This is a genomic window from Ideonella paludis (assembly GCF_018069865.1).
In the GTDB taxonomy this organism is placed as follows: domain Bacteria; phylum Pseudomonadota; class Gammaproteobacteria; order Burkholderiales; family Burkholderiaceae_C; genus Ideonella; species Ideonella paludis.
Genome location: NZ_JAGQDG010000005.1, coordinates 1 through 111,759 on the forward strand (window position 1 = coordinate 1; position 111,759 = coordinate 111,759).

General features: G+C 63.9%; 104 protein-coding genes and 1 pseudogene (1 of these 105 only partly in view). 68 read left to right on the forward strand and 37 right to left on the reverse strand.

Features of this window, described 5'->3' with window-relative positions; translation table 11 throughout:
• Positions 1-17 precede the first annotated feature (17 nt).
• The 3 genes from KAK11_RS13215 to KAK11_RS13225 all read left to right on the forward strand — a co-directional run bounded on the left by KAK11_RS13215 (position 18) and on the right by KAK11_RS13225 (position 4,150).
• Positions 18-3,137 (forward strand): efflux RND transporter permease subunit, encoded by a 3,120-nt coding sequence (locus KAK11_RS13215; protein ID WP_210809643.1) that lies wholly within the window; start codon positions 18-20, stop codon positions 3,135-3,137.
• A 66-nt stretch (positions 3,138-3,203) separates the two neighbouring features.
• Entirely contained in the window at positions 3,204-3,584 is a 381-nt protein-coding gene (locus KAK11_RS13220; RefSeq protein ID WP_210809644.1) for a hypothetical protein, read from the forward strand.
• 92 nt (positions 3,585-3,676) lie between these two features.
• The gene (locus KAK11_RS13225; RefSeq protein ID WP_210809645.1) at positions 3,677-4,150 is read left to right on the forward strand and encodes a hypothetical protein; all 474 of its coding nucleotides are present in this window, start codon (positions 3,677-3,679) and stop codon (positions 4,148-4,150) included.
• A 283-nt stretch (positions 4,151-4,433) separates the two neighbouring features.
• On the opposite strand, the gene KAK11_RS13230 is transcribed toward KAK11_RS13225, so the two are convergent.
• Entirely contained in the window at positions 4,434-4,769 is a 336-nt protein-coding gene (locus tag KAK11_RS13230) for a DUF4148 domain-containing protein (protein WP_210809646.1), read from the reverse strand.
• Between the two features lie 154 nt (positions 4,770-4,923).
• On the opposite strand from KAK11_RS13230, the gene KAK11_RS13235 reads away from it, so the two are divergent.
• A complete protein-coding gene (locus tag KAK11_RS13235) occupies positions 4,924-5,610 on the forward strand; it encodes a heavy metal response regulator transcription factor (RefSeq protein WP_210809647.1) in 687 nt (228 codons plus the stop codon).
• Entirely contained in the window at positions 5,607-6,971 is a 1,365-nt protein-coding gene (locus KAK11_RS13240; RefSeq protein WP_210809648.1) for a heavy metal sensor histidine kinase, read from the forward strand. Before KAK11_RS13235 ends, KAK11_RS13240 begins: the two co-directional genes overlap by 4 nt.
• 40 nt (positions 6,972-7,011) lie before the next feature.
• Here KAK11_RS13240 and KAK11_RS13245 read toward each other — a convergent pair whose 3' ends face one another.
• Together KAK11_RS13245 and KAK11_RS13250 are read right to left on the reverse strand one after the other, a co-directional pair.
• A complete protein-coding gene (locus KAK11_RS13245; RefSeq protein WP_246498938.1) occupies positions 7,012-7,344 on the reverse strand; it encodes a DUF3703 domain-containing protein in 333 nt (110 codons plus the stop codon).
• 20 nt (positions 7,345-7,364) lie between these two features.
• On the reverse strand, positions 7,365-9,641 hold the full coding sequence (locus KAK11_RS13250; protein WP_259373560.1) for a heavy metal translocating P-type ATPase: 2,277 nt from the start codon (positions 9,639-9,641) through the stop codon (positions 7,365-7,367).
• A gap of 77 nt (positions 9,642-9,718) precedes the next feature.
• Between KAK11_RS13250 and cadR the strand changes: the two genes are divergently transcribed.
• Both cadR and KAK11_RS13260 read left to right on the forward strand, forming a co-directional pair.
• Positions 9,719-10,162 (forward strand): Cd(II)/Pb(II)-responsive transcriptional regulator, encoded by a 444-nt coding sequence (gene cadR / locus KAK11_RS13255; protein WP_210809651.1) that lies wholly within the window; start codon positions 9,719-9,721, stop codon positions 10,160-10,162.
• A 239-nt stretch (positions 10,163-10,401) separates the two neighbouring features.
• Positions 10,402-10,770 (forward strand): hypothetical protein, encoded by a 369-nt coding sequence (locus tag KAK11_RS13260; protein WP_210809652.1) that lies wholly within the window; start codon positions 10,402-10,404, stop codon positions 10,768-10,770.
• Positions 10,771-10,961: 191 nt separating this feature from the next.
• On the opposite strand, the gene KAK11_RS13265 is transcribed toward KAK11_RS13260, so the two are convergent.
• The 5 genes from KAK11_RS13265 to KAK11_RS22295 form a co-directional block, all read right to left on the reverse strand.
• On the reverse strand, positions 10,962-11,276 hold the full coding sequence (locus KAK11_RS13265; RefSeq protein ID WP_210809653.1) for a LysM peptidoglycan-binding domain-containing protein: 315 nt from the start codon (positions 11,274-11,276) through the stop codon (positions 10,962-10,964).
• Positions 11,277-11,380: 104 nt separating this feature from the next.
• Positions 11,381-14,356 carry a CHAT domain-containing tetratricopeptide repeat protein gene (locus KAK11_RS13270; protein WP_210809654.1) on the reverse strand — a complete coding sequence of 992 codons (2,976 nt, stop codon included), beginning with the start codon at positions 14,354-14,356 and terminating at the stop codon, positions 11,381-11,383.
• Positions 14,353-14,673, reverse strand: a complete 321-nt coding sequence (locus tag KAK11_RS13275; RefSeq protein ID WP_210809655.1) for a hypothetical protein — start codon at positions 14,671-14,673, stop codon at positions 14,353-14,355. The genes KAK11_RS13270 and KAK11_RS13275 overlap by 4 nt, the downstream gene beginning before the upstream one ends.
• Before the next feature lie 289 nt (positions 14,674-14,962).
• Positions 14,963-15,526 (reverse strand): RNA polymerase sigma factor, encoded by a 564-nt coding sequence (locus tag KAK11_RS22055; RefSeq protein WP_210809656.1) that lies wholly within the window; start codon positions 15,524-15,526, stop codon positions 14,963-14,965.
• Complete coding sequence (locus tag KAK11_RS22295; protein ID WP_375140689.1) at positions 15,519-16,796, reverse strand: caspase family protein; 1,278 nt, start codon at positions 16,794-16,796, stop codon at positions 15,519-15,521. The genes KAK11_RS22055 and KAK11_RS22295 overlap by 8 nt, the downstream gene beginning before the upstream one ends.
• 539 nt (positions 16,797-17,335) lie before the next feature.
• On the opposite strand from KAK11_RS22295, the gene KAK11_RS13290 reads away from it, so the two are divergent.
• From KAK11_RS13290 to KAK11_RS13320, 8 genes are all read left to right on the forward strand, one after another.
• A complete protein-coding gene (locus KAK11_RS13290; protein WP_246498985.1) occupies positions 17,336-20,215 on the forward strand; it encodes a S8 family serine peptidase in 2,880 nt (959 codons plus the stop codon).
• 154 nt (positions 20,216-20,369) lie between these two features.
• Positions 20,370-20,948, forward strand: coding sequence for a hypothetical protein (locus KAK11_RS13295; RefSeq protein WP_210809659.1), 579 nt, complete (start codon positions 20,370-20,372; stop codon positions 20,946-20,948).
• 672 nt (positions 20,949-21,620) lie between these two features.
• Positions 21,621-22,127, forward strand: coding sequence for a hypothetical protein (locus tag KAK11_RS13300; protein WP_210809660.1), 507 nt, complete (start codon positions 21,621-21,623; stop codon positions 22,125-22,127).
• Positions 22,128-22,448: 321 nt separating this feature from the next.
• A protein-coding gene (locus tag KAK11_RS13305; RefSeq protein WP_210809661.1) for an IS3 family transposase occupies positions 22,449-23,535 on the forward strand; the annotation gives its coding sequence in 2 pieces (ribosomal slippage) (positions 22,449-22,705 and positions 22,704-23,535; 1,089 coding nt in all).
• Between the two features lie 219 nt (positions 23,536-23,754).
• Complete coding sequence (locus tag KAK11_RS13310) at positions 23,755-24,291, forward strand: DUF6933 domain-containing protein (RefSeq protein WP_210809662.1); 537 nt, start codon at positions 23,755-23,757, stop codon at positions 24,289-24,291.
• 598 nt (positions 24,292-24,889) lie between these two features.
• Positions 24,890-26,752, forward strand: coding sequence for a phosphoenolpyruvate carboxykinase (GTP) (locus KAK11_RS13315; protein WP_210809663.1), 1,863 nt, complete (start codon positions 24,890-24,892; stop codon positions 26,750-26,752).
• A 237-nt stretch (positions 26,753-26,989) separates the two neighbouring features.
• Positions 26,990-27,121, forward strand: coding sequence for a hypothetical protein (locus KAK11_RS22060; protein WP_259373561.1), 132 nt, complete (start codon positions 26,990-26,992; stop codon positions 27,119-27,121).
• Between the two features lie 111 nt (positions 27,122-27,232).
• On the forward strand, positions 27,233-27,760 hold the full coding sequence (locus tag KAK11_RS13320; RefSeq protein ID WP_210809664.1) for a hypothetical protein: 528 nt from the start codon (positions 27,233-27,235) through the stop codon (positions 27,758-27,760).
• 216 nt (positions 27,761-27,976) lie between these two features.
• On the opposite strand, the gene KAK11_RS13325 is transcribed toward KAK11_RS13320, so the two are convergent.
• Positions 27,977-30,739, reverse strand: coding sequence for an alpha-1,6-glucosidase domain-containing protein (locus tag KAK11_RS13325; protein ID WP_210809666.1), 2,763 nt, complete (start codon positions 30,737-30,739; stop codon positions 27,977-27,979).
• 141 nt (positions 30,740-30,880) lie between these two features.
• On the opposite strand from KAK11_RS13325, the gene KAK11_RS13330 reads away from it, so the two are divergent.
• From KAK11_RS13330 to KAK11_RS13355, 6 genes are all read left to right on the forward strand, one after another.
• Positions 30,881-32,614: an alpha-amylase family glycosyl hydrolase gene (locus KAK11_RS13330; protein WP_210809667.1), complete on the forward strand. Its 1,734-nt coding sequence runs from the start codon at positions 30,881-30,883 to the stop codon at positions 32,612-32,614.
• 101 nt (positions 32,615-32,715) lie between these two features.
• Complete coding sequence (locus KAK11_RS13335; RefSeq protein WP_210809668.1) at positions 32,716-33,312, forward strand: nitroreductase family protein; 597 nt, start codon at positions 32,716-32,718, stop codon at positions 33,310-33,312.
• Positions 33,313-33,948: a nucleoside/nucleotide kinase family protein gene (locus tag KAK11_RS13340; protein WP_210809669.1), complete on the forward strand. Its 636-nt coding sequence runs from the start codon at positions 33,313-33,315 to the stop codon at positions 33,946-33,948.
• Between the two features lie 95 nt (positions 33,949-34,043).
• The gene (locus KAK11_RS13345) at positions 34,044-35,099 is read left to right on the forward strand and encodes a hypothetical protein (protein ID WP_210809670.1); all 1,056 of its coding nucleotides are present in this window, start codon (positions 34,044-34,046) and stop codon (positions 35,097-35,099) included.
• Between the two features lie 74 nt (positions 35,100-35,173).
• A complete protein-coding gene (locus tag KAK11_RS13350) occupies positions 35,174-35,665 on the forward strand; it encodes a DUF456 domain-containing protein (RefSeq protein ID WP_246498942.1) in 492 nt (163 codons plus the stop codon).
• A gap of 351 nt (positions 35,666-36,016) precedes the next feature.
• Positions 36,017-37,081 (forward strand): hypothetical protein, encoded by a 1,065-nt coding sequence (locus tag KAK11_RS13355; protein ID WP_210809672.1) that lies wholly within the window; start codon positions 36,017-36,019, stop codon positions 37,079-37,081.
• A 49-nt stretch (positions 37,082-37,130) separates the two neighbouring features.
• On the opposite strand, the gene KAK11_RS13360 is transcribed toward KAK11_RS13355, so the two are convergent.
• Both KAK11_RS13360 and recJ read right to left on the reverse strand, forming a co-directional pair.
• Positions 37,131-37,814 carry a DUF502 domain-containing protein gene (locus KAK11_RS13360; protein WP_210809673.1) on the reverse strand — a complete coding sequence of 228 codons (684 nt, stop codon included), beginning with the start codon at positions 37,812-37,814 and terminating at the stop codon, positions 37,131-37,133.
• Positions 37,811-39,538, reverse strand: a complete 1,728-nt coding sequence (gene recJ / locus KAK11_RS13365; protein ID WP_210809674.1) for a single-stranded-DNA-specific exonuclease RecJ — start codon at positions 39,536-39,538, stop codon at positions 37,811-37,813. Before recJ ends, KAK11_RS13360 begins: the two co-directional genes overlap by 4 nt.
• A gap of 198 nt (positions 39,539-39,736) precedes the next feature.
• On the opposite strand from recJ, the gene KAK11_RS13370 reads away from it, so the two are divergent.
• Positions 39,737-40,303: a hypothetical protein gene (locus KAK11_RS13370; RefSeq protein ID WP_210809676.1), complete on the forward strand. Its 567-nt coding sequence runs from the start codon at positions 39,737-39,739 to the stop codon at positions 40,301-40,303.
• A 2-nt stretch (positions 40,304-40,305) separates the two neighbouring features.
• Here the strand turns inward: KAK11_RS13370 and KAK11_RS13375 are convergent, their stop codons facing one another.
• Positions 40,306-41,259: a hypothetical protein gene (locus KAK11_RS13375; protein ID WP_210809677.1), complete on the reverse strand. Its 954-nt coding sequence runs from the start codon at positions 41,257-41,259 to the stop codon at positions 40,306-40,308.
• A 164-nt stretch (positions 41,260-41,423) separates the two neighbouring features.
• Between KAK11_RS13375 and KAK11_RS13380 the strand changes: the two genes are divergently transcribed.
• From KAK11_RS13380 to KAK11_RS13445, 14 genes are all read left to right on the forward strand, one after another.
• Entirely contained in the window at positions 41,424-42,305 is an 882-nt protein-coding gene (locus tag KAK11_RS13380; protein ID WP_210809678.1) for a hypothetical protein, read from the forward strand.
• Positions 42,306-42,352: 47 nt separating this feature from the next.
• Positions 42,353-43,624 (forward strand): lipoprotein-releasing ABC transporter permease subunit, encoded by a 1,272-nt coding sequence (locus KAK11_RS13385; protein WP_210809679.1) that lies wholly within the window; start codon positions 42,353-42,355, stop codon positions 43,622-43,624.
• The gene (lolD, locus tag KAK11_RS13390; RefSeq protein ID WP_210809680.1) at positions 43,617-44,303 is read left to right on the forward strand and encodes a lipoprotein-releasing ABC transporter ATP-binding protein LolD; all 687 of its coding nucleotides are present in this window, start codon (positions 43,617-43,619) and stop codon (positions 44,301-44,303) included. Before KAK11_RS13385 ends, lolD begins: the two co-directional genes overlap by 8 nt.
• On the forward strand, positions 44,303-45,121 hold the full coding sequence (locus KAK11_RS13395; protein WP_210809681.1) for a TatD family hydrolase: 819 nt from the start codon (positions 44,303-44,305) through the stop codon (positions 45,119-45,121). The genes lolD and KAK11_RS13395 overlap by 1 nt, the downstream gene beginning before the upstream one ends.
• Entirely contained in the window at positions 45,114-45,620 is a 507-nt protein-coding gene (locus KAK11_RS13400) for a DNA-deoxyinosine glycosylase (protein ID WP_210809682.1), read from the forward strand. The genes KAK11_RS13395 and KAK11_RS13400 overlap by 8 nt, the downstream gene beginning before the upstream one ends.
• A 57-nt stretch (positions 45,621-45,677) precedes the next feature.
• Positions 45,678-46,145, forward strand: a complete 468-nt coding sequence (locus KAK11_RS13405; protein WP_210809684.1) for a cupin domain-containing protein — start codon at positions 45,678-45,680, stop codon at positions 46,143-46,145.
• Positions 46,146-46,416: 271 nt separating this feature from the next.
• Positions 46,417-46,641 (forward strand): addiction module protein, encoded by a 225-nt coding sequence (locus KAK11_RS13410; RefSeq protein ID WP_210809685.1) that lies wholly within the window; start codon positions 46,417-46,419, stop codon positions 46,639-46,641.
• On the forward strand, positions 46,638-46,931 hold the full coding sequence (locus tag KAK11_RS22300) for a type II toxin-antitoxin system RelE/ParE family toxin (protein ID WP_210809686.1): 294 nt from the start codon (positions 46,638-46,640) through the stop codon (positions 46,929-46,931). The genes KAK11_RS13410 and KAK11_RS22300 overlap by 4 nt, the downstream gene beginning before the upstream one ends.
• Positions 46,932-47,032: 101 nt before the next feature.
• A complete protein-coding gene (locus KAK11_RS13420; protein ID WP_210809687.1) occupies positions 47,033-47,416 on the forward strand; it encodes a DUF1924 domain-containing protein in 384 nt (127 codons plus the stop codon).
• Between the two features lie 14 nt (positions 47,417-47,430).
• Positions 47,431-47,925, forward strand: a complete 495-nt coding sequence (locus KAK11_RS13425; protein ID WP_210809688.1) for a diheme cytochrome c — start codon at positions 47,431-47,433, stop codon at positions 47,923-47,925.
• Between the two features lie 32 nt (positions 47,926-47,957).
• On the forward strand, positions 47,958-48,701 hold the full coding sequence (locus KAK11_RS13430) for a cytochrome b/b6 domain-containing protein (RefSeq protein WP_375140684.1): 744 nt from the start codon (positions 47,958-47,960) through the stop codon (positions 48,699-48,701).
• A gap of 17 nt (positions 48,702-48,718) precedes the next feature.
• Positions 48,719-49,396 (forward strand): response regulator, encoded by a 678-nt coding sequence (locus tag KAK11_RS13435; RefSeq protein ID WP_210809690.1) that lies wholly within the window; start codon positions 48,719-48,721, stop codon positions 49,394-49,396.
• A complete protein-coding gene (locus tag KAK11_RS13440) occupies positions 49,393-50,826 on the forward strand; it encodes an ATP-binding protein (RefSeq protein WP_210809691.1) in 1,434 nt (477 codons plus the stop codon). The genes KAK11_RS13435 and KAK11_RS13440 overlap by 4 nt, the downstream gene beginning before the upstream one ends.
• 143 nt (positions 50,827-50,969) lie before the next feature.
• Entirely contained in the window at positions 50,970-51,329 is a 360-nt protein-coding gene (locus tag KAK11_RS13445) for a PspC domain-containing protein (protein ID WP_210809692.1), read from the forward strand.
• Here the strand turns inward: KAK11_RS13445 and KAK11_RS13450 are convergent, their stop codons facing one another.
• Both KAK11_RS13450 and KAK11_RS13455 read right to left on the reverse strand, forming a co-directional pair.
• Positions 51,330-51,689: a methylglyoxal synthase gene (locus tag KAK11_RS13450; protein ID WP_210809693.1), complete on the reverse strand. Its 360-nt coding sequence runs from the start codon at positions 51,687-51,689 to the stop codon at positions 51,330-51,332.
• A 45-nt stretch (positions 51,690-51,734) separates the two neighbouring features.
• Entirely contained in the window at positions 51,735-52,631 is an 897-nt protein-coding gene (locus KAK11_RS13455; RefSeq protein ID WP_210809695.1) for a LysR family transcriptional regulator, read from the reverse strand.
• Positions 52,632-52,732: 101 nt separating this feature from the next.
• On the opposite strand from KAK11_RS13455, the gene KAK11_RS13460 reads away from it, so the two are divergent.
• The 9 genes from KAK11_RS13460 to KAK11_RS13500 all read left to right on the forward strand — a co-directional run bounded on the left by KAK11_RS13460 (position 52,733) and on the right by KAK11_RS13500 (position 60,530).
• A complete protein-coding gene (locus KAK11_RS13460; RefSeq protein WP_375140685.1) occupies positions 52,733-53,437 on the forward strand; it encodes a substrate-binding domain-containing protein in 705 nt (234 codons plus the stop codon).
• A 35-nt stretch (positions 53,438-53,472) separates the two neighbouring features.
• On the forward strand, positions 53,473-54,501 hold the full coding sequence (locus tag KAK11_RS13465; RefSeq protein ID WP_210809697.1) for an amidohydrolase family protein: 1,029 nt from the start codon (positions 53,473-53,475) through the stop codon (positions 54,499-54,501).
• A 14-nt stretch (positions 54,502-54,515) separates the two neighbouring features.
• A complete protein-coding gene (ligK, locus tag KAK11_RS13470) occupies positions 54,516-55,199 on the forward strand; it encodes a 4-carboxy-4-hydroxy-2-oxoadipate aldolase/oxaloacetate decarboxylase (RefSeq protein WP_210809698.1) in 684 nt (227 codons plus the stop codon).
• A gap of 58 nt (positions 55,200-55,257) precedes the next feature.
• Positions 55,258-56,235, forward strand: a complete 978-nt coding sequence (locus KAK11_RS13475; RefSeq protein WP_210809699.1) for a Bug family tripartite tricarboxylate transporter substrate binding protein — start codon at positions 55,258-55,260, stop codon at positions 56,233-56,235.
• A gap of 66 nt (positions 56,236-56,301) precedes the next feature.
• Positions 56,302-57,234 carry an amidohydrolase family protein gene (locus KAK11_RS13480; RefSeq protein WP_210809700.1) on the forward strand — a complete coding sequence of 311 codons (933 nt, stop codon included), beginning with the start codon at positions 56,302-56,304 and terminating at the stop codon, positions 57,232-57,234.
• Positions 57,235-57,675: a protocatechuate 4,5-dioxygenase subunit alpha gene (gene ligA / locus KAK11_RS13485; protein ID WP_210809701.1), complete on the forward strand. Its 441-nt coding sequence runs from the start codon at positions 57,235-57,237 to the stop codon at positions 57,673-57,675.
• Positions 57,676-57,683: 8 nt separating this feature from the next.
• Entirely contained in the window at positions 57,684-58,550 is an 867-nt protein-coding gene (locus KAK11_RS13490) for a class III extradiol dioxygenase subunit beta (RefSeq protein WP_210809702.1), read from the forward strand.
• A 1-nt stretch (position 58,551) separates the two neighbouring features.
• A complete protein-coding gene (locus KAK11_RS13495) occupies positions 58,552-59,508 on the forward strand; it encodes a Gfo/Idh/MocA family oxidoreductase (protein WP_210809703.1) in 957 nt (318 codons plus the stop codon).
• Positions 59,509-59,516: 8 nt separating this feature from the next.
• Positions 59,517-60,530 carry an aldo/keto reductase gene (locus KAK11_RS13500; protein WP_210809704.1) on the forward strand — a complete coding sequence of 338 codons (1,014 nt, stop codon included), beginning with the start codon at positions 59,517-59,519 and terminating at the stop codon, positions 60,528-60,530.
• 6 nt (positions 60,531-60,536) lie between these two features.
• Here the strand turns inward: KAK11_RS13500 and KAK11_RS13505 are convergent, their stop codons facing one another.
• Positions 60,537-61,709 carry an FAD-dependent oxidoreductase gene (locus KAK11_RS13505; RefSeq protein ID WP_210809705.1) on the reverse strand — a complete coding sequence of 391 codons (1,173 nt, stop codon included), beginning with the start codon at positions 61,707-61,709 and terminating at the stop codon, positions 60,537-60,539.
• A 177-nt stretch (positions 61,710-61,886) separates the two neighbouring features.
• Between KAK11_RS13505 and KAK11_RS13510 the strand changes: the two genes are divergently transcribed.
• On the forward strand, positions 61,887-63,554 hold the full coding sequence (locus KAK11_RS13510) for a DUF1800 domain-containing protein (protein ID WP_210809706.1): 1,668 nt from the start codon (positions 61,887-61,889) through the stop codon (positions 63,552-63,554).
• A gap of 30 nt (positions 63,555-63,584) precedes the next feature.
• Positions 63,585-64,844 carry a DUF1501 domain-containing protein gene (locus KAK11_RS13515; protein ID WP_210809707.1) on the forward strand — a complete coding sequence of 420 codons (1,260 nt, stop codon included), beginning with the start codon at positions 63,585-63,587 and terminating at the stop codon, positions 64,842-64,844.
• Between the two features lie 9 nt (positions 64,845-64,853).
• Here the strand turns inward: KAK11_RS13515 and KAK11_RS13520 are convergent, their stop codons facing one another.
• The 3 genes from KAK11_RS13520 to KAK11_RS13530 all read right to left on the reverse strand — a co-directional run bounded on the left by KAK11_RS13520 (position 64,854) and on the right by KAK11_RS13530 (position 68,712).
• Positions 64,854-67,157, reverse strand: coding sequence for a DOMON domain-containing protein (locus KAK11_RS13520; protein ID WP_210809709.1), 2,304 nt, complete (start codon positions 67,155-67,157; stop codon positions 64,854-64,856).
• Between the two features lie 110 nt (positions 67,158-67,267).
• Positions 67,268-67,546 carry a MoaD/ThiS family protein gene (locus KAK11_RS13525; RefSeq protein ID WP_210809710.1) on the reverse strand — a complete coding sequence of 93 codons (279 nt, stop codon included), beginning with the start codon at positions 67,544-67,546 and terminating at the stop codon, positions 67,268-67,270.
• An 8-nt stretch (positions 67,547-67,554) separates the two neighbouring features.
• Positions 67,555-68,712: a WD40/YVTN/BNR-like repeat-containing protein gene (locus tag KAK11_RS13530; RefSeq protein WP_210809711.1), complete on the reverse strand. Its 1,158-nt coding sequence runs from the start codon at positions 68,710-68,712 to the stop codon at positions 67,555-67,557.
• Positions 68,713-68,834: 122 nt separating this feature from the next.
• Here KAK11_RS13530 and KAK11_RS13535 point away from each other — a divergent pair, with 122 nt between their 5' ends.
• A complete protein-coding gene (locus tag KAK11_RS13535; RefSeq protein ID WP_210809712.1) occupies positions 68,835-71,408 on the forward strand; it encodes a diguanylate cyclase in 2,574 nt (857 codons plus the stop codon).
• Here KAK11_RS13535 and KAK11_RS13540 read toward each other — a convergent pair.
• Together KAK11_RS13540 and KAK11_RS13545 are read right to left on the reverse strand one after the other, a co-directional pair.
• Complete coding sequence (locus KAK11_RS13540; protein ID WP_210809713.1) at positions 71,405-73,315, reverse strand: ATP-binding cassette domain-containing protein; 1,911 nt, start codon at positions 73,313-73,315, stop codon at positions 71,405-71,407. The two genes, KAK11_RS13535 and KAK11_RS13540, sit on opposite strands and share 4 nt — an antisense overlap.
• Before the next feature lie 29 nt (positions 73,316-73,344).
• A complete protein-coding gene (locus KAK11_RS13545) occupies positions 73,345-75,111 on the reverse strand; it encodes an EAL domain-containing protein (protein WP_210809714.1) in 1,767 nt (588 codons plus the stop codon).
• Positions 75,112-75,272: 161 nt separating this feature from the next.
• Here KAK11_RS13545 and KAK11_RS13550 point away from each other — a divergent pair, with 161 nt between their 5' ends.
• From KAK11_RS13550 to KAK11_RS13560, 3 genes are read left to right on the forward strand one after another with little or no spacing between them, the layout of a single operon-like run.
• The gene (locus KAK11_RS13550; protein ID WP_210809715.1) at positions 75,273-75,695 is read left to right on the forward strand and encodes a DUF1801 domain-containing protein; all 423 of its coding nucleotides are present in this window, start codon (positions 75,273-75,275) and stop codon (positions 75,693-75,695) included.
• A complete protein-coding gene (locus KAK11_RS13555) occupies positions 75,692-76,159 on the forward strand; it encodes a hypothetical protein (protein ID WP_210809716.1) in 468 nt (155 codons plus the stop codon). The genes KAK11_RS13550 and KAK11_RS13555 overlap by 4 nt, the downstream gene beginning before the upstream one ends.
• Positions 76,159-76,692: a class IV adenylate cyclase gene (locus KAK11_RS13560; RefSeq protein ID WP_210809717.1), complete on the forward strand. Its 534-nt coding sequence runs from the start codon at positions 76,159-76,161 to the stop codon at positions 76,690-76,692. Before KAK11_RS13555 ends, KAK11_RS13560 begins: the two co-directional genes overlap by 1 nt.
• On the opposite strand, the gene gshB is transcribed toward KAK11_RS13560, so the two are convergent.
• A complete protein-coding gene (gshB, locus tag KAK11_RS13565; RefSeq protein ID WP_210809718.1) occupies positions 76,662-77,627 on the reverse strand; it encodes a glutathione synthase in 966 nt (321 codons plus the stop codon). The genes KAK11_RS13560 and gshB overlap by 31 nt on opposite strands.
• Positions 77,628-77,742: 115 nt before the next feature.
• On the opposite strand from gshB, the gene panB reads away from it, so the two are divergent.
• The 3 genes from panB to bioB are packed head-to-tail and all read left to right on the forward strand — an operon-like array spanning position 77,743 to position 80,498.
• Positions 77,743-78,597 carry a 3-methyl-2-oxobutanoate hydroxymethyltransferase gene (gene panB, locus KAK11_RS13570; RefSeq protein WP_210809719.1) on the forward strand — a complete coding sequence of 285 codons (855 nt, stop codon included), beginning with the start codon at positions 77,743-77,745 and terminating at the stop codon, positions 78,595-78,597.
• A 17-nt stretch (positions 78,598-78,614) separates the two neighbouring features.
• Positions 78,615-79,463 (forward strand): pantoate--beta-alanine ligase, encoded by an 849-nt coding sequence (panC, locus tag KAK11_RS13575; protein WP_210809721.1) that lies wholly within the window; start codon positions 78,615-78,617, stop codon positions 79,461-79,463.
• A gap of 6 nt (positions 79,464-79,469) precedes the next feature.
• Entirely contained in the window at positions 79,470-80,498 is a 1,029-nt protein-coding gene (gene bioB / locus KAK11_RS13580) for a biotin synthase BioB (RefSeq protein WP_210809722.1), read from the forward strand.
• Here the strand turns inward: bioB and KAK11_RS13585 are convergent.
• Complete coding sequence (locus tag KAK11_RS13585) at positions 80,466-81,818, reverse strand: TIGR03862 family flavoprotein (protein WP_210809723.1); 1,353 nt, start codon at positions 81,816-81,818, stop codon at positions 80,466-80,468. The two genes, bioB and KAK11_RS13585, sit on opposite strands and share 33 nt — an antisense overlap.
• Positions 81,819-81,961: 143 nt before the next feature.
• On the opposite strand from KAK11_RS13585, the gene KAK11_RS13590 reads away from it, so the two are divergent.
• On the forward strand, positions 81,962-83,068 hold the full coding sequence (locus KAK11_RS13590) for a GGDEF domain-containing protein (protein WP_210809724.1): 1,107 nt from the start codon (positions 81,962-81,964) through the stop codon (positions 83,066-83,068).
• Here the strand turns inward: KAK11_RS13590 and recQ are convergent.
• Positions 83,062-84,984 carry a DNA helicase RecQ gene (gene recQ / locus KAK11_RS13595; RefSeq protein WP_210809725.1) on the reverse strand — a complete coding sequence of 641 codons (1,923 nt, stop codon included), beginning with the start codon at positions 84,982-84,984 and terminating at the stop codon, positions 83,062-83,064. The genes KAK11_RS13590 and recQ overlap by 7 nt on opposite strands.
• Positions 84,985-85,054: 70 nt before the next feature.
• Here recQ and KAK11_RS13600 point away from each other — a divergent pair, with 70 nt between their 5' ends.
• On the forward strand, positions 85,055-85,573 hold the full coding sequence (locus KAK11_RS13600) for a cupin domain-containing protein (RefSeq protein ID WP_246498945.1): 519 nt from the start codon (positions 85,055-85,057) through the stop codon (positions 85,571-85,573).
• Positions 85,574-85,580: 7 nt separating this feature from the next.
• On the opposite strand, the gene KAK11_RS13605 is transcribed toward KAK11_RS13600, so the two are convergent.
• Both KAK11_RS13605 and KAK11_RS21835 read right to left on the reverse strand, forming a co-directional pair.
• Positions 85,581-85,964 carry a VOC family protein gene (locus KAK11_RS13605; RefSeq protein ID WP_210809726.1) on the reverse strand — a complete coding sequence of 128 codons (384 nt, stop codon included), beginning with the start codon at positions 85,962-85,964 and terminating at the stop codon, positions 85,581-85,583.
• A gap of 234 nt (positions 85,965-86,198) precedes the next feature.
• Positions 86,199-87,256: pseudogene (locus tag KAK11_RS21835) on the reverse strand (integron integrase).
• Between the two features lie 252 nt (positions 87,257-87,508).
• Here KAK11_RS21835 and KAK11_RS13615 point away from each other — a divergent pair.
• The 4 genes from KAK11_RS13615 (at position 87,509) to KAK11_RS13630 (ending at position 90,182) form a co-directional block, all read left to right on the forward strand.
• On the forward strand, positions 87,509-88,327 hold the full coding sequence (locus KAK11_RS13615) for a DUF4393 domain-containing protein (protein WP_210809728.1): 819 nt from the start codon (positions 87,509-87,511) through the stop codon (positions 88,325-88,327).
• A 248-nt stretch (positions 88,328-88,575) separates the two neighbouring features.
• Entirely contained in the window at positions 88,576-89,028 is a 453-nt protein-coding gene (locus tag KAK11_RS13620; RefSeq protein WP_210809729.1) for an ankyrin repeat domain-containing protein, read from the forward strand.
• 132 nt (positions 89,029-89,160) lie between these two features.
• Positions 89,161-89,592 (forward strand): hypothetical protein, encoded by a 432-nt coding sequence (locus KAK11_RS13625; protein ID WP_210809730.1) that lies wholly within the window; start codon positions 89,161-89,163, stop codon positions 89,590-89,592.
• 71 nt (positions 89,593-89,663) lie between these two features.
• A complete protein-coding gene (locus tag KAK11_RS13630) occupies positions 89,664-90,182 on the forward strand; it encodes a hypothetical protein (protein ID WP_210809732.1) in 519 nt (172 codons plus the stop codon).
• Positions 90,183-90,467: 285 nt separating this feature from the next.
• Here the strand turns inward: KAK11_RS13630 and KAK11_RS13635 are convergent, their stop codons facing one another.
• A complete protein-coding gene (locus KAK11_RS13635) occupies positions 90,468-91,907 on the reverse strand; it encodes a M20/M25/M40 family metallo-hydrolase (RefSeq protein ID WP_210809733.1) in 1,440 nt (479 codons plus the stop codon).
• 135 nt (positions 91,908-92,042) lie between these two features.
• Here KAK11_RS13635 and KAK11_RS13640 point away from each other — a divergent pair, with 135 nt between their 5' ends.
• Positions 92,043-94,244: a prolyl oligopeptidase family serine peptidase gene (locus KAK11_RS13640; protein ID WP_210809734.1), complete on the forward strand. Its 2,202-nt coding sequence runs from the start codon at positions 92,043-92,045 to the stop codon at positions 94,242-94,244.
• A 13-nt stretch (positions 94,245-94,257) separates the two neighbouring features.
• Here the strand turns inward: KAK11_RS13640 and KAK11_RS13645 are convergent, their stop codons facing one another.
• Positions 94,258-94,698, reverse strand: coding sequence for a hypothetical protein (locus KAK11_RS13645; protein ID WP_210809735.1), 441 nt, complete (start codon positions 94,696-94,698; stop codon positions 94,258-94,260).
• Positions 94,699-94,882: 184 nt separating this feature from the next.
• On the opposite strand from KAK11_RS13645, the gene KAK11_RS13650 reads away from it, so the two are divergent.
• Complete coding sequence (locus KAK11_RS13650) at positions 94,883-95,377, forward strand: single-stranded DNA-binding protein (protein ID WP_210809736.1); 495 nt, start codon at positions 94,883-94,885, stop codon at positions 95,375-95,377.
• Between the two features lie 42 nt (positions 95,378-95,419).
• Positions 95,420-95,839: an Ig domain-containing protein gene (locus KAK11_RS13655; protein WP_210809737.1), complete on the forward strand. Its 420-nt coding sequence runs from the start codon at positions 95,420-95,422 to the stop codon at positions 95,837-95,839.
• A gap of 33 nt (positions 95,840-95,872) precedes the next feature.
• Here KAK11_RS13655 and KAK11_RS13660 read toward each other — a convergent pair whose 3' ends face one another.
• Genes KAK11_RS13660 through KAK11_RS13680 form a run of 5 tightly spaced genes read right to left on the reverse strand, consistent with a single transcriptional unit; the run spans position 95,873 to position 100,071 of the window.
• Positions 95,873-96,865 (reverse strand): low temperature requirement protein A, encoded by a 993-nt coding sequence (locus KAK11_RS13660; RefSeq protein ID WP_210809738.1) that lies wholly within the window; start codon positions 96,863-96,865, stop codon positions 95,873-95,875.
• Positions 96,866-96,912: 47 nt separating this feature from the next.
• Positions 96,913-97,773 (reverse strand): SDR family oxidoreductase, encoded by an 861-nt coding sequence (locus tag KAK11_RS13665; protein ID WP_210809740.1) that lies wholly within the window; start codon positions 97,771-97,773, stop codon positions 96,913-96,915.
• A gap of 17 nt (positions 97,774-97,790) precedes the next feature.
• Entirely contained in the window at positions 97,791-98,426 is a 636-nt protein-coding gene (locus tag KAK11_RS13670) for an NADPH-dependent F420 reductase (RefSeq protein WP_210809741.1), read from the reverse strand.
• Between the two features lie 15 nt (positions 98,427-98,441).
• Positions 98,442-99,257, reverse strand: a complete 816-nt coding sequence (locus tag KAK11_RS13675) for a type 1 glutamine amidotransferase domain-containing protein (protein WP_210809742.1) — start codon at positions 99,255-99,257, stop codon at positions 98,442-98,444.
• Positions 99,258-99,300: 43 nt separating this feature from the next.
• A complete protein-coding gene (locus tag KAK11_RS13680; RefSeq protein ID WP_210809743.1) occupies positions 99,301-100,071 on the reverse strand; it encodes a type 1 glutamine amidotransferase domain-containing protein in 771 nt (256 codons plus the stop codon).
• A gap of 99 nt (positions 100,072-100,170) precedes the next feature.
• Between KAK11_RS13680 and KAK11_RS13685 the strand changes: the two genes are divergently transcribed.
• Positions 100,171-101,067 (forward strand): LysR family transcriptional regulator, encoded by an 897-nt coding sequence (locus tag KAK11_RS13685; protein WP_210809744.1) that lies wholly within the window; start codon positions 100,171-100,173, stop codon positions 101,065-101,067.
• 287 nt (positions 101,068-101,354) lie between these two features.
• Entirely contained in the window at positions 101,355-101,645 is a 291-nt protein-coding gene (locus tag KAK11_RS13690; protein WP_210809745.1) for a metal-sensing transcriptional repressor, read from the forward strand.
• 10 nt (positions 101,646-101,655) lie between these two features.
• On the opposite strand, the gene KAK11_RS13695 is transcribed toward KAK11_RS13690, so the two are convergent.
• Complete coding sequence (locus KAK11_RS13695) at positions 101,656-102,018, reverse strand: response regulator transcription factor (protein WP_210809746.1); 363 nt, start codon at positions 102,016-102,018, stop codon at positions 101,656-101,658.
• 178 nt (positions 102,019-102,196) lie between these two features.
• Here KAK11_RS13695 and KAK11_RS13700 point away from each other — a divergent pair, with 178 nt between their 5' ends.
• Entirely contained in the window at positions 102,197-103,696 is a 1,500-nt protein-coding gene (locus tag KAK11_RS13700; RefSeq protein WP_210809747.1) for a methyl-accepting chemotaxis protein, read from the forward strand.
• A gap of 28 nt (positions 103,697-103,724) precedes the next feature.
• Here KAK11_RS13700 and KAK11_RS13705 read toward each other — a convergent pair whose 3' ends face one another.
• Both KAK11_RS13705 and KAK11_RS13710 read right to left on the reverse strand, forming a co-directional pair.
• Positions 103,725-106,247, reverse strand: a complete 2,523-nt coding sequence (locus KAK11_RS13705; protein WP_210809749.1) for a cache domain-containing sensor histidine kinase — start codon at positions 106,245-106,247, stop codon at positions 103,725-103,727.
• Positions 106,244-107,050 carry an ABC transporter substrate-binding protein gene (locus tag KAK11_RS13710; RefSeq protein WP_210809750.1) on the reverse strand — a complete coding sequence of 269 codons (807 nt, stop codon included), beginning with the start codon at positions 107,048-107,050 and terminating at the stop codon, positions 106,244-106,246. Before KAK11_RS13710 ends, KAK11_RS13705 begins: the two co-directional genes overlap by 4 nt.
• A gap of 191 nt (positions 107,051-107,241) precedes the next feature.
• Between KAK11_RS13710 and KAK11_RS13715 the strand changes: the two genes are divergently transcribed.
• Positions 107,242-108,585, forward strand: a complete 1,344-nt coding sequence (locus KAK11_RS13715) for a DUF3422 family protein (protein ID WP_210809751.1) — start codon at positions 107,242-107,244, stop codon at positions 108,583-108,585.
• A gap of 12 nt (positions 108,586-108,597) precedes the next feature.
• On the opposite strand, the gene KAK11_RS13720 is transcribed toward KAK11_RS13715, so the two are convergent.
• On the reverse strand, positions 108,598-109,011 hold the full coding sequence (locus tag KAK11_RS13720) for a DsrE family protein (RefSeq protein WP_210809752.1): 414 nt from the start codon (positions 109,009-109,011) through the stop codon (positions 108,598-108,600).
• Between the two features lie 95 nt (positions 109,012-109,106).
• On the opposite strand from KAK11_RS13720, the gene KAK11_RS13725 reads away from it, so the two are divergent.
• Complete coding sequence (locus tag KAK11_RS13725) at positions 109,107-110,114, forward strand: SLAC1 anion channel family protein (protein ID WP_210809753.1); 1,008 nt, start codon at positions 109,107-109,109, stop codon at positions 110,112-110,114.
• On the opposite strand, the gene KAK11_RS13730 is transcribed toward KAK11_RS13725, so the two are convergent.
• On the reverse strand, positions 110,115-111,759 hold the 3' portion of the coding sequence (locus KAK11_RS13730) for a putative bifunctional diguanylate cyclase/phosphodiesterase (RefSeq protein ID WP_210809754.1). The gene runs 692 nt beyond the window's last position; the window shows 1,645 of its 2,337 coding nt (coding positions 693-2,337); its start codon lies off the right edge, out of view — the gene reads right to left on this strand; the stop codon is at positions 110,115-110,117.

The window sequence follows — 111,759 nt, forward strand, 5'->3', positions numbered from 1 at the left end:
TAACCAGGTGCGCTGACATGTTCAAGTGGCTACTCGACAACAGCCTGGGTAACCGCCTGCTGGTGATCATCGCCAGCGTGGTGCTGATGGCCTACGGCGCTTTCACCCTGACGCGCACGCCGGTGGATGTGTTCCCCGATCTTAATAAGCCCACGGTGACTATCGTTACCGAGGCCGGAGGCATGGCCGCCGAAGAGGTGGAACAACTCATCACCTTCCCGCTGGAAACCACGATGAACGGCCTACCCGGCGTGGAGACGATCCGCTCGGTCTCCTCAGCCGGCTTGTCCTTCATCTACGTCACCTTCAACTGGAACACCGACATCTTCCGTGCCCGCCAGCTCGTCAGCGAGCGCTTGGCGTCGATGGAAGAAGGCCTCGCCGAAGGCGTGCTGCCGCGCATGGGCCCGATCAGCTCGATCATGGGCGAGATCATGCAGATCGCCATCCCGGTGGACACCAGCAAGATCTCTGCAATGGCCGTGCGTGAATACGCCGACTGGGTGCTGCGGCCACGCCTGCTGTCGGTGCAGGGGGTGGCGCAGGTCATCCCGATCGGCGGCGAGGTGCGGCAGTTCCAGGTGCAGCCCAATACCGTGCGCATGGCCGAGCTGGGCATCAGCCACGAGCAGATGGAGGCTGCGCTCAAGGGCTATTCCAGCAACACCTCTGGCGGCTTCCTGGAGCTTAACGGGCGGGAGTACCTGATCCGCAACCTGGGCCGCACCTCCAGGCTGGATGACCTGAAGAACCTGGCGCTCACGGCCAAGAATGGTCAACCCATCCTGATGCGCCAGGTTGCCGAGGTGACCTTCGCCGCGGCCACCAAGCGGGGTGACGCGGGCTTCGAGGGCAAACCGGCTGTGATCCTGGGCATCCAGAAGCAACCCTCGGCCGACACCATTGCGCTGACGCGCAACATCGAAGAAGCGTTGGCGGGCTTGAAGACCTCGCTGCCGGCCGGCATGGAGGCGCCCAAGGTCACCTTCAGGCAGGCCAGCTTCATCGAGGCGTCGATCACCACCTTGCAAGGTAAGCTGATCGGCGCGTCGGTGTTCGTGGCCGTGATCCTGTTCTTCTTCCTCGGCACGCTGCGGCCCACCATCATTGCGCTGACCGCGATCCCGGTGTCGATCTTCATCACGGCCCTGGTCTTCCGCTACTTCGGCTTGTCGATCAACACCATGACACTGGGCGGCCTGGCCATCGCCATCGGCGGCCTGGTCGACGACGCGGTGGTCGGCGTGGAGAACGTGTTGCGGCGCTTGAAGGAAGACCGCGCCAAACATCCCACCTCGCGCCTGCACCCGCTGGAGGTGGTGGCCCACGCCACGATGGAGGTGCGGTCGGCCATCCTGTACGCCACGGTGATCATCGTGCTGGTGTTCATTCCGCTGTTCGCGCTGCCGGGACTGGAAGGCAAGCTCTTCGTGCCGCTGGGCATCGCGTTCATCGTGTCGACGCTGGCTTCGCTGATCGTCTCGGTGACGGTGACCCCGGTGCTCAGCTTCTACCTGCTGCCGCGCATGAAGAACCTGGACCACGGCGACACCAAGGTGCTGCGCTGGCTGAAGTCCAGCTACCAGTCGTCGCTGCAATCGGTGCTGAATGCGCCGAAGGCTGCCTTGACTGCGGCGGGTGCGGCGGTGGTGGTGGCGATGGCGGCGGTGCCGTTCTTCCCCACCACCTTCCTGCCGCCCTTCAACGAAGGCACGCTGCTGATCGGCCTGCGACTGAACCCCGGTGTCACCCTCGCCGAAACCTCGGCCCTGGCCCGCCAGGCCGAAGTGCTGGTGCGCCAGGTGCCCGAGGTCACGCACGTCGGCCGACGCAGCGGCCGCGCCGAGCTGGATGAGCATGCCGAAGGGGTGCACGTCAGCGAGCTGGACGTGGGCCTCAAACCCACGGCTGAGCTGACACGCACCATGGACGAGATCAAGGCCGACATCCGCGCACGCCTGGTCAACATGCCGGCTGCGCTGGAGATTGGCCAGCCCATCTCGCACCGCATCGACCACATGCTCTCGGGTGTGCGCTCGCAGATTGCGATCAAGATCTTCGGCGAGGATCTGGACGCCTTGCGTGGTCAGGCCGACGTGTTGCGCGCCAAGCTGGCTGCCATCCCGGGCGTCGCCGACCTGCAGATCGAGAAGCAGGTGCTGGCGCCGCAGATCAAGGTGCGGGTGGACTACGCCGCGGCCGCGCAGTACGGCGTGCCGGCGCCCCAGGTGCTGGCCACGCTGCAGAACCTGGTCGAAGGTGAGAAGGTCACGCAGATCGTCGAGGGCAGCCGGCGGTTTGCGCTGGTGGTGCGTGTGCCGGAATCGGCGCGCTCGGTGGAAGGCCTGGGCCAGATCCTGATCGAGACGCCGAATGGCCGCATCCCGCTGTCCAAGATCGCCACCATCGAAGACGGTGACGGTCCCAACCAGATCAGCCGTGATGATGGCAAGCGGCGCATCGTGCTGTCGGCCAATGCTTCCGGCAGGGCCCTGTCGGAGATCGTGGCCGATATCCGCGCGGTGGTGGCGGACACCAAGTTGCCCGAGGGCTATTTCATTACCCTGGGCGGCCAGTTCCAGGCGCAGGAGGAAGCCTCCCGTCTGGTCGGTCTGCTGAGCATCGTGTCGCTGACGCTGATGTTCGTGGTGCTGTTCAGCCGCTACAAGTCGGGCGTGCTGGCGGCGCTGATCATGGTGAACATCCCGCTAGCCCTGGTGGGTGCGGTGATCGGTCTGTGGCTGTCGGGTCAGCCGCTGAGCGTGGCCGCTCTGGTGGGCTTCATTACCCTGGCAGGCATCTCCGTGCGCAACGGCATCCTGAAGGTCAGCCACTACATCAACCTGATGCGCTTCGAGGGTGAAAACTTTGACCACAAGATGATCCTGCGCGGCTCGATGGAGCGGCTCAGCCCTGTCCTAATGACGGCGTTGGTGACGGCCTTCGCGCTGGCGCCTTTGCTGTTTGAGGCTGAACAGCCCGGTACGGAGGTGCTCCACCCCGTCGCAGTGGTCATCTTCTCCGGCCTGATCAGCTCCACGCTGCTCGACACCTTCCTCACGCCCGCGATGTTCTGGCTCTTCGGCCGCAAACCGGCTGCAGCGCTGATGGACAGCAAGGACGCCGAGGCCCTTTGATCCCTCTGGTGGCGAGTTCGCCCGCCATCTTGTTTTCCCTCAACGCACTCTCTTGAAAGAACTTTTATGAACAAGCAAGCACTCTTGGCCGCCCTGGCGCTGACCCTGGCCGGCTCGGCATTTGCCGCTGGTGACCACACCCACGAACACAAGCCCATGCACGGCGGTGTGGTGGTTGAGGTCAAGGATATGGACTATGAGCTGGTGGCCAAGCCCACCACCATCCAGTTGCACCTACGGGATCACGGCAAGGCCGCCGACGTGAGCAAGGCCAACGCCAAGCTGACCTTGCTGAACGGCACCGACAAGCAAGAGCTTGAGCTGAAGCCCTCCGGGGACAAGCTGGAGGCGATGGGCAATTTCAAGGTCGGACCAGGCACCAAAGCCGTCGCCGTCGTCACCATCGCTGGCAAGCCCGCTGGCACGGCACGCTTCGTCCTCAAGTAAAGGGAATAGCCATGGGCCAAACTCTTCTGACCCATCGCAGGGGTGTGCTGACCGGCTTGCTGGTGGCGGGGTTGACGCCCTTGGCCGGCTGCATGAACAAGCCCTTGCGCCCTGCGAACACTGACGGCACCTATTGCTATTCAGTGGGCAAATCGCTGCGCCGCAATGAGACCTGCACAACCGCGCCCATCCCAACGATGCAGGCTGAAGCAGAAGCCAAGCGGTTTGAACCTTCGCCCGGTCTGCTCACCGTCTACGTGGTGCGCAAGCGCTGGGGGGACGCCAAGAACGTGGTGCGGCTCACACCGAACCAGGGCTCGGCAGTCACGATGGTGCCCGAGTCGTTCGTGCGGCTGCGCCTGACGCCTGGCACGAACAAACTCGCAGCCGCTTGGGACGAGGGCAACACTGCCCTTGAGGTTACCGGTAAAGCAGGCGAGGTGGTGTTTGTTGAACTGATCGGCTCGGTCTGGTCGTGGGGCAGCAGCTACCGGCTGGAGAGCGGCAACCCCACGGAGTCGCGCGCGCGGGCCCTCGGGTTGCGCTTGGTGGCCGATATCGGGTGATTTGACGACCTGCCATGCGAAATCGCATTCCGGATGCGGACATCGCGCAGCTCATGCTGTGGATCTGGATCGCCGTGGTGCTCGTTGCCGTTGTGCTCTTCGCGCTGTGGCGTCGATGGCGACGAGCGCATCCGCCACCCAAGATGACGCCCAAGCCTGCCTACAGTCAGTCGTTGGGGATGAGATTGGCAGCAGGCCGACGAGCCGCAGCAGTCAAAACCGAAAGCAAGCGCGGGCCACCATCATCTGGCGGCCCGCGCGGTAGGTGAAGGCGGGAGGTGTGTCAGCCGCCGCGCTGCAACTCCAGCCGCACGCGGCGCTCTTCGGCGGGCTCATTGCGCATCTCGTCGATCACCTGCTGGCGGGTCTTCGCGGGGCCGGTGGCCTTCTGCGGCAGCGGTGCGTTGCGCTGAATCAGCGCCAGGGTGCCGTCCTTGCGCGCAGCCTCGAGCTCGGCCAGCACCTCAGCGCGCGTTTTCGTGCTCTTCCAGTGGTCGGGATGCTCGGTGTAGCCCCTCTCATTCGAGGCTGGGTGGTACAGCGAATTGGCCTGCGCAACCATGGGCAGACCCAAGGCCAGAGCAACGACGGAGAGAGCGGAGTGTTTGCGGATGTTCATGGTCCTGATTCCTTTGTGAAGTGGCCGTCGACCTTGTGTCGCGGCATGCCTGAGGGCATGGACATGACTATAGAAATTCGCCCCCAACAGAGATGCGACCAACACATGACAAAACGGTCATGTTCAGGCCGCTCTAGTTGAAGGCTGAAAGAACATGAAACTCTTGGTGATCGAAGACGAGATCAAGCTTGCCGAGTACCTGCGCAAGGGGCTGGGCGAAGAAGGCTACATGGTGGAGCTGGCACACAACGGCGTCGATGGCCTGCATCTGGCGATGCAAGGCAGCCACGATCTGATCGTGCTGGACAGCATGCTGCCCGGCATCGACGGTCTGGGCGTGCTGGCAGCCTTACGGCAGAGCAAGCAGACCCCCGTGCTGATGCTCACCGCGCGACAGCGTGTGGAAGACCGCGTCAAGGGCCTGCAAGCCGGGGCCGACGACTACCTGCTCAAGCCGTTTGCGTTCTCCGAACTCGTGGCGCGGATACAGGTGCTGCTGCGCCGAGCGCGCCCAACGCGCGAACCTGAGGGGGCAACGGTCCTTGGCCTGGCCGACCTGGAGCTGGACCTTGTTCGGCGCAAGGCCACCCGGGCTGGCAGAAGGCTCGATCTCACGGCCAAGGAGTTTGTGCTGTTGACGCTGCTGCTGCGCCGCCAGGGGGAGGTGCTGTCCCGCACCGAGATTGCCGAGCAGGTGTGGGACATCAACTTCGACAGCGCCACCAACGTCATCGACGTGGCGGTGCGCAGATTGCGAGGCAAGCTCGATGCGCCCTTCGAGCGCCCCTTGCTGCACACGGCGCGGGGCATGGGCTATGTTCTGGAGGTGCGCGACGAATGAGCAGGAGCCGTGTTGGCTCGCTCGGTCGGCGGTTGTCGATCTGGCTGGCGTTGCAGAGCCTGGCGGGGCTCTCCGTGGTCTGCGTTGCGGTCTACGCCGTCACGCACATGAACTTTGATGCCAGGCAGGCTGAATCTTTGACGCAGAAACAAGCTCAGGTGCGGCACCTGCTGACCGAGCCAGCTTCGCGTGATGACCCGGCCGTGTTGACCCACAAGCTGGATGATTTCTTCATCGGCCATCAGGAATTGAGCCTGTTGCTTCAGCGGCCGGACGGCAGCGTCTTCTACCAGCGCACCGGCGGCGGCGCGTCGAGCAACTTGCGCCAAGCTCGTTTTGAAGTGGCTGCGCAAGCCACCGCACCGCTGCCGCTGACGGCCATCTTGTCGCTGGATACCAACGACGACCATCAATTGCTGCGCCGGTTGGCGTTCACTTTGTTGGCGGCCGCGTTGGCCGGGGCCGCATTGGGTTCGACCGGTGGCTTTGTTTTGGTACGCCTGGGCTTGCGCCCGGTGCGTGAGCTGGTGGAGCAGACACGCCGGCTGGCGGCAGACACCTTGCATCGGCGCCTGGATGGTTCCGGCCAGGCCGAGGAGCTCGAACCGCTGATCGCGCAGTTCAACGATTTACTGGGGCGCCTGTCGCTGGCCTATGAGCAGCTGGAGGGCTTCAATGCCGATGTCGCCCATGAACTGTGCACCCCGCTGGCGACCCTGATCGGCAGCACGGAGCTGGCCTTGCGCAGGGCCCGTGGTGCGGATGAGCTGCGAGAAGTGCTCGGCTCAAACCTGGAGGAACTGCAGCGCCTCGCGGGCATCGTGCAGGACATGCTGTTCCTGTCCCAGGCTGATAGGGGCAGCTCGGCCCGCCGTGTGGCCACGGCCAGCCTGGCTGCGTTGGCGCAGCGGGTGGCTGAATACCACGATGCAGCGTTGGACGAGGCCGGTCTCCGGGTCGAGGTGGTCGGTGACGCTGCCGGAGAGTTCGACCTGCCGCTACTGCAACGTGCCCTGTCCAACCTGGTGGCTAACGCCACGCGCTACGCCGACCGTGGGACGAGCATCCGCATCGACATTTCCGAGGCAGCCCCTGGGGCGCTGCGGGTGGTGGTGGTCAACCAAGGTGCCACCATCGAGCCCGGGCACCTGCCCCGGCTTTTCGACCGCTTCTTCCGTGGTGACCGGGCCCGCAGCGGTGCCCATCAGAACCATGGGCTGGGCCTGGCCATCGTCGCTGCGATCGCACGGATGCACGGCGGGCAGCCGTTTGCGAGTTCAGCAGATGGCGTCACCGCGATCGGCTTGACCTTGCTGCGCGCACTAGGCGCGGGCAGTCCGTCATCGAATTCGGGGGCCTGACTGTCCTGAGGTGCCGACCGCAGGGCCAGCCAAGCTCTTGTCAGAGCTTGTCGTCGTTCAGCAGATGCGCCATGTCAGGTGGCAGGGCCATCGGTTCGAACGGGCTGACGTCGGATGTGCCGATGTTGCCCAACGGCAGACGGCCGCTCAGGTGCCCGATGGGTGTGAGCACCAGGCGCAGAAGTTGCCCACGGAGTTCGCGGCCGTCTCGCAGTGCCCAGGCGGCACGCAGCATCAGCAGGTGCACGCGCAGGTGGGGGCCGATGTCCCGCTGACCAAGCACATGGGCGCGCTGCAGCGAACGCATCGCGGGCATCGGCTGCGCTGCAGCGAGGTGATGCCTGGCTTCGGCCATGGCGGCAACGAAGGCCATCGCGCCTTGAGAGCCGGGTGTCATCGGCCTTGTACCCTGGCTTTCAGCAAACGCAGCCCGTTGACCACCACCAGCAGGCTGGCGCCCATGTCGGCGAACACCGCCATCCACATCGAGGCATTGCCGAACACCGCCAGCACCAGGAACACCGCCTTGATGCCCAGTGCCAGCGCGATGTTCTGCCACAGGATGGCGTGTGTCGACCTCGACAGGCGCACCGTCTCGGCAATGCGCCGCAGGTCGTCGTTCATCACCACCACGTCGGCGGCTTCCATCGCGGTGTCTGTGCCGGCCGCACCCATGGCCACCCCGATGTCCGACTGGGCCAGCGCTGGCGCATCGTTGATGCCGTCGCCGGTCATGGCCGTCATGCCGTGCTGCGCCTGCAGGGTCTTGATGGCGTCCAGCTTGTCCTGAGGCAGCAGGTTGCCCCGGGCTTCGGTGATGCCGGCCTCTTGCGCGATGGCCGTGGCCGTGGCCTGGTTGTCGCCGGTCAGCATCACCGATGTGATGCCCAGGGCCTGCAACTCGGCCACCGCTTCACGCGACGATGCCTTGATGGTGTCGGCCACCGCAAACAGGGCCACCGGGCCGGTATCGCAGGCCAGCAGACTGACGGTGCGGCCAGCCTCTTCGTGCGTGAGCAGCGCCGCCTCCAGCGCGGGCGAACACTGGCCGCGTTCCTCGATCAGGCGGTGGTTGCCCAGCACCCAGGTTTTTTCGGCGATCTCGGCCTGCACGCCGCGCCCGGTGATGGCCTTGAAGCCTTGGGCTTGAACGCTGTTGGGCTGTAGCCCGGCCGCGATTGCGCGCGACACCGGGTGGTCGGAGTGGCCGGCCAACACGGCGGCCATGTGTTCTGCGGTGGCGGAGTCAACGCCCGCGGCTCCGGCGGTGTCGAGCACCTGCCATGCCACCAGCTTGGGCTTGCCCTCGGTGACCGTGCCGGTCTTGTCCAGCGCGATGGCCTTGAGCTTGCGCGCCCCCTCCAGGTACACGCCGCCCTTGATCAGGATGCCGCGCCGGGCCGCGGCCGCCAGGCCGCTGACGATGGTCACCGGCGTGGAAATCACCAGCGCGCAGGGGCAGGCGATAACCAGCAGCACTAGGGCCTTGTAGACACCCTGCATCCAGGTCCAGCCCAGCAACCATGGGCCAAGCAGTGCTACGGCCAGTGCGACGACAAAGACTGCCGGCGTGTAGACCGCCGCGAAGCGGTCCACAAAGCCCTGCGTGGGCGCGCGTGTTCCCTGGGCCTCTTCAACCGCGTGGATGATGCGTGCCAGGGTCGAATTCGAGGCCAGCGCCGTGACGCGGAACTCGAAGCTGCCGGTGTCGTTGATGGTGCCGGCAAACACCGGGTCGCCCACGGCCTTGTCCACCGGGATGCTCTCGCCGGTGACCGGGGCCTGGTTGATGCTGGTGCTGCCTGCCGTCAGGACGCCGTCCATGGGCACCCGTTCACCCGGCCGCACGCGCAGCACCGCGTCCAGCGCCACGCTGGCGACTGGCACAGTCGCCCAGCTGCCATCGGCCTGGCGCACGGTGGCTTCTTCCGGCGCCATGGCCAGCAAGCCCTTGATGGCATTGCGAGCGCGGTCGACCGCGCGCGCTTCGATGGCCTCGGCGATGGCATACAAGGCCATCACCATCGCCGCCTCCGGCCATTGGCCGATGGCGAAGGCGCCGGTGACGGCCACGGTCATCAGGGCGTTGATGTTCAGGCGTCCGTGCTGCAGCGCAATCAAGCCCTTCTTGTAGACGTCAAAGCCCGCCAGCCAGATGGCGGCAGCGGCCACCGCCAGGCCGGCGCCTTTCCAGAGCAGCGTGTCTGGCGCGAAGTAGCCCACCAGCTCGGCAACGATGGCCAGAGCCAAGGCCATACCCAGCGTCCCGTAGCTGGCCTGCTGGACGCCATGGTCGAGCCCGTCCTCGGCGTCGGCATGTCCGGACGTTGTACCCGGCTGGGGCACTGCCAGCGGCTGAGGATCGAAGCCGGCCTTGCGCATGGCAGCCACGGCCAGGTCCACGGCCGGCCCAGGGGCATCCAGCGCCAAGGTGCGTTGCCCGAGCTGGAAGGTCAGCGCCCGGATCCCGGCAATGCCTTCAACCGCGCGGCGGATCTCGGACTCTTCAGACGCGCAGTCCATCGTCGGCACCCGAAAGCGCGCCAAGCCAGCGCCCTGCGATATCGCGGACGCTGCTGGCGCCGCAGGTGTGCTACAGCCGCAGCAAGGCGCGTGGCTCTCTGATGAGGGCAGTGTTTGTGCAGCAGTTTCTGGTCGATCCACGATCATGTCCCGTTGTTGGATGTCGCCATTAAAAACCCTGAAGCCAGTGTAAGGTCAAGCCTTTGTTGGCAAGAGGGGACTGCATGCGCATCGGAAACTTGGCTGAGGCGACGGGCACCCCGGTCGAAACCATCCGCTTCTACGAGCGCGAAGGCCTGATCCCCGCCGCGCAACGCAGCGAAAACAACTACCGGGTGTACACGGTCGCACATGCTGAGCGGCTGGCCTTCATCCGCCAGTGCCGCAATCTGGACATGGCGCTCGATGAGATCCGTGCGCTGTTGCGTCTTCGGGACGCCGCGCCCGAAGACTGCGGCGAGGTCAACAAAATCTTGGATGCGCACATTGAGCATGTGGCCAAGCGCATTCGCGAACTGCGATCGCTCGAATCGACCCTGAAGGCCCTGCGTGCGCGCTGCCAGTCACCACATGCGATGGAAGCGTGCGGCATCCTGAATCACCTGGACAATGCCGCCTCGCAAGGCACCAGGACGGCCGGTCACCTCCACATCCGCGGTGCCCACTAGGGCCGCAGGGCCGGTGATAACGCGGTCACCTGATGTCCGTACCAACCCAGCTGGGCGCACGATGTTGGTTTTCTGAGCTGATCCCAAGGAGGAATGATGCTTCCAAATTGGCAATGACAGTTATCCACAGATCACTCCACCCAACAAGTGTTCGTGGGTGAACTCTTCACTTCGAATTCGATGCTTCTGACAAAGGTATCGTCTAGCGAGCACATCGCTGGACTTGGTGTTCATGTCAAATGGAATACGCAGCTGCTGCAGTTGCGGATCAGATCATGCGCTCAAACGTCCTGCCGGAAGCGGTCGTTCGAGGCGCACTCGATGAACTCTGTGGAGACGAAGCTGGCCTCAAGGCAACGTCAGACCAGCTGCGCAATGAGATCGAGGTCGGTCTGGGCATTCGAATCGAACACAGCACCAATGCTGTGTTCGATGCGGTGTTGCAAGCTTCTGCGCACAAAGAATGGCAGCTTCGGCAAGCCGCTTTGGCGCAGAGCACAGTTGGATTTCGACTGATGAGGCGTCCGAGCTCGGTTCACTTAACAAATCAACAAGTGTCGAGGTGCATTGAGTTTGGAACTGCTCAACAAAGCGCATTAAGCACTTAGAGAAATTCGTGGCATTGGATCTAGAACGACTGACTCATTGAGTTTGAATGTTCATTGTTGACCCCTTGAGCAGACCTGCCAGGTCGATTCAGGCATCGCTGGCCTGCGACTTGCCCCTGACCTGCCGCCGTTGCTGGGGTGAGGGTAGGGAGCCGGAGGCGAGCACTCCGGCTCCCTTTGCATCCTCAAAATCATGGGATGCGCAGCAACGGACCAGGGTAGATCTTGTACGGATGGCTCAGCATAGGGCTGTTAGCCTCAAGAACATTGGGGTAGTCGCTGGCATTGCCGAAGTGCTCTTTGGCGATCTTGGATAGGTTGTCACCCTTGACCACCGTGTACCAGCGCGACTCGTTGGCCGGTTGGGCAGCCGTAATCAAGTCCTTGACTCCAGTTACTCCTGTAACGTTGCCGCAGCACAGCACATTCTTCTCTCCGGTTGCTTGGTCTGGGCTGCTTGCCCGTTGACCGTGGTCTGGCTGAATCAAGCACTTAGAGGAAACCATGGCACAGAATCCGATATGGTTCGCTCTTTGGATTTGGAAAGTTCCTTCATGACACTCTTTGCACAGACGTAACGACCACACTTGTGCAGCTCGAGAAGCATCACCTATACACCATTCAGACCGAACGCCGCCCATACCCGTGGGTTGGCTAGCCTGGGGTTAGGACTACGCTGGAACTCGCGCTTAGTCGTGGCCAGAGCGGATACAGGAGGTCGCCCTTGACGAAGATGCGTCAAGAAGCGGGTCACGAACTGAGCTGTACTCGCATCCTGTATCTGCCAAAGTGTTTGCACCGTACTGCTCGCGCCTGCAACCATGGCGGCATATGGCAAGCCCACTAAGCCCTCACTGCGACTGATTGCCCCACGACCGCTATGACATGAAGATAGGATCAGTACCCGGGCGTTCAAATGCAGTCCTAACAGGTCAGGGGCGTACAGTACACCGTCTTCAGTGTGGTCTGGACCATCGCGGCCCAACACGATCGCTGATAACTCCGGCCAACGAATATCGAACCAGCCATGTGTAGCCATCAAGACCACATCAAAGTCCTTCAGCTTACCTTGCCGAGACCATTCGCGCAGGCGGCGCTCAGAAGCCATACTTCCCAGCCATATCTCACTCTGTGAGCTACCGAAAACCTGGCTGGCGCGTTCAACTTCTATTCGGGAGTAAGGTAACCGCTGCAATTGTGAAGGACTTATGTCGACGCCTTGATCGCCGCGATCTCTGACCGACTTCACGAGGTAGCGTCTTTCACGTGTCGCGTCTGTGCCTGATGGCTCAGTGCGGTGACCGTAGTGCACATCCCCAAGTGCCAGCAGACGGCTATTTCGATTAGCAAGATAGTCCTTCTGTCGGCGTTCCTGCAGACGTGTGGCGACACCAAGACTTGGAATCAATTGCACATCAGCTTGCTGAACAAGATGGCGCCCCCGCCACAACAATGCATCCCAAGGGATTGTCCACAGTTGACCGTCTGGGATGATGGCTAAAGACTGACCAGCCTTGAGACGCTGTCCATGTAACGGACTCAGTAGGTAATGGCCCAGTTGACGAGCTAGTTCCTGATACGCAGCTTGACCTTGAACTTCTTTGCTTCCGGGTGGCAAACAGCTAAGCGATGACTGGTTTGCCGCACGCGGATGACTGATCCAGTTACGAGTAGCTTGCCGTTGCAGATACTGTAGGTGCTGGGCCCACTCGGCAGTACTGCATCTCTCGCTTGCGCCACTCAGTAGCCAAAGCGACTCCCCATTGATCTTGGCCGAATAAACTTTCCTGGGTTGGCCATGCTCGTCGACCCACTGGCTCGACTCGGGACCGCTTGCGGTCCATGCACGAAAGGCCTCTATGGTCCAAGACAAGTGGGGCGCAGAAGATAGACCTTTGCTAGATATCTGTCCGTCTGGAGTTCGCAGATAGGCTTGATACCGACCATCTGGCTGCTGTGCATAGATCAGACTTGTACTGCCTACTAGCTGTTTCCATTTCCCAGCTTCATCCACTAGCCCTTCCGCTTGACGTAAGGTGCGGCCTAGGTCTGCCAACGCGCTTTCTAACTTCCGTCTCTCACCACGCCAGCCTTCCGACTGCGGAGAGTTGGCTTGCTTAGCGATGCGAGAATCGAGGATCGCTACTCGCTCTAATGTCTGGTTCCATGACTCGAGCATTTCTTTCGGCATCGCACGTGCCGTTAAGCCCTCTCGTAAGGCTAACCAGTCCAATAGGCCGTGAGCACGCCCCTGCTCTAGGGTGTCAAGGCTATCCTCAAACTGACCCAACTCGCGTTGCAGAAAACTGCGCAAGCCGTAAGCATCAGAAACCAGCTCGGAGAACTTAACTTGCGAGGCTGGACCAGCCGCTGCTCCCATGACAAAGCGCTGGACTTCCAATTGTGGAATTAGGTCGCCCAAAGCTACAAGGGCATCTATTCTGCTTCCTCGAGCAGCAAGTGCACGTGCAAAGCCTAGTTGCGCCCACATGGTATCCATAGCGCTCTTTCCGCCTAAGCGCATCCATTCACGAGTCAACTGCTCAAACAGATGGAGAGCTTCATCTGCCTGCCCATGGTGAAGATGTATGGTGGCGAGAAAAGACTTTGCCTTAAGCGAATAATGGCTAGAAGGTCCAAACTTTGACTCAATTGTCCACTGCAATCTCTTTACGTTAGCGATTGAATTTAACTCAAGGGATCCATTCCACCTCGAGAACTCCTGATTTAGTCGTGCACTCAGGGTGAGCTCGAACAAAGAACCGTGGCGGGCTTCCAAGATGTTGCCGGCCCGTCGAAAGGCTGATTCGGCAAGAGTGAATTGATCATCTTGAAACAACGCTTGCCCCAGTACATTCCAAGCCATACCGGTGTCGGGATGCTCCGCAGAAAGCGCCATCTCATGACGATTAACAACCTCTCTCGCTAGGGTCAAGCCTTCCGTAGTCTTGCCGCTTCGTATGAGCACCTGAGCAAGGTTTCTCTCTGCGGTCAAGCGTTGAAGGTGATTTTCCGCCAGTCTTGCCTTCGATATGTCAGCTGCCAATTGAGCTAGCACGACTGAGTCCCCCAAATTACCTGCAAGACCCAAGCCTAGCGCCAAGTTTGTCGCGACTAGGACGCTCAATTCTGGTTCTAGCGACTGGTGATTCCGGAAAATCAGGTCACGAAGCTGCTTCAGCTCGACAAGTGCTTCGTCATAACGTTGCAAATACAGATACGAGACGGCCAAATTTTGTTTGGCCATGAGTGTATTTGAGTGATGTGGGCCATCCTGAATGATCCTCAAGGCAACTAAATGAGCCTTCTGGTGAAGAGCTTCTTCGTGCCGCCCCAGTTCACTCAGAGCCATCGCTTTCAGATTTAGCAACTCTAGTTGCAGCTCGTTAGCGGGGTCAGCTGCGTTGTCACCTAGTAGTGCCTCGGCGCGGGATAGAGCTTGGGCAAATAGTCCATCATCGTGTAGGCGGTTGACTTCAGCGACCATTGCCTCTGTGACCGTTGCTCTAGCTATCGCTCCGTTGCTACCAAACAATGTGATACAAGCTATGCACAGAAGGGATAGGGTCCTCTTTCCCACCGTCATGGCGGTCCCGCATCTATCTGTATATCGGCTTCACCTTGACCGTCTAAAGACAGTTCCATGGCAGCCAGGGTTGCAGATACCGCATCTAGGTGCTCGGCAGACACCTTCACTCTCAGATGCACCTTTCCTCCAACTTCCGACAGACTAACCTCCGCGCCGCTGCTGCGTAGCTTCGCCGTTAACTCCTTGGCAGCCATTGCTGGTTCGACATGACGTAATCGTTGAGTCATAGCCTTGCCCGGCATGCTACCGCCACCACGTGGAGTCAATTCTTGCCCGTGCTGCCAAGCTGGCAAGGCGAAAGCAATGGCCACCACGGCAGCAGGCGCCAAATAGCGCCCCCATCGCCACCAAGCATCATTGGCTGCAGGCCTAGCCCCGCTTACATTGGTGCTAGTTCCGACACTGGCCCGTTGACGTGTATCGTGCTCCGCTTTCAACTCAGCCCAAGAACGTGGCGTTGCCTTTGCGGCCGAGTTTGCATGGGCATCTGCACGCAACTGCTCTCGCCAGAGCCTACCCAGTTCGCCCGCCGGTCCGCGAGCAGGTCCGCCACGCAAACCCTCGTACCAGGCGGATTCATCTTCGGCAGAAGTGGGGGACGGGTCAGCAGTCATTGCATTCCTTCAACATCATGTCTTTCAGTAGCTTGTAGGCCTTTACTATCCGTGACTTGACGGTGCTTAGTGGCAGCCCGAGCTTCATCGCTACTTCAGCCTGGGTCATGTCCTCATAGACTGCCCAGTGCAGGGGTTCTGCCAAATCTGGGTGGCAGCGTGAGAACTCAGCGTAAATCCGCAGAAAGCACTCCCTGTGCTGCTGGTCGGTTAGACGGTCTTCCTGTGGATTGGTCAATGTCCTGTCAAACTGCTCAGGTAAGTCGTGCGATGCGCCGATGGTGACCAGCGTCACCCGATGTTTGCGAAAATACTCTAAACGCAGGCTCAATATGACGGACCAAACCCACGTGAATAACTGGGCCTGATTCCTACCCTCGAACTGCCATAGCTTGTCCCAAGCGTGGCAAAGACCGTCATCAAGTAGCTGCTGTTTAACGTCATCGGGCAACGGGTCGCGCTTGAATATGGCCCGGAAGCGCTCATAACTCTCGGCATACATCTGCTCGAAATCTTTAGCCCAGGGTGAAACTAAGCTAGGGTGTTCAGACACTGGGGGCTCCTTGTCTTGCGGACAGCCAGCGCATTCGATCGTCGCCTACGACTACAGGCCAGGGGCCATGCCGTTGAACAATACTAGGATGTTGCCGCAAGGCAGTGGATAACGTAGATGCCGAGTCAAATGCTTCGGCCCGAATCAAGGAAGACAAAGTATGGGTGAGTAGGCCAAAAGTGCGAAGACGGCCGTCTTGCGGATCGGGTAGCTGGCATTCAACCGCGCTCGACTGGGCCATTGCTGCACAAGCGAAAACCCGCCTCTGTAGAGGCAGCGGGGGCGGCCAGATGCCTTTGCTAGCACGGCCGGATGAGGCCTCGAGTTCCACCCCTTTGCTGCGTTGCGCTTCTCGCCAAGTTGGTAGAGGCACACCTAAATCGGCGGCGGTGACGGCACGATGTATGTCGCCAGCTTTGAGTAATGCTGAGCTCTCCCGCATCAGGCCAGCGGCGTGGCAGCAGTCGAGAAAGACCCAGCAGTACACCCCTTTCGCCGCCAACAGGTCTAGCCATGCTGAAAGTGATGTGTCTGTAAGGGCATTGGGCAAATAGCCCGTCGTCGCATTTCCTCGCCAAGGCAGCACATCTGAAAGCAGCATGACCTCATCCAGTCCATCCGACTCCGTGAGAGCTCTGTGCTGCGAGGCGGGTGTCTGGGCTCCGTGCCCAGAAAAATGAAAGAGCACTCGGTCTCCCCGACGCGCGCTAGTCAATACCCGTGACATTGCTTTCTGAACAGCGGCATAGCTCGGTGCACTCTCGCCAGGGGCCGTGCTCAATGCTTGGATCTCCGTTTCGAGAAGTCCGGCTGCTAGCAGGCTTTGGCGCAAGAGGCTTACATCGCGGGCGGGCCCGTCAAGCCATAGGGAAGGAGTGAGTGCGGCAACTGTGCCGACACCAATCAACAGCGCGTGCGTGCGTGTGGGTGACAGCGTAGCCCGAGAGGGGCTCAACGTCGCACTTAGCCCCAGCCCCAACCCAAATCCCAACACGCTCCTACGACGGCGGTCCAATCTCATAGGTGATCTCCTCGATGACATGCAGCGGTGAGAGCACTGATGCATAGCCACCTTACACATCTTTTTTGCCTTCATGATAGGCCATTGCGGTGAACCTAAGTTGCAAAGTCGATGTGCGTAGCAGGTTGATTGCGGCAAGCACATGCCAGCCTTCACTACGCACCAAAGGATATAGGCCCTGAATGCAACCTGAATGTGATCTTTGGAACGGGTTGCCGCGCCCCTCGTCGTGAGAGGCTCCAAGGACATGTCCCTGGAAAATAGTCGGAAATTAAGTGACCAAAGACAGTCGATCCCGTCTAACAACACACAAGGATCTGTGCGTTCGTGCCTTCCCTGGAATAGGAGGACTTTCCGTGACTTCAAAGATTGCCGCAATTTCAATCATTTGCTCAGCATGCTGTTTAGCTCTTGCAGCTTGCGGCGGAGGTGAAGACCAGAGGTCCGAAGGGACGAACATGGCAGAGCGTCCTCGCGCAATGTCTGTTCGTCCAGAGGGTAAAGCTGCCGAGCCAACCCACAAGGAGGTCATTGTTCTACTTCGCGACGGAATTCCGTCAAGCTCGCCACAGTTGTTGAACCAAGTGTTGGCAGAGGGGCGGACTGCCGGCTATTCACTTCGGTACGTCGCAGACGTAGCCGTGGGTGGGTGGGTTATTGACTTAGGGAAGGCTGCCAAGCTTGCGGATGTTGAAGCGCTCTCAAGACACTTAGCCTCAAAGATTTTTTCAGTGGTCGTTGTTGAGCCAAATCATTTGGTGTTCCCAACAGCGATTCCGAACGATCCAATGCTGGTTGATCAATGGTCATTCGGTGCCGCTTCGTCAGGTGGCACAAATGTCCTCGCCGGCTGGGATTCCGCAACAGGCGCAGACGCCGTGGTGGCCGTTCTGGATACGGGGTCGATAGTGCACGAGGAGTTTGCCGGACGTGAGGAACCGGGATACGACTTTGTCAGCAGCCTTGTCAGCGCAAATGACAAATCCGGGCGAGACGCAGACCCAGCGGACCCTGGAGATTGGACGGATGCAACTACATGTGCCACAAAGGGAGAGAGCTCCAGTACTTGGCATGGCGCACGCGTTGCGAGCACGATTGGGGCTGCTGCGAACAACGCAGCAGGTGTTGCTGGTATCGCGTACAACAGTCGCGTAATGCATGCGCGCGTTCTAGGACGGTGCGGGGGCTCGGCGTCCGATGTGGCTGATGCCATCGTGTGGGCCGCCGGGGTCACGGGCGGAACTGTGCCCGCTCCTGCACGGCCGGCCCGTGTTCTAAACCTATCTTTCGGCCTTGCGTTGGCAAATGGGTGTTCTGCTGTGTATCAGCGAGCAGTCGACTCGGCTCTTAAGGCAGGTGTTTTGGTGGTAGCTGGTGCTGGGAATGATAATTCCAACGTTGCCTTCTTTTCGCCCGGCAGCTGCAATGGGGTGATGTCTGTCGCAGCGCTCGGGCGGGCTGGCAATCGCGCTAGTTACTCTAACTTTGGAGCGCGAGTTGATGTCTCAGCACCTGTAGGCGATCACAGAGATAGCCTAAGAATCACTGCAGCAACGAACCTGGGGGCATCATCCCCTCAGGCACCAGGTTACATGCAAGAGTTCTTTGGAACCTCTGCAGCTACTCCACACGTTTCTGGAGTCGCTGCACTCATGCTTGAAGCAAACCCCGCCTTGCTTCCGCATGAACTTGGAAGGCTTCTACGGAATTCTGCGAGTCCTTTCATTAGTGCATGCGACAACTGCGGATCAGGGGTCGTTGACGGGCTGGCGGCGGTACAGGCTGCCCGCGCTATTGAATCAGAGACTCAAGAAGGAGAGTCCAATGGAGGCAAGAAGAACGACAGCAAGTCTTCTGCCCAGGTTTTGACCGCTATCCCTTCTCGTGTGAAGGGAAGTTTGCAATCAGCGACCGACATTGACTTCTACAGAGTAGATGTGCCCGCGGGACAGAAGGTCCGTGTCGTTGTGGCGAGTCTTCTTCCCGTCGATATGGATGTTGCTGTTTCAGGAGGTAAGTTTACTCAGCTTGCAGTTAGGGGTGCTTCCGGAATGGTCGACTATGTCGATCTGACTAACAGTACTACATCAACTCAAGTTGCCAATCTGCGTGTCTCGCAAGTTGGAGCAACCACTGCAGGTTACCCGCTGAGTTATGCGCTCCGTGCCATTGACGTGCCAGCGCCTGCTCGTAGCCCTGTAGTTACAAATTTCATCGTGAGTCAAGCTTCGGCAGGGCAACCTGTACAAGGCAGCTTCAACGTTAATGATGCGGACGGCGTTTCGCTGAAAACATTGCGAGTGCATGTCGGTACTAATGGTGCAGCCGGTTCCGATGACTGCTACTTGAATATTGATCCTCAACTCGGAACTAAGCAGTTCCAGTTCAACGGCAGTGGGATCTCTGAAGGTGCGGGTTGTGCTCAATTGCTGCCTTCTCCCGGTCAAACTAAGAGGCTGTACTTTTGGATTGAAGCAGTTGATCACGACCAGTTCATTGCCAAACCGTCATACAGCAGTGTTGATTACCTTGGCGGTGCACAAACGCAGGTCCCTTTGATAACGGCGTTCAGTGTCAATCAAGCAACTGCAGGTTCGCCTATGAACGGAAGCTTCAATGTTGCCGACGCAGATAGCAACAGCTTGAGGACACTACGCGTTCATGTTGGTGATCAAGGCTCCGCTGGAACATACGGATGCTTCCTCGACCTCGATACAGCCTTGGGTCTCAAGAGCTTTAGCTTCAGCGGCAGTGGAACCTCGCAGAACGGTCAGACCTGTGCAGGATTGATTCCACTGTCTGGGCAAAGCAAGACGCTTTGGTTCAAGGTGGAGGCTGTAGATCCAGACAACAACAAAGCTCTGATAGGCGTATCTGGAAACCCGGTTTCCGGTGTGTACAGGGCCGGTGGAGATTTGAAGCCGACGATCACGGGGCTGACAGCAGCGACACCCATCACGACTGGTGGTGCGTTGAGTGGCAGTTTCACGATCACCGACCCCAATGGTGATCAAGTGACCAAGCTGCGGGTTCACGCAAGCTACAGCTATGACGGCTCTAGCTGCACGATGGACATTGGCACCTACAGCAGTAGTCAGCCAGGAGGTCTGAAGTCTTTCAGCGGTTGTTCGTCGTACACCACGACACCAGGAACCGTGTACCTCAAGGTCGAAGGGTGGGATGTCAATGGCCTGCAAGCCGATGTCGTGAGAACGACAGTGCAGGTCAATAGTGCTACCTACAGCAGTAGTCAGCCAGGAGGTCTGAAGTCATTCAGCGGTTGCTCGTCGTACACCACGACACCAGGAACCGTGTACCTCAAGGTCGAAGGGTGGGACGTGAATGGCCTGCAAGCGGACATCGTAAGAACGACGGTACAGGTCAATGCGACCATGGGTACGGTTTCCGGACGTACACCAGACACACTGACCAGGAATGTTTCTACAAGGGTAACCGTGACTGGAAGCGGCTTCCCCGCAACGGCTGTATTCGCAATTGATAACGTCGTGTGCAACTCTGACTATCAGCGCACTGGCACCACGTCCATATCACAGACCTGTATAGCACAGCCCGGTACACCGTCCACGACGTACCTGAGAGTCAAGGACGGACCTGGAGGAAGCTATCTCTCAAATGGCAACGGCAGCTTTGCATTCTCTGTGCGCTGACCTGGATTCTTAACGTTGCTCATGCAAATATTCAGGTCGAGTACACGAATGGCTTGTGGTATGAGCGGGTTATGCAAGTGAATTATTGGCCAAATGCTTAATCTACCAAAATGGAACTAAGGTAGCGAACATTCATAACTAAGGATGTAACGAAATGGGTCTCTATGCTTCGACTTCTTTGCTGCTATTTAATACTCGTGAAAAATTGCTCTTGCCTTTTATCAGAGATAGCCGCAAAGCTCGGTCCGCGATGGTGGAAAAATGGCACCTAGGCATGCTGACAGTCCTTCTCCTGCTTGGATCTAGTGCTTCCGCCGCACCACTATCCGAGTCCATTTCTATCGTTCCATTTAATATGTATGGTCCGGCGGGAACAATTCAGCTAATCCCTTTTTATAATTCAGCAAGTACATTGCAAATTAAAGCCCCGGCGAGTGGTCGATATATTCTTTCCTTTTCAGCCGAGTGTACTGTTTCCGGCTCCCTTGGAAGTATTGATAATTGGATGGATGTGGACATTATTGTAAACACATTCGTGGTTCCCCCTACTTCTGGAAATTTCGACAAATTCTGCTCTACGGATGGATCCGGAGGTGCTACTGGTACAAATAGAGTATCTATCATTATTCCGATTAGTCTTGAAAAGGGGAGGAATTCATTGCAAATTCAAGCGAGAATCAATTATGGGGAATCGAGCGTCAGGCTGTCGAATATGGTGGTGTTGGTGTTTTAGATGGTTGGAAAAACTGATCATTCGACACTTACTGACGCAGCGTAGGGAGTGATTTGGGTTAGATCCTAGCCCAATAAATCAATGGCGGAGGGCCTGCATTAAAGGCGTGCAATTCAATAAGAGTCGACCAAGCGATTAACTTTGGGGCTACATATCTACAATGTCATTGATCACACTGCTATGCCTTCAACTCGAACTCAAGCAACTCCAGGGTCAGATTAGTAGGCAAGAGCAAAAGCCGATGTGAATATAAGTGGCGAACCTCGGTTGGCTGGGGGTGTGCGCTAAGTAAAATGAATACAAGTCAATAACTCAAGAAATGGAAAAATGACAAATTTTTAAAGCAAGCCACTGATATCATCTAATGTTCATCCGGGCTAATATTTTGGTTGGTTGTCGTTTGAAATATAGTATTGTATGGGCGTTGCCTGAACTAGCTAGCCATTCCCGTGATCTAACTCGGCGTAAAGTTGGAAAAATCGACCTTTGGATGAGATAAATTTCAATTTCTGCAAGGTGTTGTAGATCTCTTGCCACAAATAATCGCATAAATAAAACAGTAATTGAAGAATCGACCGGTTAGGCAAAGTGTGTTTGCCGACATATTTGCGCTCAATAGGGTGCAAATATATTTATGCTGAAAAGAAAAACCAACTTTTTAAAGGAGAGCGTATGTTCTTTCGCACGCAGGTAAAAATCATCGCCGCTGTATCTTTGTTGGCTAGCGCATCCACCCAGGCCGCACCGCCCGCCCCATCTAAGTCGGTCTCATTTGGATACGTTTCGCCGTTTACTGGGCCACTAAAATTGCTAAAAACACATCTTGAACACTATAACGAACAAGGCTTAGCTGTCGGGCCTGATGCTTGGTACGGAAGTCCTCTGACTGTGTCCTGCCCCAACGCTGCAGGCTGCTATGTTGTTGTCAGTGCAAATGCTCAGGTTTACAGCTTTTCATCACCCCGGCCTGTCGCTTTAGGCATTCAGATCGGCAGCTATTATTCGGCCCCTTATAATATCAAAGCGAATCAAGATGATTTCACATTGCTAAGCTATAAAGTGGGAACTATGGTTCCAAAAGGAGATCATAAGATAATGACTAGGTATATTGGCGCAGCAGGGACGCCAGCATCGCTGTTTGAATATACCACAGAGGTAAGTGTGTATAAGCCAATTTAGTTGGCTCTTGTTTCGGCAAGGCAGGCATTTTTGCTTGGTTTTGCCGAAACTGACGCAGCATTTCATTGCACATCTTCCTGGGTCGAGTTATTTGGTGTATCATAAATAACTCGATTTGAACTGGGCCGAAGGGCGAGAAATTGGGCCCGCCGGCACGGTTGCGTTTCTGGCCACGCTGCGGCAGGATATTTATTGCCTGATGCACTTGGCGTTGCGCTGAGCTTGGTGATCGTTGGCGGCTATTTGGGGTCGTTTCAGTGGTAATCCCTCCACAAAACCAGCGCCCTGAAAAGTAGAGACTCTCACAGGAGAATCTCTACCATGAAGAAATCGCGATTCACAGACAGCCAGATCATCGAAGCCCTCAAACGCGTGGAGGCGGGTTTGGCCGTCCCGGAGCTGTGCCGAGAACTGGGCATCAGCACGGCCACCTTCTACAAGTGGCGGAGCAAGTTCGGCGGCATGGACACGTCGCTGATGACGCGCATGAAGGAGCTGGAGGAGGAGAACCGTCGGCTGCGCAAGATGTACGTTGAAGAGAAGCTCAAGGCCGAAGTGGTCACGGAGGCGCTCGCAAAAAGTGGTGAAGCCATCTCGCCGCCGCGAGATGGCTCATTGGGCAGTTCAAGACAAAGGGTTGGCCATTCGTGCTGCCTGCCAAGCCTTCGATATCAGCCAGGCCTGCTATCGGTATGAGGCCAAGCGCAAGTCCGAGGATGACGAGATTGCGGACTGGCTGCTGCGCCTGACGGACAACCATCGCAACTGGGGCTTTGGTCTGTGCTTTCTGTACCTGCGAAATGTCAAAGGCTTTGCCTGGAACCACAAGCGTGTGTACCGCATCTACAGGGAGCTGGAGTTGAACCTGCGCATCAAACCCCGCAAGCGCCTGGTGCGTGAGAAGCCTCAGCCACTGTCAGTGCCCGAGGCCATCAACCAAGTCTGGTCCATGGACTTCATGCACGACCAGCTTGAGGACGGGCGAAGCTTTCGGCTGTTCAACGTGATCGATGACTTCAACCGCGAAGCCTTGGGCATTGAGATTGCCTTCTCACTACCCTCGCTGAGAGTGATCCGCGCCCTGACGCAGATCATTAGCTGCCGAGGAAAGCCCCAGACCATTCGTTGCGACAATGGCCCGGAGTACCTGAGCGCAGCCATTGAAAGCTGGGCCAAAGCGTGGGGCATCCAGGTCGAGCGGATCGAGCCTGGCAAGCCGCAGCACAATGCCTACGTCGAGCGGTTCAACCGAACCGTGCGCTACGAATGGCTGTCGGAGTACCATTGGAGCGACCTTGAAGAGGTCAGGCTCCACGCCACAAAGTGGATGTGGCAGTGCAACCATGAACGCCCAAGCATGGCCTTGGGTGGCATCACCCCCAAGCAGCGGTTGGCCATGGCCGCATAGCTCTACTTCTCGGAGCGGTGGGTTTTGGGGGGACTACCGAAAGACCGCAACCGCTGCAACGCGGTCTACCGCAAATCGAAGTTGGCTTTAGACTGAACTGCGTTACTCGAGGTTGAAGCCTTGAGCGGTCACATCCGCCACTCGATATTCGATGCTGAGGGAGGCGTGCAACCCCACTGCCACTGAAAGCATGTAGGCGCAACGCGCGATACTAGGCATTTGTCCTCGGTCTTAAGCATTGTGTTTGTCCTTCGTTGCACCCAGAAGCTCCTCGACAGGCTCAACGCCACGCCAGATTCGGAGTCGGTGCCGCCAGACACAGTCCTTGGCGACTGGTACGCCAATCTGATTCGGGTTGGCCGGACTCAGGTTGTGCTCGCGGTCCGTGAGCGAAGTTTGCTGCCCGTTGTGGTGCCGGCCCGGGATGGTCATGCCCTCGTCCAGCGGCTCTCCGACGCCCTGGGACCGATGCTCACTGCCATCGGCGTCCCAACGGCCGATGCAGATGCCGAATGCAGAGCAATGCAACATTGGGCCGTGGGAAAGACGGCAAACCGCCGCGTCCTGAGATCGCTCAACGATTTGGCAATTCAACTGCAAGTCGGGCTGCTCGACTATCCAGATCGCACGCTGCTCGCGCATTCGCTCTGGTTGGCACAGACGCCCTTGAAGGTCATCGACTATGGTGCACCTGACCAAGCAACACTGGCCGCGTTCGTTGCCCATCGAGCGCTCCGGGTGGCCAAGAACCGATGAGCTTCACTCGGCACCTCCCGCTGCTCTAGGGCCTGCCAGCTGGCTCTGAATTTGCCAGTCACCCTGGGCTCCCCTGCCAGGTCGTTTGGGCTCGTGACGCTTCACTGGCCCTAGCCCGACGCCGGCAGATCAGCCCGACAAGCGCCACCCAAGAAATTCCAAAAAGTCTTTCAAAAACAATCAGTTAAGCCACTCTTGCGTTCCAAACTCAGTGAACAAAGTTCCAAACTCAATGACTTTCGACAGCGGGCATGCTTGGCATATTTCGCGCCCGCTGTGGCGGCATGACCTCGCCACCCAGGGTTTGCGCGCGCCCAGCAGGAGACATCTTGCGCATGTTTCCATGCCGCATATGCATAGTGGGGATGGGCGACTGAGTTACGGCACCGTTACACTGCCGTGACAAGCCCTTCGCAGGAAACGGGGCCTGGGGGTCTATCCGCCACCGAAACCCGTCGTAACCTGCATGACAGCTTCATCCCTCAGGCTGTCGAACCTTGCTGGTCCTGGTCTCTTCAGGGTGGGCATTGGGCGAGCCTCTGGCAGTGGCCGGGCGCTCGCCCAATCCCATTTTTGAACCTTAGATTGGAGTCTTGTCATGAACCGTCCTGTCACGGAAGCCCTGCGGGTCAACGCCCCGGCCTACGTCAAAAACGCACGTCTGATCGAATGGGTCGGCCAAGTCGCCGCCCTGACCGAGGCCAAAGACGTCTACTGGTGCGACGGCACCCAAGAAGAATACGACCGCCTCTGCCAACAATTGGTGGACGCCGGCACCTTCAAGAAGCTCAACCCCGCCAAGCGCCCGGGCAGCTACCTGGCTTGGTCTGACCCCTCTGACGTGGCGCGTGTCGAAGACCGCACCTATATCTGCAGCGCCAAGAAAGAAGACGCCGGCCCCACCAACAACTGGATGGCCCCGGCTGAAATGCGCGAGCTGCTGCAAACCGGCGACAAGGCCTTGTTCAAGGGCGCCATGAAGGGCCGCACCCTGTATGTGGTGCCTTTCAGCATGGGCCCGCTGGGCTCGCCCATCGCCCACATCGGTGTCGAGCTGTCGGACAGCCCCTATGTGGCCGTCAACATGCGCATCATGACCCGCATGGGCCGCAAGGTGCTGGAGTTGCTGGGCGAAAACGGCGAGTTCGTGCCCTGCGTGCACACCGTGGGCGCCCCCCTGGCCGAAGGCCAGAAGGACGTGACCTGGCCGTGCAACCCCACCAAGTACATCGTCCACTACCCCGAGACCCGCGAGATCTGGTCTTACGGCTCCGGCTACGGCGGCAACGCCTTGCTGGGCAAGAAGTGCTTCGCACTGCGCATCGCCTCCACCATGGGCCGCGACCAAGGCTGGTTGGCCGAGCACATGCTGATCCTGGGCGTCACCAGCCCGGCCGGCAAGAAGTACCACGTCGCCGCCGCCTTCCCCAGCGCCTGCGGCAAGACCAACTTCGCCATGTTGATCCCGCCCAAGGCTCTAGGCGGCTGGAGCGTGACCACCATCGGTGACGACATCGCCTGGATCAAGCCCGACGCCAACGGCCGCCTGCGCGCCATCAATCCCGAAGCCGGTTACTTCGGCGTGGCCCCCGGCACCAACACGCTGACCAACCCCAACTGCATGGCCAGCCTGAACAAGGACGTGATCTTCACCAACGTCGCCCTGACCGACGACGGCGACGTCTGGTGGGAAGGCATGGGCGACGCCCCGGCGCATTGCATCGACTGGCAAGGCAAGGACTGGACGCCTGCCATTGCCAAGGAAACCGGCGCTAAGGCCGCCCACCCCAACGCCCGCTTCACCGTGGCCGCCACCAACAACCCCGCGCTGGATGCCGCCTGGGACGACGCCGCTGGGGTGCCGATTGATGCCTTCATCTTCGGTGGCCGCCGCTCCACCACCGTGCCGCTGGTGACCGAGGCCCGCAACTGGACCGAGGGCGTCTACATGGCCGCCACCATGGGCTCTGAAACTACCGCCGCTGCTGCAGGCCAGCAAGGCGTGGTGCGCCGCGACCCCTTCGCCATGCTGCCCTTCATGGGCTACAACATGAGCGACTACTTCCAGCACTGGCTGAACCTGGGCGCCAAGCTGCAAGCCCAAGGCGCCACGCTGCCGCGCATCTACTGCGTTAACTGGTTCCGCAAGGGCGCCGACGGCAAGTTCGTCTGGCCGGGCTATGGCGACAATATGCGCGTCATGAAGTGGATGATCGAGCGCATCGAAGGCCAACAAGGCGGCACCGAGAGCCTGTTCGGCGTGAGCCCCACCTATGACGAACTGAGCTGGGACGGCCTGGACTTCAGCCGCGAGCAATTCGCCAACGTCACCAGCGTGGACCACGAGGCCTGGGTGCAAGAGCTGAAGTTGCACGACGAGCTGTTCACCCAACTGGCTTACCACCTGCCTGAAGAGCTCAAGGCCACCAAGGCCAAGCTGCAGGCCAAGCTGTCGGCCTGATGGGCTGAGCATAGCGGCGGGCCCAATGGCGCACCGCCCCAGCAAGAAGCCACCGCATGCGGTGGCTTTTTTATGCTCAAAAGCTAGCCTTGGACGCAGGGTAGAAGAGCGATCAACAAGCGCTGTATGACAAGAGCGCTGTTTGCACGGTTGGCCCAGGCGCACGGCCACACCAGGCACGCTGACCTAGCGCAAACTCATATCCAGCACTGGAAGGTCGCCCTTGATGGATCTGATATGTCGCAACTCACCCTCCCGGTCTTGGAGGGCCAGCGCGACATCAATGCTCTGCTGGTGAACGCCCAAACCGATAGGCAGCGTGCTAGATTCGCTCACGGCCAACTCCAAAACCTAGTGGCGGCACGCTGACAGAGCACCAACCCGGTGCATAGGTGGTGGTTGGCAGGCACATGGCCTGCAACCTCTGTTTGCGCTGGAAATGGGCCGCCTGTTCCTACGAAGCCCTCTTGCCTAGTCCACATGAAGTCACTTTTTGCACTGCCTCCAGGCTGGAGCCCTGGCAAGCTGTGGGTCTACGCAGCTATCGGCGCCGCCCTGACCGTCGCGGTTGTGCCGTGGAGTGCCACTACAGGGCGAATTCCGGACCAACAGAGCTTGGCCTCTGCATCTGGGACGTTGACGTCGATAGCAAAACACAAGTACGGCATCAAGTTCGAACTTTCCGGCCATGAGAGGGTCTTTGACTATCCGTCCAAGCATCGCGGGTACGACATTGTTCTGTCCGCACTTGAGACAGCAGGAAAGGACGAAGTCGTAGTGTTGTACGAGAGGTCCCCGCGTTCACCCTGGTTCTCCGATGAGAAGTACTACGACGTCTGGCAAGTGCAAGTAGGCAATAGATTGACGCGCTCGCTTCAAGACGCTCAAGCTGGATGGAAGTCCGACGAAGCAATCCGTCCATGGCTTGCAGGCGTCTTCGCGATCTGCAGCCTCTATCTGGCTGTAATGGGCTATCGAGCACATGCGGCCCGAGCGGAGTCGCGGTGAGGAATAGGCCCTCTAACATGCCTCCCGGATTGTCAGCAGTTGGATTTCTTCAATAGCAGCATTCAAGACGTTGAAGATGAGCCAATGCATGGGCTCCATTCACAGGTCGTGCAACTAGCGCAATACCAGCACAAAACTCCTCGCGCAGCTTGTGTATGGACAAGATGCCTTATGGCGTCGTCGGCCGGTCGTCGGTTCCAGCAATTCGCCGCTGATTCACCTCACCACCCACACCATCGCCGTGCGCCCCGGCACCATCAGCTCGCCAGTTTGGGCGTCTAGGCTCGCCTCGCGCACGCGCTTGTCGGCCGCGCTGGGGCTCAGGTGCACGGGGTGCAAGGCCCAGCGTTTGCCGCTGATCGCGGGCAGGCTCAGGCGTTGAGCCTGTTTGTCGGTGTTCAGCACCACCAAGACGGAGGCGAAGTTGGCTTCTTTCAGGCCTTGGCCGTTGAGCAGGGCCACGATGACGGCTGGGTTTTGCTGGGGGCCGGTGTTCAAAAAGCTCAGGCGTTGTTGCACTTCGGCGCTGCTGCGCAGGCGGAAGAGCACGGAGCTGTCGCGGATGCGCAGCAGGTCCAGCGTGGCGTCTCGGGTGAATCGGATGTCCTCAGGGCGCGGGTTGATCTGTGCATTGGCAAGCAGCGGCTGCATCAGCGGCCAATCTTTGCCGTTATCACTCTCGGGCGGCAGGCCGCTGCCAAAGTGGTTGGTGCTGGCTGAAAAGTCCAGTCGGTTGAAGGCGTCGCCCGAGTTGTAGCTGTTGCGGTCCAGGCTTTTGCTGCGCAGCAGCTCTTGCCCCGCATGAAAGTAAGCCACGCCTTGGCTGAAGGCCACCAGGGCGTTGCCCAGCACTTGCACGCGCGCGCGCTCTTGCGGCGAGGTGCCGGTGGGCAGCTTCATGGCGTTGGTGTCGAAGAGGGTCTGGTTGTCGTGGTTCTCGACATAGTTCACCACTTCGGCGGGCTGGCTGGCAAAGCCGGCGGGCTGGCCGCCGTAGTCGATCTCGGCGCCGCGCTTGACGCTGCCGTCGGCCGTGGTGAAGCGCACATCGCGCAAGGTGCCGGCCAGGCCCAGGCGGATCATGTCGGCGGCGCGCATCAGGTCGCCCGCAGAGGCGGGCGCGGCTTGGGCGTTGGGGTCGGTCACTTGGCCATTGAGCCAGCCTTGGCGGGCGATCAGCGCCACGCCGCTGTCGCCGGCGCTGCCGCCGCGCGCGGCATCCCTCATCCGGTCGTTAAAGCTGCCAATGCCGCTGCCGTTCAGGCTCAACTGGCTGGCTTGCACAAAGCGGGCGCTGTTGGCCACCTCGCCGAAGTTCCAGCCTTCGCCGATGAAGTGGATGTCGCGGCCCAGTTCGCGCTTCAGGCGCGCTCGCATGGCTTCCATCACCGAGCGGGGCTGGTGGCCCATCAGGTCGAAGCGGAAGGAGTCGATGTGGTGGTCACGCACCCATAGCAGTACCGAATCGCTCATCAAGCGCGCCATCATGCGGTGCTCGGTGGCGGTGTTCTCGCAGCAGGTGGAGCGCTCGATCTCGCCGGTGGCGCTCAGGCGGTGGTAGTAGCCGGGCACGATTCGGTCCAGCACCGACATCTCGCTTTGGCCTGAGGCAAAGGTGTGGTTGTAGACCACGTCCATGCCCACCCGCAGGCCAGCGCGGTGCAGGGCTTGCACCATGGCGCGCAGCTCGCGCACGCGGGCGGCGCCGTCGTCGGGCTGGGTGGCGTAGCTGCCTTCCGGCGCGTTGAAGTGGTAAGGGTCGTAACCCCAGTTGTAGCAGTCGGCGTCGCGGCTGGCGTTCACGGCGGCTTGCTGGGCCTTGCCATCGCGCGGGCCGCTGGTGGCGGGCGTGACGCAGCCCGTTTCAGGCACGCTGCTGAGGTCGTAAATGGGCAGCAAGTGCACATCGGTCAGGCCGGCTTGGGCCAGGCGCCGCAAGTGCTGCATGCCTTGAGATTGGGCATGCGTGAAGCCCAGGTACTTGCCGCGATGGGCCGCGGGCACGCTGGTGTCGTCGCGCGAGAAGTCGCGCACATGCAGCTCGTAGACCACCAAGTCAGTGGCATGGGCCACGGTTTGCGGGCGCGGCGTGCTGTCCCAGCCCGGTGGCTCGGTGTCGGGGTGGTCCAGGCGCAGGGCCACGCTGTGGCGGGAGTTGTTGGTCACGCTGACCGAGTAAGGGTCGGTCACGCGGTTGCGCACCAGGCCGGCGTCTGGGGTGACCACGTCCACCAAGTAGCTGTAGCGCTGGCCGTGCAGGTCTTGCGGCAGTTGCGTGGTCCACAGGCCGGTGGCGTCTTCGCGCTGCAGCGGGCGCAGCACGGAGGCCTTACCCTCGCCGGGCTTTGGGGGGTGCAAGCAGAGCATCACCCGCTGTGCGGTCGGCGCCCACAGCCGGAAGGTGCTGCGTTGCGGGGTGACGGTGGCGCCCAGCTCGGCGGAAGACTCGGCCAGCGCGTAGGCGTCGTCCAGCGCGCCGGGCAATTGGGTGGCGGTGGCGGCCAGGATGCGGCCTTGTGCGTCTTCTTTCAGCAGCCACATCTGGGCCGTCCAGGTCTGAGCCAGGTTCATGGCGTCGCGGCCTGAGACACGCAGCCGCACGCCCGGCTTCACATAGGCAAAGCGTTGGGCGGTGACGGGCGGCAGGTCCGAGTCGTCGATGCTCAGCTCCAACACCCCATCGGCGCCGCTGAGCGCCTCGCCCACCTTGGCCACCAGGCCTGCGCTGTGGGAATAGGCCAAGCGCCAGCGCACCCCGGGGGCGGCTGTGTGGCCGGGCCATTGCAGGCGAATGCCATCCAGCCAAATGCCTTCGGCCGTGCGCAGCTTGGCGGCGGCCGCCTTCAGCACGGTGCTGTGAGGGCCATCACAGTCTTGCGCCGAGGGGGCTGGGGGCAGGGCTTGGGCCCACAGCGGCGTGCAGGTGGCGCCCATGGCCAGTAACAGACTCAATTGGCGCAAGCGGGGAGCGAAAGGCATAGGGGTGCGATGTGTAATGAAACTACATTGTCAGGGCGCCATTGCGCTGGAGCATAGCGGGGTTATATCTAGCAACCGGTATCTTGCAAACCGTGCAAAATGTAGTTTGGCTACATATCGCCCCACTGCCCAGGACACATCATGCCTTCTCTCTCGCGGGCCGCACAGGCCTTGGCCCCTCTGCTGGCACGGCCGCTTTGGCCCACTTTGATGGCGGGTTTGCTGTGCACCAGCATGGTCTGGCCGGCAGGCTCTGCGGCGGTGGCTGCGCCCACGGCCAACGCCCTGGCCGCCCAGGCCACCACCGTGGACATCTCGCCCGTCGCGCCCGTGTATCGCCCCAGTACCCTGCCCACAGGCTGGCACCACGGCGTGTTCATGGAGATATTCGTGCGCGCCTTTGCCGACAGCAATGGCGATGGCATCGGCGACCTCAAAGGCCTGACGGCCAAGCTGGATGATCTGAAAGACTTAGGCGTCAGCGGCATTTGGCTGATGCCCATCACCGCCAATGCGGATGGCGACCACGGCTATGCCACCACTGACTTTCGCGCCATCGCGCCCGAGTACGGCACGCTCGCGGACTTTGACGAGCTGCTGCGCCAGGCCCACGCCCGTGGCATCGGCGTGGTGATGGATTACGTCATCAACCATGCGGCCGCCCAGCACCCGCTGTTTCAAGCCGCCGTGGCCGACCCGAAAAGCCCGTGGCGGGATTGGTTTGTGTTTGCCGACACCGAGCCCCAGGGCTGGGACATCTGGGGCAAGAACCCTTGGTACCTGAGCAGCGCCCAGCACTGGAACAGCAAGCTGGAGCCCAAAGACCTGCCCAAGGCCCCGCCCGGTGCGCGGGACTTCTACTTCGGCACCTTTGGCCCGCACATGCCCGACTTCAATATGCGCAACCCCCGCGTGGTGAAGTACCACGAGGACAGCCTGCGCTTCTGGCTCAACCGTGGCCTGGACGGCTTTCGCCTGGACGCCGTGCCGCACCTGATCGAGCGCGACGCGGTGAACTGGAATGACCAGCCCGAAAGCCGCCAGCTGACCAAGCGGCTGCAAGACCTGATCACCGCCTATGACAAGCGCTGGGTGGTCTGCGAGGCCACGGCCGAGCCCAATGATTGGGGCCACCCCCAGGTCTGCGGCAGCGCCTTTGCCTTTGGCTACGTGCACCACTTCGTCAAAGCGGCCCAGGGCGAGCCCGCCTCCATTCAGGAGCTGGCCCGCTACTGGCGCGAGGCGCCACCCGAGCGCTGGGGCATGTCCACCATGATCTCCAACCACGACATCTTCGCGGGCGAGCGCCTGTGGGACCAGCTCAAGGGCGACGAAGCCCGCTACAAGCTGGCCGCGGCCAGCTATTTGCTGCAGCCCGGCACGCCCTTCATCTACTTTGGCGAAGAGATCGGCCAAGCGGGTGTGCCCGGCTTGGGCGGCGACTTGCCCTTGCGCTCACCTCGCTCTTGGACGCCGGAGCCGCAGACCGCCGGCTTCACCACCGGCCAGCCCTTCCGCCCGCTGGCCCCCAATCTTGCGCGTTACAACGTGCAGAGCCAATCGGCCGACCCGCAATCCCTCCGCAGCTTTTACAAGGCTTTGATTGCGCTGCGCCGCCAGCACGCGTCCATCGCCCAAGGCAGCTTTGAGCACAGCGCCGTGCAAGGCCAGACTTTAGTGTTCCAGCGCGCCCATGGCGCGGACCGCACCTTGGTGCTGATCAACTACGGCACCGAGCCGCAGGCCGTGGAGGTGCCGGGCCTGCCAGCCGGGGCGCGCCTGCAGCCGCTGTTCCAAGCCCAGGCCACACACGCCCAGGCGGGCCGCGTCACTGTGCCGGGTTTGGGCGTGCAGGTCTGGCAGGTGCAGCGGTGATCGTTGCCACACGCAGCCACTGCGATTCCCTTCAAAACCTTTGACGCACGGCCCTCGCGCTCAGCCGCCACAATGGTCTCCATCGTCTCTTGGAGCCCCTCATGACCGTTGATCGCCCCACCGAACATCCCGTCGATGCCTTGTTCACCAACCGTTGGTCGCCCCGCGCCTACAGCGGCGAAGCCATCGATGATGCAACCCTGATGCGCTTGTTCGAGGCTGCCCGCTGGGCGCCCTCGGCCTCCAACCTGCAGCCCTGGCGCTTCCTTTATGGCAAGGCCGGCACGCCCGCCTGGCAGCCCATCTTCAACACCCTGGTGCCCTTCAACCAGAGCTGGGCGGCCAAGGCCTCGGTGCTGATTGCCGTCGTCTCCCGCGTGCGCTCCACGCCACCGGGCAAGACCGAGAAAGTCGACAACGTATGGCACGCCTTTGATGCGGGTGCGGCCTGGCAAAACCTGGCCCTGCAAGCTTCGCTGCTGGGCTGGTATGCCCACGGCATGGGCGGCTTTGACAACGCCGCCTTGCGCCAAGCCTTGAACGTGCCCGAGGACTACGCCATCCATGCCGTGGTGGCCGTGGGCAAGCTGGGCGACAAGGCCCAACTGCCCGAAGCCCTGCAACAACGCGAAGGCCCGAGCCCCCGCCAGCCCCTGGCCGCCATGGTGGCCGAAGGCGCCTTTCGCTTTGAGGCCTGAGTGAGCCTCGCCGCGCTGCCCGCCGAGGCATTGAGCCGACTGGACGCACTGATCCAGCAGGCCCAAGCCAGCGGCCAGCGCCGCCTGCTGGGCTTGGTGGGCGCGCCAGGGGCCGGCAAGTCCACCTTGGCGGCGGCCCTGCAGGCCGCACGCCCCGGCGCGACGCAAGTCGTTCCCATGGATGGCTACCACCTGGCCAACAGCACCCTGGCGGCCCTGGGCCGGCGCCAGCGCAAAGGCGCGCCGGACACTTTTGATGCGGCGGGCTTTGTGGCCCTGCTGCAGCGCTTGCGCGCACCGGGCGGCACGGTGGTCTACGCCCCCGAGTACCGCCGCGAGATCGAAGAAGCCGTGGCCGGTGCCATTGCCATCCCACCCGAGGTGCCCCTGCTCATCGTCGAAGGCAACTACCTGCTGCTGGAAGATGCGCCGTGGGCCGAGTGCCGCAGCCTGCTCGACGAGGCCTGGTATGTCGACGTCGACGACGCCCTGCGCACCGAACGCCTCGTCGCCCGCCACCGCCACTTCGGCCGCAGCGAGGCCGACGCCCGCGCCTGGGCCGCGCAGACCGATGAGCCCAATGCACGGCGCATTGAGGCGAGCAGGGGCAGTGCGGATTGGGTGCTGTGCTGTTGAGAGGGATGGAACATTCGTCTGTTTCAGCGTAAATTGGGTACATTGGCAAACTCTTTGAGTTCACTCAGTCTCACTATTAAATTCAGGAGGAATATATGAAGAAAGCAGTTCTAACTCTTTGCGCATTGATGCCAATTGTCGCGGCAAGTCAATGCAATGTCACCTATTTGGGTGGGGAGGTGACCGACCATCAAGCAAGTAGTTATCCAGTTGCTGTGGATAAGGACGGGAACTCATACGGGAATTTCTCATACCTCGGTATGAATGTTTGGGGGCCGGATGGCTCGACTGTAGCGGTATCTTCACCGGAGCCTACAACCGCACCATTTCAGCTTTCAATAAATAACAAAAAACAGGCCATCGTTAATAGTGATTCATGGTGCTGGCCCGAGTTCAGAGACTACAGTACTGACATGATGATTTGGAATTGGGAGCAAGGTACGAAAGTTTGCCTAAAGCCGCTACCTTTTCAACTTCCGGAGGGGTTTTTTTCATCTTGGCCTCAACCGCCTGTTACAGTGATTGATGATAAAGGCTGGGTATATACCTCAGTCCCAGATAGGGGTACGCTTAGAAATCGAGCCATTGTTTGGCGAAATAATGGTGTTGCGGTTGAGTTACCTGTATTGCAAGGCGGTTTACGGCACTACATCAACGGCGGAAATACCAGTGGGCTAGTGGTTGGACAAGCGTCTACAGATGGGCGGGATTTTCGTTCCGCGCCGATTGCTTGGAGATCAGGAAAAATTGAACGATTGCCCCTGCCTGAAGGATTTACGGCCGGTCGCGCCGTATCGGCTTCCAGCAATGGGGATATTGTGGGTCAAGGATTTGTTGGTCGACGCCCATCTGGCCTATGGTGGTCTGAAGGTAAAGTAAAGGAGTTACCTCTCGGGTTTACCCCCTCGCACATTAATCGCCATGGGCAAATTATTGGGCGCGCAGGGAAAAATTGGCTGCCCGCTATCTACAAAAATGACGAAATCGTCCTCATCAACACTATTATGCCGGCCTCCTGGCGTGAAAAGGGCTATGAAGTGACATTGCTCACTGACATTAACGACAAGTCTGAAGTGCTGGCTAAATATCTTGGCGGGCCGGACTTTCGCTATGGTTCAGTATTGCTGAGAGGCTGTTTTAGTAATCAATAATCATCAGGAGATAAATGGAGATCTTTGTTGTTGATGAGCCCCCGCATGAACGAATCTTATTGCCTCGATAAGTGATGACCCTGCTGCTTTGGGCGCTCAGCGCTGGCCTTGTCCTCCTCGGCTTTGCGGGCATTGTCTTGCCTGCCTTGCCCGGCACTTTGTTGGTCTGGGCCGGCTTGCTGCTTGCGGCTTGGATTGACGACTTCCAGCGCATCGGCGGCTGGCCATTGGCCGCCATCAGCGTGCTGGCCGTCATCGCCTGGGCTTTGGACTATGTCGCCGGCCTGATGGGCGCGCGCCACTTGGGTGCCAGCAAGCAAGCCTTGATCGGCGCGGCCCTGGGCACCGTGCTGGGCTTGTTCATGGGCTTGGTGGGCGTGTTCTTCATGCCCTTGGTCGGTGCGGCCGTTGGCGAGTACTTGGCCCGCCGCGACCAGCACGACGCCGCCCCCCAGGCCCTTAAAGTCGGCGTGGCCACCTGGGTGGGCATGCTGGTGGGCATGCTGGCCAAGTTCGTGCTGGCCTTTGTGATGATTGGGGTGGCGGTGGCGGCTTATCTGTGGTGAGGCACGCTTCTGGTGACGCAGTTCCTTACGAAATCCCAGCCCAGAGTCATTAACCGGCCTCCCCCGGACTCGATCCATTGCAGATGCGGCTGAAGGGGCTGCTCATTTCGATACGCTGATCGCTGCCATGCAGGTACTACGCTGAGCACGAATCACACCCTAGAGGTTGCGAAGGCACCTGGACCTTTACTTGACAAGCGGGTCGAAGCGAGCTGAGGCCTGATCGGCGGATGCTGGCAACCATCGTCCACGAGGTCTCCCCGATGGTGGCACCCTAGGCACTCGCGTAAAGTCCAGTTCAGAAAGGGAAGGGCCCTTTCAAAAAGATTTGATGGAGCGAGGAGAGTTGTGATGAAGAAGCAGTTTTTCTGGACAGCGGCATTGATGGTACCGCTGGTGGTGAACAGCCAATGCCGAGTGACGGAGCTAGGTGGAGTCTCCGATATAACCCCAAACTGGCCTGTGGCGCTGGACAAGAATGGCAATTCGATGACCGTTTTCCAAGGCGGGCCAACGATTTGGGGTTCAAATGGCGCCGTAAAGGCGTCGGCTGACATTCAACTGCCCGAGGGGCCATACGCGTTGTCTATGAACAATGTGGGTCAAGCTGTTGTGCGTGTAGGCAACTGCTCTTCGGCGCGTCCCACCTACAGTTCAGATCTGGGTATTTGGAAGTGGACGGATGGCAGCGTTCAGTGCTTGAAGCCATTGCCGTTTGAAGTGCATCCAGATTTCCTGCAGCAAGGCAGCGATGCGGCGACTGTCATTGATGACAAAGGATGGGTTTACGCCAACGTTACTGACACCTTGAACGTGAACCGTGCGATGGCCTGGCCACCCAATGGTGCCCCAATCGAGCTTCCGGCTCCGAGTTTTTCCGTTTATCGCAAAGCACTAGGAGGTAGCGCTTCAGGCCTTGTTGTCGGCGTGGTCTCGAATCACCCGGACCTGAGTTTGGGCGGTGCGCCTGTGATGTGGAAAAACCGAACGCCGTCATATCTTTCGATTCCCCTTGATATGCGACAGGGTGAAGTCCAATCCGCTGCGAGCAACGGTGACATGGTGGGGCGGGTCGCTGGTCCTACGGCATCATTCTCCGGAATTTGGTGGAAGAGCGGCGGCCAACAGTATGAGCTCATGCCGAATTTTCGACCCTCGTTCGTCAATCGATACGGTAGGTCCGCTGGCTGGGCTACAACAGTGCCGTTTCTGACGCCTGCCATCTACGCGAACGGGGCGATGACAGAGATACAGAAGATCGTGCCATCTCGGTGGGCGAAGGCTGGAAACACTGTGGTGGACGTCAAAGGCTTGAACGACAAGTCTCAGATTTTGGTGACTTACCAAAGGAATTCGCCAGAAGGGTCAGCTTGGGGGGCAGCGTTGCTATCGGGTTGCTTCGGGGCCAAGTCCTAAGGTTGTGATGTGGGCGGCCCCGGGGCTACTGGATGGCGCACCGTGAGGACTACACATTGCGGGGAGGGTTGATAGTCATCCCTCCCACCCCCGGCAAATGCTGCCCCGAGGTCACCCCCATCGACACATAGATGCTGGTCAGCCCATCGACGCCCACATCGGCGGGCTGCACCCAGGCTTGGGGCACGTAGATGAGGGCGCCGCCTACCGGCACCGGCGCGGTGGGCACCAGCACGGCCAGGTAGGGTGCGCCGCCCACCAGCACCGGCTCGGGTGAGGACAGCAAGCCCAGCACGGCAGCGGCTTGGCCGGGGCCGCCAAAGTGCAGCCAGACGGGGCTCATGGAGCGGGTGCCTTGCTCGTCGCGTTGCGCCATCAGGCCCACCAGCTTTTGCGCCATGTCGTAGATGTGACGCACCACCGGGATGCGCTGCATCACCGCGTTCAGGCCTTCCAGTAGCACCGGCTGCAAGCGCGTTTGCACCAGCAGGCCTAAGGCCAAGATGCTGAGCAGCACCAGCCCTAAGCCCAGCAAATAGCCCACCACTTCGGAGCCACTCACGTCCAGGCCCAGGCTGATCAAGGCCTTGCCAAACAAGCTGGTCGGGCCTAGCCAGGCGTAGAGCAGACGCACTGCCCAGACCAAGATCACCACGGTGGCGGCCAAGGGCAGGGCGGCCAGCAGGCCGGTCAAAAACACATTCGCCAAACGGCGCAAACCCGGTTTGATCATTGCGCGGCCTCCACCACCATTTGCACGCGTTGCTGGCCCTGAAACTCATCGACGCTGAGCCGGTAGGCCAAGCGCACGCGGTCGGGCAGCGGGTCGGTGTGGCCGAACCAAATGGCGTCGCGCAGCGTGCCTTGGGGACCGCCATGGCGCACGCGCAGCTTCAGGTGCGTCTCGCCCACCAGACGCTGCTGCACCACGTCCACCTCGTCGCAAAACACCGGCGCCGGAAAGCCCTGGCCCCAGACCACCTCATCCAGGGTCTGCACGGTTTCGGCATTGAAGTACTGCAGCGGCAGCGGGCCGTCGGTGGCCAGGGTGCGGGTCAGCGCGGCGGCGTCCAGCCATTCGCGGGCGACCTGCTGCAAAGCGGCGTCAAAGGTGTCCACATCTTCTTCGGCCAGGGTGCAGCCCGCCGCCATGGCATGGCCGCCAAAGCGCTTGAGCAGGTCGGGGTGGCGCTTGGTCACCAGGTCCAGCGCGTCGCGCAAATGAAAGCCGGGAATGGAGCGGCCCGAGCCTTTGAGCAAGCCATCGCTGCCCAGGGCTAACACAAAGGTGGGCCGGTGCAGGCGGTCTTTGAGCCGCCCGGCCACAATGCCCACCACGCCTTCGTGAAACTCGGGGTCAAACAGCACCAGGGCCGGGGGCGGGTCGCCTTCAGGCATCAGGTGCTCCAGCGCGGCCTCGGCCTGTTCGCGCATGCCGGCTTCTACAGTGCGGCGCTCGCGGTTGATGGCGTCCAACTGTTGGGCCAATTCTTGGGCGCGGCCCGGGCTGTCGGTCAGTAGGCATTCAATGCCCAAGGTCATGTCGGCCAGGCGCCCGGCGGCATTGATGCGCGGCCCTAAGGCAAAGCCAAAGTCGAAGGCCGAGGCCCGCTCGATGCGGCGTGCGGCGGCATGGAAGAGCGCGGCCACGCCGGGCTGCATACGGCCGCTGCGGATGCGCTTCAGGCCTTGGGCCACCAAGCGGCGGTTGTTGGCATCGAGCTTGACCACATCGGCCACCGTGCCCAGGGCCACCAGGTCCAACAGCGCATCCAGCCGGGGCTGGCTGGCGGCGTCAAACACGCCGCGCGCACGCAGCTCAGCGCGGGTGGCCAGCAGCACATAGAACATCACGCCCACACCGGCCAGCGCCTTGCTCTCAAAGCCGCACTCCGGCTGGTTGGGGTTGACGATGACATCGGCATCGGGCAGCAGCACCGCGCCATCGACCAAGGCCGGCAAGTGGTGGTCCGTCACCAGCACCTGCATGCCGAGGGCCTTGGCGCGCGCCACGCCCGCGTGGCTGGCAATGCCGTTATCGACCGTGATCAAGACCTGCGGCTGGCACTGGGCTTGGGCCAGGTCCACGATGGTAGGCGTCAGGCCGTAGCCGTGCACGGCGCGGTCGGGCACCACGTAGTGCAGCTGCTCCGTGCGCGCCCCCAACATGGCCAGCCCGCGCAGGGCCACGGCGCAGGCGGTGGCGCCGTCGCAGTCGTAGTCGGCCACCACGCACAGGCGCAAGCCTTGCTGCAGGGCGTCGGCCAAAAGCTGCGCGGCAGCCTCACTGCCCTTGAGTTGCGAGGGGGGAAGCAAGCGGGCCAAGTTGTCGTCCAGGTCGTCTGCGTTCCTGATGCCCCGTGCGGCAAACAAGCGGGCCAGCAGCGGGTGCAGGCCGCTTTGCTCCAGGGCAAAGGCGGTGCGGGGGGCGGTGTCTCGGGCGGTCAGCTGAACCATGTTTGGACGCTTGCGTTAGGGCTAAAGAAGAGAGTTGTCAAGACGCAATGGGAGGAGGACAGTGGTCGGGGCTGCCTCTAGCATGAGTTCAGACAGCGCTTCAGAGGCATTCTGCAGGCCCTGCAGTGACGAGGAGGGGCGTTGTCGGCTGTGCTTGTGCTACGGCTCCACATCAACATCAACAGGAAGACATTCACCATGAAGACTCACCTCATTGTTTCCGCTGCCTTGGTTGCCCTCAGTGTCGTCAGCGTGTCGGCGTCCGCCGCCATCAAGTCGGCCACCTTCCGCACTGAATCCAATTTGCCTATCTACGGAACGGGTGCGCCCTTGGTGCTGAGCAAAGGCTCGCCGCTGGTCGCCGGTGCAGACGAATTGACCGGCGCCCATGTGATCTCCAATCCGGACGGTTGGGGTGGCGGCATTGTCCACATGGACCTGGACAAGACCACGAACATTTTGACCTTGAAGGCTCAAGACAACTGGGACTTCCAGACCTTCCACGCCTCGGTCGGCTTTGTCCGATTCACCAACGCCACTGAGTCTATTTGCGGCATCAAGTACCTCGGCGGCAACATCACCACGCCGGCCATCACGCCATCGGCCACCTTTGTAGATAACGGCGTGTCCATCTCCTATGTTGTGCAAGATGTTTCGGGCGGGGGCTATTTCAATTTCGTGATGGGCGCCACCGCGCAGTTTCAGATTGAGACTTGCGTGCCCAGAGCGACCGAAAAGGCCTCGGTGCCTGGCCGCAATCACTGAGCTCACAGCGCCATCAGCAGCGCGCTGGCCTGCGGCTTTTTGGCCCACCAGCGCGCCCACAAGCTGGGCTTGGCACCTGGTGCCCAAGCCTGGCTGTGCCGCTCGCCACACAGGGTCACCACCACGGGCTGGCCTGTCTTGGCGGCCGCGCACAGCGGCGGCATCAGCTCCGCATCCAGCGCCTGCCAAGCGTCCGCCCAAGCGGCCCAATCCTCGGCCAACAGCGGCCCGCGCAGGCGCTCATCCACCACCACATCTACCGGCTCTTGCCAAGCCTGCGGGCAGGCGCCTGTGCCGCTCAGCCAAAACGAGTTGATGACCGGCAGGCCTTGGGCCTCGCGCACTTCGTTCAAGGGGTGAGCATGCAGCAGCATCTGCGCTTCGGCTTGCAAGCGGCGCAACCGCCGTGCGGCCTCGGGCGGGCCCAGCCACAGGTCGACATTGCGGCCAATCACCCGGTCTAAAGAGGCGGTGGGCAAGTGGGCCAAGCTCTCATGCTCGGCCAGCCATTGCAGCGGGCTGCACCAGTGCAGCCGAATGCCGTCGTCTTCAAACAGCGGCCGAATGGCCTCAAAGGCTTGGCGCGATGCAGCTTCATCGAGCTGAAGCTCCGCCGGGTTGACCAGCGAGAACTGCTCCGTCCCGACATGCCAGTGCGTGGGGCTGACCCAGGCCCAGCCGCTGCCCGGCGCCGGCGCCAAGCCCGCGCGCTGCGCCGCTTGGGCGGCCCAAGGCAGGAGGCCGTCTTGCAGTGGCCAACCCAGGGCTTGGGCCAAGGCGCGCTCATGCGGCGGGCTCAGGGTGTATTCATCCCCTTCGTCCACGGGCTGGGCCTGCAGCTGTGCCAACAGGGCTTCCAGGTGCGGCAGTTGCAGCGCGCCCAAGGTGTGCTGGGCGGCCTCGGAGGTGGCCGAGGCAAAGGGCAGGATCAAGTGCCGTGGGGTCGAAGCGGTCATGGGCTGGATTATCCGGCGCATCAATCCCTGACGCTTTGGTGATGGTTTCGTGAGGACTATCCCGGCCCCGCCGGGAATCATGAGCGCACTGACATCCACCGCAACCTGCACAGCGCTCGGGGGTGTTTGTTCACCTCCCCCACTGCTGACCAAAGAGACACACCATGAACCGCAAACTCATCACCTCCTTGACCGTGCTGGCCGCCGCAGCCACCCTTGCCGCCTGTGGCGGTGGCGACGACGGCGACGCCACCTTGCGCGTCCAATTCAATGGCCTGGAAGACCTGGGCGCCACCTCGGTCTATGAGGGCTGGATGGTGGTGGACGGCACGCCCGTCACCACCGGCCGCTTCACCATCAACAGCGCCGGCAAGCCCAGCCAGACCGACTTCATCGTGCCCCGCGCCCAAGCCGACCGCGCCACCGCCTTTGTGCTGACCATCGAGCCCGCCACTGGCGACGTGCCGGCTGCCAGCAACCAGCACATCCTGGCGGGTGATTTCAATAGCGCCCGCACCTCGGCCACGCTCAGCATCGGCCACGCCGCCGCTTTTGGCAATGACTTCAGCAGCGCACGCGGCAGCTTCTTCTTGGCCACGCCCACCAGCGCCGCCACCGACGACAACGATCAAGGCATCTGGTTCATCGACCCCAGCTCCGGCACCATGCAGCCCAGCCTGACCTTGCCCGCGCTGCCCACAGGTTGGGTCTACGAGGGCTGGGTGGTGGTCAATGGCAAGCCCGTCAGCACCGGCCGCTTCAGCAGCGCCTCCGGGGCCGACAGCGACATGGGCGGCCCGGCCGCTGGCCCCTTGGGTGCGCCACCCTTCCCCGGCCAAGACTTCATCAACCCCGCCACCAAGCTGCCCGGCGGCATGGCCGTGATCTCCATCGAGCCGCAGCCTGACAACAGCGCGGCGCCCTTCACGCTCAAGCCTCTGATCAACACCAACATTGCCAACCTGGTGGGCGGCAGCAACCCGCAAACCCTGACCAACCAAGCGCGCACCAATGCGCCCACAGGCTCGGTCAGCATCATTCGCTAAAGCCTGCTGTCCAAGGGGCGGGGGCTGCATCCGGTAGCATCCCGCCCATGAGCTTTTTCTCCTCCTTGCCCTTTGAGTGGCAAATCGGCTGGCGCTACACGCGGGCCGGGCGTGCGGGCCGTCGCAACGGCTTCATCTCTTTTATCTCGCTGATCTCGGTGGTTGGCATTGCGCTGGGCGTGGCGGCGCTCATCATCGTGCTGTCGGTGATGAATGGCTTTCAGACGGTGGTGCGCGACCGCATGTTGGCGGCCATTCCGCACATTGAGGTCTATGAGTCCAGCGGTACCGGCCTGGCCGATTGGCAGGCTTTGGCGCGCGAAGCCCAGCAAGAGCCCCTGGTCAAGGCAGCGGCGCCCTTTGTCTCCAGCCCTTCGCTGCTGGCGCGCGGCGAGGCGATGCCCGGCGTGCTGGTGCGCGGCGTGCTGCCCGAGGCCGAACAGCACATCACCGACCTGGCCGCCAAGATGAAGGCCGATGGCGTGCTGGACCAACTCCAGCCCGGCGCCTGGCGCATCGTCATCGGCGTGGACCTGGCCCGCGCCTTGGACGTGAAAGTGGGCGAAACCGTCAACGTCATCACCCCCGGCATTCAAATGACCCCAGCCGGTGGCATGCCCACCATGCGCAAGTTCACGGTGGCCGGGATCTTCAATGTCGGCCACTTCGATTACGACAACACCTTGGTGATGATGCACCTTGACGATGCCGCCCGGCTCTATCGCACGGGCGGGCCGCAAGGCATTCAGCTGCGCCTGAGCGATGTGCATGAAGCCCGCGCCACGGGCTTCCGCTTGGCCGACATGCTGGGTCCTAAAGTCATTGTGAGAGACTGGACGCGCACCAAGGCGCAGTGGTATGACGCCGTGCAGATCGAGAAGCGCATGATGGGCATCATCCTCACACTCATCGTTGCGGTGGCGGCTTTCAATCTCGTCTCCACCTTGGTGATGACGGTGACGGACAAGCGCGCCGATATCGCCATCTTGCGCACCTTGGGTGCCAGCCCGCGCTCGGTGATGGCTATTTTTGTGGTGCAGGGCGCGACCGCCGGCATCATCGGCACGCTCTCGGGCGTGGGCTTAGGCCTCTTGGTCGCCTTCAATGTGGATGTGATTGTGCCCTTCATCGAGCGCCTGCTGGGCGTGGCCTTTTTGCCGGGCAACCTCTATATGGTGACTCAGATGCCGAGCGACCCGCAGTGGGCGGACATCGGCCCCATCACCGCCATCTCCTTGATCCTGGCCTTCTTGGCCACGCTCTACCCCAGTTGGCGGGCCAGCCGCGTGAACCCGGCGGAGGCCCTGCGCTATGAGTAAGCAGCACGACATCGTTCTCTCAGCGACGCAGTTGCACAAGCGCTTCACCGAAGGCCCGCTGGATGTGGAGGTGCTGCGCGGCGTGGACCTGCACGTCAGGCGCGGCGAAACCCTGGCCATCGTCGGTGCCTCGGGCTCGGGCAAAAGCACCTTGCTGCATCTGCTGGGCGGCCTGGATGTGCCCACCCAAGGCCATGTCGAGCTGATGGGCCAGCGCCTTGGCCAGCTCAACGCCGCCCAACAAGGCGCGTGGCGCAACCAGCATCTGGGTTTCGTCTACCAATTCCACCACCTCCTGCCCGAGTTCACCGCGCTGGACAACGTGGCCATGCCGCTGCGCATCCGACGCCAGTCCGTGGCCCAGGCCCGCCAAGCGGCCCAAGCTGCCCTGGCCAGCGTGGGCCTGGCCGAGCGCGTGCTGCACCGCCCCTCAGAGCTTTCCGGCGGCGAGCGCCAACGCGTGGCCATTGCCCGCGCCCTGGTGAACCAACCCGCCTGCGTGCTGGCCGACGAGCCCACCGGCAACCTCGACCGCGACACCGCCGACAAGGTGTTTGCATTGATGCTGGAGCGCGCCCGCGAGGCCGGCATGGCCTTTGTGCTGGTCACCCACGACAACCAATTGGCCGCACGCTGCGACCGCCAAGTGCGCTTGGAGCGCGGGCAGCTCGCCGCCTGATGTGGATAGACACCCACTGCCACCTCGACGCGCCGGAGTTCAGCGCCGACCGCGCTGAGGTGGTGGTGCGTGCGGTGGCCGCCGGTGTGGGCATGCAGGTCATCCCCGCCGTGCAGGCCGCGCACTTCGAGGCGGTTCGCGCCTTGGCGCACGAGCAAGGTGTGAGCTATGCCCTGGGGGTGCACCCGCTCTATGTCCACCGTGCAGCGCCCGATGAGCTGGAGCAACTCGACCACGCCCTGAGCCGCTGGAAGGACGACCCCCGCTTGGTGGCCGTGGGCGAGATCGGCCTGGACTACTTTGTGCCGGGCCTGGATGCAGCCCTTCAAGAGCGGTTCTATTTGGCGCAGCTCAAGCTGGCCCGCCAGCATGGCCTGCCGGTGATCTTGCATGTGCGCCGCTCGGCCGATGGCTTGCTCAAGGGCCTACGGCGGCATGAGGTTTGCGGTGGCATTGCCCATGCCTTCAATGCCAGCGATGCGCAAACAACGCAGTTTGTGAGCCGGGGATTTGCGCTGGGCTTTGGCGGTGCCATGACCTTTGAGCGTGCCTTGCAGATCCGCCATCTGGCCCGCACCGTGCCAGAGACGGCCTTGGTGTTGGAGACGGATGCGCCGGACATCCCGCCGCATTGGCTCTACCGCACGGCCGCCGAGCGCGAAGCGGGCCTGAGCAGCCGTAATGAGCCGGCCGAGCTGCCGCGCATCGCCCAGACCCTGGCCGACCTGCGCGGCTGGAGCCCGGCCCAGACGGCTGCGGTCACCACGGCCAACGCTTGCCGCGTGCTGCCGCGCCTGGGCGCCCTGGCGCATGGCTGATGCGCCAAACGCACCACGCCTGACCGGCTTGGCACCGGCCGTGGCACCCCACACCCGCTTGCTGGTTTTGGGCAGCTTTCCGGGTGTGGCCTCGCTGCAGGCGCAGCAGTACTACGGCCACCCGCGCAATCACTTCTGGCCGCTGATGAGCGCACTGCTGGCGCAAGACTTGGTGAGCCTGCCTTATGCGCAGCGCTTGGCCGCTCTGTTGGCGGCTGGCGTGGGCCTGTGGGATGTGTACGCCGCTTGCGAGCGCCAAGGCAGCCTCGATGCCGACATCAAGGCCGCAGAGTTCAACGACCTGCCGGGCCTCTTGGCCCAGTTGCCGCAGCTCAAGGGCATTGCCCACAACGGGGCCGAGTCCGCACGTGGGCGGCGCTTCACCGAAGGCTTGGGCCTGCCGGTCTTCAAGCTGCCTTCCACCAGCCCGGCCAATGCCAGTTGGACTTTCGAGCGCAAGCGCGCCGCCTGGGCAGTGGCCTTTAGCGCCTGTCTCTGAGATGGCCGGGGTCCTTCCCGTTTCTTCATGCATCGTCCTTGCAGAAAGGTCTTCCTCATGCCCGTCTTTACCCCTGCGCAGATGCTCTGCGAAACCTCGCCCAGCACCAACCCCGCCGAGCCCAACCGCTGCCTGTGGATCTCCGAGCCCGGCGGCCTGACGCAGTTCGGTGCCTATGTGGAAGTGCTGCAGCCCGGCGCCGTGTCAGCCCGCCCGCATTGGCACAGCGCAGAGGACGAAATGGTCTATGTGCTGGAGGGTGAGATCACCCTGATCGAGGGCGACACTGCAAGCCTCCTGCGCCCCGGTGATGCCGCCACCTTCAAAGCCGGTGTGCCTGTGGGCCACTGCCTGCACAACCGCAGCACGGCACCCACCCGCTGCCTGGTGGTGGGCACCCGCGCACCGCAAGACCGCATCACCTACCCAGGGCTGGACCGCGTCTGCGTGCGTGACCGTTCTTTGCCGGATGATCTGTGGGAAGACGGTGAGGGAAAGGCTGTGGAGAGCCCGTTCAGTTCTTAGGCTTGTTGGTGTGCCCGTGTTCGCCGTCGAAATCCCGCAGTTCGCCTGCCCTTATCCCAACCAGCTCCACACCTGAAGGGAAGGGTATGAGCGGCGAGGAATTCGTGTGGCGCTGCGTTGGTGAACCTGTGACAAGAGGATGCCCACAAGGCTGCCCAACGCTCGATCGAGTGGCGTTGATGTCGGCATCTCGCGAAGCGCATTTGTCGCAGAGTGGGTCTGTGTGGCATGCTTGTGCGTCCGGACGTTCAGTCCCAGCAGGAGTCTGCTTATGTCAACCCCAGTACATGAACTCGAAGCAGAGGTTCTCAGCCTCCCAGCGGCTGACCGAGCGCGGCTACTGGAGCGCCTGTTGGAGAGCTTCGATCACGACTCAAAAGTGGAAGAGGCATGGTTGGATGAAGCGCTGCGTCGTGAGCAAGAGGTTCTGGCCGGCCAAGTGGCTATGGTTCCCGGGCGGGATGCGTTAGCCCGAGTTCGTGCGCAGCTCAAGTGAGCTATGAGCTTCACCCCGCTGCTGAAGCAGAACTTGCGGTCGCGGCGAAGTATTACGCCGAAGAAGCCACTGTCCGCGTGGCAGAGGCTTTTCTGGCGGAGTTTGAAAGGGTGGCCGAGCTGCTTGGAGGCCACCAGCGTCTAGGCACACCAGCCAGAAGCGGCCTGCGGGTCTTCCCCTTTCATCGGTTCCCGTACTCGCTTGTATATCGAGAATCGACCAATGGTCCCTGCATCTATGCGGTGGCGCATCACAAGCGGGAACCAGGGTACTGGGCCAGTCGGCTGTAGCGCGCTGCCGCCTTCTCCGACGGGCCAGCAAGCTCTAAGACTTCCTTCAGCCCCACCCCCGACCATGACAGCCTGTTCACTGCATTTACAGGTTGTCTGTCATGCGTCATCTCCTTCTTCTTGCTGCCTTGGCCACGGCTGCCGTGGCGGCGCAGGCCGCCACACCGGCTGAGCTGCAAGCGGCCTACACGGCCCAGGCGGGCAGCCCTGCGCAAGCGGCGCGCGGCCAGGCCTTCTTCACCAGCACCCATGGCAAAGAGTGGTCGTGTGCCTCTTGCCATGGCGTCAAGCCCACGGGCCCGGGCAAGCATGCCGCCACGGGCAAGACGATTGGGCCGCTGGCGCCGGCCTTCAACCCCGAGCGCTTCACCGACAACGCCAAGGTGGAGAAATGGTTTCGCCGCAACTGCAACGACGTGGTCTCGCGTGAATGCACAGCCGCAGAAAAGGCGGATGTGCTGGCCTGGTTGCAAAGCTTGAAGTGAGCCGGACGCCTCTCATGACCTTCTTCTCTTCCTCCTCCTCCTCCTCTTTCCTGGTGCGCACCACCGCCTTGGCTGCCTTCTGGCTGACTACGCTGGCCGCACCGGCCTGGGCCGACGACCATGGGCCGCGTGTGCCGCTGCTGGCGGCCTACAAAAGCGAATGCTCGTCTTGCCATGTGGCGTATCCGGTGGGCTTGCTGCCGGCGGCGTCTTGGCAGCGGCTGATGAGCCATCTGCCCAAGCACTTTGGCACCGATGCCTCCCTGGACGCGGCCACCACCAAACAGATCAGCGACTGGCTGATGGCCAATGGCGGCGGCCGCCGTGCGGCGGAGGCGCCGCCAGAAGACCGCATCACCAAAGGCCGCTGGTTCATCCGCGAGCACGACGAAGTGGCTGCCGATGTGTGGAAGCGCCCTGCCATCAAGAGCGCCGCCAACTGCGCGGCCTGTCACACGCAGGCGGCTGAAGGCAGCTTCCGTGAGCGCGACATTCGCATTCCCAAGTGATTCCATTTCTTGAATTTAGAAACGGAATGGAGATGAATATGACTGAAAAAGCTGCCCCACGCATCTTGGTCTGGGACTGGCCGACCCGCGTCTTTCATTGGCTGATGGTGCTGTGCTTTACGGGTGCTTGGCTCACCTCTGAGAGTGAGCGTCTGCAACTGGTGCACATCACGCTCGGATACACCATGGCTGGCTTGGTGGCCTTTCGCGTGGTGTGGGGGCTGATGGGCACGCGCTATGCGCGCTTTACCAGCTTTGTGCGCGGGCCTGCGGCGGCTGTGAGCTATGTCAAGGGCGTGGTCGCCCGTGAGCCGCAACATCATGTAGGGCACAACCCGGCCGGGGCCTACGCGGTGCTGGGCTTGTTGGCGCTCGGCGCGGGGGTCACCCTGACGGGCTGGCTCAACGACAGTGGCGATGCCCCGCATTGGTTGGAAGAGGCACATGAACTGTTGGCGACCGGCATGTTGGCTTTGGTGGCGGTGCATGTGCTGGGAGTGGTGGTGGGCAGCTTGGCTCACCGCGAGAACTTGGTGCGTGCCATGTTCACTGGCCGCAAGCAGGGCAGCCCGGAGCAGGCCATCCGCAGCGCTTGGGCCACGGTCGCCGCGCTGATGCTGTGCGCGGTGCTGGGCTGGTGGGCCTGGCAATGGCAACATGCCCCGAGCGCCTCAGGTGCGCCAGGCGTAGTCCCCAGCGCAGCGGCGCCCGGCACGGTGGGCGCGTGGCTGACGGCCTTGAAGAAACACGACGATGATGATGGCGACGACGATTGACGAGGGCAGGGGGCTGTATGCGAATTTTGTTGGCTGAAGACGATGCCCTGTTGGGCGACGGCTTGCGCAATGGCCTGCGTCAACATGGCTTTCAGGTGGATTGGGTGCGCGACGGCGAGGCCGCCCAGCGCGAGCTGCGCGCCCAGCCCTATGCTGCGGCCGTGCTGGACCTCGGCTTGCCCCGCTTGGATGGGCTGGATGTGCTGGCGCAGATCCGCCAAGCCGGCGTGACCCTGCCCGTGCTGGTGCTCACGGCACGAGATGCCGTGCCGGACCGCATCAAAGGCCTGGACTTGGGCGCCGACGACTATGTGGTCAAGCCCATCGACCTGGACGAACTGGCCGCCCGCTTGCGAGCCTTGGTGCGCCGTGCGCATGGCCAAGCCACTGAAGTCTTGCGTGCTTGGGGTGGTGTGAGTCTGGATGTCTCGGCCCGCAGTGTCAGCAAAGACGGGCAGCCTGTGACCCTCTCGACCCGCGAGTTCGATTTGCTCCAAGCCATGGTGCTCAACGCGGGCCGCGTGCTCTCGCGCGAGCAATTGGAGCAACACCTCTATGCCTGGGGCCAAGAGGTGGAAAGCAATGCCATCGAGGTGCACATCCACCACCTGCGCCGCAAGCTGGGCAGCGACCTGATCCAAACCGTGCGCGGTGTGGGCTACTTGCTGCGCAAAGAGGACAATCCCGCCGCATGACGGGCGCTCCTTCCACTTCCACCCCGCGCAAGCCCTGGGCCTGGCCGGCCTCGCTGCAGGGCCGGCTGATGGCCGCGGCCTTGGGCCTGCTGGTGGTGGTCTGGAGCGCGACGGCCGTGGTGACGTGGGCCGATGCCCGCCACGAGCTGGACGAGCTGCTGGACGGCCACTTGGCCCAAGCCGCCGCCTTGCTGGTGGTGCAGCAGGCTCACGAGATTGAAGAGCTGCAAGAGGACGAAGACCACCACGAGCGTCGGGGCGTGGATGCCCCCTCGCTGCACCGCTATGCGCCCAAAGCGGCCTTTCAGGTGTGGCATGAGGGGCAGTTGGTGCTGCGCTCAGCCGGCGCCCCGGCGCAGCCCATGGGGCCGGATGGCCAACACTTCAGCCAGGGCTTTGACACCATCACCATCGCGGGTGAGCGCTGGCGCGTCTTCACCACGCGCGGGGCTGAGCAAGACGTGCAGGTCTACGTGGCCGAGATGGTGGACTCCCGCGCCGCCATTGGCCGCGCCGTGTTGCGCAGCGCCTTCTGGCCCGCAGCACTGGCCCTGCCGGTGTGGGGCTTGGGCTTGTGGTGGGTGATCCGCCGCGCCGTGGCCCCGCTGCGGGACCTCAGCAGCACCTTGGCTGCCCGGGCGCCTGATGCGCTGCAGGCGGTGGAGTTGGCCGAGGATGCGCCGCAAGAAATGCGGCCTATGGTGGACAGCCTCAATGGCTTGCTCGGCCGCATTGCCAGCCTGATGGAGGCCGAGCGCCGCTTTACTGCAGACGCCGCCCATGAGCTGCGCACGCCCATTGCCGCCATCCGCGCCCAAGCGCAAGTGGCGCTGGGGGCCAGCGACGACGCGCCGCGCCGTCACGCCCTGCTGGCCACCTTAGAGGGCTGTGACCGCGCCACGCACCTGGTGACGCAGTTGCTCACCTTGTCGCGCCTGGAGGCTGCGGGCAAGGCGGGCTTGGTCCCGTTGGATTTGTCCCAAGTGGCCCAGCGCGTCTTGGCCCAGGCCGCCCCCCAAGCCTTGGCCAAATCCCAGCAGTTGTCGCTGCAGGTGGGGGAGGCCAGTGACGACGACGCGCCCTTGCCGCCCGTGCCCGTCAATGGCCTGGAGACCCTGCTGGAAGTCCTTCTGCGCAATGTGGTGGACAACGCCATCCGCTACGCCCCCGCAGGCGCCCAGGTGCAGGTGCAGCTTCAGCCCGAGCCGGGCGGCGCCGTGCTGTGCGTGGAAGACAGCGGTCCCGGCATGAGCGACGCCGACATGGCCCGCCTGGGTGAGCGCTTCTTCCGGGTGCTGGGCACCGAGCAAAGCGGCAGCGGCCTGGGCTGGTCCATCGTGCGGCGCATTGCGGCGCTGCACCACGCCGATCTGTCGGTGCAGCGCTCCCCTGGCTTGGGCGGCTTGAGGGTGACTGTGCGGCTGGCTTGAGCGGGGCTGGCGTTGGCTGGGCGTCCCGCCCTTTATCGCATGCAGCCGCCGTTCATGCTGCCGCCAGCGCGTCCTGTCGCAGCGCTCTGGCGTGCCGTGTGGAGAGCTTCTACAGTTCAGCCATCAACACACCGGAGCCTCTCATGTCACTCGCCGAAGACCTCGCCTGCTTGGACGAACTGCACCGCCAAGGTGGCCTGTCCGATGAAGAATTTGCCCAGGCCAAAGCTAAGGTGCTGAGCCGTGGCGAAGCCCCTGTGCGCCACGATGCAACCATCGTTCATGCGCTGAATGGCCTGCGCCGCAGCCGTAGCGACCGTTGGTTGGGTGGCGTCTGCGGTGGCGTGGCCCAAATGACCGGCGTGGCCGCCTGGATCTGGCGCGTCAGCTTTGCTTTGCTGACGCTGTGCGCCGGCAGCGGCTTGCTGGTCTATCTGCTGCTGTGGATCTTCGTGCCTGAAGAGCCTGTGGTCACCATGACCCCGCGCCAACTGGGTAGCTGATCACAAACGCTGCAACACCAATCTGGCCGTGGCCGGGTTGGTGGCGCACACCACGTTGTGCACATCACAAGCCCGCACCAGGGCGTTGATGTCGGGCTCATGCGGCTGCGGCGTCATTGGGTCGCGCAAGAAAATCACCGCGCTCACCTCGCCCACCGCCAGGCGAGCCCCAATCTGCAGGTCGCCGCCCAAAGGCCCGGAGAGCAGGCATTCCACCGTCAACCCCACCTCTTGGGCCAAGCGACCCCCTGTGGTGCCGGTGGCCATCAGGGCGTGTTGCCCCAGCTGCGGCGCAAACTCGCGCGCCAGCGCCACCAGGGTGTCTTTCATGCGGTCGTGAGCGATCAGGGCAATGTGCATGCGCCGATTGTGGGGCGCTGCGGCTGGGCCTGGGTTTCCAATCGGTTACCCCGCCCTCGCCATCGCCTCCAGCAACTGTGCCGTGCGCCGCGTCAGCGGTGTGCTGCGGCGCTGAGCGGGTTCGGCTAGGCAGAGAGTGCTGATGATCTGCGGCGCTTCGATGGGGCGCACGCGCAGGTGTTGCAGCGCGCCGTGGGCGCGCACGGCGCCTGCCGTCAGCGCGGCATGGCCCAGGCCCGCGCTGACGAGGTCGGGGATGACGCCCACGCTGGAGACTTCCCACACCACGTTGAGTTGCACGCCATGCAGGGCGGCTTGCGTCTCCATCAGCTTGCGAAAGGTGTGGCCGCGCTGCGGCATCACCAAAGGCAGGCCGGAGAGTTGGGCAAAGCGCATCGGCCCGGTCACGTCTTGGCTGACCTCGGTGGCCACGGGGCTTACCAAGCACAGCGCCTCTTCGATCAAAGGCCGGGTGCTGACCTGGGCCGAGGGCTCAGGGTTGTAGAGCAGGCCCAGGTCCAGCCGCCCGTCGCTGAGCCACTCGCTGATGTGCATGGAGAAGCCCTCGATGATGGCGCAGCGGGCTTTGGGCATCTGGATCTGAAAGGCCTGGATCAGCGGCAGCGTCCACTGCCGCGCCAGGCTGGGCGGCAGGCCAATCGCAATCTGCCCGGCCGGCTCGTCCCGCCCGGCTGCGACCTCGCTGCGTGCCACTTCCACTTGCTGCAAGATGGCCCGGCCATGGGCCAGCAAGCGCTGGCCCGCCTCAGTCAGGGCCACGCCCCGGCCATGCCGCAGCAGCAGGGTCTCGCGCAGCTCGGTCTCCAACTGCCGCACCTGGCGTGAGAGGGCCGGCTGGGCCACATCCAAGATCAGCGCGGCCTTGCTGAAGCTGCCGGCTTCGGCCACTTGCACAAAGGTGCGGAGTTGACGGAGATCCATGGTGTGGGGCGGGGAAACCCGCATGAGCTATGCCCAAATGGTATAGCAGCTAGTCGGCTGTTGGGCTTGGAGCGCCCGGCGCCGCCGCCAACAATGCTGCCATGGCAAGCTCCTCCACGTCATCCCCACTGCGCTGCATCTCTTCCATGGCCACGCGGCTTTTGTTGGAAGAGCTGCTGGGCGAGCATGGCCGGCGCACAGGCCAGTCCGTGGCGCTGGAATCCGTGGGCGGGGTGGATGCCGCCAAGCGGGTGCAAGCCGGCGAGGCCTTTGACGTGGTGGTCTTGGCCGACGATGCGCTGGCCAAGCTGGCGGCTGCAGGCCATGTGCGGCCTGAGAGCGTGCGGGCGCTGGTGCACTCCCCCGTCGCGGTGGCGGTGCCTGCGGGGCGGCCAGAGCCTGACATCTCCACTGAGGCGGCGCTGCGTCGGGCGGTGGCCCAAGCGCCGCGCATTGGTTACTCGACAGGCCCCAGCGGCACGGCCTTGCTGAAGTTGTTGGAGGGCTGGGGGCTGCTGGCGCTGTTGAAAGACCATCTCATCCAAGCTCCGCCGGGTGTGCCCGTGGGCCAGATGCTGGCCACCGGCCAGGTGGACCTGGGTTTTCAGCAGCTCAGCGAGCTGCTGCCGGTGCAAGGCATCACCCGCCTAGGCCTGATGCCCCAGGGCGCCCAGATCATGTCCACCTTCAGCGGCGCAGTTGCCCACACCAGCCAGCAGCCCGACGCGGCTCAGGCGCTGCTGCGCTTCCTGGCCTCAGACGGGGCTGCTGGCGCCAAAGCGCGCCAGGGCATGACGCCCGCCTGAGCCCACCGCCTTCAAAACACAAGGACCTTGTCATCATGATCATCGACGTTCACGGCCACTACACCACCGCGCCTGCGGCGCTGGGGGCTTGGCGCGACCTGCAGATTGCCGGCCTCAAAGACCCCAGCCGTGCGCCCAAGGCCAGTGACTTGAAGATCAGCGACGACGAGATTCGCGAGTCGATTGAGACCAACCAGCTCAAGCTGATGAAGCAGCGCGGCAGTGACCTGACCATCTTCAGCCCACGCGCCAGCTTCATGGCCCATCACATCGGGGACTTCAACACCTCGGCCACCTGGGCGGCCATTTGCAACGAGCTCTGCTACCGCGTCAGCCAGCTCTTCCCCGACCACTTTGTGCCGGCGGCCATGCTGCCGCAGTCGCCGGGGGTGGACCCCGCGACTTGCATCCCCGAGCTGGTGAAGTGCGTAGAGCAGTACGGCAATGTGGGCCTGAACCTGAACCCTGACCCTTCGGGCGGCCACTGGACCAGCCCGCCGCTGTCGGACCGCCACTGGTACCCGCTGTACGAGAAGATGGTGGAGTACGACCTGCCGGCCATGATCCATGTCTCGACCAGCTGCAACGCCTGCTTCCACACCACCGGCGCTCACTACCTGAATGCCGACACCACGGCCTTCATGCAGTGCCTCACCTCTGACCTGTTCAAGGACTTCCCGACGCTGAAGTTCTTGATCCCGCATGGCGGCGGTGCGGTGCCTTATCACTGGGGCCGCTTCCGAGGCTTGGCCCAAGAGCTGAAGAAGCCGCTGCTGCAAGAGCACTTGCTCAACAACATCTTCTTCGACACCTGTGTCTACCACCAGCCGGGCATCGACCTGCTCACCAAGGTGATCCCGGTGAAGAACATTTTGTTTGCCTCCGAGATGATTGGGGCGGTGCGCGGCGTCGACCCTGAAACCGGCCACTACTACGACGACACCAAGCGCTATGTGAACGCCACGCCGAACTTGACTGATGATGAGCGTTACCAGGTCTTTGAAGGCAATGCCCGCCGGGTGTTTGGCCGCCTGGACGCGACACTCAAGGCCCGTGGCCTGTGACTCTGGAGAGCAGCATGTACGAACTCGGCGTTGTCTACCGCAACATCACCCGCGCGGACCGCGCAGCCACCGATGCCATGGCCGCTTTGGGCAGTGCCACCGTGCACGAAGCCATGGGCCGCGTGGGCTTGCTCAAGCCCTATATGCGCCCCATCTACCCCGGCGCACAGGTGTCGGGCACGGCGGTGACGGTGCTGCTGCAACCCGGCGACAACTGGATGCTGCATGTGGCGGCCGAGCAGATCCAGCCCGGCGACGTGGTGGTGGCTGCCGTCACCTCGGAGTGCACGGATGGCTACTTCGGTGACCTGCTGGCCACCAGTTTCCAGGCGCGCGGTGCGCGGGCCTTGATCATCGACGCCGGCGTGCGCGATGTGAAGACCCTGCAGGCCATGAACTTCCCGGTCTGGAGCCGCGCCATCTCGTCCAAAGGCTGCATCAAGGCCACGCTGGGCTCGGTCAACATCCCTGTGGTGTGTGCCGGCATGGGGGTGCAGCCAGGCGACGCCATCGTGGCGGACGAGGACGGCGTGGTCTGTGTGCCCGCGGCGCGTGCTGTGCAAGTGGCCGAGGCCGCCGCCAAGCGCGAAAGCTTCGAGGCCGAGAAGCGTGCCAAGCTGGCTTCAGGCATCTTGGGCCTGGACATGTACAAGATGCGTGAGCCACTGGCCGCAGCGGGCTTGCGCTACATCGATTGATCAGAAGAAAAGCCTTTCCTTCCTTCCCCACCGTGTTCCCTTGCAGGAGACAAACCCCATGACCTTCGTCCTCAAAGCCCTGGCTGTGGCTGCCACGTCGTTGGCGCTGCTGGCCCCCAGCGTGCAGGCGCAAGACTTCCCCACCAAGCCGGTGCGCATCATCACCCCCTTCCCGGCCGGGGCTGGCCCCGAGGCCGCACTGCGCGTGTTGGCCGAAAAGCTGCAAAAGAAATGGGGCCAAACCGTGGTGGTCGAGAACAAGCCCGGCGGCAATGGCTTCATCGCCATCGACACCTGGAAGCGCGCCAACCCCGATGGGCATGAGCTGATCCAGCTCGACAACGTCCACCTCACCACCTACCCCTCGCTGTTCAAAAAGCTGCCCTACGACCCGGCCAAAGACTTCGAGCCCATCGCACCGCTGTTCCGCACCTACTTCTTTGTGGGCGTGGGCGCGGGCAGCAAGTACAAAACCGTGGGTGACATCGTGGCCGATGCCAAGGCTCACCCCGGCAAGCTGAACTACGGCTCTTGGTCGGTGGGCAACCCGGTGCACCTGGGCTCGGCCCTGCTCGAAGCCATGACCGGCACCCAGATGCAGCATGTGATCTACAAAGAGACCGCCATGCTCTACACGGCAGTCGCCACCAATGAAATGGACTGGGCTCTGGGCTCGCTGGCCACCGCAGGCCCGATGCAGCGCGCCGGCAAGCTGAAGTTCATTGCCGTCACCGGGCCCAAGCGCCACCCCGCCTTCCCCGACGTGCCCACCGTGGCCGAATCGGGTGGGCCGGCGGGCTATGAAGTGACGGGGTGGACCATGGTCGCCGCCCCCAAAGGCCTGCCCAAGGCTGTGGCCGACAAGATCCAGCGCGACATTGAGGCGGCCCTGGCTGAGCCTGACATGAAAGACCGCTACGCCACCTTTGGCTACGAGCAGTTCCCGGTCACTCGCGATCAGTTCATGGCCTTCATCAAGTCCGAGACCACCAAGGCGGCCGACATCGTGGCCCGCACCAAGGCTTCGCTGGACTGATCTCTGGCCATCCCTGCCGGGGCGGCTTTTGCCGCCCCGACTCCTCGCACACACCGCACACCTCCCATGAGCCGAACCACCTCGGGCGACTTCCAAAAAACCAGCGGCTGGCTGGATTGGTTTGACGGCCCTGCCAAGCCCCGCTTCCAACTGCCCGCAGGCGCCGTGGACGCCCACTGCCATGTGTTCGGTCCAGGGGCCGAGTTCCCTTATGCCCCCGAGCGCAAGTACACGCCGTGCGACGCCAGCAAGGCGCAACTCTTTGCGCTGCGCGACCATCTGGGCTTTGCTCGTAACGTCATTGTTCAGGCTACTTGCCATGGTGCCGACAACCGCGCCATGCTGGATGCCTGTGTGGCCTCGGGTGGCAAAGCACGCGGCGTGGCCACGGTGCGGCGCAGCGTCACTGATGCCGAGCTGCTGGCCATGCACGCCGCCGGTGTGCGCGGGGTGCGCTTCAACTTCGTCAAACGCTTGGTGGACTTCACGCCCAAAGACGAGCTGATGGAGATCGCGGGCCGCATTGCCCAATTGGGCTGGCATGTGGTCATCTACTTCGAGGCGGTGGATCTGCCCGAGCTGTGGGACTTCTTCACCGCCTTGCCCACCACTGTGGTGGTGGACCACATGGGCCGCCCCGATGTCAGCAAGCCGGTGGACGGCCCCGAGTTTGAGCTGTTCTTGCGCTTCATGCGTGAACATTCCAACGTCTGGAGCAAGGTGAGCTGCCCCGAGCGCCTTTCCGTCACCGGCCCCAAAGCCTTGGAGGGCGAGCAAGCCGCCTACCGCGACGTGGTGCCCTTTGCGCAGCGCGTGGTGCAAGCCTTCCCCGACCGTGTGCTCTGGGGCACCGATTGGCCGCACCCCAATCTGAAAGACCACATGCCCGACGACGGCCTGCTGGTGGACTTCATCCCTCACATTGCGCCCACCGCTGAGCTGCAACACAAGCTCTTGGTGGCCAATCCCATGCGGCTCTATTGGCCGGAGGAACAGTAAATGGCCCTAGACAAACCCTATAAAGACGTGCCCGGCACCATCATCTTTGATGCCGAGGAATCGCGCAAAGGCTACTGGCTCAACCAGTTTTGCCACTCGCTGATGAAGCCTGAGAACCGCGCCCGCTTCAAAGCCAATGAGCGCGCTGTGCTCGATGAATGGCCGCTGACCGAGGCACAAAAGCAAGCCGTGCTGGCCCGCGACCTGAACGCCTGTATGCGCGAAGGCGGCAACATCTATTTCTTGGCCCGCATTGGCGCCACCGATGGCCTGTCTTTCCAGCAAATGGCCGGCTCCATGACGGGCATGACCGAGACTGAGTACCGCGCCATGATGATGGCCGGTGGACGCTCTCCTGAAGGCAATCGTTATCTGGGCGAAGACGGCGACGCCCAACCCCACCGCCAGCCCCAAGGTGCGGCGGGCCGCAACAAGGATTGACACACACCATGGCACGCATCACCGCCTCCGTCTACACCTCGCATGTGCCCGCCATCGGCGTGGCCCTGGACCAGGGCAAGACCCAAGAACCGTACTGGCAGCCCTTGTTTGCTGGCTATGAGTATTCCAAGCAATGGATGAAGGACAACACGCCCGATGTGGTCTTCTTGGTCTACAACGACCATGCCACCAACTTCAGCCTGGAGTTGATCCCCACGTTTGCGCTGGGCTGCGCGGCCGAGTTCCCGATTGCCGATGAGGGCTGGGGCCCGCGCCCCCTGCCCACGGTGCAGGGCCACCCCGAGCTGGCCGCCCACATTGCGCAGTCGGTGATCCAGCAAGACTTTGACCTGACCCTGTGCAATGCCATGAAAGTGGACCACGGCCTGACCGTGCCGCTCTCTCTGATGTGCGACAACCCGCCCATGCCCGGCGGCGCTTGGCCCTTCAAGGTCATCCCCTTCCATGTCAATGTGGTGCAGTACCCGGTGCCCTCTGGCGCCCGCTGCTTTGCGCTGGGCCAGGCCATTCGCCGTGCGGTGGAGAGCTTTGACCAAGACTTGAACGTGCAGATCTGGGGCACAGGCGGCATGAGCCACCAGTTGCAAGGCGCGCGCGCTGGGCTCATCAACAAGGCTTGGGACAATGCCTTCTTAGACCGTCTGATCGCCGACCCTGCGGGCCTGGCCCAAGTGCCGCACATTGAGTATGTCCGCGAGGCGGGCTCGGAGGGGATTGAGCTGGTGATGTGGCTGATTGCGCGCGGCGCGATGGCCGATGTGGCCGGTGGCCCCGCGCCCACACTCAAGCACCGCTTCTTCCACGTGCCGGCGTCCAATACCGCGGTGGGCCACCTGATCTTGGAAAACAACTGACATGACCCGAACCCTCAAAGTCGCCCTGGCGGGCGCCGGTGCTTTTGGCATCAAGCACCTGGATGGCATCCAAAACATCGACGGTGTTGAAGTCGTTTCGCTGATCAGTCGTGAGCTGGACAAGACCCGCGAAGTGGCCAAGAAGTACGGCATCGCCCATGTCAGCACCGAGCTCGGTGACGCCCTGGCCCTGCCCGAGGTGGACGCCGTCATCCTCTGCACCCCCACGCAGATGCATGCGGCCCAGGCCATGGCCTGCATGAAGGCCGGCAAGCATGTGCAGGTGGAGATCCCCCTGTGCGACGTGCTGGCCGAGGGCGAAGACGTGCTGCGCGTGCAGCAGCACACCGGCTTGGTCGCCATGTGCGGCCACACCCGCCGCTTCAACCCCAGCCACCAGTGGGTAAACGGCCAAATCAAGGCGGGCGCGTTCAACATTCAGCAGATGGATGTGCAGACCTATTTCTTCCGCCGCACGAACATGAACGCCTTGGGCCAGCCCCGCAGCTGGACCGACCACCTGCTGTGGCACCACGCCGCCCACACGGTGGACCTGTTCGCCTACCAATGCGGCAGCCCCATCGTGCAGGCCAACGCCTTGCAAGGGCCGATCCACCCGACCCTCGGCATTGCGATGGACATGAGCATTCAGCTCAAGGCCGCCAACGGCGCCATCTGCACCCTGAGCCTCTCCTTCAACAACGACGGCCCCTTGGGCACCTTCTTCCGCTACATCGGCGACAGCGGCACTTACATCGCCCGTTACGACGACCTCTTCAACGGCAAAGAAGAGAAGATTGACGTCAGCCAAGTGGATGTGTCCATGAACGGCATCGAGCTGCAAGACCGCGAGTTCTTCGCCGCCATCCGCGAAGGCCGCGAGCCCAACGCCAGCATCGCCCAAGTGTTGCCTTGCTATCGGGTGCTGCATCAGTTGGAGCGGCAGTTGCAGGGGTGAGCGCCGCAATGTCAACGACCCGCCCCCTCGGCCCCTTCCACGTCAGTCCCATCGGCCTGGGCTGCATGAACCTCAGCCATGCCTATGGCGCACCGCCCAGCACCGAGCAGGGGCGAGCCTTGCTGCACCAAGCGCTGGACGAGGGCTGCACGCTGTTCGACACCGCTGCACTCTACGGCTTTGGGGCCAATGAGTCTCTGGTCGGCCCGGTGCTCAAGCCCTTCAGGCAGCGCATTACGTTGTGCAGCAAGGGCGGCATGGCGGGGGTCACTGGGGCGGATGGCAACATCACCCGCGTCATCGACGGCCGCCCCGAGGCACTGCGCAGAAACTGCGAAGACAGCCTACGCCGCTTGGGCACGGATGTGATCGACCTCTACTACCTGCACCGCTGGGACAAGCGCGTGCCCATTGAAGAGTCGGTGGGCGCGATGGCGCGGCTGCTGGCCGAGGGCAAGGTGCGCGCTTTGGGCCTGTCGGAAGTCTCTGCCGCCACCCTGCGCCGCGCCCATGCCGAGCACCCCATTGCGGCGTTGCAGTCAGAGTACTCGCTGTGGACCCGCAACCCTGAGATTGCGGTGCTGCAAGCCTGCCGCGAGCTGGGCGTGGCCTTGGTGGCCTTCAGCCCGGTGGCGCGCGGCTATCTGGGCAGCCTGACGGACGTGAGCACGCTGGACGCCAAAGACATTCGCCGCAGCATGCCCCGCTTTGCGCCCGCCACCTATGCGGCCAATCTCGCGCTGCTGGCCCCTGTGCAGGCCCTGGCCGCCGAGCTGTGCTGCACGGTGGCGCAGCTGGCTCTGGCTTGGCTGCTGCACCAGGGTGAGCACATCATCCCCATCCCTGGCACCACGCAAGCCCAACATCTGAGCGACAACTTGGCAGCCAGCCGCATCACGCTCAGCGCAGCGCACGTGGCCCGCTTGGGCGAGGCCATCAACCGCCACACCGTGCAGGGCGCGCGTTACAACACGGCGACCCAGGCGGAGATTGATACCGAGGAGTTTGGCCAGGGCGCCTGAGCGGGATCAGCCCGACCTGAACAAGCCCGCCAAGCGCTCCACCGCTGCCACTGAGGCGGCACGGTCGGGCGTGGCGTCTGCATTGCCCCAGTCGCCCACCGATTGGGCTTGCACCAAGATGCCGTCTTTGCGGCTCACCATGAAGAGGTTGTGGCCACGCCATTGCAGGCCGTAGTTCACCCCGGCTTGCGGCACCAGCCGCGCTGTCTGGCCCCGCACCGGCACCAGGCTGTCGTCGCCCCACAGGGCGCGTGCGCCCCAGCCTGTGGCGTTGACCAGCGTGGTCTCGGGCAGGCTGCTGAGCTGGCGCGGGTGCTCGAAGTGGCGGGTGATGATCTCGCCGCCGTCGCGCATAAAGCCGTTCAACAGCCACTCGGTGTAGGCCGGCAGGTTGAAGACCATCTGGGTGTAGCGGCGCACATGCGGCACGGCAAAGGGGTGTTGCTCCGGCTGCAACAGCACCGAGCGCGGGCGAATATCGCCAATCAGGTCTTCCAGGTCGGGGTAGTCGGGCTCCTCGTCATGCGGCGGTACCGACGCCAGCTCGGCGTCAAAGGGCACGTCTGAGAGGAAATAGCCGTCTTGCCACATCACCGGCTCCCCCGGTAGGCCCAGCAGGCTTTGAAAGCGCTGGAAGGAGAAGCGTGCCATGGCCTCCCATTGGCTTTGAAAAGCGGGCGTGGCTTGCGCCTCGGTGCAGATGCGAGACTCAGGCGACCAGACGCCCGTCGCGGCCGAGGAGCGCACCTCGGGCGGCCGCTCGGCGCAATAAATACGCACCTTCAGCCCGGCCATTTGGGCCAAGCGCGCCGTGGTCAGGCCAATCGCCCCGCAGCCGATCACGCCCAGGCGCGTGGCCCCCGTGGCCTGCACCAGGCGCAAGGCCTGCTGGGCCGAGCCCCAAGAGAGTGACCAGCCCGCGCCGCCGTGTCCGTAGTTGTGCACCACCGTTTGGCGCCCCAGGCGCTGGGCCTCGATGCGCGGGCCTTGGGCCCGAAACGGCCGGGTGCAGCAGGCCACGGCAATGATGCGGTCGGGCCGCGCCCAAACAGGCGTCAGTGGCGCGGGCGTGGCCCATGGCGCAGGGGTGGTTTGCGCCTGAGCGGACGAGGCCAAGGGCAGGAGCGCACTGGCGGCCAAGGCCTGTGTACTGGAGAGAAGGAGTTGGCGTCTTTGCATGGCGAGGCCATTGTGACTGGACGAGCGAGGATGTGGGCCGGCGGCTGGCCGCCGCCACCCGATGGCGGGCCTGGCCACTTGAGCGGCCCGGCTTTGCACATCGGCAACATGCCTGTGTCACCATTCCACCCCATGCTGCCGTTATGCGCAGCAGCGATCATCCGGGAGCCCCTCACCATGTCTGAAGCCCACCTCACTCGCCGCAGCGCCTTGCGCTGGGCCTTGGCCAGCGCAGCCGGCGGCTGGCTGCCCTGGGGCGCGGTGTCGGCCCAAGCCCAGGCCAGCGTTCCGACCCCTGCGGCCACGGCCATGGCCTTGCACCTCAGCCAGCGTCTGGGCTACGGCCCGGTGCCGGGCCAGCTCAGGCATGTGAGCCAGCAAGGCTGGCAGGCTTATGTGAATGAGCAGCTGGAGCCGCAGCGCTTGCCGCTGCCGGCAGAGCTCAGCAGCGCGCTGGCCGGCCTCAAGACCTTGTCTTGGAGCCAGACGGAGCTGATCGAGCAGTACCGGCGCTTCACCAAAGAGGCTCGCGTGGCCAAGCAGCAAGACGAGGCCAAGGGCAACCCGCAGCGGGCGCAACTGGCGCGTCAAGTGGGCTTGGAAGCGGGCGAAGCCCGCGTGCTGCGCGCGCTCTACAGCCCCCGGCAGTTGGAAGAAGTCTTGGTGGAGTTCTGGTTCAACCACTTCAATGTCTTCATCGGCAAAGGCCTGTGCCGCGTGCTGATGGGCAGCTATGAGCAGCAGGCCATTCGCCCCTTTGTGCTGGGCCGCTTCAGAGACATGCTGGGCGCAACGGCCAAGCACCCGGCCATGTTGTTCTACCTGGACAACTGGATGTCGGTGGGCACCGGCACACCGGGCGCGCGCGCGGCGGGCGACCAGCCCAAAAAGCCCAGTGGCCTGAACGAAAACTATGCCCGCGAGCTGATGGAGCTGCACACCCTGGGCGTGGACGGCGGTTACACCCAGCGCGATGTGACCGAGCTGGCCCGCATCTTCACCGGCTGGGGTTTGAACATGCGGCCCGATGGCGACGACAGCGCCTTCCAGTTTGCGCCCCGTCGCCACGACCCCGGCGAGAAGGAGTGGTTGGGCCGCCGCATCAAGCCGCAAGGCCAGGCCGAGGGCGAGCTGGCGCTGGATGTGCTGGCCAAGCACCCCTCCACCGCACGCCACATCAGCCGCAAGCTGGCGCAGTACTTTGTGGCCGACGAGCCGCCCGCCAGCTTGGTCGACAAGCTCGCGGCGCGCTTCACCCAGACCGACGGTGACTTGAAAGTCGTGACCCGGACCTTGCTGGAAAGCCCCGAGTTCGCAGCGCCCAGCGCCCAGGGCAACAAGTTCAAGCCACCTTATCGCTACTTGCTCTCTGCATTGCGTGCCGCGGACACCCAAAACATCCAGGTGCGCCCTCTGGTGGCGGTGCTGCAGCGGCTGGGCATGCCTTTGTTTGGCAGCCCCACACCCGATGGCTACAAGTACACCGAGCGGGCGTGGCTCAGCCCCGATGCGTTGCAGTCCCGCGTGAGCTTTGCCACGGCGTTTGCGGCGGGTCGCCTGCCCGGCGCCCAGCGCGACGACGACGAGCCCGGTATGAACGAGATGCGGGACATGAGTGACAAGCCCCGCAAAAATGCAAAGCCAGAGCAGGGCGAGAAGCGGCCCAAAGACAACCAGGCGGAGGCGCGCATGGCGCAACGCCGCTGGGAAGAGGTCGACGCGGACGCCCTGCTCAAGACCCTGGGCCCGGCCATTGGCCCCAAGACTCGCGCCGTGGTGGAGCAATCCGAGCCCGCGCTGCGTGCGGCCCTGATCCTGGGCAGCCCTGATTTCATGCGTTACTGAATCGACACCGACTCAGCGAGGACACACTCCATGCAACGACGTGACCTTCTCAAAGCCGCAGCCCTGGGCTCGGCCCTGTGGTTCCCGGTGGGCCGCCATGCGATGGCCCTGGCCCGCCCCGCTGCGCAGGCGGCCCAGCCGCGCTTGGTGGTGATCCTGCTGCGCGGTGCCATGGACGGCTTGAGCGTGGTCGCGCCCTATGCCGACCCCGACTATGCCCGCGCCCGCCCCGACCTGGCCATGGCCAAGCCGGGCAGCGCCGACGGCCTGCTGGACCTGGACGGCCGCTTTGGCCTTCACCCGGCCTTGGCACCGCTGATGCCCCTGTGGCAGAAGGGCCAACTGGGCTTTGTGCAGGCCAGTGGCTCGCACGACCCGACGCGCTCGCACTTTGATGCGCAGGACTATATGGAGACCGGCACCCCCGGCCGTAAAAGCACCCAAGACGGTTGGCTCAACCGCCTGATGCAGGCCTGGCCCGCCAGCGCCGAGCTCGGCGCCTCGGCCTCCCGGGCAGTGAGCGTGGGCGCAGTGCTGCCGCGCATCTGCCAGGGTAGCTACAACATCGCCAACTTGCCCTCGGTGGCGGCCGTCGCGCGCCTCGGTGTGTTGGACAAGCCTCGCGTGGCCAGCGCCTTTGAAAAGCTGTATGCCGGTGACGACGCCATGGGCCGCGCCTACCGTGAGGCCCGCCAGGCTCGGCAAGAAGTGCGCGCCTCCATGGAGGACGACCACGGCCCTGAGATGAACGACGTGGACCGCGGCGCGCCGCTGCCCAACGGCCTGCCCGACGATGCGGCCCGCCTGAGCCAGGTGATGCGCAACGACCCGCGCGTGCAGATGGCCTTCTTGGCGCTGGGTGGCTGGGACACCCACTCCGGCCAAGGCACCGTCAAGGGCCGTTTGGCCAACGGCTTGGCGCCGCTGGCCCGGGGGCTGGCTGAGTTGGCTCAAGGCCTGGGCCCGGTGTGGCAGGACACGGTGGTGATGGTGATGTCCGAGTTCGGCCGCACCGTGCGCCAAAACGGCACCGGTGGCACCGACCACGGCCACGGCAATGTGATGATGCTGGCCGGTGGCCGCGTACACGGCGGCAAGGTGCACGGCGAGTGGCCCGGCCTGGAAAGCCGAGCGCTCTACGAAGGCCGCGACCTGGCTATCACCACCGACTTCCGCGACGTGATCGCCAACGTCATGGCCCGCCACTTGCGCCTGCCCGATTCGGCCATGGCCTCGGTCCTGCCGGGCTACAGCGGGCCCGCTCGGCGGCTCGATCTGTTCCGGGCGTGATTACCAGCGTTACAAGCCGCTGTCCCACTGCAGCTTGGCAAAGGCCTCGCGTCGCGTCGGCTGGCCGGTGCTGGCATCCCATTGCAGGCCCAGGCTGACCTGCCAGTGCGGGTTCAGGCGTTGGCGCCACATCAAGGAGCGGTGCTGCCGCTCGCTCAGGGTGCCGGCGTCAAAGCCCGCGGCATCGCGCTGGCTGCGCTCTTGCTGCACGATGGCGCGCAGGCTGCGCCGGGCGTCCAGATGCCAGCGGGCCAGGACCTGCCAACCCAGGTCGAGCAGCGCTGGGTGCCCGGCTTCGGCGCCGATGCGCAGGCCGGTGAAGACCGGGTCCACCTCCAGGCTTTGCCCGCCGGGCAAGGCCCACCGTGTCTGGGCCATCACTGACCAATTGCCACCCGTACCCAAACGGTCTAACTCGGTGTCCAACAAGCGGCCCCAGCTGCCGACGGCGGCCAGGCTGGTCAGCCACGGCCACGGAGCGCTGGACAGGCCTGCTTGCACATGGGGTGTGGCGTGCAGCACGCCACCGCTGCGGGCCCGCTGCTGGGCTGGCCCTGCATTGGCCCAGAGCACCGTGCGCGCTGGGGCTTGCAGCCAGCCGCCCAGGCGCAGGCCGCGGTGGATCACCTCTCCGCCCGGTTCGGCTTGGGGGCGGTCGCGCAAGCTGCGGGACTCCTCCACCGAGAAGTGCAACTCTGTCTCGTGCAGCGTCAGGCCGTCGCTGCCCCAGGGCAGGGTTTGTTCACCCAGGCGGCGGTTCAACTCCAGCTTGGCGTGCCACAGACCGGCTTGGTCAGAAAAGCCCTGCAGGTTCACAAACTCGGGCGCCACCCAGCTCGCCTCGGCATAGTTGAACCACTGCGGGTTGCTGTGCGTGGCCTGGGCCCAGAGGCGCGCCCCGCGCTCGGGCGAGCCACGGCGCGCGCGCGTCAGGCCGTCGGCATCGGCCTCAATGCTGTTCTCGCTCAGCAGCCCATGCCAACGCCACTGCAGGTGGTTGTCGTCGCGGTGCAGGCGTTGCACGCCATCCACGCCCCAGACGCGATTGGCTTGGTCAGCCGCCACTTTGCGCTCGGCCGCCATCAGACCCAAGGTGCGGTCCTCGGCCTGCCAGCGGCCACGCAAGAGCACCGAACTGCTGGGGGCGCTGAAGGTCCAGGCCTCGGTGCCCCAGGGGCGGCCCCGCAGCGCCACAGCGCCGGCGCGGTCTTCGAGCAGCAGCGCCGTGGCATCGGCTTGCGCGCCGCGCCAGGTGCTGCGTACACCCCAGCGCGGGTCGGCCACGGTGCGCGAGTAGAAGGCCGGTGCGGTCAGCCCCAGCACGTCCGCGCTCTCTAAAAAGTAGCTGCGCTTTTCGGGCAATTGGATGGCCACAGCCCGGTTGCCTTTGGCCTGCGGCGCGTCGATCTCCACCTGGGCGAAATCCGGGTTCAGCAAGGTGTTGAAGACCCAGTCCGCGCGGGGGCGCCACAGGGCTTCCAGGCTTAGCGAGCCCTCACCCTGGCGCGAGCCGTCTTCCCGAGCCTGACGCAGCGTCCACTCGGCGCGTGCCGCGCTGATGCTTTGGCCTCGATGCTGCTGCAGCGTCTCGCGCAGGCCGTCGAGGGGCCGCATGTGATGGATGAAGCTCAGCGCTTCGGGGTCGGCCTCCTGGCTGATCAGCAGCAGGCTCTTGGCGCTGGGCACCGCACGGGCCACCAGCAGGCCCCAGGGCTCGTCGCCGTCAAAGGGGTAGCGCAAGGCTGCCAAGGGCCAGCGGATCTCCATGCTGTAGCCGTCGTCTAAGCTGGCCACGGCCACCTCGACGGGGAAGTCCGGGCCCAGGTCGTCTTCATCATCGGCCGCCCGATAAAGCCCGTCCGTGATCACGCCGGCCAGGCCTGCTTTCACAAACACCGCAGCCTCGCGGCGCCCTGTGGTGTCCAGCCAGATGCCGATGTAATCCTGGTCGGCCTCAACGCCATCGTGGCGGCTCAGCAGCGTGCGCGTGGCCTGGGTGTCCCACGCGCGAATGCCAAAGACCAAGGCCTTGTCGTCCACCACCACCTGCACCTCGGTGCGCAAGGCCTGCGGGAAGGCGCCATTGGCCACGGGCGATCGTTGGGCAAAGTGGCTGTGCCGTGCGGCGCGCTGCCACACGGCATCGTCGAGTCGGCCATCCAGGCGCAGCGGCCCCTCGTCAGTGCCCAGTCGCAGGGCTTGGAAATGGGAGGGGCTGGCCGGTGTCGAGGCCTGTGCGCCGCCCGTCAGGGCCAGCGCCAGTGGGAGCGCCAAGCGCATCAAGACAGCGTGAGAAGAGAGCAGGGGCGACATGGGCGCCGATCACAAAAGACAGGCGTTAACCGCCGGGGGTAGAAGTGTAACGAGTCGCAAGTTGCCCAGGCCGCGAGGGCGGGCTTTCTCCGCGCCAAGTCGGCGCGCGCTCAACCGCCGCTCAGGGCCAACAGCACCGCCACCTCATCGCCCTCATTCAGGCGGAATGACAGCTCGCGCAAGGCTTGCCCGTTGACGAAGACACGCATGTGAGGCCGCAACTGTTGCTGCTCGTCCACCACCCGAAAGCGCAGGCCGGGGAAGCGCTGGTCCAGGTCGGCGAAGAGAGCGTGGAGGGTGTCGCCGCGCGCTTGCAGCCGGGTGTCGCCGGTGTAGCTGCGCAGGGCAGCGGGCAGCAGCACCTTGACCAAGGGCGGCAAGCTTGTCATGGGTGCGCTCAGGGCAGAAGGGCCGCTTCAACGGCGTAGATCTCGGGCAGGTGCCGGGCGATGTTCTCCCACTGCTGGCCGCCGTCGCGGCCAATCCAGAGCTCGCCGCTGGTGGTGCCCAGGTAAAGCGCGGGCTGGGGGCCGAGTGTGTCCACCGTCATGGCCTGGCGCTTGATCGTCCACCACGCTTGCTCGGCGGGCAGGCCTTGGTCTTGGCGTTGCCAACTGGCGCCTGCATCGTGGGTGACATAGGCGGCGGGGCGCCCGGCAGGGGCGGTGCGCGGCCAGACATCGGTGCCATCCATGGGGAAGACCCACGCGGTGTCGGCATCATGAGGGTGCACCACCATCGGAAAGCCGATGTCGCCCACCTCCGCCGGCATGGCGCGGCCAATGCGCTGCCACCGCGTGCTGGGCCTGTCTAGACGATAGATGCCGCAGTGGTTTTGTTGGTAGAGCCGATCCGGCTGGCTGGGGCACAAGCGGATGCAGTGCGGGTCGTGAGCTGAGACATCGGCCGGGTTCACGCCTTCCACCACCTCCATGCCCTCGATCAGGGTGTGCCAGCTTTGGCCACCGTCGCGAGACTCATGCACGCCACCGCCCGACATGCCAAACAGCAGGTGATCGGCGTTGCGCGGGTCGACGATCAGCGAGTGCAGCTTGGGGCCGTCGGGTGTGCCGTCCTGCACCGTGCCCATCCACTGCCGAAAGCGGGCATCGTCGTTGATGGCCGGCAGGGGCATCCAGGTGTCTCCGCCATCGTCCGAGCGGAACAGGCCTTGCGGCGAGGTGCCGGCATACCAGCGTCCCGGCTGGCTGGCATGGCCGGGTGTGAGCCAAAACGTGTGGTCCACGCTGCGGGCCGGCAGGCTGCCCGGGCCCGCAGGCTGGGCGGCTTGCGCAAAGGCGGGCGGTCGGCGGGCTTCCGTCCAGGTTTGACCCAGGTCACTGGAGCGAAACACCGTTGGCCCCAAGTGGCCGGTGCGGGCCGCCGCCAGCAGGCTGCGGCCATCGCGCGGGTCCAGCATCAGATGGCTGATGGTGTGGCCCAAGAAATGGGGCCCGTCGAGCTGCCAATGCCGGCGCTGCGCATCGCCATGAAAGAGCCAAGCGCCTTTGCGCGTGGCCACCAACAGCAGCGGGCGGGTGGGCATTTTGGGCATCTTTTATCTCCTCATTGAGGTTGCGCAGAGGCAGTGCATTTATTGAGCTCAGCGTACCACCTTGGCGTGTCATCCGCAGAGGCCTTGGCTACACTTTGGCATTGGCCTTAAACGTATAGAACATGCCATTCGACCCCTTGCGGCCTGAGTATGCGGCCGGCTTGGAAGTGGTCCAGTCGATAGAGGAACGACTGGTCCCCGCCACCGGCACCCAGCGTTGGGTGCTGCAGGCCCATGTGGCCTGGTACCAGCGCCAACGCGACAAAGCCCGTGCGCAGGCCTTGGCGGCAGAGCTGGAGCCCCTGCTGCGTGGGGTGGTGCAGACCGACCTTGCGCTGTGTGCCGTGTTGGCGCGTGTCTTGTTGGTGCGCGCTGAGCAGCCTTGGCTGGATGGCGACACCCATCAAGCACAGGCGCTGGCGCAAGAAGCGCTGGCGCTCGGGGCGGCGCAGGGCGACGCTTTGCTGGTGGGCGATGCCCATGCCCTGCTCGCGCACATCGTGTGGCAGCGTGGAGAAGACAACACGCCCTGCTTCCAAGCCGCCCATCACGCCTATGCGCAGGCCGGTGACGCACGGCGTCGGCGCTTGCTCGGGCTGCGCGAGATCTTTGGCGTCGCCCTGCGCGACCTGGTCAGTGCACGCGCGATGCTGGCGAATTTGGGCCAGGACCATCCCGAGGATCAGCATCCCAGCGTCAAGGCCTGGCGTTTGGCGGTAGAGGCCAATGTGCTGGAGCATGCTGGCGATTACGCCTCGGCACTGGAGCCGCTGTCGCAGGCCGTGGGTGCGGCCTTGGCCAGCGGCCAGCATCGTGTCGCTGCCATTTGGTCTGGCAACCTGGGCATCTATCTGCGCAACCTGCATGATTTGTCCGGCAGCTTGATGTGGTGCGAACGGGCGTTGGCCCTGGCGCGCCAGTTGGATTCGCGGGTGATGCAGGCCACCTGCTTGTCTCAGCTGGGCTCTCTCTTGGGCAAGCTCAAGCGCTATGACGACGCGGTGGAGATCCTGGTGGCGGCCGATGAGGCCATGGTCGCGGGCTCTGAGGCGCGGGCTTACAACAGCCACCACCTGGCCTGCGTTTTCATTGCCATGTCGGACTGGGAGCGTGCTGCCCTTTGGTTGGGCATCGCCTTGCCCCAATTGTTCGCGACAGGGCGGCGAGTTTCCATCAACACCGCGCAGTTAGACCTGGCCACGGTCTATGCGGGCCAGGGCCACATCGCGCAGGCTCAGCAGCTCGGGTGGCAGGCCCTGGCCGATGCCCGCCAGCACCATTTGCGCAGCAACGAAGTGGCCGCCTTGCAGACCTTGGCCGACCTGTGCCTGCTCGACCCCTCCGTCCAGAGCGCCCGCCAAGCCCTGGGGCATCTGCAGCAGGCCCTGGCAGTGGCTCGCAGCATTCCAGGCTTTCAGATTGAACCGAAGCTGTTGGAATCACTCGCGGCCCAGTGGGCACGGCAGGGTGATTTCGAGCAGGCTTATCGCTACCTTCAGGAGGCCGCTCAAGCGCGCGAGCGTGTGCTGGGCCTGGAGGTTGGCCAGCGCGCGGCAGGCCTGCAAGTGCGCTACAGAACCGAGCGCCTGCGCCAAGAGGCCGATGTGCTGCGGCGGCTCAGCGAGTCAGAAGCGCAGCGCGCCAACGACCTGGCCGTGGCCCATGACACCCTGGCACAGCTCGCCCAGTTGGGCCGTGAGTTGACGGCCATGGTCACCGAGTCCCAAGTCTTCGAGGCACTGGAGGGCTATCTCTACCAGTTTCTGGATGTCTCGGTGATGAGCCTCTACCTGCTGGAGGCCGAGACAGCCACCCTCAAGCGGGTGTATGGCCGCCGGCAAGGCCAGCCCCTGCCGGCCTTGCACTTGGCGCTGGACGAGCCCGACAGTGCGGAGGCCCGCTGTGCGCTGGAGCGCCGAGTGCTGCGCCTGGAGTCGACCTGCCTTGGCGACGACAGTGCGGAGCGGCAGTCCCCCACGGGTCAAGCCTCTGACGTGCACTTCATGATGCTGGCGCCGCTGATGGCCGGAGATACCGTGCTCGGCGTGTTGGCGGTTCAAAACGAGGCACGCCACCCTTACAGCGAACGTGAGGAATCGATTTTTTGCACCCTCTGTGCCTATGGCGCCATTGCCTTGGTCAACGCCCAGGCCTTGACCCGCTTACGCCAGGCGCAAGAGCAGCTCATGGCGCAGAACATGGCGCTGGAGCAACTGGCCGTGACCGACGCGCTGACCGGCTTGCCCAACCGCCGCCAGCTCGACACGGTGCTGAGCCGAGAGGTGGCCCGCGCGGCGCGCTACGGCACGCCGCTGGTGCTGATCTTGCTGGACATTGACCACTTCAAGCGCATCAATGACGAGCATGGCCATTTGCTGGGTGACGAGGTGCTGGCGGCCTTGGGCCACTTGCTGCGCCACCAGCTGCGCCAGACCGATGTGGTGGGCCGCTGGGGCGGCGAAGAGTTTTTGGTGATCTGCCCGTCTATCGAGCTGAGTCAAGGCCTGCACATCGCCGAGACCCTGCGCGCCGCGGTGGCCCGTCTGGTGCAGCCCGCTGTGGGGCCGCTGAGTGTGAGCCTCGGTGTCGCCGGCCATCGGCCTGGGGACACCGCCGTCACCTGCGTGGCTCGGGCAGATGCCGCGCTCTATGCCGCCAAGCGCGCCGGGCGCAACCGCGTGGAGGCTGAGCGCTAGCCGCGCTGCTGAAGCTCTTCCCAACGCTCCATCAAGCCCAGCAGTTCGTCATCGATCTGGCCGTGGCGGGCGGTCACTTCGCTGATGCGGGCGGCACCTTGGGTGTAGAGCTCGGTGCCACTCATCAAGGCGGCGAGCGTGGCTTGTTCCTTTTCCAGCGCTTCGATCTTGCCTGGCAGCTCGGCCAGCTCGCGCTGTTCTTTGTAGCTCAATTTGGCTTTAGGTTTGGCGGGTGCAGCCGCGGCAGGCGGTGCCGGGGCGGGCGCAGGTGGCGTGCTGCGGGCGGCCTCAGCGGCGGCGGCCTTTTGGGCGGCGGCTTCGAGGGCGCGGCTGCGGTCGCGCTGGGTGATCCAGTCCGCAATGCCACCTTCGTATTCGCGCCAGCGGCCTGGCGCCACATCGCCTTCCCAGACCATGGTGCTGGTCACGACATTGTCTACAAATCGGCGGTCGTGGCTGACCAAAAACACCGTGCCGTCGTACTCCTGCAGCAGCTCTTCAAGCATCTCCAGGGTTTCGATGTCCAGGTCGTTGGTGGGCTCGTCCAGCACCAGCACATTGGCCGGGCGGGCAAACAGGCGGGCCAGCAGCAGGCGGTTGCGCTCACCGCCCGAGAGCGTGCGCACGGGCGACTCTGAGCGCGCCGGGCTGAACAAGAAGTCGCCCAAATAGCTCTTCACATGCTTGCGCTGGTTGCCAATCTCCACCCACTCGCTGCCGGGGCTGATGGTGTCGGCCAGCGTTGCATCCAGGTCCAGCGTGTCGCGCATCTGGTCAAAGTAGGCCACGCTCATCTTGGTGCCCAAGCGCACCTCGCCGCTGTCAGGGGCCAGCTCGCCCAAGATCATCTTCAACAGCGTGGTTTTGCCCACGCCGTTGGGGCCGATCAGGCCGATCTTGTCGCCGCGCAGCACGGTGGTGGAGAAGCCACGCACCAGCACCTTGTCGCCATACGACTTGCTGACGTTCTCCAGCTCGGCCACCAGCTTGCCGCTGGCGCTGCCCGTGTCGATGTCCAAGCGAACCTGACCTTGCACGTTACGGCGCGCTGCATGCTCCAGCCGCAGCGCTTCCAGGCGCTGGATGCGGGCCACGCTGCGGGTGCGGCGGGCTTCCACGCCCTTGCGGATCCAAATCTCTTCTTGGGCCAGCAGCTTGTCAAAGCGGGCATTGGCCAGGGCTTCGTTTTCCAGCTCGCGCTGCTTGGCGGCTTCAAAGGCGGCAAAGTTGCCGGGGTAGCTGCGCAGCTGCCCCCGGTCCAGCTCGATGATGCGGGTCGACACCGCATCCAAAAACGCCCGGTCGTGGGTGATCAGCACCAGAGCCCCGGCAAAGTTGTTCAGCAGGCCGGCCAGCCAGTCGATGGAATCCAAGTCCAGGTGGTTGGTGGGCTCGTCCAGCAGCAGCACATCAGGCATGGACACCAGCGCGCGGGCCAATGCTACGCGCTTGCGCAGGCCGCCTGAGAGCGTGTTGACCAAGACATCCGGGTTGATCTTGAGCCGGTCAATCGTCTGGGCCACGCGCTGTTCCCAGTTCCAGCCGTCCAGGGCTTCGATGCGGGTCTGCAGCGCGTCCAGGTCCTCGTCCTCGGCCATGCTCTCGTAGCGCTGTCGCAAGTCCACCACCTCGGCCACGCCTTCGCTGACCACTTCAAACACGGTGTTGCCAGGCTCCAGGTGCGGCTCCTGCGGCACATACTCGCGGCGCACGCCAGTTTGGGCTTGCACGATGCCGTCGTCAGGCTTTTCCAGCCCGGCCAGGATTTTCAGCAGCGAAGACTTGCCGGTGCCGTTGCGGCCAATCAGGCCCACGCGCTCGCCGGTCTCCAGCGAAAAGTCGGTGTGGTCAAGGAGTGCCACGTGGCCATAGGCCAGGTGGGCTTGGGTCAGGGTGATCAGGGACATGGGGGGGGATTGTCCCCGAGACCTGATGCTCAGCCCCCATGTTCACGCAGCCAGGGCTGCAAATCCGACAGCGGCATGGGGTGGGCGAACAGAAAGCCTTGAAAGTGATCGATGCCGCACTCTCGCAACCACGCCCACTGCTCGGGGTGCTCAACGCCTTCGGCCACCACCCGCAACTGAAGGCGTTCGGCCATGCCTTGAATGCATTCGAGAATGGCGCGCCGGCGTCCCAAATGCCCTGGTGCAGCGGTCAGAGACCTGTCGATCTTGAGTTGATCAAAGAGACCGCGGTCCAGCAGGTCGAAGTTGGCAAAGCCCGCCCCAAAGTCATCCAGAGCCAGCCCAAAGCCGGCGGTGCGCAAGGCGATCAGTTGCTGTACGGCCAGCGGATCGTCGCTCAGCGGCCGGGACTCGGTCAGCTCCAGTACTAAACGCTGTGGGGGGATGCGATGGGCCTGAAGAATGCCCAGGAACTCGTCCACCAAGGCTGGGCGGCTCAGCTGCATCACCGAAAGATTGACCCCAACGACGAGGCGCGAGTCCTGCGTTGGCTGCGCCAAAAACTCGGCAGCCGAGGCCACGGCCCAGCGCCCGAGATCATGGATGCTGGGCCCTTGCTCAGCCAGCGCCACAAATTGTTGAGGAGGCACCCAGCCCCAGTGCTCGTGTGGCCAGCGCGCGAGCAACTCCAACTGCTGGCTGCTGCGCCCGTCGGTGTTCATGATGGGCTGGAACCAGGCTTGAAGCTCCTGCCGTCCCAAGGCCAGAGGCAAGTCGCGTTTGAGCAGGCTCTGGCGCACATCAGCAGGGCTGAGCGGCGTGTTCACTGGCGCACAGGGCCACAGCTCGTCAGACGGGCGCGGCTTCGCGTGCAACAGGGCCAGCACGTCTTGAATCTCCAGCACCATGGCGTGCAGGCCATGGTGCTGGGCTTGCTGGGCCCATTGCGCCAACTGCTGGCAGGCACGCTGGCGCTGCCCTGTGCGCCATAGGGCCTCGGCATGGACCACGCGAATGCCCAGCCAGTCCTCCACAGGTGCGCTGGCATGGAGCTGCTCTTGGGCCAGCTCGCACAGTGCCAAGGACTTTTCTGCGCTGCCGCTGCGGGCATAGGCCAGCGCCAGTAAACGCTGCGCGCTGCGTTGACGCCCCTGCAGTTGGTCCAAGCTCAACCCGCCTCGTGCGCGAGGCTTGAGGCTGTTGAGCCTCGTCTGCGTGGCTTCCAGCAGCCCAATCGCCTCGGCCCAGCGCTCCAGGCCGATCAGCACCCTGCCAAGATTGAGCGTGAGGCTCAGGCCTAAAGACGTCGGCTGTGGCGCCTGCAGCAAACGAAGGCCATTGCGGAGTACACGCTCGGCTTCTTCCAGCTGCCCCAGCCGCCCCAGCAAAGGGGCCGTGGCGCACAGCACGCGGGCTTGCAAGGTGGGGTCTGCGCTGGCGTCAGCCAAGGCCTGGGCTTGCGCCAAGGTGTCGAGTGCTGCCTCGAAATGGCCTGCCAAATTGATTTGAATCCCCGCCAAGTCGATCAAGAGCACCGCCAGCAAGGGCTCTTGGTGTTGAGGGCTCAACTCCTGTCGCAGGTGCTGCATCTCCGACAAGGCTTGCTCGGTATGACCCAGCCGCCAGTTCGCCTTGGCGCGCTGCATGCGCAGGTGGCAACGCGTGCGCGCCGAAAGCCGCGGGTGCCTCAGACGCTGCTCGACCTGTTGCAACACCTCGTCGGGCTGGGTCCAGGCGACGGGTGTGGGCGGGGAGCGGTGAGATCCTGAGCGAGCGGGCGATGTCTTTGGGGACATGAAGCGGTGGCTCCTGAAGGCCAGAGGGGGTTCTCCAAGCGAGGTGCAGTATAGGAGCTAACGGATACTTCAAGAGGCATGAAAACTCCGAGCATAGGCGTGCTCTGCGAGCTCCCTGATTCGGTGAGAATAGCCTCGTCATATCACTGACGAGGCTGCGCATGTCCGACGCAAAAACCCGCCCCACCGCTGCCAATGTCACGGCCTTTCTGGATGCCAAGGCCGAGCCTGCGCGGCGCGGCGAGGCCGACCAACTGCTGGCCCTGATGCGCCGCGTCACCGGCTGCGAGCCGCAAATGTGGGGCGAGAGCATCGTGGGCTTTGGCCAGTATCACTACCGCTACGAGAGCGGCCGCGAGGGCGACGCACCGCTGGTGGGCTTCTCGCCGCGCAAGGCCGACTGGAGCATCTACCTTTTGGCCGGCACAGAAGGCAGCGAGCAAGCCGCGCTGATGCAACGCTTGGGCAAGCACAAGATGGGCAAGGCCTGCTTGTCGGTGAAGCGCCTCACTGACATTGACCTGGGCGTGCTGGAGGAACTGGTGCGTGGGTCGGTGGCGGAGATGCGGCGGCGCTATCCATGACGCCGCTGTTCACCAAGCTCAACCTGGGTGCACACCGCAGCCTCTTGGTCTTGAATGCCCCGGCCAGCTTCGAGCCCGAGTTGGCCGCCTTGCAGGGCGTGACGCTGCACCGATCACCGCCCGCCAGTACCGTTGCCTTTGCCCTGGCCTTTGCGCAGACCTTGGCCCAGCGCGACACCTTCAGCGCCCAACTCGCCCAAGCCACCCAAGGCGACGCCGTGGTTTGGCTGGCCTATCCCAAAGGCTCGTCCAAACACTTGCGCTGCGAGTTCACCCGGGACAGCGGCTGGGCCATCCTGGGTGCAGCGGGCTTTGAGCCGGTGCGCCAAGTGGCGGTGGACGAAGACTGGTCGGCACTGCGCTTCAGGCGCGCCGAGTTCATCAAGACCCTGGTCCGCCACCCCGACGGTGCCGAGTCCAGCTTGGGCAGGGTTCGTGCCTTGGCCGCCAAAGCCAAGCTCTGATGGCGCGCAACATCGAAATCAAAGCCCGCCTGCGCGACCGTGCCGCAGTGGAGGCCAGAGCCGCTGCGCTGGCCCATCACGGCCCAGAGCGCATCGCACAAGACGACACCTTCTTTCACACCCAGCAAGGGCGCTTGAAGCTGCGCACCTTTGAGGACGGCCACGGCGAGCTGATCTTCTATCAACGCCCCGATCACTCTGGCCCCAAAACCTCGTTCTACCTGCTCAGCACCACGTCTGAGCCGGACACGCTGCGCGAGTCCCTGACCTTGGCCTGGGGCCAAACTGGACGCGTGCAAAAACTTCGCACGCTCTACCTGGTCGGCCGCACCCGCGTGCATCTGGACGAGGTGCAGGGCCTGGGCGCTTGGCTAGAGCTAGAAGTGGTGCTGCAAGAGGGCGAGCCGGAAGAGCTTGGCGTGCAAGAAGCCCATACGCTGATGGCACGCTTGGGCGTGTCGCCTGAGGATTTGGTGCAGGGGGCGTATGTGGACTTGCTGGCTCACCGAGCCGCCACATCCGCTTCCAACTGATCCACAAACCGCTTCGCCACATCAAACCCCGTCTGGTCCGTGATCTCTTGGAAGCAGGTTGGGCTGGTGACGTTGATCTCGGTGAGGTGGCTGCCGATGATGTCCAGGCCGATCAGCATCAGGCCGCGTGCAGCGAGCTTGGGGCCGATGGCTTGGGCGATCTCGCGGTCGCGGTCGGTGATGGGGCGGGCCACGCCCTTGCCCCCGGCGGCCAGGTTGCCGCGCACTTCGCCGCCCTGGGGGATGCGCGCGAGGCTGAAGGGAATGGGCTCGCCGCCGATGACCAGCACGCGCTTGTCGCCGTCCACGATCTCGGGCAGATAGCGCTGCACCATCAAGGTCTGTGCCCCATCGCGGTTCAGGGTTTCGATGATGGCGCCTAGGTTCAGGCCGTCGTCGCGCACGCGGAAGATGCCGCTGCCGCCCATGCCGTCCAGCGGCTTCAAGATGATGTCGCGGTGCTCGGCGTGGAAGGCGCGCACATCGGCGGCTTGGCGCGTCACCAGCGTGGGCGGGGTGAACTGGGGGAACTCCAGAATCGCCAGCTTTTCGGGGTGGTCGCGCAGCGCTGCAGCGCGGTTGAAGACTTTGGCGCCCTCGGCCTCGGCCCGTCCCAGCAAATGGGTGGCATAGAAGAACTCGCTGTCAAAGGGCGGGTCTTTGCGCATCACCACCGCGTCAAAGCTGGCCAGCGCGGTGCGGCTGGTGGGCGTTTCGGTGAACCAGGGCGCGTGGCCGTGCGGGTCATGGCTGACATCCACCGTGATGTGCCGCACCGTGGCGCTGACTTTGCCACCGCTGACCCAATGCAGGTCACGCGGCTCGCAGGCCGCGATGCTGTGGCCGCGCCGCGTGGCCTCGCGCATCATGGCAAACGTGCTGTCCTTATAGGTCTTGAACGATTCCAGCGGGTCGGCAACGAAGAGCAGGTTCATGGTGGGGACTCAGCAAAAAATGGAGGACTGACTCCAGTGTGCCGCCAATCGGCGGCGGGCATCGGCCAAACCGTGCAGAATGCGCCCCCATCACAAGGGCTTGTTGCATTGCACCATGAGCGTACACACCTCTGAGACTTCTTCGGCCACGGCGCGTCCGGCGGTCAGCTTGCCGCGTCTGCGCGACATGGCGGCGCGGGGCGAGAAGATCACCATGCTGACGTGCTATGACGCCACTTTTGCGCAGGTCTTGGACGGCGCGGGCGTGGACGTGTTGTTGGTGGGCGACTCTCTGGGCAATGTGGTGCAGGGCGAGAAGAGCACGCTGCCGGTGACGCTGGAGCACATGGCCTATCACACGGCCTGCGTGGCGCGCGCCAAGAAGGCGGCTTGGCTGATTGCTGACATGCCCTTTGGCGCTTACGAGGCCTCGCCCCAGCAGGCTTTTGCGGCAGCCACCGCGCTGATGCGGGCGGGTGCGCAAATGGTCAAGCTCGAAGGCGCTGGGCCTATTGTTGAGACCGTGCGCTTCTTGGTGGATCGGGGCATTCCGGTCTGCGCCCACCTGGGCCTGACGCCGCAGCGCGTGCATGCGCTGGGCGGCTTCAAGGTGCAGGGGCGGGACGACGGCGGCGCGGCCCAGCTCAAGGCCGACGCCCGCGCGCTGGCCGAGGCCGGTGCGGCCATGCTGGTGCTGGAGCTGGTGCCCTCGGCACTCGCGCGCGAGATCACGGAAGCCTTGCCAGGCCTGATGACGATTGGGATTGGCGCTGGCGTGGGCACCTCGGGCCAAGTGCTGGTGCTGCACGACATGCTGGGCCTGACCAGCGGCAAGAAGCCCCGCTTTGTGCGCGACTTCACCCTGGAGCCCGGCAGCGGCACCGTGCTGCCCACCGCGCAGGCCGTGGCCCGCTATGTGGCCGATGTGAAGGCCCAGGCCTTTCCTGATGAGACCCAGCACGGGTACTGAAGATAAAGAGCAACACCATGCAAGTCATTCACACCCTGGCCGAGCTGCGGGCCGCCCTGGCCGGCCGCCCCGGCGCCGCCTTTGTGCCCACCATGGGCAATCTGCATGAAGGCCACCTGGCTCTGGTGCGCGAGGCGCGTGCCCAAGCCCTGCCGGGCGCGCCGGTGGTGGCCAGCATTTTTGTGAACCGCCTGCAGTTCTTGCCGCACGAAGACTTTGACCAATATCCCCGCACCCTGGCACGCGACAGCGAGCTGCTGCAAAGCGTGGGTTGCGACATCGTTTTTGCACCCGCTGAAAAAGAGCTTTATCCCGAGCCGCAGACCTACAAGGTCCACCCGCCCGCCTCGCTGGCCGATCTGCTGGAAGGCGAGTTCCGCCCCGGCTTTTTCACCGGTGTGTGCACGGTCGTGATGAAGCTCTTCCAGTGCGTGCAGCCCGAGGTGGCGGTGTTTGGCCAGAAGGACTACCAACAGCTCGCCGTGGTGCGCGGCATGGTGCGCCAGTTTGCGATGCCGCTGCGCATCGTCGGCCTGCCCACGGTGCGCGCGGATGACGGCCTGGCGCTGTCTTCGCGCAATGGCTATTTGAGTGCCACCGAGCGCGCTGAAGCCATCCACCTCAAGCGCACGCTGGACGCATTGGCTGCAGCCAGCCGCATTGCCGGCACACCGCTGGCCACGCTGGAGGCGCAGGCCATGGACGCGCTGCGCGCCCGCGGCTGGGCGCCCGATTACCTCACCCTTCGCCGCCGAGGCGACCTCTTGCCCCCCACCGACGAAGAGCGCTCACAAGGCGCCCCGCTGGTGGTGCTGGGCGCCGCGCGGCTGGGCACCACCCGGCTGATCGACAACCTGGAATGCTGATCCACCATGAGCTCTGTTTGCACGGGGGCCGCTGAGGCGCCCATCCACCTGCATCGTCCCCAGCCGGCTGCCGAGGCCGCAGACGCCGCCGCCGCGCGCTGGCGCGTCGAGCAGATCGAAGCGCTGTTTGAGCTGCCGCTGACCGAGCTGCTGTTCCAGGCCCAAACCGTACACCGCCAGCACTTTGCCGCTGACGAGGTGGAGCTGGCCACGCTGCTGTCCATCAAGACCGGCGGCTGCCCCGAAGATTGCGGCTACTGCCCCCAGTCGGTGCACTACGACACCGGCGTGGAAGCCAGCAAGATGATGGAAGTCGATGCCGTGCGCGAGGCGGCCTTGGCCGCCAAAGCCGCCGGTGCGACCCGCTTTTGCATGGGCGCGGCCTGGCGGGCCCCCAAAGACCGCGATGTGGAGAAAGTGGCCGAGCTGGTGCGCGAGGTCAAGTCGCTGGGCCTGGAGGCCTGCTGCACCCTGGGCATGCTGAGCAAGCCGCAGGCCGAGCAGCTCAAGGCGGCCGGGCTGGACTACTACAACCACAACCTCGACACCGCCCCCGAGACCTACGGCCGCATCATCACCACCCGCGACTACCAAGACCGCTTGGACACGCTGGAGCATGTGCGCGGTGCGGGCATGTCGGTGTGCTGCGGGGGCATCGTCGGCATGGGCGAGAGCCGCCGCGAGCGCGCAGGCCTGATCGCCCAATTGGCCAATCTCGACCCTTACCCCGAGTCCGTGCCCATCAACGAGCTGGTGCAGGTCGAAGGCACACCGCTGGCTGGCACCGACAAGCTCGACCCGTTTGAGTTTGTGCGCACCATCGCGGTGGCGCGCATCACCATGCCCAAGGCGCGCGTGCGCCTCTCGGCGGGCCGCCAGCAAATGCCCGAAGGCATCCAAGCCCTGTGCTTTGTGGCCGGCGCCAACTCCATCTTTTACGGCGACAAGCTGCTGACCACCGGTAACCCCGATGTGGCCCGCGACCAAGCGCTGCTGCAGCGTTTAGGCCTGCGCGCCCGCGCCACGGGCGGCTGAGCGCCACCACGCCAGCACGCCCTGACCCGCCACGCGCCCGCTGGCCATGCTGGCGCTGAGCAGGTAGCCGCCGGTGGGGGCGTCCCAGTCCAGCATTTCACCGGCGCAGAACAGGCCGGGTTGGTGGCGCACCATCAGGCCGTCGTCGAGGCTGGCCAACTGCACGCCTCCGGCGCTGCTGATGGCCTCGTCCAAGGGCCGGGCGGCGTGGGCCACCAGGGGCAGGGCCTTGATGCGGGCGGCCAGCCAGGCGGGGTCGCGGCTTTGGCGGTTCCAGTCTTCCAGGCTCAGGCCTTCGCGCAGCAGGTTGGCGGGCGCGCCGCTCAAGCCCGCTTTTTCTTTGAGGTGGTTGGCCATGGAGCGTGTGCCTTGGCCGCTGGCCAGGGCTTTGTGCAGCTCGGCCTGGCTGCGGTGCGGCACGAGATCCAACGTCAAGGGGGCTTGGCCGTCTTGGGCCAGGCGCTCGCGCAGCAGGCGGCTGGCGGCATAGACGAGGTTGCCCTCCAAGCCGGTGGCGGTCAGCACGCACTCGCCCAGGCGGTCAAAGCGTTCGCCGTCCGGGCCGTCGCAGGCCAGGCGCACGTTCTTCAGCGGTGTGCCGGCGAATCGCTCTGCCAGGTGCGCGCTCCAGCCGATGTCAAAGCCGCAGTTGCTGGGCGCCAGCGGGGTGATGGGCAGGCCGGCGGCTTGCAGCGGCGCCACCCAGGCACCGTCGGAGCCCAAGCGCGCCCAACTGCCGCCGCCCAGGGCCAGCACCACCGCGTCGGCGCGGTGCTCGGCGCGGCCTTGCGGCGTGTCAAAGTGCAGCGTCCAGCCGCCCTCGGCGCTGCGCGCGCCAAAGCCTTCGGGCTGCCAGCGGTGGCGTTGATGAAAGCGCACACCCGCCGCGCGCAGCCGCGACAACCAAGCCCGCAGCAGCGGCGCCGCCTTCATCTCGGCCGGAAAGACCTTGCCCGAGCTGCCCACAAAAGTGGCGATGCCTAAGCCCTCTGCCCAGGCGCGCAAGCCCTCGGGGGAGAGGGCCTCCAGCCAAGCGGCCACCCGCTCCGCCTCGCGGCCAAAGCGGCGGGTGAAGGCTGCGCGGGGCTCGGCATGGGTCAGGTTCAGCCCGCCTTTGCCGGCCAGCAAGAACTTGCGCCCCACCGAGGGCATGGCGTCAAACACATCCACCTGGGCACCGCCCGCCGCCAGGGCTTCGGCGGCCATCAGCCCGGCGGGGCCCCCGCCCACCACGGCCACGCGCAGGGTGTCAGCGTGTGGCGTCAAAGAAGAAGAAGGCCCGGCGAGCGGGGCGGAGTCAGGGGCAAAAGCGTGGGTCATGAGGCGTGGCAGTCTATGACACGGGCCTGCTTGCTGCCGGCCCGCCCGCAAAAAGAAATCGATACAAACGGACACACTTGGGGCCGGCGTGGCGCTTAAGTGGCCCGCGCGCGCGACGAAGGCAGCCGCTAGCCCCTTCTGTCATGCCCTTTTCCGAGCCCACCAACGCCCAAGCTACTTCTCGCGAAGGGGAACTGCGCGCCCTGCGCCTGCTGCTGCCCATTGGCGCGGCCGTGGTGCTGTTGATCTCCGCGTGGGAGCATGCCAACGGCGTGGTCTCGTGGTGGGACCGCTACCTCTACCCGCTGCTGGTGACGGTATTTGCCGTCGGGGGCCTGACCCTGTGGCGCTGGCCTCAGTACCAGGGCGCGGTGCGCCTGGTGTCTGTGGTGACGGTCAATCTCTACCTGATGGCCGTCTTGCTGATGGTGCTGTTCATCGGCGACGCGCCCTTGAACCAATACACCCTGCTGACCACCCTGGTGTGGTTGCCCTTTGGCTATGGCCTGATCTTTGTGATGCTGGCGGCGCGCCCCGCCATGTTCATCTCCTTCATCGTCGCGCTGCTCACCTTCACGCCCATCTTTGTGGCGATGGCTTTCAATTTGCGGCCCAACTGGGGCCAAGAGTTCACCACCACCATGCCGGTGCTGGCGCTGTCGCAAGTGGTCTACATCGTGCTGCTCTTGGCCATCTCCGACCTGCGGGCCAGCTTTCACCGCGCCAGCGCCCGCCTGCAAGTGGCGCAAGAGCTGGCGCTGAGTGACGCGCTGACCGGCGTGGGCAACCGCCGTGCCCTGCAAGAGCACCTGCGCGCCGGGCTCTCGGTGGCCGAGCGCGGGCATGTGCCCACCAGCATCATCTTGATGGACATCGACCACTTCAAGCCCATCAACGACAACCACGGCCACAGCGGCGGCGACCAAGTCTTGGTGCAAATGGCCCAGCTCTTGAGCGACCAGTTGCGTGCCAGCGACCGCTTAGGCCGCTGGGGCGGTGAGGAGTTCATGGTGGTGGCCCAGGCCACGCCCATGCATGCGGCACTCGAATTGGCCGAGCGCATCCGCAAGGCCGTGGCCGCGTTTGAGTTTGCCCATGGCGACCCGGTCACCCTCTCTTTGGGCGTGACCCAGACCCTGCCCGGCGACACCGCCGACAGCCTGGTGCACCGGGCCGACAAGGCGCTCTATCGCGCCAAGAACAATGGCCGCAACCGGGTCGAGGCGCAGACGGTGATCACGGCTCACTGAGCCATGGACACCGCTTCCAACACCCGCAAGATCTCCCGGCCATAGGCTTCCAGCTTCTTGGCGCCCACGCCGCTGATGCCGGCCAGCGCGTCCAGGCTGTCGGGCGCATCGGCCGCCATTTGCGCCAGCGTTGCGTCGTTGAAGACGATGTAGGCCGGCAGGTTGTGCTCCTTGGCCACCTCGCTGCGCCAGGCCTTCAGGGCTGCAAAGCGGGCCTGGCCTTCGGCGTCCAGCGTGGCGGCGGCGCGTGGCACCTTGGGCGCCACGCCGGCCTTGCTGCTGCGGCTGCCCCTGCCACGGGGCGTGGGCTCGCGCGGCTCCCGCAGCTCGATCTTGACCTCGCCGCGCAGCACCGCGCGCGCGCTGTCGGCCAGGCCCAGGGTGTAGTACTCGCCCTCGGCCACCACATGGCCCAGCGCAATCAACTGGCGGATCACGCCGCGCCACTGCGTCTCTGAAATGGCCCGCCCAATGCCCCAGGTGGAGAGCTGCTCATGGCCGCGCTGGCGGGTTTTCTCGGTCGAGGCGCCACGCAGCACGTCGATCAAATGCGCCGAGCCAAAGCCAAAGCCCGAATGCTGGTGGCAGCGGTAAATGCAGGACAGCGCCATGCGCGCGGCCTCGGTGGCATCCCACCTTGCGGGGGGCTGCAGGCAGTTGTCGCAGTTGTTGCAGCGCCACCCCGATTCACGCTCTTCGCCAAAATATTGCAGCAGCCGCACGCGGCGGCAGTCCAGGCTTTCGCTCATGGCCAGCAGGGCGTCCAGCTTGCTGCGCTGCAGGCGCTTGAACTCCTCGCCCGCCGCGCTCTCGTCAATCATGCGGCGCTGGTTCACCACATCGGCCAATCCGTAGCTCATCCATGCGTTAGCCGGCTCACCATCGCGCCCGGCGCGGCCGGTTTCTTGGTAATAGCCTTCAATGTTTTTGGGCAAATCCAGGTGGGCCACAAAGCGCACATCGGGCTTGTCGATGCCCATACCAAAGGCCACGGTGGCCACCATGATCAGGCCGTCCTCGCGCAAAAAGCGGTCTTGGTGGCGGCGCCGCGTGTGGGCGTCCAGCCCGGCGTGATAGGGCAGGGCACTCAGGCCCTCGTCTTGCAGCCACTCGGCCGTCTCTTCCACCTTCTTGCGGCTTTGGCAGTAGACGATGCCCGCATCGCCCTCGTGCTCGTCGCGCAAAAAGCGCAGCAACTGAAGGCGCGCGTTGTCCTTCTCCACAATCGTGTAGCGGATGTTGGGCCTATCAAAGCTGCTGACAAAACGCTCGGCCTGCTGCAGGCTCAAGCGCTCCAAGATGTCGGCCTGGGTGTGGCTGTCGGCGGTGGCCGTCAGCGCCATGCGCGGCACGCCGGCAAAGCGCTCAGTCAGCACGCCCAGTTGCAAATACTCCTCGCGGAAGTCATGGCCCCACTGGCTCACGCAGTGCGCCTCGTCAATCGCAAACAGGCTCAGCTTCTGCCGCTCGTGCAGCGACTCCAACATCGCCAAAAAGCGCGGGTGTGTGATGCGCTCGGGCGCGGCATACAGCAGCACCAGCTTGCCCGAGAGCAGGTCACGCTCCACCTGCTGGGTGCCTGCGCTGTCCAGCGACGAGTTCAAAAACGCCGAAGGCACGCCCGCCTCGTCCAGCGCGCCCACCTGGTCGTGCATCAGCGCAATCAAGGGGCTGACCACAATCGTCACGCCCAGGCCTGCGCGGTGGCGGGCAATGGCCGGCACCTGGTAGCACAGGCTTTTGCCGCCGCCGGTGGGCATCAACACCAGCGCGTCTTGGCCCTCGATCACGCTGCGCACAATGGCGGCCTGGTGCCCCCGGAAGGCGGTGTAGCCAAAGACCTCGCGCAGAATGGTCAGCGGGTCGGTGGAGGTGGGGTCGGCGCTGGGCAGCGCGGCATCAGGCAGGGTGGACATGGGCATCGCCCGGCATGGTACCCGGTGTGCGACCATGCAAGCCTCCGAATCACCCCGCTTGGAGCCCACGATGACGCCGTCCCCAGCCGACCCGCTGACCCCCGCTCAACTGCGCGAGCGCCTGATCCGCAATATGGACGAGGCCCTGGCCGGCCCGCAGGCGCAGCGCTTCTCGCGCCCGCCGCGCTACACCTCCACCTTTGCCTCGCTGACCGAAGGCACCGCCGCCACGCAGATGGGCTGCAGCGTGGACGTGGTGCCCCCCGGCCAACAAAGCTGCCCCTACCACCTGCACCACGCGCAAGAAGAGATGTTCGTCATCTTGCAAGGCCAAGGCCACCTGCGCGTGGCGGGCGAGCTGCTACCGGTGACGGCCGGCGACGTGATCACCATCCCCCCCGGCCCGCTCTACCCGCACCACCTGCTCAACACCTCCGACGCCGAGCTCAAGTACCTGAGCATCAGCACCCAGATCAAGCCCGAGATTTGCGAGTACCCCGACTCGGCCAAGTCCATGGCCTGGGCGCCGGGGGTCAAGCTGGTTCAGCGGGCGGGGGAGGCGGTGGATTATTGGGAGGGGGAGGTTTGAGGGGGCATTAGCCGTTGTAGACGACGGCGATCTTGTTCCCCGTGGGGTCTCTCATATAGGCGGCATACCAGTTGGGCCCGTAGTCGGCGCGTGGGCCAGCAGCCCCTTCGTCCTGAGCGCCTTGTGCCATCGCCGCCGCATAGAAGGCATCGACTTGGGCGGGAGATGCGGCCGGAAATGCCACCATCACCCCGTTGCCCGCACTGGCCTGTTCACCATTGAAGGGTGTGCAGACCCACACCGTAGGGCCCTCACCATGGCCCCCTGCCGAGTAGCCACGCCAGCCCGGAAAGTTGGCATGCGAGGACCAGTCGATGGTGGCCAGCACCTCATCGTAGAAGGCATGGGCGACGGCGACGTCTTTGGCCCCTAACGTAACGTACAAATTCATGATGTTCCCTTTGGAAGTGAAGCTTGCGAGTGGCGACGTCAAGGCGGCGTCGTGCGTCATCTCAAGTAAAAGATAAATACTGTATGTAATAACAGTATTCCGTGCAAGTCATTCCACTGCGGACAGGCGCGGTCTGGGGCGGTTGCTTCAGGCTGATTGCAGACATTCGACGACTCCCCTTGGCTGTCTGCTTTGCGCTTAAACAGTCGTTCGCCACCCTGGCCCCAAAGGGTTTCAGCCCTCTTGAGCAAGCGCATCGAGCGGGCTACGCACCGCACCCCCGCCCATCTTCAATACATGGGTGTAGATCATCGTCGTGGCGACATCTGAATGCCCGAGCAACTCCTGCACGGTGCGGATGTCTGTGCCACTCTGCAGCAAGTGGGTTGCGAAGCAATGCCTCAGAGTGTGAGGCGTGGCCGGCTTGGCGACGCCGGTGGCTTGAACTGCGCGCTTGAACGCCCGCTGGAAGGTCTGGTCGTAGAGGTGATGCCGTCGCACCACGCCGCTGACTGGATCAGTTGAATGGTGATCTTGAGGGAACACCCAGAACCACGGCCAACTTGACCCCATGCGCGGGTACTTGCGCTCCAGCGCATGTGGCATCTCAACCCCGCGGTACCGGCCTCCACGTCTGCCGCCCACAAGGAACGCGCCAAGCCCAGCTGAGCGCGCAGTGCCGGCACCAATGACTGCGGCAGCATCACCACACGGTCCTTCGCCCCCTTGCCCTCCCGCACGATCACCGCACGCTGGCCGAAATCCACGTCCTTGACCCGCAACTGCAGGGCTTCGGTGATCCGCAGACCGCAGCCATACAGCAGCTGTGCGAGGAGTTGATGCTCGCCAACCATGGCGCGCAGCACCTGACGTACCTCCTCCACGGTCAGCACCACTGGCAGCCGGCGTTGCCGCCTGGGATGTCCGATTTCCTTCAGCCAGGGCAGTTGATGGCCCAGCACCTTGCCGTAGAAAAACAGCAGGGCGGACAGCGCCTGGCTGTGGGTGGAGGGCGCCACTGATCGATCATTTGCAAGGTGCGTGAGAAACGCCTCCACCTCGGAGCCGCCCATCTCAGCGGGATGCCGCAGGCCGTGAAAGCGAATGAAAGCCTTGACCCAGTAGACGTAAGCCTCCTCGGTGCGGAGGCTGTAGTGCATGAAGCGCAACCGTTCACGAAGCTGCGCCAACAGGCGTGGTGACTTCAGTGGCGGCAGGTCTTGACCGGGCGGCTCGGGACGAAGCGTCTTGCGTGGCGGCAGTGCGGGTACAGCGGGAAAGGTGACTGGCATCATGGCCTCCCGGTGCACGCTGGGCTCTCAAAGAGAACTTGTAACCGCGTGCCGCTTTTGTCGAAAATTTAATGCTGGATAAATATACAGCTTTTGAGCAAAAGTGTTTATGCGACAGGCACTTTTTTGCACTCACCCCGCCCGTTTTAGGGAGCAGCCTTGCTGCCTAGGTGGCGTATGCTGTCTGTATAGAACACGTTAGGCCGCAAACAACGACCCGAAGAGCTATTCCTTAGGTTAAATGGAGAACCCATGACGGATGAAAGCAAAGTAAGAGATGTTGTTGACGCCGTGACAGGCGTTGTACAAGCTGTCCCCGTCTACCAAGATGTAGTTCAGCCTGCTGCTCAAGAATTAGGCAAAGCACTCCAAACCGTTGCCAAATCAGTCCATCTCGCGCTAGCACCAGTCAGCGCCCTTGTATGGGGATACGATCAAATTAAGGATTTCGTTGCCACAAAGGTGGCGGAGCGACTTAAGAATGTTGCCGAAGAAAATATTGTGACGCCGAAGCCAAATGTAGCTGGACCTGCGCTGGAGTCATTGCGTTACACAGGACATGAGAACTCTCTCAGCGAACTGTATGCGAACCTGATCGCTGCTTCAATGGACAAAACAACTGCAGCAGGCGCGCATCCTGCCTTTGTAGAGATAATCAAGCAACTCACGCCTGATGAAGCAAAGCTGGTAGGGCTTTTCATCCGCCCCCGAGCCTTCCCCCTGCTAAATGTCCGCCGGGAATACAAGCAACAAACCCCAGAGAAGAGCGGCGGCAAAGACGTTATGATTAACTTTTCGCTGTTGGGCCAAGAAGCCAATCTAGAGTTTCCACACTTAACGCCAACCTACATCGATAACCTCTGCCGCCTGGGATTGGCAGAGGTCCCGGCGATGTATGAGTACACGGCCCCTCGTGTCTATGAGGCCCTAGAAAATGCTCCTGCTGTGCAGAATCTGAAAGCTCAGATTGATGCAAATGAGGAATGGACTTGCGTATTCGAGCGGAAAGGATTACGAGTCACGGAACTTGGAAAGCAGTTCGTAGCCGTTTGCGTTCAGAGCAAAGCGTAGATTGGCACATCAAGTTCGACATAAACCACAACAAATATGCGCGTGGATTGACATGTGAAGTGCAACACACAATGTAAATTCAGGCCATGCGACTTGCCAAGCCTTCCGCTACGCGCCACAGCCTAACTGTCGGTTCAACGCGGACGCCAACACTGGCCATGGCTTCGCCATTTTCATGGCCAGCATTGGTGCCCTTCAGTCGCTGCGCTCCTTACGGCGCCGGTTAACCTGGGCGTTAGGAGTCACGGATGCCCCGCATACGCGAAGACTGGTTCGAAGCTGAGCAACTCATTCGAGCTGCGCAGGACGGTGACCTGACTTCGGTTCAGCGCCTCGCGTCGGAGGGGTTCGATGTCAACCTGATGGACGAAATCGGCAAGAGTGCACTGCACTATGCCGTCGAAGGTGAGCATTACAAGGTAGTCCAGTGGCTGCTGGAGCATCACGCGAATGTGAACCTGCACGACGAAGACATGATCGGGGAGACCGCGCTATCGCTGGCCGCCCAGCGCGACTACCCTGAGTTGGTCGAACTACTCCTCACACATAGAGCCGACCCGGACATTGCTGGCTGGATGCAGCAAACGGCCCGAACACGAGCACATCAGCGGAAAGATTCAGACGGAGTCAAGATCGCCGCGCTCATTGAGCTCTACAAGCCTACCGAGCCGAACCCTGGCTCTCGGAAGCAACGAAAGTGACGCCTAACCCCTCGCTGGAACCGACGCCCACCGTCATGGCACTTGGCCAGCTTCCCGGCTTAGGTCATCATCCGTCCAGCGGGCCAAGCGCCATGCCGGCGTGCGCGGCTCAGCTCGAACGTTAGGCGTCAAATGAGCCCGTCGCCACTTTCATTGCCGACCGATCTTCCTGCCAAGCTTCTCAAGCAGGCTCCTGGGCAGTTTGAATGTGTGTTCGTCAATTGCGAGCTTCACAACACGCCCGGTGGAATGACGGCTAGCGCCGACTTCTTTGCTCTCACGCGCAAGCTTTTCGGTGGGTACGTTCGAAATCAAATCACGCTAGATCTTGAGTCCGTTCGGGCCATGTCAGCCCTTGGAGAGCGCCTCATGAGCGAGCATTCAACCGAGCACCTCACCGTTGACGTGGTGATCGAAAAGAGCAGGGCTGTCCACGCCTTCCTCGATCTCGAGCAGCTTCCTCGCCTCAAAGGAGGTGACGACTTCTACGCACGGAAGCATGAGCAATACATTCAAGCCTTTCCTGTGCTTCGGCACGCTCCGGCGAGAGGTGGTCGAGCGTGACGCCTAACCCCTCCGTCAAGGGGACGTCCCGCAGGCGGGCCGCCCATTACGTCGAACGTTAGGCGCCTCAAATGAATCAACCGTCCATCGTGACAGCGCTGGAAGAACCGTATCCGGCTTACAGCGGTACGATGGATGCTTCTCATATCCTGTTGGCGGGCCTTCAATGGCCGACTGAGTATTGGGTTGGGTTGGCGCTCGGCTGGTTGGAGCAAGGTGCACCCATAAGCCAAGCAATCCTTAAAGAGTTGCAATGCCTAGCTACTAGTGCTTCGCTCTCACAGAGCGTTAAGCATCGTGCGTTTGGGCTTGTTCGGCAGACCTTGCAATCGCTGCCGATTGAAGAACTCGACGTTGTTCGCGTGGTGGCACTTCATCAAGTGGCTCGCATATACGGTGGGACTGCGACGGTAGAGCGGGTGCCCCAGGTCGGTGATGTCGGAACAGTTGTACATGTTTACCAGCCAACGTCGACCGAGCGCCGATTCGAAGTTGAGGCCGTAGACAAGGACGGCTTTACCTTATGGATTGCGGATTTTGATGCAATGGAGCTAAGACTTGAGCTCAAGCACTTTCAATCCGGCGCCTAACCCATCGTTCAACCGGACATGCTCCGGCGTTCCGACGCCGGGCTCCATTTCATTTTGCCCGGCTTCGTCACTCTGTCGCATGCCGGTTAACTAAAACGTTGATGCTATCGCCTACGGCGATGACCGCTTTGTAGCGCTGAGCGTGCGTTCACCCCAAAGCCCCGGCTGACTGCAATCGCTGCAAACCAGTCGTCCAACGGTGCGGCGGCCCTCCCAAGTGGTTGATGCATACCCCGCCATGGGCTGCTCAATCACTGTTCTGCCGGGCAGCAGTACCGGCGCGGCTTAAACCTGAATCGGCCCCCACCCCACCGGAGATTGCGCCGCCACCCACGCTGTAGTCGCCCACGCCGCCACATTCACCGGCAAGGTCGCTGGGTCCACTTGTTCCAGGGTGTCGTTCTCGGTGTGGTGCACATCAAAGTAGCGGGTACCGTCTTGCGTCAGCTCCAGGCCGGGCCAGCCGTATTTGCGCATCAAAAAGGCGGCGTCGGGGCCGGGGCTGCCTTGGTTGGCTTGGGTCTCTGGGCGGGCAATGCCCAGCGGGGCCAACAGCTCGGCCAGGGTTTGGATGACGGGTAAAGCCTCGTCGCGCACGCGGCTGCGCAGGCGCCAGGGCTGGCCCGCGCCAAAGTCGGACTCGCTCAACATTTGGTGTGTTTCGCGGGCATGGGCTTCGCCATAAGCCAGGGCGCCGTCAAAACCGTTTTCTTCATTGGCAAACAGCACCACGCGCACGGTGCGGCGGGGGCGCTGGCTGCCTTGCAGCAGGGTCTTGGCTGCGGCCAGCACAATGCCCACGCCGGCGCCATCGTCCACCGCGCCTTGGCCCACGTCCCAAGAGTCGAGGTGGGCCGAGAGCATCACGATCTCATGGGCCAAGTCGGTGCCGGGGATCTCGCCCAGCACGTTGTGCGAGGTCGCCTCCACATGGCTGACGTTACGCATGTTCAGCCGCATGCGCAGGGGCTGGCCGTCGGGCTGCAGGCTGCGTTGGTGCAAGCGGGCGATCAGCTCGGCGTCGGGCACGGAGACAGCCAGTGCCGGGATCATGGCCACTTGTTTGTCATAGCGCATGGCGCCGGTGTGGGCCAGGCGGTCGCGGTCGGTGCCAATGGAGCGGATCACCACGGCCACTGCGCCTCGGCGGGCGGCTTCCACCGCGCCGCCAATGCGGGCCATCACGGCCAGGCCGTAGCCGCTGCCGTCGCGGCTGCGGCTCATGCGCTGGTCCACAAAGACGATGCGGCCTTTGGGGCGCTCGCTGGTGTCGGCCTTCAGCGCGGCCAGGTCGGGGTAATAGGCCACTTCAGCATCCAGCCCTTCAGGCGCGGTGCCAATGCTGTTGCCCAGGGCCAGGGCGGTCAGCGGGTGGGGCACGGGGCTGGTGAGCATCACGTTCAAGGGGCCGCGCTGCCAGACCTTCATGCTCACCGGCTCGGCGCGCACGGCGGCCAGGCCCAGGCGCTGCATCTGGGCTTGGGCCCAGGCCACGGCGCGGGCATCGGCGGGCGAGCCTGCGGGCCGGGCGCCGACTTCGGTCACCAAAGATTCGGTCAGGGCATAGGCCAGGCTGTCTTTCAGGCCCAGCTCGCGCAGGGCTTGGGCGTGGCGCAGGTCGGCCGCCGAGAGGGCGGGGCTGCTGCTGGCGCCTTGGGCGCGGGAGAGCAAGGGGGTGGCCAGGGCACCCAGCCCGGCAAGGACGTGTCGACGATGCAATGTCATGGGAAACCCGGCTTCTGAGTTGGGGGGGCGCGCCGCAAGCGCGCGTTTGCCCGTGGGAGGGCGCTGGTGGGCCAATGCTAATCTCTGCGGCCGCTCGCAAGTGGTTTGGGCGGCCAGAACAACTTGAGGTTTGCTGTGGACGGGGTGAGAGCAGGCGTTTGCAAAGCGCTGGTGTGGGGCGTGTGTGCGTGGGCCTGGGCGGTGCAAGCCAGCCCCAGCGCGCCGCTGCAATGGGGGCCGGTGGTCGAGAAGCACTTTGGCGTGGCGGTGCCAGACCCTTATCGCGGCCTGGAGCAAGTGCGCAACCCGCGCGTCAAAGCCTGGCTGGCGCAGCAGAGCCAAGCGGCCCAAGCCAGCTTGGCCGCGCTGCCGGGGCAGGCCGAGGTTTTGCGGCAGATGGTGGAGCAAGACGCCGACCTGCCCGCGCGGGTGACGGATGTGCGGCGCTTCCCCAACGGCCAGCGGGTGTTCTTGCGCCGCCAGACCGGCGAGGAGCAGTTCAAGCTGGTGGTGCAGCCGGCGGGCGAGGCGCCGGCTAAGGTGCTGGTGGACCCAGAGGCCTTGAGCCGCAAGCGCGGGCCGGTGTATGCGCTCAATTACTTCCAGACCTCGCTAGACGGCCGCTGGCTGGCCTATGCGCTGTCGCGTGATGGCTCCGAAGACGCGACCTTGCGGGTGATGGACACCGCCAGCGGCAAGGTGGTGGGCCCGGCCATCGACCGGGCGGAGGTGGGGGCGGTGTCCTTCACGCCCGATGGCCAGCACCTGGCCGTGTTGCGCTTGCAGGCGCCGGGGCCCCAAGCGCGGGCGCAAGACCGTTATCTCCACTCGGCCGTGTGGCTGATGCAGCCGGGAGCACCCTTGCAGCAGGCGCGCAAGATTTTTGGTCCCGGTGTGGCGGGGGTGCGTGTGAAGCCCGAGGATGTGCCCGAGGTGGAGTTCAGCCACGACGGCCGCTGGGCCATGGCCACGGTTTACACCGGCACCCAGCAAGACGTGGGGCTGTGGCTGGCGCCGGCAGCGTCGGTGCTGGAGGGCCGCCCGCAGTGGCGCAAGCTGGCCGATGCGGCAGACCGCGTGGTGGGCAGCGCCTATGGCCACGGCTGGCTCTACCTGCGCAGCCGCCAGCAAGCGCCCAATTACCAAATCTTGGCGGTGGATTTGCGCAGCGAACACGCCAAGCCGGCCTTGGCCGATGCGCAGGTGGTGGTGCCGCACAGCGAGCGCGTGGTGATGGGCATGACGGTGGCTGAAGATGGCCTGTATGTCGAGAGCCGCGACGGCAACGTCAAGCGCTTGTCCAAGCGCGCCCATCGTGCAGATGCCGCCGTGCAGGAGGTGGCCCTGCCGATTGACGGTGCCTTTGCGTTGAGCAGCGACGCCTGCTTGGCCAGCGTGGGCCACCCTCAGGTGCCGGGCTTGGTGCTGGACCTGCAAGGCTGGCTGCACCTGCGCCAGCTTTATGAGGTGCGGGCTGATGGCGCCGTGCGCAACACCGGCTGGCAGCCCACCAGCCCTTTGGCCACGCTGCCCGACGCCCAGGCCACCGAGGTGCTGGTGCCCAGCCATGACGGCGCCTTGGTGCCCATGTCCATCGTGCACCGCAAGGGCTTGGTGCTGGACGGCAGCCACCCCACCGTGCTGTGGGCCTACGGCGCCTATGGGCACACCGAGGAGCCGCACTTCAGCGCCTTTGCGGCCTCGTGGGTCAAGGCTGGTGGGGTGTATGCCGTGGCCAATGTGCGCGGTGGGGGGGCCAAGGGCGACGCCTGGTATGAGGCCGGCCGCAAAGCCACCAAGGCCAACACCTGGCTGGACACCATCGCCTGCGCGCGCTTTTTGCAGCAGCAGGGCTGGACCTCACCCGCCAAGCTCGGCCTGTGGGGCGTGAGCGCCGGGGGCATTGCGGCTGGGCGGGCCATGACCGAGCAGCCGGAGTTGTTTGGCGCGGTGGTGTTTTCTTCGGCCGCGCTGGACATGGTCAGCGCCGAGCGCGAGCCTTATGGGCCCACCAATGTGCCCGAGTTCGGCACCGTGCGCCGCGAGGCCGACTTCAAGGCCTTGCTGGCCATGAGCACCTACCACCACATCCGCGACGGCGCGGCCTATCCGGCCGTGCTCATCACCCACGGCATGAGCGACCCGCGTGTGGCGCTGTGGAACAGCACCAAGACGGCCGCCCGCCTGCAGGCCGCCAGCCGCAGCGGCCAGCCAGTGTGGCTGTGGGTGGACGACCAGTTGGGCCACAGCCTGGGCCACACCCGGGCGCAAGAGCTGCGCGGCCTGGCCCTGGTGCAGGGCTTCTTCAGGGCGCAGCTGGGGCTGGTGCCGCGCTAGGAGCGTGGGCGCCTTACATCACGGCCGGAGAGGCGCCGCGCGTTTTGAGGGTGCAACGTTGCGCCACGCACTGGGCGCCCGGGTCCGGCAGCATGGCGCAAATGGACATCATCCCCGAGCGCTCGACCTCGGCCTTGCGGGCTTGGCCATAAGCCTCCACCAGTTGCTTGAGCTTGGCTTCATGGCTGGCGCTGGTGGACCACGCCAGCCAGGCCTCCGGCCCGCCACAGGCGCGGTGGCCCACACCGATGGTGCGGCATTGGGCGTCGCTGGTGCAGGCAGCTTCTCCAATCTCGTCGCGCACTTGCTGCGCCAAGGCCGTTGCCCCGGCGGGCACGGCGGCGGGGGCATTGGCCGCGGGCTTGTTGGCGGGCGCCGCGCAGGCGCTGAGCATCGCGCAGCTCAGCAAGAGGCCCGACAAGGCGGGGCGCGCCAGGTGCAAGGGGGAAGGCATAGCAGTCTCCATCGATCAGGCCATGGGCAAAGTGTGGCACCAATTCGGGGGCGGGCGCTGGCCCCTCTGAGGGGAGCGCCCAAAGCCATGGCATGCGGCACAATCCAGGGCCGCGCGGCGCTTCGGCCCTGAACCGTTTGAGGCTGCCGCGCCCCCTTTTTTGAAGCCGACCCAGGGAGCGCCCATGGCATCCGTCAACAAAGTCATCATCCTCGGCAACCTGGGGCGCGACCCCGAGGTGCGTTACACCCCCAACGGTGCCGCCGTGTGCAATCTGCGCATCGCCACCACCCGCAACTGGAAGAGCCGCGACAGCGGCGAGCGCCAGGAAGAAACCGAATGGCACTCGGTGGTCCTCTATGACCGCCAGGCCGAGATCGCTGGCGAATACCTGAAGAAAGGCCGCCCGGTCTACATCGAGGGCCGCCTGAAGACCCGCAAGTGGCAAGACAAAGAAGGCCAAGACCGCTACACCACTGAGATCGTCGCCGACTCCATGCAACTGCTGGGCGGCCGTGACGGTGGCGGCGGTGGTGGCGGTGGCGACGACGAAGGCTACAGCCGCGAAGCCCCCGCGCCCCGCGCCGCCCCCGCCCCGCGCCGCGAAGCCCCGGCTCCCCGCCCTGCGCCCAAGTCGTCGACCGGCTTTGACGACATGGATGACGACATCCCGTTCTGACCGTCAAACAGCCCGGTGATCCCTCTGCACCCAAGCCCCACAGTGACTGCTGATGGGGCTTTTTATTGGCTCCCCCCAAAGAGCACGGCCATCGCGCTGGCCTGGATGGCCCTGGTGGGCGCTGCTGTGTTGGCGCCTCAGCCCGGCCGCGCATCAGACGGCCCGCCACAGGTGTCGCCAGCCGACGCGCCAGCGGCCGTCATCCGCTTGCCCTCGGCGGTGGTTGGGCAGCGCTACGCACAGGCGCTCATCAGGGGCGGCCAACCGCCCTACTCGGTGGTGCTGGAGTCTGGTCGCTTGGACGATGTAGGCCTGACGCTGGATGCGACGGGGCTGCTATCGGGGCATCCCACACAGCCTGGCCGCTTTGTGTTCACGCTGAGCGCCCAAGACGCCCGGGCCGGTGAGCCTGTTCGGCAGCGCTATGTGCTGCATGTCTTGAGCGCTCGAAAGCCGCGGTAGCCGGCGCTGCTCGCCGGGGCGCTGAGCACGCCTTCATCCATCTCCGGGCGCAGACTGCGTAGTCTTGGCCCGCCCCAACAGCCCCAAACCCAAAACCGCCAGCAGCAGGCCTGCGCCATAGATGGCCGCGCTGCGGAGTGTGAGTGCGTCGGGGCTGGACAAGGCCACGGTGCCGGCGGCCAGGCTGGCAATGCCCAGGTAGAGCGGCACATGGCCGTAGGCCCAGAGGCGCATGCGGCGGCCGGCGGCGGCGTCCGCAATGTGGCGCTCGCCATGGCCCCGCACGCGGTCGAAATAGGCCCGCCACAGCGCAAAGCTCAGCAGCCCACCCAGCCCGGCGGCGATCACGCTAGAGAGGTGGAGGTGCTCGCCATGGTCCAACGCATGCACCACCGAGGCCATCCCTTCGCCCAGCAGGATGATGGTGAACAGGCCAAAGCGTTCGGGCAGATGCTCGGGGTGGGGCGGCACTTCGGCCGTGTGGCGCGCCACCAGCCAGGGCGAGAGCAAGTCCAGCCCCAGGGCCAAGGACCAGCAGGCCCAGCGCTCGCTGCCGGGCCACGCGACACCGGCCAGCCACAAGGCCGCTTGCACTGCATAGAGCGTGCTGTAGGCCCGGATCAGGCCCGCAGCGCCCAGCCAACGCCGCTCGGTCTGGTAGGCGCCTGCCAGCAGCAGCTTGAAGGCGGCCAGCCCGATGCCAAAGGCCCAGGCGCGTTCGGTCAATGGCGCCGTGACACCGTAGCCGATCAAGCAGACCGCGCTGATCTGCGCAAAGCCCAGCAGGCGCTGGCGCGGCAGGTCTTGGTCAAAGCGCGTGCCATAAAAGGTGTGGCCCAGCCAGCACCACCACATGGCCAAGAAAGCCAGCGCGAACTGCACGGCCCCACCCAAGGTGTAGTGGTGCGCGTAGGCGCCGGAGAGCTGCGCCACGGCCACCACAAACACCAGGTCGAAGAAGAGTTCGAACCAGGTGGCTTTGCGGCCGTGGGCGTGGGGCGGCAAGTGGGCGGGGACCTTGGACATGGCGCTCTGGTGGGCGGGGTGAGATGCAGGGGGTGTTCCGGGCGCAATCAGGCCATCTGCCAGGCGCTGAGGTGCTGCTGCACAAAGTCTTCAAAGCGGCGTGGTGGCTGGCCCGTCAATTGCTGCACGGTGTCTGTCACTTCGGCCACCAGGCCTGCGGCAATGGCTTGGTTCAGGCTGGACATGACATCGACCGCGAAGTCGGGCATGCCCATCTCACGCATCGCCTGCACCGCAGAAGCCTCAGGGATCGCGACCCATGTGACGGGCCGTCCGGTGGCGTTGGCAATGGCCGCCACCGCCTCTTGGGACGTGAGGGCCTCGGGGCCGGTCAACACATAGGCCTGGCGGGCATGGGCTGCGGGGTCTTTGAGCACGGTGGCAGCCACGGCGGCAATGTCGCGCACGTCCACAAAGGGCACGCGGCCATCGCCGTGCGACGAATAGAAGCGACCCGACTGGATCATGCCGGCTTGGAAGCTGCTGAAGTTCTGCATGAAGTTTTTGGGCCGCAGGAATGTGCAGGGCACACCGCTGTCTTGCAGGGCTTGGTCGACCTGGCCTTGGGCGCGGGCGATGGCCAGCGGCGAGAGCGGGTCGGCCCCCGCGCCAGAGATGCGAACCAAGTGCTTGACCCCTGCCGCCTGTGCGGCACGCGCCACGTTCTTGGCCATCTCCACCATGCCTGGGTGCAAGGGGATGACGATGAAGGCGATCTCCACGCCAGTGAAGGCTTGGGCCAGGGTGTCGGGCCGCGTGAAGTCCACCGCGCGGCCGGGAACCCCGGCCACCGCGTGGCCTTGAGTGCTGCCCGCCAGCAGCCCAGCCGGGTGCTGGGCCAGCAAGGGTAAGAGCGCGCCGCCAACTTGGCCAGTGGCGCCGGTGATCAGCAAGGTCGGTGGTGTCATGGCTGTCGCTCGGCGAGTCATCGTGTCAAGGCCGCCCACACCATGTTTGGCGAGTGGCCCATCACCCGCACCATGCGCACCCACAGCAGGGTCATGTGCTCCAGGTGCAGGGCTTGCTCCAGCCCGCCCACATCCAAGGGCGCCCAGCCCAGGGCGGCCATCAGGCCGGCAACGGTTTGCTTGGCGGGCGCGTCGTTGCCGCAGTACATCATGGTGGGCAGCACGTTGTAGCCGGGGTAGGCGCTGTTCTCGAAGTTCTCATAGCCGTAGATGGTGAAGGCCTTGACCACCCGCGCTTGGGGTGCCAGGGCTTGCAGGGCTTGTGAGCCGGCTTGCTGGCTGGCCAGGCCGTGGCTCAGCCCGGGGCCGACCGGGTTGGTGCAGTCCACCAACACCTTGCCGGCCAAGGCATTGGCCAGAGGCGGGATGACTTGCTCATTCACGCTGTAAGGTGTGGCCAGGAAGACCACATCGGCCTCCTGCACAGCCTGCTCCATGGGCCGAGCTTGCAAGGCCGGGTTGCGGGCCTGGGCTTGGCGCACGGCCTCGGAGTTGGGGTCGCGCGCAGCGAGGGTGACCTGGTGGCCCAGGCGCTGCAGGTGGTCGGCCAAGGGCGCGCCGACATTGCCGTAACCGATGAAGGTGATGTTCATGGGGCTGCTCCCTGGTCAGGCTTTGGACTTGCGTGGTGAGAGTTGGGCGATGACCAGGCGCGCCACGCTGCGGCCGCTGTGCTGCTGCTGGCCGGTGATGAGGTGGCCGTCTGCGACGGCAAAGTCGGCCCACATGCCGCCTTGGACATAGCGGGCGCCGCGCTCCTTCATGGCCGGCACGACGTACCAGTCGAACAGCTTGGCGCCAATGGCTTTCTCGACGAACTGATCCTCGGCCAAGGAGAAGCCGGTGACCTTTTTGCCGGCGATCAAGTAGCGCCCGTTGCCCAGCTTGGTGTCCACCAGCGCGGCGACACCGTGGCACAAGGCGGCGGTCGGCTTCTTGGCCTCGTAAAAGGCCGCCAGCAAGGCTTGCAAGGCCTTGTCGCTGCGGAAGGTGAACATGGGCGCTTGACCACCGGCGACGATGACCGCGTCATAGTCGCCGACCTTGACCGATGCCAAGGCGCGCGTGCCTTTGAGCAGGGCTGATGTCTTGGGCGAGGTCAGGAAGCCCAGGCTGACGATGTCTTGGGCTGAATAGCCGCTCTCGTGGCGAGGGTCGGAGTAGGGGTCGATGAAGAGGTCGCCGCCCTCGGGGCTGACGATGTCCACGGCATAGCCCGCATGCACCAGCTCGTCATAAGGGTGGCTGATTTCAGCCGCCCAGACGCCGACCGGCCAGCCATTGCCCGCTTTGCTCATATTGGCGGCGACCAGCAGCACACGGCCTTTGGGGGCGGGGCCTTCGGCGGCAGAGGCTGTGGTGCTCAGCACCGTGGTGGCCGCTAAAGCGCTGGCTGCGAGAGAGAGGAATTGACGTTTGTTCATGGTGTAGCAAGCAGAAAAGAAGGGGGTGGGTCTGCCAGGGCGCTCAGCGGCCCAGGGCCTCGATCACCAGGCGCGCGGTCTCGGCACCGGAGAAGTTTTGCTGGCCGGTGATCAGGTTGCCGTCGCGCACGGCAAAGCTGCGCCACAGGCCGGCCTGCACATAGTTGGCGCCGATCTCGCGCAGCTTGTCTTCAATGCGCCACGGCATGACGTGCTGGTCGCGGGGCAGCAGGCCGTAGCTCCACACGGCGTTGTCGGCGAAGTCTTCTTCCACATTGGCAAAGCCGGTCACGGTGCGGCCTTTGGCGATGAACTCGCCGCTGCGAGTCTTGGCATAGGCCAGCACTGCCACGCCGTGGCACAAGGCGGCGGCCACTTTGCCGGCCTCAAAGAAGGCGGCGAACTTGGCATGCAGCTCGGTGGCCCGCTCGAACGTGAACATGGGGGCCTGGCCACCCGCCACGACGAGGGCGTCGAAGCGGTCCAGCGCGATCTCGGCCACCGGCCGGGTGTTCTCGACCAGGGCCTTGAGTGCGGGCGTGTGGATGAAGCCTTGGCTGATGAGGTCGCTTTGGCTGTAGCCGCTGGCGTCGTTGGGGTCGCTCATGCCGTCGGCCTGGCAGGCGCCACCGTCCGGGCTGAACACCTCCACCTCATAGCCCGCTTCGTGGAAGGCCAGGTAGGGGTGGGTCAGCTCGCTCCACCAAAAGCCCACCGGCCAGCCGGTGGTGCTGGAGACCGCCGGGTTGGCGATGACGATGGCCACGCGTTTAGGGGCGCGGGGGTTGACGGGGTTGGTGTCTTGCAGGCTCATGAAGAGGCTCCTTGGATCAGCGATGCCCGCACTTTGTCATTTGCCTGAGAATTGATAAATATCTGTCTATGGCACCATGTGTTACCAAAGGAGACAACAATGGACTTGCAAGCCCTTCAGGCCTTCATCAAGGTGGTGCAGACCGGCAGCTTCACCCGTGCCGCAGACGCGCTAGGCACGCACAAGGCGCACTTGTCGCGGGTGGTGAGCCAGTTGGAGCGCGAGTTGGGGGCGCGCCTGCTGGAGCGCAGCACGCGCTCGCTGTCCTTGACCGAGGTGGGCCGGGAGTTCCACGAGCGCGGTGTGGCCATCTTGGCGGCGGTGGACGATGCCCGCCAGGCGGTGGAGCAGTCCCAGGCCGAGCCGCGCGGCACGCTGCGGCTGACCTGTGGGGTGGAGTTCGGCATGTTGGCCGTCAGCGGCTGGATCCACGACTACTTGGCGCGCTACCCCCAGATGAAGGTGGAGGCCGAGATCACGGGCCGCATCGTCGATGTGGTGCACGAGGGCTTTGACCTGGCGATCCGGGTTGGCCATCTGCCCGACTCCACGCTCACGGCCCGGCGCCTGGGCAGCCTGAGCTATGCGCTGTATGCGGCGCCTGCCTATTTGCAGCAGCGCGGCGTGCCCCGCACGCCGGAGGAGCTTTCCCGGCATGAGTTGCTGGTGTTTGCGCCGGGCAGTGCCACCACAGCCTGGGTGCTATCCCGCGACGGGGACACCAGCCGCGTGCCGCTGATCCAGGCGCGGTTCAGGGCCAGCAGCAGTTTCGCGGTGCGCGATGCGGCGGCTGCGGGCTTGGGCGTTGCGCTGCTGCCGCAGCTGATTGGCGAGCCGCTGGTGGCCGCAGGGTTACTGCGTGGTGTGCTGCCGGGCTGGGTGCCGCCCGAGGTGCCGGTGAGTGCGGTGTTCGCCAGTGCACGGTTTCTGGCCCCCAAGGTCAGGGCCTTTGTGGAGCTGGCTCTCACGTCGTTCAAGGGCGTGACGCCGCCGTGACCGGTCGTGCCGCTGAAGGACGCCGTCCGTCCAGACAGGCGCCTGGGTGCGGCCAACCGCCGCAGGAATGCCGCTATGGTGCCGAGCCGAGCTGGGACGGGGGCTAGAGCGCTCGACACGCCCGCCTCAGATGCCGCAGGCCGCTGTGCTTGTCCATCGGACATAAGTGGCTTTGCGGGACTTTTCCTTGTTTTTGCGGCTTTCCAGATTTGTAGTGACAAAGATGTTATAGATTGAGATACAAATCTCGTCTAATATGGCTTGATCTTAGTTAAGAGAGCTTGATCATGGCAGTACTGCAACACGAGAAGAGCCGGACCGACTTGCTGAACCGCCTCAAGCGTGCCGAAGGGCAGCTGCGGGGCATTCAACGCATGATCGAAGGTGGTGAAACTGCTTTCGACATTGCAGGGCAGATGTCGGCTGTTCGCAAGGCGTTGGACAGCACCTATGTGCGCATGACCGTCTGCGTCATGGAGCAAGAGTTGGCCGGGAAGGTCAACGACAACGCCCGCGGCCGCAAGCAGCTCGCCGAGGTGATGGACGAAGTCCAGTCCTTGTTGTCTAAGGTGCGCTAAGCCCTGGGCACTAGGCCAACCTGGCCGCCAGTTGCAGCAGCTCGCGAGGGCTGAAAGGCTTGACCAGATAGTCTGTCGCACCGGCGGCCAAGCCGGTGGCGCGGTCTTCCGGCCGAGCCTTGGCACTGAGGATCACGACCTTGCTGCGTTTCAGGCGCGGGTCGTTGCGAATGCGCCGGCAAGCCTCGATGCCGTCAATGGCACCGGGCATCATCACGTCCATCAGCACCAAGTCCGGGGTCAGGGCTTGGGCTTGCTTGACCCCGTCTTCGCCATTGGCGGCTTCGTGCAAGTCATAGTCTTGCAGCTCCAGGGTCATCCGAACCAATTCTCGGATATCGGCTTGGTCGTCAACGATCAACACACGTTTCATGGGCGCTCCCAGATGATGGCTCCGCAGCGACAGCCGCAGCCACCCGCTGACGCGCACTTTAGGCCGCCGCTACAGCGCTGATAAGCAGAAACAGGGGGCGAATGGGCTGATGTTGCAGCCTTTGCGCGGTGGTGGTTCGCGCGATATTGCGAGAACTTGCCGAAGACTGCGAACCCTTATGCCCACCACCTTGCTTCCTGCCAGTACCTTGCGCCGCATGGACTACACCATGGTGGTGCTGTCCATTGCCTTGGGTGCGCTTTGCGTGGCGTTGACCTTCGATGGGCCGCTCGCAGGGGCCACGCAGCTGACGATGGGCGCAGTGCTGCTGGTGACGCCGCTGCTGGCCTACCGCTGGGCGGGAGACACTTGGCTGCGCTGGGTGTTGGCACTGCTGGCCACCGCCCTGAGTGCAGCCCCTGTGGTGTTGGCGGGGGGCCGGGCCGAGTATGTGCTGCTCATGATGTTGACCCTGTCGGTGCTGCCGGTGTATCGGGCTTGGCCGCTGATTGCGGCTGCAGGCGTGCTGATGACGGCGCACCTGATGACCTTGTCCCAGTGGGGTTTAAGTCCCGGCATGAATGGTGCTGCACTGAGCCTGGCCGTGGTGGTCGTGGCATCGCAGACGGCCTATTTGGTCTATGTGGCTTGGGTGGGCGGGCGGCGAGACCGCGAGCGCTTTGACATTGAGTTCCTGGTCAAGGCCATGGGCAGTGACGGCCCGATCCGCCTGAACTTCGACGCCGTGCGCGCCGAATCTCAGCTCGGCCAGCGCCTGAAGCATGTCCAAGACCGCATGGCCGATGCGCTGCGCCAAGTCGAGGCCTCTACGCAGGGGGTGCACGGGGTCTCCGATGTGCTCAAAGACAGTGGGACCGAGTTGATGCAGCGCACCGAGAGCAGCGCCAATGGCCTGCGGGATGCCGCGATGGTGTTGGAGCAAATCACGGTCATCGTGAAGTCCAGTGCCGAGGCAGCGCTGGAAGCGCGAGCCCATGCCGACGCGGCCTCGGAGTTGGCCTCGGGTGCCGGCAAGATCATTGACCAGATGGTCGGGCAGATGCGCCACATTGACCAATCGGCGCGCCGCATCACCGACATCATTGCGGTGATTGACGGCATTGCCTTTCAGACCAATATCCTGGCCTTGAATGCAGCCGTTGAGGCCGCCCGAGCCGGTGAGCAAGGCCGCGGCTTTGCGGTGGTGGCCTCCGAGGTGAGGTCGCTGGCCATGCGGGCCTCGGACGCGGCCAAAGAAATCAAGGGCCTGATCGCGGACTCGCTGCAGACCGTGGAGCAGGGCAATCACTTGGCCGATTCAGCCGGCGACAACATGCAGCACTTGGTCGAGGCGGTGCAGCGAGCGGGCAATGTCTTCCGAAGCTTGTCGGCCGACACCGATGAACATGCCAACAGCATTGAGGCGGTGACTCAGGCCGTGAAGGACCTGGACGAGCTGACGCGGCAGAACGTCGCAGTGGCGGAGCGGGCGGATGAGGCCTCGCGCACCTTGGCCCAACATGCGGGCGGCCTGAGCCAAGTGCTGGCGGCCTTTCGAATCTCCCACACCATGCCGCCGCCGGTGCCTGTCAGCGCCATGTCGGCGCCCATGGCGCCCCCGCCACGCGCTGCCGCCAAGGTGGCGGCACCCGCGCCGGCGGTGGTGGATTTCTTCTGAGCTTGCCCGTCTTGACGGGCTGAGGCGGTCAGCCGGCAGCGGCGCTGTTGAGCGGCCAAGCCAGCGTGATGAGCGCCCCGCCTTGCGGGTTGTTGGCCGCCTGAATCCAGCCGCCATGCGCCTGCATGATGCGGCGGCAAATCGTCAGCCCTAAGCCCGTGCCGCCGGAGCCGTCCTTGGTGCGGCTGGACTGCACGAAGGGCTCAAAAATGTGCTCGCGCTCATCCTCCGGAATGCCGGGGCCTTGGTCGCTGACCGTGAGCTGCACCGTTTGGGCCTGGCTGCTGAGCACCAGGCGGATCACGCCACCATCGGGCGAGAAGCGCAGCGCGTTGGCAATCACATTGCGCAAGACTTGTTGGATGCGGAAGGCATCGAGCTGCATGGGCGCCACCGCGGCCCCCTGCTCCCAGGTAAAGCTCACGCCGCGGGGCCCTGCCAGCGGCTCAAACTCGGCCAGGACTTCTTGCACCTGCAGCGAAAGATCGGTGCTGGCCAACTGCATGCCTTGGGCATCGCCGTCGAGCTTGGCCACATCGAGCAGGTCGTTCACCAGGGCCAACATGCGTTGCCCGCCCACGTGGATGCGGTCGAACATGGTGTGCAGGCGCGCGTGCTCCTGGCTGTACTTCACGCCCAGCTCAGAGAAGCCAATGATGGACTGCAGCGGTGTGCGCAGCTCGTGCGACATATTGGCAATGAACTCGCTCTTGACGCGGTTGGAGTTCTCGGCCGCGTCGCGCGCCAGGCGCGTGGCACGCTCGGCCTCGCGGAACTCGGTGACGTCGACGATGTTGCCAATCACTCCTGCCGGTGTGCCATCGACTTGGGTGAAGCTGACCTTGGTGGTGATGGTGTGGCGCAGCGCGCCATCGCTGCGGCGGTGAATCCCCTCCTTGCGGACCACCTCGCCGGCATTCAAGGCAGCGAGCTCGGCCTCGGTCTCGGCCGGCTCACCGCCTTGGCCTGCGGCCTGGCCCAGCAGGCACAGGCCGGTCAGCTCCGTCCATGCTTTGTTCACCATCACCAGGCGGCCTTGGTCATCCTTGACGAAGATCGGTGTGGGCGTGGCCTCAATCAGCTGGGCGGTGAAGTCGAGTTGCGCTTGCAGGCGGCGGCGGGCGCTCTCACGGGCCGAGACATCGGCGCCAAAGCCGGCGAAGCCCTGCAGGCTGCCGTCTGGCCCATGCAAGGCCGAGAGGCTCAACTCCATCGGTAAGCCAACACCAGAGGCCGTGCTCAGCTCCACCGGCAAGGGGCTTTGCGGCCCACGAGCGGCATGGGCAATGAGCTGATCGACGGCAGCGCGGTCGCGCTCCACCATCAGACGCTGCAGCGGCACGCCCAGCGCTTCAGCGTCTGGCCTTTGGGTGATTTGCTGCCAGCGTGGGTTCACATAGGTGAGCCGCCCTGAGGCATCGGTGCGGAAGATCCACTCGCGCACGCCCTCAATGAGCACGCGCAGCTCGCGTTCGCTGTCGGCCACCCGCTCATTCGCGCTGTGCAGCGCCAGGGTGACATGCTCATGGCTGCGCAGGCTGCGGGCCGCCAGCGAGGCCAGCCCCAAGATCACCACACTGGCCACCAAGGCGCCTAAACATGCGGCTTGGGCCAGCGGCCAAATGTCGGCGATGGCTTGGTCGTAGGGCTGCTCCACCATGACCACCAAGGGCTGCCGGCGCAGGCTGCGGAAGGCCAGCACGGCGGCTTGGCCGTCCAGCCCTTTGTCGATCAGGTTGCCGCTCTCGCGATCAGGCAAAAACTGCTGGAAGGCAATGTGCGTGTGCATGGACTGACCCGGCTCGGCCCGCAGGGCCGAGGTGCCGGTCAGCAGCACGCCGTCAAAAGCCAGCAGTGCGCCCACGGCCCGCTCGTTGTCCAAGGTCAGTGCGTGCTGGTTGGCAAAGTAGTCAGGGTTGATGGTGGCCACCAGCCAGGGCGCGGTCGCGGCGTCACCGCTGAGCCGCAGCAGCACCGGCATGAAGCTCTGGTTGTTCTGCGGAGGGGTGCCGGTGGCGCGGTCCAGCGCCCACTGGCCCAGGTCTCGCCCGGCCAGCAAGCGGGGCACCACACCGCCGTTGGGGCGCTCGGCTGTGCCCAAAGCGGCCAAATCGACTTGCGCGCCCACATTGGCCGGCAGCGAGCTGGCGGTGACCTTGCCTTGTGGGTTCACCACCGACAAGCTGCGCACAAAGGGCAGGCCTTGCAGCAAGGTGGCCATGGTTTGGCCCAGTCCTTCGGCATGGGTCAGGTGCAGGTCGTGTTCGCCTTGCAGGCGGCCAGCATGGGTGGCGGTGTCTTGGGCAATGGTGTCCTGCACCGCGCCCAATACCACATCCACCGTGTTGAAAGCGCGGTTGGCATGGTCTTCCAGCGCCCTGGCGTTCAAGGCCGTGCGGTCCAGCGCCTGCTGCTCCATCCCCTTGAGCTCGATGACCATGAAGGCCGCCAAGGCCATCAACATGCAGGCCAGCAGGGAGAAGCCCGCCCACCAGGCGGCGCGCTCAGTCAGCCACTCAGGCAAGACGGCGCGCTTGGCCGAGTCTGTCATTTCTTGACCACAATCTCACTCAAGCCGGCCCGCTTGGCCGCAGCGTCCAGACGCCCGTCTTTCTTGATGCGCGCGACAAAGTCGTCCACTTTCTTCAGCCAGGCGTCGTCGCCCGGCTTCACCGCATAGGCATAGGGCAGCACAAAAAAGGGCGTGGGCGGCGAGATCAGCTTGGCCCAGTCGGCGTTATCCAGCAAGCGGCGGCTGTAGGGGTAGTCGGTCATGAAGACATCCACGCGGCCGGCCTCCAGCTCTTGTTCGCGCGTCTGCGGGGGTTTGACCACCACCATCTTGGCTTGCTTCAAGGCGTCGGTCATCACCGGCTCCATGAAGGTGCCGGCCTGCACGGCCACCAGCACGCCAGGCTTGTCGATGTCGCTCCATTGCTTGACGGTGCGGTTAGAGCGGGTGGTCACGCCATAAATGTCGCTTTGCAGATAGGGCTGGCTGAAGCGCAGCACCTTGGCCCGTGCGGGCAAGACGCCCACCGCAAACATGGCCACATCGCACTTGTCGGTGGTCACATCCTCGACCAGCTTGGCAAAGGAGGAGTCCACATACTGGACTTTGGCGCCCAGGTCTTTGGCGAACTCGGTGGAGAGCTCGATGTCGATGCCGGTGAGTTGCTGGGTGCGGGGGTTGCGCAAGGTGATGCCGTAGTAATCGGGCCAGATGCAGACCTTGACGGTTTTGCTGGTGGCGACGCGGTCAGCGACCTCTGCGGCCACACTGGCGCTGGGGGCGAGCCCGATGATCAGGAGCCCGAGGGCAGAGGTTTTTGCAGCAAGGGCGAGTAGGCGCATGGAGAGTCCTTGAAGAGGCTGAAAGCGGCACAGCGGGCCGGATTGTGCTGAGTCTTGGCAAGCAGGGGAAGAGACGTTGCAAGTGCTTGCTGGCAACAGGGGCGACGGGTTTTCAGGCTTGGGTGGTAGATGGTCATCGGCTGGCGCGCGCTGTCCTTGATACTTGAGGCCAAAGTCTCTGAGGTTTTGCCATGCCCAACACCACGCCTGCCCACGCCCGCACACCTTGCCTGCCGACGATGGATGAGCAACGCACCGAGTTACACAACGAGGTCCATGCCCGCCCCCCGGCCCGTATCCGCTTGCCCGCTTTGGTAGTGCTGGTGGTGGTGCTGAACGACGCCGTCAGCCGTGAGCAGGAATGGGCCCACCTGCGCCGCCTGCCCGGCCAAGACGGGCTGGTGCTGGAGGCTTTGCAGGGCAACTTCTTGCGCCTGCGCCTGGGGGGCCGCACCCTGAAGTGGGAGCGCCACAGCGAGTACACCCGCTATGTTCTGGTGCAGCCGCTGCCCGAAGGCACGGGCTTGGGGGCCGAGGAGCCGGACCTGCTCAGTGGCATGTTGGTGGGCACCGACTGGCTGGCCGGCATCCCGGGCCGCACCATGGCGGCCGTGCAAACCGCCTTGGTGGAGCACTCCTTGGACGATGCACCGGCCGCCTTGGCCTTGGCCCAGCGCTGGCTGGGCGGCGGCACCGTGGTGGCGTCGTTGATGGGCCATGGGCACTCGCTGGCGGTGACCAAGTTCAAGCTGCGCGACGATGGCTTTGAGCGCATGGTGCTGGTGATGCCGCCGGGCACCACCGAGACCCGTGCGGGCCGCGTCTCCCAGCGCCTGCTGGAGATGGAGATTTACCGGCTGATGGCCTTGCGTGGCCTGCCGGTGGCCAAGAGCTTGGCCGCGCCGCTGGCCGAGGCCGAGCGGGCGCTGGCCGATGTCACGGCCCGCCTGGACGCGCACCAGGAGTCGGAGCAGGTCTTGTTGGATACCCTGATCAGTGTCGCGGCCAAGGTGGAGCGGGCCACGGCCGAGTCCATGTACCGCTTCTCGGCCACCCTGGCCTATGACGGCTTGGTGCGCCAGCGCATCGCCGAGATGCGCGAAAAAGCCATCCCAGGCACCCAGACCTTGGGCGAGTTCATGCAGCGGCGGCTCTCACCCGCCATGGCCACCGTGGCGGCCACGGCGCAGCGCCTGAATGCGCTGTCGGCCCGCATTGAGCGCGCCAGCAGCCTGCTGCGCACGCGGGTGGACATTGCCACCGAGCATCAAAACCAGCAGTTGCTGGCCAAGCTGACCCGCGGCCAAGACCTGCAGCTCAGCCTGCAAACCACGGTGGAGGGCCTCTCCATTGCGGCCATCAGCTATTACGTCATCAGCCTCGTGCTCTATGGCGGCAAGGCCGCCAAGGCAGCGGGCCTGCCGCTCAACCCCGAGATGCTGGCCGGCGCCTCCATTCCGCTGGTGCTGTGGGCGGTGTGGAAGGCCACGCAGCGCGTGCATGCGCGCCTGCATGGCTCCTCAGGCGGGCACTGACCGAGCGCACACTCAGGGCTTGATGTAGCCAAAGCCCTGGGTTTGCAGCCGCGCAATCCGCACCACACCCGAGGGGGTGAAGTTGGCCTCTTGAATGAACTGCTCCTTCTTGAGGCTGCGGTTCTTCAGGGTGATCTCGCAGACCTCAAAGCTCACGCCCCGCGCCACCAAGGCCGAGACCAAGGCGTCATAGGCATTGCCATTGCGGTCTTTGGCGCCTTCCATCAAAAAGTCCACGCCCTCGCCATGGCTCACCACGGTGATCTTGGCGCTGGGGTCCACGTCCAGGTGGTTGCGCAGATTGCGCAGGCCCGACAAGGCTTGGCTGGCTGCGTCATTGATGTGATACACCACCTTGTCTTGGGCGAAGCTCAGGCTGCAGGTGGCGGCCAGCACACCGGCCAGCACAATGGATTTCACGCTCATGGAAAACTCCGGGGTGAGTGAGGTCAATCTCTATAAGTCTTGGATGATGCATCATCCGCACCTGTTATCTTGTCCTTGATTTCCCCCAGGCGCTCATGACCTCCTCCAATGCCCCTTTGAAGTTTCTGCATCCCGGCTGGTTCACCATGGTGATGGGCGTGGCCGGCCTCTCGCTGGCCTGGCACCGCGCCGAAGGCCTGATGGGCGAGATGGCCAGCGGCATCGCGCTGGTCTTGGGTGCGTTGGCGGCCCTGATCTTCATCGTCTTGGCAGCGGGCACCTTGCTGCGCCTGCAGCGCCACCCCGAGGCCTGGCAAGAAGACCTGCGCCATCCGGTGCGGCACGCCTTTGTGGCCACCTTGCCCATCTCACTGATGCTCTTGGCCACCGTGGGCGTGGCGCTGTTTGGCCCCAGCGCGGTGGCGGCCGGCCTGTGGTGGGTGGGCTCGGTGGGGCAGTTGGGTGTCACCTTTTGGGTGCTGGCACGTTGGTGGCAGCCTAAAGCGCAAGGCGGCTTGCAGTGGCCGGCGGTGACGCCCGCTTTGTTCATCCCTATCGTGGGCAATGTGCTGGCACCGCTGGGCGGTGTGCCGCTGGGGCATGAGCTGTGGGCAACGGCCCAGTTGGGCGTGGGCGTGCTGTTCTGGCCCGTGGTCTGGACGCTGCTGATGGCCCGCATCCTGGTGCAGGGCGCTTGGCCGGATCGCCTCCTGCCCATGAACTTCATCTTTATCGCGCCACCCGCCGTGGTGGGCTTGGCGGTGCTGCAACTGGGCGCACCCGCCCAGGGCGGCTGGCTGTTGTGGGGCATGGCGCTGTTTGTCGCAGCGTGGGTGGCCAGCCTGGCGCCGCGCCTGCGCGCCCTGCCTTTTGCGCTGCCGCATTGGGGCGTGAGCTTTCCGCTGACGGCGCTGACGGCGCTGACGCTGCGCTTGGCCACACCGGGTAGCGCGTTGGCGGTGCTGGGCCCGCTGCTGCTGGCGCTGAGCACGCTGGTGATCTTGAGCCTGTTGATGGCCACTTGGCGCGGCCTGCGTGCGGGCACCTTGCTGGCGCCCGAGCCGGTGGCCGCCATCGTGCCGGTGGCCGCGCCTGCGGGCTGATCAGCCGGGTGTGGCAGCGGTCTGGCGCTGCTGCAGCCAGGCGTCCAATTCTGCGGCGGGCATGGGCTTGCCAATGTGCCAGCCTTGGGCCTCATCGCAGCCCATGGCGTGCAGGCGCTCCAGCACGGTGGCGTTCTCTACGCCTTCGGCCACGACACTCAAGCCGAGGTTATGGCCCAGCTCAACGATGGAGCGCACGATCATCGCGTCCTTGGGCTCGCGCTCCATGGCCCGCACAAAGGACATGTCGATTTTCAGCTCATGCACCGGCAAGGTCTTGAGCGTGGCGTAGGAGCTGTAGCCCGTGCCGAAGTCGTCGATGGACAGCTTGTAGCCCCGCGCTTGCAGGGCCTGCAGCGTTTGCACCGCGCGCTGCGGGTCGCTCATGATGGCGCTCTCGGTGATCTCCAAGCACAGCGCACTCGGCGGCACACCCGCAGCCGCCGAGCGGGCGTCGAGTTGGTCCAGCAAGTCGGGCTTGGCAATGTCATGGGTGGAGAGGTTGATCGACAGCCGCCCCTCAAAGCCCTGGGTGCGCCATGCCGCCACGATGCGGGCGGCCTCTTCCACCACCCAGAGTGTCAGGGTGTGGATGAAGCCCGTGTCCTCGGCAAAGGGGATGAACTGCATCGGCGGCACCATGCCGCGCTGCGGGTGTTGCCAGCGCACCAGGGCCTCGCCGCCCACGATGCGCCCGCTGCCCACGGCCAGCTTGGGCTGCACAAACAAGCGCAGCTCGCCCTCGCGCACGGCGCGGCGCAACTCGCCCAGCAAAGACAAAGTCTGGGCGCTGCTGGCATTCAGCTCCGGGCTGTAGACCAGGCTGCCCAGCTTGCGCTGTTTGGCCGCATGCATGGCCATCTCGGCGTGGCTCAGCAGCACTGCGGGCGTTTCGCCATGGGCCGGGTAGGTGGCCATGCCAATGCCGGCGCTGACATCCACCGGGTGCTCGTTGAGCAGCAGCGGCGGCACCAGGGCCTCATGGATCTCGGCGGCGGCTTGCTCGGCCTCTGCCACGCCCGCATGGGGCAGCAGCAGCGCAAAGTCGTCGGCACTGAAGCGCGCCACCAGGCCCCTGCGTGGGGTGGCCACGCTTTGTAGGCGCTCAGCCACTTGCACCAGCACTTGGTTGCCGCTGTCATAGCCCAGGTTGTTGTTGACCTGCTGCAGCCGGTCCAGGTTCAGCAGCAGCACGGCGGCGGGCAGACCGCCTTCATCCAAGGCCTCTTGCAAGGCCTCGCTGAAGCGCGCCCGGTTGGGCAGGCCGGTCAGGGTGTCGGTGAAGGCCAAGCTGCGGATGGCTTCATTGCGTGCGTCCACGTTGCCACGCATTTGCTCAAAGGCTTGGGCCAGCTCGGTGACCTCGTCGTCGGCTTGGGGCAGCGCGATCGGGGTTTTGAAGTCGCCTTCGCCAACGCGGCGACTGGCGTCCACCAAGGCTTGCAGAGGGCGGGTGACGCGCCGTGCCGTCCACACGCTGCCGGCCACCAACACGCACAAGCCCAGCAGCGTGATGCCTAGCAGCAGCCACTGCAGGCGGCGGTAGGGGGCCACCGCGGCGTCCACCGAGCGCCACAGCACGGCACGCAGCTCGCCCTCGGGCGTTTTGAGCCACGACACGGCATGGCTTTGCACCGCCACGCCA

Excerpts from the sequence above, each read along its gene's own strand:
- KAK11_RS13215 (WP_210809643.1), top strand. The coding sequence starts at position 18 with ATGTTCAAGTGGCTACTCGACAACAGCCTGGGTAACCGCCTGCTGGTG.
- KAK11_RS13220 (WP_210809644.1), top strand. The coding sequence starts at position 3,204 with ATGAACAAGCAAGCACTCTTGGCCGCCCTGGCGCTGACCCTGGCCGGC.
- KAK11_RS13225 (WP_210809645.1), top strand. The coding sequence starts at position 3,677 with ATGAACAAGCCCTTGCGCCCTGCGAACACTGACGGCACCTATTGCTAT.
- KAK11_RS13230 (WP_210809646.1), bottom strand. The coding sequence starts at position 4,769 with ATGAACATCCGCAAACACTCCGCTCTCTCCGTCGTTGCTCTGGCCTTG.
- KAK11_RS13235 (WP_210809647.1), top strand. The coding sequence starts at position 4,924 with ATGAAACTCTTGGTGATCGAAGACGAGATCAAGCTTGCCGAGTACCTG.
- KAK11_RS13240 (WP_210809648.1), top strand. The coding sequence starts at position 5,607 with ATGAGCAGGAGCCGTGTTGGCTCGCTCGGTCGGCGGTTGTCGATCTGG.
- KAK11_RS13245 (WP_246498938.1), bottom strand. The coding sequence starts at position 7,344 with ATGGCCTTCGTTGCCGCCATGGCCGAAGCCAGGCATCACCTCGCTGCA.
- KAK11_RS13250 (WP_259373560.1), bottom strand. The coding sequence starts at position 9,641 with ATGATCGTGGATCGACCAGAAACTGCTGCACAAACACTGCCCTCATCA.
- cadR (WP_210809651.1), top strand. The coding sequence starts at position 9,719 with ATGCGCATCGGAAACTTGGCTGAGGCGACGGGCACCCCGGTCGAAACC.
- KAK11_RS13260 (WP_210809652.1), top strand. The coding sequence starts at position 10,402 with ATGGAATACGCAGCTGCTGCAGTTGCGGATCAGATCATGCGCTCAAAC.
- KAK11_RS13265 (WP_210809653.1), bottom strand. The coding sequence starts at position 11,276 with ATGGTTTCCTCTAAGTGCTTGATTCAGCCAGACCACGGTCAACGGGCA.
- KAK11_RS13270 (WP_210809654.1), bottom strand. The coding sequence starts at position 14,356 with ATGACGGTGGGAAAGAGGACCCTATCCCTTCTGTGCATAGCTTGTATC.
- KAK11_RS22295 (WP_375140689.1), bottom strand. The coding sequence starts at position 16,796 with ATGTCCTTGGAGCCTCTCACGACGAGGGGCGCGGCAACCCGTTCCAAA.
- KAK11_RS13290 (WP_246498985.1), top strand. The coding sequence starts at position 17,336 with ATGCTGGTTGATCAATGGTCATTCGGTGCCGCTTCGTCAGGTGGCACA.
- KAK11_RS13295 (WP_210809659.1), top strand. The coding sequence starts at position 20,370 with ATGGGTCTCTATGCTTCGACTTCTTTGCTGCTATTTAATACTCGTGAA.
- KAK11_RS13300 (WP_210809660.1), top strand. The coding sequence starts at position 21,621 with ATGTTCTTTCGCACGCAGGTAAAAATCATCGCCGCTGTATCTTTGTTG.
- KAK11_RS13315 (WP_210809663.1), top strand. The coding sequence starts at position 24,890 with ATGAACCGTCCTGTCACGGAAGCCCTGCGGGTCAACGCCCCGGCCTAC.
- KAK11_RS22060 (WP_259373561.1), top strand. The coding sequence starts at position 26,990 with ATGTCGCAACTCACCCTCCCGGTCTTGGAGGGCCAGCGCGACATCAAT.
- KAK11_RS13320 (WP_210809664.1), top strand. The coding sequence starts at position 27,233 with ATGAAGTCACTTTTTGCACTGCCTCCAGGCTGGAGCCCTGGCAAGCTG.
- KAK11_RS13325 (WP_210809666.1), bottom strand. The coding sequence starts at position 30,739 with ATGCCTTTCGCTCCCCGCTTGCGCCAATTGAGTCTGTTACTGGCCATG.
- KAK11_RS13330 (WP_210809667.1), top strand. The coding sequence starts at position 30,881 with ATGCCTTCTCTCTCGCGGGCCGCACAGGCCTTGGCCCCTCTGCTGGCA.
- KAK11_RS13335 (WP_210809668.1), top strand. The coding sequence starts at position 32,716 with ATGACCGTTGATCGCCCCACCGAACATCCCGTCGATGCCTTGTTCACC.
- KAK11_RS13345 (WP_210809670.1), top strand. The coding sequence starts at position 34,044 with ATGAAGAAAGCAGTTCTAACTCTTTGCGCATTGATGCCAATTGTCGCG.
- KAK11_RS13350 (WP_246498942.1), top strand. The coding sequence starts at position 35,174 with ATGACCCTGCTGCTTTGGGCGCTCAGCGCTGGCCTTGTCCTCCTCGGC.
- KAK11_RS13355 (WP_210809672.1), top strand. The coding sequence starts at position 36,017 with ATGAAGAAGCAGTTTTTCTGGACAGCGGCATTGATGGTACCGCTGGTG.
- KAK11_RS13360 (WP_210809673.1), bottom strand. The coding sequence starts at position 37,814 with ATGATCAAACCGGGTTTGCGCCGTTTGGCGAATGTGTTTTTGACCGGC.
- recJ (WP_210809674.1), bottom strand. The coding sequence starts at position 39,538 with ATGGTTCAGCTGACCGCCCGAGACACCGCCCCCCGCACCGCCTTTGCC.
- KAK11_RS13370 (WP_210809676.1), top strand. The coding sequence starts at position 39,737 with ATGAAGACTCACCTCATTGTTTCCGCTGCCTTGGTTGCCCTCAGTGTC.
- KAK11_RS13375 (WP_210809677.1), bottom strand. The coding sequence starts at position 41,259 with ATGACCGCTTCGACCCCACGGCACTTGATCCTGCCCTTTGCCTCGGCC.
- KAK11_RS13380 (WP_210809678.1), top strand. The coding sequence starts at position 41,424 with ATGAACCGCAAACTCATCACCTCCTTGACCGTGCTGGCCGCCGCAGCC.
- KAK11_RS13385 (WP_210809679.1), top strand. The coding sequence starts at position 42,353 with ATGAGCTTTTTCTCCTCCTTGCCCTTTGAGTGGCAAATCGGCTGGCGC.
- lolD (WP_210809680.1), top strand. The coding sequence starts at position 43,617 with ATGAGTAAGCAGCACGACATCGTTCTCTCAGCGACGCAGTTGCACAAG.
- KAK11_RS13395 (WP_210809681.1), top strand. The coding sequence starts at position 44,303 with ATGTGGATAGACACCCACTGCCACCTCGACGCGCCGGAGTTCAGCGCC.
- KAK11_RS13400 (WP_210809682.1), top strand. The coding sequence starts at position 45,114 with ATGGCTGATGCGCCAAACGCACCACGCCTGACCGGCTTGGCACCGGCC.
- KAK11_RS13405 (WP_210809684.1), top strand. The coding sequence starts at position 45,678 with ATGCCCGTCTTTACCCCTGCGCAGATGCTCTGCGAAACCTCGCCCAGC.
- KAK11_RS13410 (WP_210809685.1), top strand. The coding sequence starts at position 46,417 with ATGTCAACCCCAGTACATGAACTCGAAGCAGAGGTTCTCAGCCTCCCA.
- KAK11_RS13420 (WP_210809687.1), top strand. The coding sequence starts at position 47,033 with ATGCGTCATCTCCTTCTTCTTGCTGCCTTGGCCACGGCTGCCGTGGCG.
- KAK11_RS13425 (WP_210809688.1), top strand. The coding sequence starts at position 47,431 with ATGACCTTCTTCTCTTCCTCCTCCTCCTCCTCTTTCCTGGTGCGCACC.
- KAK11_RS13430 (WP_375140684.1), top strand. The coding sequence starts at position 47,958 with ATGAATATGACTGAAAAAGCTGCCCCACGCATCTTGGTCTGGGACTGG.
- KAK11_RS13435 (WP_210809690.1), top strand. The coding sequence starts at position 48,719 with ATGCGAATTTTGTTGGCTGAAGACGATGCCCTGTTGGGCGACGGCTTG.
- KAK11_RS13440 (WP_210809691.1), top strand. The coding sequence starts at position 49,393 with ATGACGGGCGCTCCTTCCACTTCCACCCCGCGCAAGCCCTGGGCCTGG.
- KAK11_RS13445 (WP_210809692.1), top strand. The coding sequence starts at position 50,970 with ATGTCACTCGCCGAAGACCTCGCCTGCTTGGACGAACTGCACCGCCAA.
- KAK11_RS13450 (WP_210809693.1), bottom strand. The coding sequence starts at position 51,689 with ATGCACATTGCCCTGATCGCTCACGACCGCATGAAAGACACCCTGGTG.
- KAK11_RS13455 (WP_210809695.1), bottom strand. The coding sequence starts at position 52,631 with ATGGATCTCCGTCAACTCCGCACCTTTGTGCAAGTGGCCGAAGCCGGC.
- KAK11_RS13460 (WP_375140685.1), top strand. The coding sequence starts at position 52,733 with ATGGCAAGCTCCTCCACGTCATCCCCACTGCGCTGCATCTCTTCCATG.
- KAK11_RS13465 (WP_210809697.1), top strand. The coding sequence starts at position 53,473 with ATGATCATCGACGTTCACGGCCACTACACCACCGCGCCTGCGGCGCTG.
- ligK (WP_210809698.1), top strand. The coding sequence starts at position 54,516 with ATGTACGAACTCGGCGTTGTCTACCGCAACATCACCCGCGCGGACCGC.
- KAK11_RS13475 (WP_210809699.1), top strand. The coding sequence starts at position 55,258 with ATGACCTTCGTCCTCAAAGCCCTGGCTGTGGCTGCCACGTCGTTGGCG.
- KAK11_RS13480 (WP_210809700.1), top strand. The coding sequence starts at position 56,302 with ATGAGCCGAACCACCTCGGGCGACTTCCAAAAAACCAGCGGCTGGCTG.
- ligA (WP_210809701.1), top strand. The coding sequence starts at position 57,235 with ATGGCCCTAGACAAACCCTATAAAGACGTGCCCGGCACCATCATCTTT.
- KAK11_RS13490 (WP_210809702.1), top strand. The coding sequence starts at position 57,684 with ATGGCACGCATCACCGCCTCCGTCTACACCTCGCATGTGCCCGCCATC.
- KAK11_RS13495 (WP_210809703.1), top strand. The coding sequence starts at position 58,552 with ATGACCCGAACCCTCAAAGTCGCCCTGGCGGGCGCCGGTGCTTTTGGC.
- KAK11_RS13500 (WP_210809704.1), top strand. The coding sequence starts at position 59,517 with ATGTCAACGACCCGCCCCCTCGGCCCCTTCCACGTCAGTCCCATCGGC.
- KAK11_RS13505 (WP_210809705.1), bottom strand. The coding sequence starts at position 61,709 with ATGCAAAGACGCCAACTCCTTCTCTCCAGTACACAGGCCTTGGCCGCC.
- KAK11_RS13510 (WP_210809706.1), top strand. The coding sequence starts at position 61,887 with ATGTCTGAAGCCCACCTCACTCGCCGCAGCGCCTTGCGCTGGGCCTTG.
- KAK11_RS13515 (WP_210809707.1), top strand. The coding sequence starts at position 63,585 with ATGCAACGACGTGACCTTCTCAAAGCCGCAGCCCTGGGCTCGGCCCTG.
- KAK11_RS13520 (WP_210809709.1), bottom strand. The coding sequence starts at position 67,157 with ATGTCGCCCCTGCTCTCTTCTCACGCTGTCTTGATGCGCTTGGCGCTC.
- KAK11_RS13525 (WP_210809710.1), bottom strand. The coding sequence starts at position 67,546 with ATGACAAGCTTGCCGCCCTTGGTCAAGGTGCTGCTGCCCGCTGCCCTG.
- KAK11_RS13530 (WP_210809711.1), bottom strand. The coding sequence starts at position 68,712 with ATGCCCAAAATGCCCACCCGCCCGCTGCTGTTGGTGGCCACGCGCAAA.
- KAK11_RS13535 (WP_210809712.1), top strand. The coding sequence starts at position 68,835 with ATGCCATTCGACCCCTTGCGGCCTGAGTATGCGGCCGGCTTGGAAGTG.
- KAK11_RS13540 (WP_210809713.1), bottom strand. The coding sequence starts at position 73,315 with ATGTCCCTGATCACCCTGACCCAAGCCCACCTGGCCTATGGCCACGTG.
- KAK11_RS13545 (WP_210809714.1), bottom strand. The coding sequence starts at position 75,111 with ATGTCCCCAAAGACATCGCCCGCTCGCTCAGGATCTCACCGCTCCCCG.
- KAK11_RS13550 (WP_210809715.1), top strand. The coding sequence starts at position 75,273 with ATGTCCGACGCAAAAACCCGCCCCACCGCTGCCAATGTCACGGCCTTT.
- KAK11_RS13555 (WP_210809716.1), top strand. The coding sequence starts at position 75,692 with ATGACGCCGCTGTTCACCAAGCTCAACCTGGGTGCACACCGCAGCCTC.
- KAK11_RS13560 (WP_210809717.1), top strand. The coding sequence starts at position 76,159 with ATGGCGCGCAACATCGAAATCAAAGCCCGCCTGCGCGACCGTGCCGCA.
- gshB (WP_210809718.1), bottom strand. The coding sequence starts at position 77,627 with ATGAACCTGCTCTTCGTTGCCGACCCGCTGGAATCGTTCAAGACCTAT.
- panB (WP_210809719.1), top strand. The coding sequence starts at position 77,743 with ATGAGCGTACACACCTCTGAGACTTCTTCGGCCACGGCGCGTCCGGCG.
- panC (WP_210809721.1), top strand. The coding sequence starts at position 78,615 with ATGCAAGTCATTCACACCCTGGCCGAGCTGCGGGCCGCCCTGGCCGGC.
- bioB (WP_210809722.1), top strand. The coding sequence starts at position 79,470 with ATGAGCTCTGTTTGCACGGGGGCCGCTGAGGCGCCCATCCACCTGCAT.
- KAK11_RS13585 (WP_210809723.1), bottom strand. The coding sequence starts at position 81,818 with ATGACCCACGCTTTTGCCCCTGACTCCGCCCCGCTCGCCGGGCCTTCT.
- KAK11_RS13590 (WP_210809724.1), top strand. The coding sequence starts at position 81,962 with ATGCCCTTTTCCGAGCCCACCAACGCCCAAGCTACTTCTCGCGAAGGG.
- recQ (WP_210809725.1), bottom strand. The coding sequence starts at position 84,984 with ATGTCCACCCTGCCTGATGCCGCGCTGCCCAGCGCCGACCCCACCTCC.
- KAK11_RS13600 (WP_246498945.1), top strand. The coding sequence starts at position 85,055 with ATGACGCCGTCCCCAGCCGACCCGCTGACCCCCGCTCAACTGCGCGAG.
- KAK11_RS13605 (WP_210809726.1), bottom strand. The coding sequence starts at position 85,964 with ATGAATTTGTACGTTACGTTAGGGGCCAAAGACGTCGCCGTCGCCCAT.
- KAK11_RS13615 (WP_210809728.1), top strand. The coding sequence starts at position 87,509 with ATGACGGATGAAAGCAAAGTAAGAGATGTTGTTGACGCCGTGACAGGC.
- KAK11_RS13620 (WP_210809729.1), top strand. The coding sequence starts at position 88,576 with ATGCCCCGCATACGCGAAGACTGGTTCGAAGCTGAGCAACTCATTCGA.
- KAK11_RS13625 (WP_210809730.1), top strand. The coding sequence starts at position 89,161 with ATGAGCCCGTCGCCACTTTCATTGCCGACCGATCTTCCTGCCAAGCTT.
- KAK11_RS13630 (WP_210809732.1), top strand. The coding sequence starts at position 89,664 with ATGAATCAACCGTCCATCGTGACAGCGCTGGAAGAACCGTATCCGGCT.
- KAK11_RS13635 (WP_210809733.1), bottom strand. The coding sequence starts at position 91,907 with ATGACATTGCATCGTCGACACGTCCTTGCCGGGCTGGGTGCCCTGGCC.
- KAK11_RS13645 (WP_210809735.1), bottom strand. The coding sequence starts at position 94,698 with ATGCCTTCCCCCTTGCACCTGGCGCGCCCCGCCTTGTCGGGCCTCTTG.
- KAK11_RS13650 (WP_210809736.1), top strand. The coding sequence starts at position 94,883 with ATGGCATCCGTCAACAAAGTCATCATCCTCGGCAACCTGGGGCGCGAC.
- KAK11_RS13660 (WP_210809738.1), bottom strand. The coding sequence starts at position 96,865 with ATGTCCAAGGTCCCCGCCCACTTGCCGCCCCACGCCCACGGCCGCAAA.
- KAK11_RS13665 (WP_210809740.1), bottom strand. The coding sequence starts at position 97,773 with ATGACACCACCGACCTTGCTGATCACCGGCGCCACTGGCCAAGTTGGC.
- KAK11_RS13670 (WP_210809741.1), bottom strand. The coding sequence starts at position 98,426 with ATGAACATCACCTTCATCGGTTACGGCAATGTCGGCGCGCCCTTGGCC.
- KAK11_RS13675 (WP_210809742.1), bottom strand. The coding sequence starts at position 99,257 with ATGAACAAACGTCAATTCCTCTCTCTCGCAGCCAGCGCTTTAGCGGCC.
- KAK11_RS13680 (WP_210809743.1), bottom strand. The coding sequence starts at position 100,071 with ATGAGCCTGCAAGACACCAACCCCGTCAACCCCCGCGCCCCTAAACGC.
- KAK11_RS13685 (WP_210809744.1), top strand. The coding sequence starts at position 100,171 with ATGGACTTGCAAGCCCTTCAGGCCTTCATCAAGGTGGTGCAGACCGGC.
- KAK11_RS13690 (WP_210809745.1), top strand. The coding sequence starts at position 101,355 with ATGGCAGTACTGCAACACGAGAAGAGCCGGACCGACTTGCTGAACCGC.
- KAK11_RS13695 (WP_210809746.1), bottom strand. The coding sequence starts at position 102,018 with ATGAAACGTGTGTTGATCGTTGACGACCAAGCCGATATCCGAGAATTG.
- KAK11_RS13700 (WP_210809747.1), top strand. The coding sequence starts at position 102,197 with ATGCCCACCACCTTGCTTCCTGCCAGTACCTTGCGCCGCATGGACTAC.
- KAK11_RS13705 (WP_210809749.1), bottom strand. The coding sequence starts at position 106,247 with ATGACAGACTCGGCCAAGCGCGCCGTCTTGCCTGAGTGGCTGACTGAG.
- KAK11_RS13710 (WP_210809750.1), bottom strand. The coding sequence starts at position 107,050 with ATGCGCCTACTCGCCCTTGCTGCAAAAACCTCTGCCCTCGGGCTCCTG.
- KAK11_RS13715 (WP_210809751.1), top strand. The coding sequence starts at position 107,242 with ATGCCCAACACCACGCCTGCCCACGCCCGCACACCTTGCCTGCCGACG.
- KAK11_RS13720 (WP_210809752.1), bottom strand. The coding sequence starts at position 109,011 with ATGAGCGTGAAATCCATTGTGCTGGCCGGTGTGCTGGCCGCCACCTGC.
- KAK11_RS13725 (WP_210809753.1), top strand. The coding sequence starts at position 109,107 with ATGACCTCCTCCAATGCCCCTTTGAAGTTTCTGCATCCCGGCTGGTTC.